The sequence below is a fragment of the Marinobacter sp. genome (assembly GCF_048269445.1).
Classification (GTDB): Bacteria; Pseudomonadota; Gammaproteobacteria; order Pseudomonadales; family Oleiphilaceae; genus Marinobacter.
On the sequence record NZ_JBLXIQ010000004.1, the window covers coordinates 1 to 113,207 of the forward strand.

General features: G+C 55.1%; 109 protein-coding genes, 2 tRNA genes and 1 pseudogene (1 of these 112 running past the window's edge). 58 read left to right on the forward strand and 54 right to left on the reverse strand.

Annotation, left to right across the window (positions count from 1 at the left end; all coding sequences use genetic code 11):
* Window positions 1-74: 74 nt before the first annotated feature.
* Together ACN0XM_RS09040 and ACN0XM_RS09045 are read right to left on the reverse strand one after the other, a co-directional pair.
* Window positions 75-3,116 carry a DEAD/DEAH box helicase gene (locus ACN0XM_RS09040; RefSeq protein WP_417566614.1) on the reverse strand — a complete coding sequence of 1,014 codons (3,042 nt, stop codon included), beginning with the start codon at window positions 3,114-3,116 and terminating at the stop codon, window positions 75-77.
* A 103-nt stretch (window positions 3,117-3,219) separates the two neighbouring features.
* Window positions 3,220-3,333, reverse strand: a pseudogene (locus ACN0XM_RS09045) (integrase core domain-containing protein); the annotation flags it as partial.
* 250 nt (window positions 3,334-3,583) lie between these two features.
* Between ACN0XM_RS09045 and ACN0XM_RS09050 the strand changes: the two are divergent.
* Complete coding sequence (locus ACN0XM_RS09050) at window positions 3,584-4,195, forward strand: BRCT domain-containing protein (protein ID WP_417566615.1); 612 nt, start codon at window positions 3,584-3,586, stop codon at window positions 4,193-4,195.
* A 17-nt stretch (window positions 4,196-4,212) separates the two neighbouring features.
* On the opposite strand, the gene ACN0XM_RS09055 is transcribed toward ACN0XM_RS09050, so the two are convergent.
* The 3 genes from ACN0XM_RS09055 to ACN0XM_RS09065 are packed head-to-tail and all read right to left on the reverse strand — an operon-like array spanning window position 4,213 to window position 10,082.
* Window positions 4,213-6,408, reverse strand: coding sequence for a DEAD/DEAH box helicase (locus ACN0XM_RS09055; protein ID WP_417566616.1), 2,196 nt, complete (start codon window positions 6,406-6,408; stop codon window positions 4,213-4,215).
* On the reverse strand, window positions 6,408-7,751 hold the full coding sequence (locus ACN0XM_RS09060; RefSeq protein ID WP_417566617.1) for an ATP-binding protein: 1,344 nt from the start codon (window positions 7,749-7,751) through the stop codon (window positions 6,408-6,410). Before ACN0XM_RS09060 ends, ACN0XM_RS09055 begins: the two co-directional genes overlap by 1 nt.
* Before the next feature lie 6 nt (window positions 7,752-7,757).
* Window positions 7,758-10,082 carry a TerB N-terminal domain-containing protein gene (locus tag ACN0XM_RS09065; protein WP_417566618.1) on the reverse strand — a complete coding sequence of 775 codons (2,325 nt, stop codon included), beginning with the start codon at window positions 10,080-10,082 and terminating at the stop codon, window positions 7,758-7,760.
* Window positions 10,083-10,287: 205 nt separating this feature from the next.
* On the opposite strand from ACN0XM_RS09065, the gene ACN0XM_RS09070 reads away from it, so the two are divergent.
* The 3 genes from ACN0XM_RS09070 to ACN0XM_RS09080 all read left to right on the forward strand — a co-directional run bounded on the left by ACN0XM_RS09070 (window position 10,288) and on the right by ACN0XM_RS09080 (window position 12,390).
* Window positions 10,288-11,046 carry an ion transporter gene (locus tag ACN0XM_RS09070; protein WP_417566619.1) on the forward strand — a complete coding sequence of 253 codons (759 nt, stop codon included), beginning with the start codon at window positions 10,288-10,290 and terminating at the stop codon, window positions 11,044-11,046.
* 9 nt (window positions 11,047-11,055) lie between these two features.
* Window positions 11,056-11,700 carry a hypothetical protein gene (locus ACN0XM_RS09075; RefSeq protein WP_417566620.1) on the forward strand — a complete coding sequence of 215 codons (645 nt, stop codon included), beginning with the start codon at window positions 11,056-11,058 and terminating at the stop codon, window positions 11,698-11,700.
* Between the two features lie 459 nt (window positions 11,701-12,159).
* A complete protein-coding gene (locus ACN0XM_RS09080; protein ID WP_417566621.1) occupies window positions 12,160-12,390 on the forward strand; it encodes a hypothetical protein in 231 nt (76 codons plus the stop codon).
* A 443-nt stretch (window positions 12,391-12,833) separates the two neighbouring features.
* Here ACN0XM_RS09080 and ACN0XM_RS09085 read toward each other — a convergent pair whose 3' ends face one another.
* On the reverse strand, window positions 12,834-14,339 hold the full coding sequence (locus ACN0XM_RS09085) for a hypothetical protein (protein WP_417566622.1): 1,506 nt from the start codon (window positions 14,337-14,339) through the stop codon (window positions 12,834-12,836).
* A gap of 306 nt (window positions 14,340-14,645) precedes the next feature.
* Between ACN0XM_RS09085 and ACN0XM_RS09090 the strand changes: the two genes are divergently transcribed.
* Window positions 14,646-15,953 (forward strand): carboxylate--amine ligase, encoded by a 1,308-nt coding sequence (locus tag ACN0XM_RS09090; RefSeq protein ID WP_417566623.1) that lies wholly within the window; start codon window positions 14,646-14,648, stop codon window positions 15,951-15,953.
* A gap of 282 nt (window positions 15,954-16,235) precedes the next feature.
* Window positions 16,236-16,496 carry a c-type cytochrome gene (locus tag ACN0XM_RS09095; protein WP_417566624.1) on the forward strand — a complete coding sequence of 87 codons (261 nt, stop codon included), beginning with the start codon at window positions 16,236-16,238 and terminating at the stop codon, window positions 16,494-16,496.
* An 87-nt stretch (window positions 16,497-16,583) separates the two neighbouring features.
* On the opposite strand, the gene ACN0XM_RS09100 is transcribed toward ACN0XM_RS09095, so the two are convergent.
* The 12 genes from ACN0XM_RS09100 to soxC all read right to left on the reverse strand — a co-directional run bounded on the left by ACN0XM_RS09100 (window position 16,584) and on the right by soxC (window position 25,668).
* The gene (locus ACN0XM_RS09100; protein ID WP_417566625.1) at window positions 16,584-17,519 is read right to left on the reverse strand and encodes an MBL fold metallo-hydrolase; all 936 of its coding nucleotides are present in this window, start codon (window positions 17,517-17,519) and stop codon (window positions 16,584-16,586) included.
* Window positions 17,520-17,562: 43 nt separating this feature from the next.
* Window positions 17,563-18,321: a thiol:disulfide interchange protein DsbG gene (gene dsbG / locus ACN0XM_RS09105; protein ID WP_417566626.1), complete on the reverse strand. Its 759-nt coding sequence runs from the start codon at window positions 18,319-18,321 to the stop codon at window positions 17,563-17,565.
* A 28-nt stretch (window positions 18,322-18,349) separates the two neighbouring features.
* On the reverse strand, window positions 18,350-18,865 hold the full coding sequence (locus tag ACN0XM_RS09110) for a GlcG/HbpS family heme-binding protein (protein ID WP_417566627.1): 516 nt from the start codon (window positions 18,863-18,865) through the stop codon (window positions 18,350-18,352).
* A 28-nt stretch (window positions 18,866-18,893) separates the two neighbouring features.
* Window positions 18,894-19,355: a hypothetical protein gene (locus tag ACN0XM_RS09115; protein ID WP_417566628.1), complete on the reverse strand. Its 462-nt coding sequence runs from the start codon at window positions 19,353-19,355 to the stop codon at window positions 18,894-18,896.
* Between the two features lie 3 nt (window positions 19,356-19,358).
* Entirely contained in the window at window positions 19,359-21,116 is a 1,758-nt protein-coding gene (gene soxB / locus ACN0XM_RS09120) for a thiosulfohydrolase SoxB (RefSeq protein ID WP_417566629.1), read from the reverse strand.
* An 86-nt stretch (window positions 21,117-21,202) separates the two neighbouring features.
* On the reverse strand, window positions 21,203-21,508 hold the full coding sequence (locus ACN0XM_RS09125) for a hypothetical protein (protein ID WP_417566630.1): 306 nt from the start codon (window positions 21,506-21,508) through the stop codon (window positions 21,203-21,205).
* A gap of 25 nt (window positions 21,509-21,533) precedes the next feature.
* Window positions 21,534-22,373 (reverse strand): sulfur oxidation c-type cytochrome SoxA, encoded by an 840-nt coding sequence (soxA, locus tag ACN0XM_RS09130; protein ID WP_417566631.1) that lies wholly within the window; start codon window positions 22,371-22,373, stop codon window positions 21,534-21,536.
* Window positions 22,374-22,424: 51 nt separating this feature from the next.
* Window positions 22,425-22,736, reverse strand: a complete 312-nt coding sequence (gene soxZ / locus ACN0XM_RS09135) for a thiosulfate oxidation carrier complex protein SoxZ (RefSeq protein WP_417566632.1) — start codon at window positions 22,734-22,736, stop codon at window positions 22,425-22,427.
* Window positions 22,737-22,761: 25 nt separating this feature from the next.
* Entirely contained in the window at window positions 22,762-23,250 is a 489-nt protein-coding gene (gene soxY / locus ACN0XM_RS09140; protein ID WP_417566633.1) for a thiosulfate oxidation carrier protein SoxY, read from the reverse strand.
* 19 nt (window positions 23,251-23,269) lie between these two features.
* The gene (soxX, locus tag ACN0XM_RS09145; RefSeq protein WP_417566634.1) at window positions 23,270-23,623 is read right to left on the reverse strand and encodes a sulfur oxidation c-type cytochrome SoxX; all 354 of its coding nucleotides are present in this window, start codon (window positions 23,621-23,623) and stop codon (window positions 23,270-23,272) included.
* A 52-nt stretch (window positions 23,624-23,675) separates the two neighbouring features.
* A complete protein-coding gene (locus tag ACN0XM_RS09150; protein ID WP_417566635.1) occupies window positions 23,676-24,353 on the reverse strand; it encodes a c-type cytochrome in 678 nt (225 codons plus the stop codon).
* Entirely contained in the window at window positions 24,337-25,668 is a 1,332-nt protein-coding gene (soxC, locus tag ACN0XM_RS09155) for a sulfite dehydrogenase (RefSeq protein WP_417566636.1), read from the reverse strand. The genes ACN0XM_RS09150 and soxC overlap by 17 nt, the downstream gene beginning before the upstream one ends.
* A 302-nt stretch (window positions 25,669-25,970) precedes the next feature.
* On the opposite strand from soxC, the gene ACN0XM_RS09160 reads away from it, so the two are divergent.
* Entirely contained in the window at window positions 25,971-26,933 is a 963-nt protein-coding gene (locus ACN0XM_RS09160) for an MBL fold metallo-hydrolase (RefSeq protein ID WP_417566637.1), read from the forward strand.
* A gap of 7 nt (window positions 26,934-26,940) precedes the next feature.
* On the opposite strand, the gene ACN0XM_RS09165 is transcribed toward ACN0XM_RS09160, so the two are convergent.
* The 3 genes from ACN0XM_RS09165 to ACN0XM_RS09175 are packed head-to-tail and all read right to left on the reverse strand — an operon-like array spanning window position 26,941 to window position 28,687.
* Complete coding sequence (locus tag ACN0XM_RS09165; RefSeq protein ID WP_417566638.1) at window positions 26,941-27,549, reverse strand: ATP-dependent zinc protease; 609 nt, start codon at window positions 27,547-27,549, stop codon at window positions 26,941-26,943.
* The gene (locus tag ACN0XM_RS09170; protein WP_417566639.1) at window positions 27,546-28,121 is read right to left on the reverse strand and encodes an ACP phosphodiesterase; all 576 of its coding nucleotides are present in this window, start codon (window positions 28,119-28,121) and stop codon (window positions 27,546-27,548) included. Before ACN0XM_RS09170 ends, ACN0XM_RS09165 begins: the two co-directional genes overlap by 4 nt.
* A 23-nt stretch (window positions 28,122-28,144) precedes the next feature.
* Window positions 28,145-28,687 carry a porin family protein gene (locus ACN0XM_RS09175; protein ID WP_417566640.1) on the reverse strand — a complete coding sequence of 181 codons (543 nt, stop codon included), beginning with the start codon at window positions 28,685-28,687 and terminating at the stop codon, window positions 28,145-28,147.
* 251 nt (window positions 28,688-28,938) lie between these two features.
* Here ACN0XM_RS09175 and ACN0XM_RS09180 point away from each other — a divergent pair, with 251 nt between their 5' ends.
* Window positions 28,939-30,351 carry a TrkH family potassium uptake protein gene (locus ACN0XM_RS09180; RefSeq protein ID WP_417567074.1) on the forward strand — a complete coding sequence of 471 codons (1,413 nt, stop codon included), beginning with the start codon at window positions 28,939-28,941 and terminating at the stop codon, window positions 30,349-30,351.
* Window positions 30,352-30,361: 10 nt separating this feature from the next.
* Here the strand turns inward: ACN0XM_RS09180 and glgP (ACN0XM_RS09185) are convergent, their stop codons facing one another.
* The 5 genes from glgP (ACN0XM_RS09185) to glgC all read right to left on the reverse strand — a co-directional run bounded on the left by glgP (ACN0XM_RS09185) (window position 30,362) and on the right by glgC (window position 37,917).
* Complete coding sequence (glgP, locus tag ACN0XM_RS09185; protein ID WP_417566641.1) at window positions 30,362-32,884, reverse strand: alpha-glucan family phosphorylase; 2,523 nt, start codon at window positions 32,882-32,884, stop codon at window positions 30,362-30,364.
* Window positions 32,885-32,984: 100 nt separating this feature from the next.
* Window positions 32,985-33,344, reverse strand: coding sequence for a PilZ domain-containing protein (locus ACN0XM_RS09190; RefSeq protein WP_417566642.1), 360 nt, complete (start codon window positions 33,342-33,344; stop codon window positions 32,985-32,987).
* Window positions 33,345-33,444: 100 nt separating this feature from the next.
* Window positions 33,445-34,938: a 4-alpha-glucanotransferase gene (malQ, locus tag ACN0XM_RS09195; RefSeq protein WP_417566643.1), complete on the reverse strand. Its 1,494-nt coding sequence runs from the start codon at window positions 34,936-34,938 to the stop codon at window positions 33,445-33,447.
* A complete protein-coding gene (locus ACN0XM_RS09200; protein WP_417566644.1) occupies window positions 34,935-36,662 on the reverse strand; it encodes a glycoside hydrolase in 1,728 nt (575 codons plus the stop codon). Before ACN0XM_RS09200 ends, malQ begins: the two co-directional genes overlap by 4 nt.
* Window positions 36,652-37,917, reverse strand: a complete 1,266-nt coding sequence (gene glgC, locus ACN0XM_RS09205; RefSeq protein WP_417566645.1) for a glucose-1-phosphate adenylyltransferase — start codon at window positions 37,915-37,917, stop codon at window positions 36,652-36,654. The genes ACN0XM_RS09200 and glgC overlap by 11 nt, the downstream gene beginning before the upstream one ends.
* A 190-nt stretch (window positions 37,918-38,107) precedes the next feature.
* Between glgC and glgB the strand changes: the two genes are divergently transcribed.
* From glgB to glgP (ACN0XM_RS09220), 3 genes are read left to right on the forward strand one after another with little or no spacing between them, the layout of a single operon-like run.
* On the forward strand, window positions 38,108-39,994 hold the full coding sequence (gene glgB / locus ACN0XM_RS09210) for a 1,4-alpha-glucan branching protein GlgB (RefSeq protein ID WP_417566646.1): 1,887 nt from the start codon (window positions 38,108-38,110) through the stop codon (window positions 39,992-39,994).
* Entirely contained in the window at window positions 39,991-41,442 is a 1,452-nt protein-coding gene (gene glgA, locus ACN0XM_RS09215) for a glycogen synthase GlgA (RefSeq protein ID WP_417566647.1), read from the forward strand. The genes glgB and glgA overlap by 4 nt, the downstream gene beginning before the upstream one ends.
* 44 nt (window positions 41,443-41,486) lie before the next feature.
* Window positions 41,487-44,039 carry an alpha-glucan family phosphorylase gene (gene glgP / locus ACN0XM_RS09220; RefSeq protein WP_417566648.1) on the forward strand — a complete coding sequence of 851 codons (2,553 nt, stop codon included), beginning with the start codon at window positions 41,487-41,489 and terminating at the stop codon, window positions 44,037-44,039.
* 18 nt (window positions 44,040-44,057) lie between these two features.
* On the opposite strand, the gene ACN0XM_RS09225 is transcribed toward glgP (ACN0XM_RS09220), so the two are convergent.
* Entirely contained in the window at window positions 44,058-44,717 is a 660-nt protein-coding gene (locus tag ACN0XM_RS09225) for an alpha/beta hydrolase (protein WP_417566649.1), read from the reverse strand.
* A gap of 36 nt (window positions 44,718-44,753) precedes the next feature.
* Window positions 44,754-45,950, reverse strand: a complete 1,197-nt coding sequence (locus ACN0XM_RS09230; RefSeq protein WP_417567075.1) for a 1-acyl-sn-glycerol-3-phosphate acyltransferase — start codon at window positions 45,948-45,950, stop codon at window positions 44,754-44,756.
* A 217-nt stretch (window positions 45,951-46,167) separates the two neighbouring features.
* Between ACN0XM_RS09230 and recQ the strand changes: the two genes are divergently transcribed.
* Window positions 46,168-48,036 (forward strand): DNA helicase RecQ, encoded by a 1,869-nt coding sequence (recQ, locus tag ACN0XM_RS09235; protein ID WP_417566650.1) that lies wholly within the window; start codon window positions 46,168-46,170, stop codon window positions 48,034-48,036.
* A 3-nt stretch (window positions 48,037-48,039) separates the two neighbouring features.
* Here the strand turns inward: recQ and ACN0XM_RS09240 are convergent, their stop codons facing one another.
* Complete coding sequence (locus tag ACN0XM_RS09240; RefSeq protein ID WP_417566651.1) at window positions 48,040-48,594, reverse strand: PaaI family thioesterase; 555 nt, start codon at window positions 48,592-48,594, stop codon at window positions 48,040-48,042.
* A 189-nt stretch (window positions 48,595-48,783) separates the two neighbouring features.
* Between ACN0XM_RS09240 and ACN0XM_RS09245 the strand changes: the two genes are divergently transcribed.
* The 5 genes from ACN0XM_RS09245 to selD all read left to right on the forward strand — a co-directional run bounded on the left by ACN0XM_RS09245 (window position 48,784) and on the right by selD (window position 54,910).
* Window positions 48,784-49,722, forward strand: coding sequence for a hypothetical protein (locus tag ACN0XM_RS09245; protein ID WP_417566652.1), 939 nt, complete (start codon window positions 48,784-48,786; stop codon window positions 49,720-49,722).
* A 124-nt stretch (window positions 49,723-49,846) separates the two neighbouring features.
* A complete protein-coding gene (locus ACN0XM_RS09250) occupies window positions 49,847-51,367 on the forward strand; it encodes a GNAT family N-acetyltransferase (protein ID WP_417566653.1) in 1,521 nt (506 codons plus the stop codon).
* A 173-nt stretch (window positions 51,368-51,540) separates the two neighbouring features.
* On the forward strand, window positions 51,541-51,939 hold the full coding sequence (locus ACN0XM_RS09255) for a hypothetical protein (RefSeq protein WP_417566654.1): 399 nt from the start codon (window positions 51,541-51,543) through the stop codon (window positions 51,937-51,939).
* A 41-nt stretch (window positions 51,940-51,980) separates the two neighbouring features.
* Window positions 51,981-52,634, forward strand: coding sequence for a helix-hairpin-helix domain-containing protein (locus ACN0XM_RS09260; RefSeq protein ID WP_417566655.1), 654 nt, complete (start codon window positions 51,981-51,983; stop codon window positions 52,632-52,634).
* A complete protein-coding gene (selD, locus tag ACN0XM_RS09265) occupies window positions 52,634-54,910 on the forward strand; it encodes a selenide, water dikinase SelD (RefSeq protein ID WP_417566656.1) in 2,277 nt (758 codons plus the stop codon). Before ACN0XM_RS09260 ends, selD begins: the two co-directional genes overlap by 1 nt.
* Here the strand turns inward: selD and senB are convergent.
* Window positions 54,907-55,881 (reverse strand): selenoneine biosynthesis selenosugar synthase SenB, encoded by a 975-nt coding sequence (gene senB / locus ACN0XM_RS09270; protein ID WP_417566657.1) that lies wholly within the window; start codon window positions 55,879-55,881, stop codon window positions 54,907-54,909. The genes selD and senB overlap by 4 nt on opposite strands.
* 202 nt (window positions 55,882-56,083) lie before the next feature.
* Here senB and ACN0XM_RS09275 point away from each other — a divergent pair, with 202 nt between their 5' ends.
* The 4 genes from ACN0XM_RS09275 to ACN0XM_RS09290 all read left to right on the forward strand — a co-directional run bounded on the left by ACN0XM_RS09275 (window position 56,084) and on the right by ACN0XM_RS09290 (window position 59,819).
* On the forward strand, window positions 56,084-56,959 hold the full coding sequence (locus ACN0XM_RS09275) for a putative selenate ABC transporter substrate-binding protein (RefSeq protein WP_417566658.1): 876 nt from the start codon (window positions 56,084-56,086) through the stop codon (window positions 56,957-56,959).
* On the forward strand, window positions 56,959-57,609 hold the full coding sequence (locus tag ACN0XM_RS09280) for a phosphonate ABC transporter ATP-binding protein (protein WP_417566659.1): 651 nt from the start codon (window positions 56,959-56,961) through the stop codon (window positions 57,607-57,609). Before ACN0XM_RS09275 ends, ACN0XM_RS09280 begins: the two co-directional genes overlap by 1 nt.
* A gap of 16 nt (window positions 57,610-57,625) precedes the next feature.
* Window positions 57,626-59,092 (forward strand): PhnE/PtxC family ABC transporter permease, encoded by a 1,467-nt coding sequence (locus ACN0XM_RS09285; RefSeq protein ID WP_417566660.1) that lies wholly within the window; start codon window positions 57,626-57,628, stop codon window positions 59,090-59,092.
* A 157-nt stretch (window positions 59,093-59,249) separates the two neighbouring features.
* Entirely contained in the window at window positions 59,250-59,819 is a 570-nt protein-coding gene (locus tag ACN0XM_RS09290) for a hypothetical protein (RefSeq protein WP_417567076.1), read from the forward strand.
* Here the strand turns inward: ACN0XM_RS09290 and ACN0XM_RS09295 are convergent.
* Entirely contained in the window at window positions 59,812-60,123 is a 312-nt protein-coding gene (locus ACN0XM_RS09295) for a hypothetical protein (protein WP_417566661.1), read from the reverse strand. The two genes, ACN0XM_RS09290 and ACN0XM_RS09295, sit on opposite strands and share 8 nt — an antisense overlap.
* Before the next feature lie 54 nt (window positions 60,124-60,177).
* Window positions 60,178-60,531, reverse strand: a complete 354-nt coding sequence (locus tag ACN0XM_RS09300) for a hypothetical protein (protein WP_417566662.1) — start codon at window positions 60,529-60,531, stop codon at window positions 60,178-60,180.
* A 252-nt stretch (window positions 60,532-60,783) separates the two neighbouring features.
* On the opposite strand from ACN0XM_RS09300, the gene ACN0XM_RS09305 reads away from it, so the two are divergent.
* Genes ACN0XM_RS09305 through ACN0XM_RS09315 form a run of 3 tightly spaced genes read left to right on the forward strand, consistent with a single transcriptional unit; the run spans window position 60,784 to window position 63,008 of the window.
* Window positions 60,784-61,704, forward strand: a complete 921-nt coding sequence (locus ACN0XM_RS09305; RefSeq protein WP_417566663.1) for an ABC transporter ATP-binding protein — start codon at window positions 60,784-60,786, stop codon at window positions 61,702-61,704.
* 27 nt (window positions 61,705-61,731) lie between these two features.
* Window positions 61,732-62,493: an ABC transporter permease gene (locus tag ACN0XM_RS09310; protein WP_417566664.1), complete on the forward strand. Its 762-nt coding sequence runs from the start codon at window positions 61,732-61,734 to the stop codon at window positions 62,491-62,493.
* Between the two features lie 14 nt (window positions 62,494-62,507).
* Window positions 62,508-63,008: a DUF192 domain-containing protein gene (locus tag ACN0XM_RS09315; protein ID WP_417566665.1), complete on the forward strand. Its 501-nt coding sequence runs from the start codon at window positions 62,508-62,510 to the stop codon at window positions 63,006-63,008.
* 12 nt (window positions 63,009-63,020) lie between these two features.
* Here the strand turns inward: ACN0XM_RS09315 and ACN0XM_RS09320 are convergent, their stop codons facing one another.
* Complete coding sequence (locus tag ACN0XM_RS09320; protein WP_417566666.1) at window positions 63,021-63,812, reverse strand: enoyl-CoA hydratase; 792 nt, start codon at window positions 63,810-63,812, stop codon at window positions 63,021-63,023.
* A 201-nt stretch (window positions 63,813-64,013) separates the two neighbouring features.
* On the opposite strand from ACN0XM_RS09320, the gene ACN0XM_RS09325 reads away from it, so the two are divergent.
* Together ACN0XM_RS09325 and ACN0XM_RS09330 are read left to right on the forward strand one after the other, a co-directional pair.
* Complete coding sequence (locus tag ACN0XM_RS09325) at window positions 64,014-64,892, forward strand: DMT family transporter (RefSeq protein WP_417566667.1); 879 nt, start codon at window positions 64,014-64,016, stop codon at window positions 64,890-64,892.
* A gap of 53 nt (window positions 64,893-64,945) precedes the next feature.
* The gene (locus ACN0XM_RS09330) at window positions 64,946-65,749 is read left to right on the forward strand and encodes an enoyl-CoA hydratase-related protein (protein ID WP_417566668.1); all 804 of its coding nucleotides are present in this window, start codon (window positions 64,946-64,948) and stop codon (window positions 65,747-65,749) included.
* Here ACN0XM_RS09330 and ACN0XM_RS09335 read toward each other — a convergent pair.
* Together ACN0XM_RS09335 and ACN0XM_RS09340 are read right to left on the reverse strand one after the other, a co-directional pair.
* Window positions 65,750-65,836 (reverse strand) — tRNA-Leu (locus ACN0XM_RS09335).
* A gap of 87 nt (window positions 65,837-65,923) precedes the next feature.
* Window positions 65,924-66,553 (reverse strand): class I SAM-dependent methyltransferase, encoded by a 630-nt coding sequence (locus tag ACN0XM_RS09340; RefSeq protein WP_417566669.1) that lies wholly within the window; start codon window positions 66,551-66,553, stop codon window positions 65,924-65,926.
* Window positions 66,554-66,737: 184 nt separating this feature from the next.
* Here ACN0XM_RS09340 and ACN0XM_RS09345 point away from each other — a divergent pair, with 184 nt between their 5' ends.
* The 4 genes from ACN0XM_RS09345 to cydC are packed head-to-tail and all read left to right on the forward strand — an operon-like array spanning window position 66,738 to window position 72,494.
* Complete coding sequence (locus tag ACN0XM_RS09345; RefSeq protein ID WP_417566670.1) at window positions 66,738-68,168, forward strand: cytochrome ubiquinol oxidase subunit I; 1,431 nt, start codon at window positions 66,738-66,740, stop codon at window positions 68,166-68,168.
* Window positions 68,169-68,170: 2 nt separating this feature from the next.
* Entirely contained in the window at window positions 68,171-69,172 is a 1,002-nt protein-coding gene (cydB, locus tag ACN0XM_RS09350; protein ID WP_417566671.1) for a cytochrome d ubiquinol oxidase subunit II, read from the forward strand.
* On the forward strand, window positions 69,173-70,888 hold the full coding sequence (cydD, locus tag ACN0XM_RS09355) for a thiol reductant ABC exporter subunit CydD (RefSeq protein WP_417566672.1): 1,716 nt from the start codon (window positions 69,173-69,175) through the stop codon (window positions 70,886-70,888).
* Entirely contained in the window at window positions 70,881-72,494 is a 1,614-nt protein-coding gene (gene cydC / locus ACN0XM_RS09360; RefSeq protein WP_417566673.1) for a thiol reductant ABC exporter subunit CydC, read from the forward strand. The genes cydD and cydC overlap by 8 nt, the downstream gene beginning before the upstream one ends.
* Before the next feature lie 19 nt (window positions 72,495-72,513).
* On the opposite strand, the gene ACN0XM_RS09365 is transcribed toward cydC, so the two are convergent.
* Both ACN0XM_RS09365 and ACN0XM_RS09370 read right to left on the reverse strand, forming a co-directional pair.
* Window positions 72,514-73,755, reverse strand: coding sequence for a saccharopine dehydrogenase family protein (locus ACN0XM_RS09365; RefSeq protein ID WP_417566674.1), 1,242 nt, complete (start codon window positions 73,753-73,755; stop codon window positions 72,514-72,516).
* 34 nt (window positions 73,756-73,789) lie between these two features.
* A complete protein-coding gene (locus ACN0XM_RS09370; RefSeq protein ID WP_417566675.1) occupies window positions 73,790-74,206 on the reverse strand; it encodes a hypothetical protein in 417 nt (138 codons plus the stop codon).
* 207 nt (window positions 74,207-74,413) lie between these two features.
* Here ACN0XM_RS09370 and ACN0XM_RS09375 point away from each other — a divergent pair, with 207 nt between their 5' ends.
* From ACN0XM_RS09375 to ACN0XM_RS09385, 3 genes are all read left to right on the forward strand, one after another.
* Entirely contained in the window at window positions 74,414-74,743 is a 330-nt protein-coding gene (locus ACN0XM_RS09375; RefSeq protein ID WP_417566676.1) for a hypothetical protein, read from the forward strand.
* A 12-nt stretch (window positions 74,744-74,755) separates the two neighbouring features.
* Entirely contained in the window at window positions 74,756-75,229 is a 474-nt protein-coding gene (locus tag ACN0XM_RS09380) for a hypothetical protein (protein ID WP_417566677.1), read from the forward strand.
* A 111-nt stretch (window positions 75,230-75,340) separates the two neighbouring features.
* Window positions 75,341-75,727 (forward strand): DUF3775 domain-containing protein, encoded by a 387-nt coding sequence (locus ACN0XM_RS09385; RefSeq protein ID WP_417566678.1) that lies wholly within the window; start codon window positions 75,341-75,343, stop codon window positions 75,725-75,727.
* A gap of 163 nt (window positions 75,728-75,890) precedes the next feature.
* Here ACN0XM_RS09385 and ACN0XM_RS09390 read toward each other — a convergent pair whose 3' ends face one another.
* The 3 genes from ACN0XM_RS09390 to ACN0XM_RS09400 are packed head-to-tail and all read right to left on the reverse strand — an operon-like array spanning window position 75,891 to window position 78,531.
* Entirely contained in the window at window positions 75,891-76,886 is a 996-nt protein-coding gene (locus ACN0XM_RS09390; protein ID WP_417566679.1) for a putative RNA methyltransferase, read from the reverse strand.
* Window positions 76,840-77,781 (reverse strand): electron transfer flavoprotein subunit alpha/FixB family protein, encoded by a 942-nt coding sequence (locus ACN0XM_RS09395; protein ID WP_417566680.1) that lies wholly within the window; start codon window positions 77,779-77,781, stop codon window positions 76,840-76,842. Before ACN0XM_RS09395 ends, ACN0XM_RS09390 begins: the two co-directional genes overlap by 47 nt.
* The gene (locus tag ACN0XM_RS09400) at window positions 77,782-78,531 is read right to left on the reverse strand and encodes an electron transfer flavoprotein subunit beta/FixA family protein (protein ID WP_099616292.1); all 750 of its coding nucleotides are present in this window, start codon (window positions 78,529-78,531) and stop codon (window positions 77,782-77,784) included.
* Between the two features lie 417 nt (window positions 78,532-78,948).
* Here ACN0XM_RS09400 and ACN0XM_RS09405 point away from each other — a divergent pair, with 417 nt between their 5' ends.
* Window positions 78,949-80,601, forward strand: coding sequence for an electron transfer flavoprotein-ubiquinone oxidoreductase (locus tag ACN0XM_RS09405; protein ID WP_417566681.1), 1,653 nt, complete (start codon window positions 78,949-78,951; stop codon window positions 80,599-80,601).
* A 163-nt stretch (window positions 80,602-80,764) separates the two neighbouring features.
* Here the strand turns inward: ACN0XM_RS09405 and ACN0XM_RS09410 are convergent, their stop codons facing one another.
* From ACN0XM_RS09410 to ACN0XM_RS09440, 7 genes are all read right to left on the reverse strand, one after another.
* Window positions 80,765-81,226: an FKBP-type peptidyl-prolyl cis-trans isomerase gene (locus tag ACN0XM_RS09410; protein WP_048494662.1), complete on the reverse strand. Its 462-nt coding sequence runs from the start codon at window positions 81,224-81,226 to the stop codon at window positions 80,765-80,767.
* A 199-nt stretch (window positions 81,227-81,425) separates the two neighbouring features.
* Window positions 81,426-81,992 carry a DUF1285 domain-containing protein gene (locus tag ACN0XM_RS09415; protein WP_417566682.1) on the reverse strand — a complete coding sequence of 189 codons (567 nt, stop codon included), beginning with the start codon at window positions 81,990-81,992 and terminating at the stop codon, window positions 81,426-81,428.
* 24 nt (window positions 81,993-82,016) lie between these two features.
* Complete coding sequence (locus ACN0XM_RS09420) at window positions 82,017-82,913, reverse strand: radical SAM protein (RefSeq protein ID WP_417566683.1); 897 nt, start codon at window positions 82,911-82,913, stop codon at window positions 82,017-82,019.
* A 46-nt stretch (window positions 82,914-82,959) separates the two neighbouring features.
* Window positions 82,960-83,409, reverse strand: a complete 450-nt coding sequence (locus ACN0XM_RS09425; RefSeq protein ID WP_417566684.1) for a SixA phosphatase family protein — start codon at window positions 83,407-83,409, stop codon at window positions 82,960-82,962.
* Window positions 83,410-83,433: 24 nt separating this feature from the next.
* On the reverse strand, window positions 83,434-84,501 hold the full coding sequence (locus ACN0XM_RS09430; RefSeq protein WP_417566685.1) for an NAD(P)H-dependent glycerol-3-phosphate dehydrogenase: 1,068 nt from the start codon (window positions 84,499-84,501) through the stop codon (window positions 83,434-83,436).
* Window positions 84,502-84,565: 64 nt separating this feature from the next.
* Entirely contained in the window at window positions 84,566-85,057 is a 492-nt protein-coding gene (locus tag ACN0XM_RS09435) for an STAS domain-containing protein (protein ID WP_417567077.1), read from the reverse strand.
* A 14-nt stretch (window positions 85,058-85,071) separates the two neighbouring features.
* Entirely contained in the window at window positions 85,072-86,280 is a 1,209-nt protein-coding gene (locus tag ACN0XM_RS09440; protein WP_417566686.1) for a PP2C family protein-serine/threonine phosphatase, read from the reverse strand.
* Window positions 86,281-86,394: 114 nt separating this feature from the next.
* Here ACN0XM_RS09440 and ACN0XM_RS09445 point away from each other — a divergent pair, with 114 nt between their 5' ends.
* Complete coding sequence (locus ACN0XM_RS09445; protein WP_417566687.1) at window positions 86,395-87,879, forward strand: HD domain-containing protein; 1,485 nt, start codon at window positions 86,395-86,397, stop codon at window positions 87,877-87,879.
* 6 nt (window positions 87,880-87,885) lie between these two features.
* Here ACN0XM_RS09445 and ACN0XM_RS09450 read toward each other — a convergent pair whose 3' ends face one another.
* Window positions 87,886-88,914, reverse strand: coding sequence for an NAD(P)/FAD-dependent oxidoreductase (locus tag ACN0XM_RS09450; protein WP_417566688.1), 1,029 nt, complete (start codon window positions 88,912-88,914; stop codon window positions 87,886-87,888).
* Window positions 88,915-89,029: 115 nt separating this feature from the next.
* Here ACN0XM_RS09450 and ACN0XM_RS09455 point away from each other — a divergent pair, with 115 nt between their 5' ends.
* The 10 genes from ACN0XM_RS09455 to ACN0XM_RS09500 all read left to right on the forward strand — a co-directional run bounded on the left by ACN0XM_RS09455 (window position 89,030) and on the right by ACN0XM_RS09500 (window position 97,449).
* Window positions 89,030-89,986 (forward strand): acyl-CoA desaturase, encoded by a 957-nt coding sequence (locus ACN0XM_RS09455; protein ID WP_417566689.1) that lies wholly within the window; start codon window positions 89,030-89,032, stop codon window positions 89,984-89,986.
* Complete coding sequence (locus ACN0XM_RS09460) at window positions 89,983-90,450, forward strand: nuclear transport factor 2 family protein (protein ID WP_417566690.1); 468 nt, start codon at window positions 89,983-89,985, stop codon at window positions 90,448-90,450. The genes ACN0XM_RS09455 and ACN0XM_RS09460 overlap by 4 nt, the downstream gene beginning before the upstream one ends.
* On the forward strand, window positions 90,447-91,247 hold the full coding sequence (locus ACN0XM_RS09465) for an SDR family NAD(P)-dependent oxidoreductase (RefSeq protein WP_417566691.1): 801 nt from the start codon (window positions 90,447-90,449) through the stop codon (window positions 91,245-91,247). The genes ACN0XM_RS09460 and ACN0XM_RS09465 overlap by 4 nt, the downstream gene beginning before the upstream one ends.
* Window positions 91,244-92,509, forward strand: a complete 1,266-nt coding sequence (locus ACN0XM_RS09470) for an NAD(P)/FAD-dependent oxidoreductase (protein ID WP_417566692.1) — start codon at window positions 91,244-91,246, stop codon at window positions 92,507-92,509. The genes ACN0XM_RS09465 and ACN0XM_RS09470 overlap by 4 nt, the downstream gene beginning before the upstream one ends.
* 2 nt (window positions 92,510-92,511) lie before the next feature.
* The gene (locus ACN0XM_RS09475) at window positions 92,512-93,396 is read left to right on the forward strand and encodes a DUF1365 domain-containing protein (RefSeq protein WP_417566693.1); all 885 of its coding nucleotides are present in this window, start codon (window positions 92,512-92,514) and stop codon (window positions 93,394-93,396) included.
* Complete coding sequence (locus ACN0XM_RS09480; protein WP_417566694.1) at window positions 93,384-94,652, forward strand: class I SAM-dependent methyltransferase; 1,269 nt, start codon at window positions 93,384-93,386, stop codon at window positions 94,650-94,652. Before ACN0XM_RS09475 ends, ACN0XM_RS09480 begins: the two co-directional genes overlap by 13 nt.
* Window positions 94,649-95,170, forward strand: a complete 522-nt coding sequence (locus ACN0XM_RS09485; protein ID WP_417566695.1) for a DUF2878 domain-containing protein — start codon at window positions 94,649-94,651, stop codon at window positions 95,168-95,170. The genes ACN0XM_RS09480 and ACN0XM_RS09485 overlap by 4 nt, the downstream gene beginning before the upstream one ends.
* Entirely contained in the window at window positions 95,167-95,907 is a 741-nt protein-coding gene (locus ACN0XM_RS09490) for a hypothetical protein (protein WP_417566696.1), read from the forward strand. The genes ACN0XM_RS09485 and ACN0XM_RS09490 overlap by 4 nt, the downstream gene beginning before the upstream one ends.
* A gap of 81 nt (window positions 95,908-95,988) precedes the next feature.
* Window positions 95,989-96,801: an exodeoxyribonuclease III gene (gene xthA, locus ACN0XM_RS09495; protein ID WP_417566697.1), complete on the forward strand. Its 813-nt coding sequence runs from the start codon at window positions 95,989-95,991 to the stop codon at window positions 96,799-96,801.
* 18 nt (window positions 96,802-96,819) lie between these two features.
* On the forward strand, window positions 96,820-97,449 hold the full coding sequence (locus ACN0XM_RS09500; RefSeq protein WP_417566698.1) for a TetR/AcrR family transcriptional regulator: 630 nt from the start codon (window positions 96,820-96,822) through the stop codon (window positions 97,447-97,449).
* A gap of 12 nt (window positions 97,450-97,461) precedes the next feature.
* On the opposite strand, the gene ACN0XM_RS09505 is transcribed toward ACN0XM_RS09500, so the two are convergent.
* The gene (locus ACN0XM_RS09505) at window positions 97,462-97,878 is read right to left on the reverse strand and encodes a phasin family protein (protein WP_417566699.1); all 417 of its coding nucleotides are present in this window, start codon (window positions 97,876-97,878) and stop codon (window positions 97,462-97,464) included.
* Window positions 97,879-98,235: 357 nt separating this feature from the next.
* On the opposite strand from ACN0XM_RS09505, the gene ACN0XM_RS09510 reads away from it, so the two are divergent.
* The 4 genes from ACN0XM_RS09510 to hemH all read left to right on the forward strand — a co-directional run bounded on the left by ACN0XM_RS09510 (window position 98,236) and on the right by hemH (window position 100,781).
* Entirely contained in the window at window positions 98,236-98,673 is a 438-nt protein-coding gene (locus ACN0XM_RS09510) for a YeeE/YedE family protein (RefSeq protein ID WP_417566700.1), read from the forward strand.
* A 4-nt stretch (window positions 98,674-98,677) separates the two neighbouring features.
* Window positions 98,678-99,103 carry a DUF6691 family protein gene (locus ACN0XM_RS09515; protein WP_417566701.1) on the forward strand — a complete coding sequence of 142 codons (426 nt, stop codon included), beginning with the start codon at window positions 98,678-98,680 and terminating at the stop codon, window positions 99,101-99,103.
* A 97-nt stretch (window positions 99,104-99,200) separates the two neighbouring features.
* Window positions 99,201-99,632: a TIGR01244 family sulfur transferase gene (locus tag ACN0XM_RS09520; protein WP_417566702.1), complete on the forward strand. Its 432-nt coding sequence runs from the start codon at window positions 99,201-99,203 to the stop codon at window positions 99,630-99,632.
* A gap of 39 nt (window positions 99,633-99,671) precedes the next feature.
* On the forward strand, window positions 99,672-100,781 hold the full coding sequence (hemH, locus tag ACN0XM_RS09525) for a ferrochelatase (protein WP_417566703.1): 1,110 nt from the start codon (window positions 99,672-99,674) through the stop codon (window positions 100,779-100,781).
* A 376-nt stretch (window positions 100,782-101,157) separates the two neighbouring features.
* Here the strand turns inward: hemH and ACN0XM_RS09530 are convergent.
* A tRNA-Ser gene (locus ACN0XM_RS09530) sits at window positions 101,158-101,248 on the reverse strand.
* 210 nt (window positions 101,249-101,458) lie between these two features.
* Between ACN0XM_RS09530 and ACN0XM_RS09535 the strand changes: the two genes are divergently transcribed.
* The 5 genes from ACN0XM_RS09535 (at window position 101,459) to ACN0XM_RS09555 (ending at window position 103,646) form a co-directional block, all read left to right on the forward strand.
* Complete coding sequence (locus tag ACN0XM_RS09535) at window positions 101,459-102,157, forward strand: Bax inhibitor-1/YccA family protein (protein ID WP_417566704.1); 699 nt, start codon at window positions 101,459-101,461, stop codon at window positions 102,155-102,157.
* A 104-nt stretch (window positions 102,158-102,261) separates the two neighbouring features.
* Window positions 102,262-102,675, forward strand: coding sequence for a sulfurtransferase complex subunit TusD (tusD, locus tag ACN0XM_RS09540; RefSeq protein ID WP_417566705.1), 414 nt, complete (start codon window positions 102,262-102,264; stop codon window positions 102,673-102,675).
* A 2-nt stretch (window positions 102,676-102,677) separates the two neighbouring features.
* A complete protein-coding gene (locus ACN0XM_RS09545; RefSeq protein ID WP_417566706.1) occupies window positions 102,678-103,028 on the forward strand; it encodes a DsrE family protein in 351 nt (116 codons plus the stop codon).
* A 6-nt stretch (window positions 103,029-103,034) separates the two neighbouring features.
* A complete protein-coding gene (tusB, locus tag ACN0XM_RS09550) occupies window positions 103,035-103,316 on the forward strand; it encodes a sulfurtransferase complex subunit TusB (protein WP_417566707.1) in 282 nt (93 codons plus the stop codon).
* Between the two features lie 3 nt (window positions 103,317-103,319).
* On the forward strand, window positions 103,320-103,646 hold the full coding sequence (locus ACN0XM_RS09555; protein ID WP_417566708.1) for a TusE/DsrC/DsvC family sulfur relay protein: 327 nt from the start codon (window positions 103,320-103,322) through the stop codon (window positions 103,644-103,646).
* Here the strand turns inward: ACN0XM_RS09555 and ACN0XM_RS09560 are convergent.
* The 3 genes from ACN0XM_RS09560 to nfuA all read right to left on the reverse strand — a co-directional run bounded on the left by ACN0XM_RS09560 (window position 103,633) and on the right by nfuA (window position 106,055).
* Complete coding sequence (locus ACN0XM_RS09560; RefSeq protein ID WP_417566709.1) at window positions 103,633-104,004, reverse strand: hypothetical protein; 372 nt, start codon at window positions 104,002-104,004, stop codon at window positions 103,633-103,635. The two genes, ACN0XM_RS09555 and ACN0XM_RS09560, sit on opposite strands and share 14 nt — an antisense overlap.
* A 45-nt stretch (window positions 104,005-104,049) precedes the next feature.
* Window positions 104,050-105,249, reverse strand: a complete 1,200-nt coding sequence (locus tag ACN0XM_RS09565; protein ID WP_417566710.1) for a DUF445 domain-containing protein — start codon at window positions 105,247-105,249, stop codon at window positions 104,050-104,052.
* 218 nt (window positions 105,250-105,467) lie between these two features.
* A complete protein-coding gene (gene nfuA / locus ACN0XM_RS09570; protein ID WP_417566711.1) occupies window positions 105,468-106,055 on the reverse strand; it encodes a Fe-S biogenesis protein NfuA in 588 nt (195 codons plus the stop codon).
* Between the two features lie 232 nt (window positions 106,056-106,287).
* Here nfuA and metH point away from each other — a divergent pair, with 232 nt between their 5' ends.
* The 4 genes from metH to ACN0XM_RS09590 all read left to right on the forward strand — a co-directional run bounded on the left by metH (window position 106,288) and on the right by ACN0XM_RS09590 (window position 112,785).
* Window positions 106,288-109,986: a methionine synthase gene (metH, locus tag ACN0XM_RS09575; protein WP_417566712.1), complete on the forward strand. Its 3,699-nt coding sequence runs from the start codon at window positions 106,288-106,290 to the stop codon at window positions 109,984-109,986.
* Between the two features lie 48 nt (window positions 109,987-110,034).
* Window positions 110,035-110,271 (forward strand): DUF2970 domain-containing protein, encoded by a 237-nt coding sequence (locus tag ACN0XM_RS09580; protein WP_417566713.1) that lies wholly within the window; start codon window positions 110,035-110,037, stop codon window positions 110,269-110,271.
* Between the two features lie 362 nt (window positions 110,272-110,633).
* Window positions 110,634-112,286: a nitrite/sulfite reductase gene (locus tag ACN0XM_RS09585; protein WP_417566714.1), complete on the forward strand. Its 1,653-nt coding sequence runs from the start codon at window positions 110,634-110,636 to the stop codon at window positions 112,284-112,286.
* Window positions 112,279-112,785, forward strand: coding sequence for a DUF934 domain-containing protein (locus tag ACN0XM_RS09590; RefSeq protein ID WP_417566715.1), 507 nt, complete (start codon window positions 112,279-112,281; stop codon window positions 112,783-112,785). Before ACN0XM_RS09585 ends, ACN0XM_RS09590 begins: the two co-directional genes overlap by 8 nt.
* A gap of 39 nt (window positions 112,786-112,824) precedes the next feature.
* On the opposite strand, the gene ACN0XM_RS09595 is transcribed toward ACN0XM_RS09590, so the two are convergent.
* Window positions 112,825-113,207: the 3' end of a YhdH/YhfP family quinone oxidoreductase gene (locus tag ACN0XM_RS09595; protein ID WP_417566716.1), read on the reverse strand. Its footprint extends 616 nt past the window's final position; only the last 383 of its 999 coding nucleotides appear in the window; the start codon falls outside the window, past its right edge; its stop codon occupies window positions 112,825-112,827.

A 113,207-nucleotide genomic window follows, 5' to 3' on the forward strand; every position in this document is an offset into this window, starting at 1 on the left:
CTTTTTCATGTTCATCGTCCTCTGCTGTGATGAACATTACTAAGCTGAAAACGGTTAAGCTAGAGGGGAGCAGGTCAAGGAGTCCAAGACGAGGAAGGGCTTCCAATCGATATAAAGCTAAGACAGGCGAGAGCTTGGCGACCAACTTCTTGAAGTCCGCCGACATTGAAACCTCGTCCGCCTTCCTTTTGGGCACCAACCTTTGCATGAACTAAAATCATCTTTCTGGCTTCAGGATCAATGCCAATGAAGTCTGCAATTTCTTTACTGTCATCGTCGCATAGCCAGATTGGCACATCCTCAATTTCTGCTGTGAGATCGTCGGCATCTATTCCGTTTGGAGCACGTTTACCTTCGCATATTGCAGCGAATAGACCGAAGATTGACTGGCGATACCAATCGCCAATGTTTTTAAAGAAGTAGTCTTCACCTTTCTCAGAAACCACGGGCTCTAGTGACCTGGCCGCGTAGATGTAGTCAAGGATGGGTTTGCTGCCATCCTCCAGCGACCAAAGAAGACGGGGTTGGTAAAAACTTCCCTCGGAATAAATCACACCTTCACGGCTGGTGAGAACTCGAAATGCTTGCTGCTGGTTGAGGCGCTGAACCACTGATCGCCCTTGCTTACGATTATCATGTTCAGGAGGGGGGAACCTAGCATTTAATGCCTCACTTTCGATTTGGTACTTACGAGTCTTTTCCTCGAACTGAATGCTGCATTCAATCCTTTCATCATCAATCTCGATAAAAAAGGTTCCATTTCCTGGCTCGACATCCGAACACAAGTCGAAATAGTTGACGTCCTCGTCCAGTGCGAAGTGTGTAATGCCAGTTTCATTATCAAGCACATCACCTGGTGAAGGATCGAGTAGGATTGAGACCGGTTGAGCCTCATCGGTGGTTACATCCTCCACGATGGCTGCGTAGCGATCGAACACGCGGCTTCGGGAGCGAGCACCATCAGTAATTTCGTCAACGACTTCTGCACACCAGTCTATGTACTGAGACAACGAAACATATCGTTCAGAAGCATCACGCACACGAGATCGGGCAAAACCGATGTAGCGAGCCGTGCCGTCAACAAAGCCTGCTGCTGTTGCAGGAACCAAAGATGGATCAAGAAGGTCGGTGAAGACATCGGCAAAGGAGCGCGTTCGCATCGCCAAGCCGCGAATGGCATGTTGTGACATATCGAGTGACGAAAATGACATACGTGAGAGGCGTGATTTGTTCCCTTCGTCACCGTCGGGGAATGCCTTTTCCATCAACGAACGACTGGCGCGTTTGAGGTTAAGTTCCGACTTATCGACGACCAGCCCTTCGGTATCATGCATTAGAACAAAGCCTTCTTTCAGCACCGCAACAAATATCCCCAATTTCCATTCTGAGAAAAAGCGATCAACTAGGTAAGGTGAGTTGCGCCACGCATAGTAAGAGAATCCGAAGGCATTCTCAGGCATGCCCTCAATGGGACTGATTTTAAAACGATCCTCATTGAGGAGCGCTTCCTCAACAATGGGAGCAAATTTCGTGATATCGATAAGTGGTTCGACACCGCTGAAGACGGCAGCGGTACGCGGAAGTTGAATGTCCTTTGCTGAAAGAGCTTTTTCGAATTCAAACCGCGCGCGAAACTCACCACTGATGTATTGATATTCGGCCATGTACTCAAGGAGTCGGTCAGGAAGCGTGACCTCGTTACTTACGATATGAGCCGTATTTCGCGCAGCATAGTCCTCGTAACCCTTGTAGCGTTCCCAGATCTGTTTGACGCGTGATGCATTTGCCGGAGAGCAAATAACGAAGCCCGACTGTCGATACCTTTGATCGCCGTCTGAGTGCCTGGTGATTCTGCCGATTTGTTGGACGAGCTGGCGCGCATTGCTCATAAGGTCGAATATGCCCACTGCAATGAATTCAGGGTTATCGATGCCTTCCATCAGCTTGTTTTGGTGTATCCAGAAGGTAGCGTCCGGCCGACTGCGGAGGGCAGAAGCAACGCTGGTGAAACGATTTGGGTTTTCCAGAGTTTTCTTGGCCTTATCGTGGATCAACACAGCTTGGGTGCCAAAGGCACTATTGATCCAGTTTTGGAGCATCATGAGCGTATCGAGATCATCTCCTCGGACCATAACCTTCGGCGTTTTACCATCGCTGAACCAAGCCTTGGCTCGCTCCAGCTTTTCGGGCAGCTCTTGCTGGAGTATTTCAATAAACTGCTTAATCGCTGACTGGGGTTCTTGCTTGGGAACTTCAGTGGGAGCGACTATCTCTACTGGGCGAATGATCTTGTTTTCGACCGATTGCTCGTAAGGGAAGTTAAAAAGGTAATTGCCGCGAACCCGAAAGGATTTGTAGTCGTTTCGGTAGGGTGTAGCACTTAACAATATCGTCGGTAGGTTGAATTCGCGAACGCCGCGAGACCAAGAAATTGCTGGCTCATAATGCCCTTCGTCAACAATTATTAAATCGAAATTTTGCTGGATCTCTTCTAGGATGCGTAAGCAACTATCAGCACGTGCATGTTCTGGGTCTTTCGATATTTTGCGAATATCGCCAAGGGCTTGGTGAGTGCCTATCAGTATGGCGCGATCAACGTCCTCTGCACGTATCTGTTTGGCAATTTGGTGAGCACTCCTGGTGAGGAGCTGTTCCACGTATGCATCCTCAAGCGCCCCCCCCAAAGAATCCGCGCTCCCAGTAAATAGTTCAGTTCCGTCCATTTGATAGCCGATGTGCTTCCAAAACCGATAACGGATGTCTGATATCAGCTGCTCTGTCAGGGCCGTGCGGGGAGTCAATACGAGCACTCGTCGAACGTTTGGCAAGCAGCGTGATAAGACAGCGACGATCCCTGACTTCCCGGTTCCGGTGGGAAGCTTAAGCAGGGCGGCCTCTTTAAGATCAGGCCGCTCAGAGATCGTCTTGTTCCCATGAATATAAGCAACGGCCGTCCCAATTGCAGCCTGCTGGTGTTCCCAGAGACCTGGAGTGCCATCCCAGAACTCGTATTTGTGTAGATGCCTGAGTGCATCTCCAAAAGAGGCTTTGTCTACATCTGGTGATTTCGAATATAAAGATGTTCTTTCGTCGGCCTTCAGTGCTTCTAAATCCACAAAAACTCCAGCATCCTTTGCATCTGATAATTCGGTATACCGCAACGAGTGTACCTTACGAGCTTATTCGTTGTTGAACAGGCGTTTGTGAAAAATCGCTGTCTTAGTTGCACCGCAGATTAGAGTCTTCCGCCTTTATGAGTTTCGCCAGGTATTCACATGGCGTCATGTCTTCCAGTGAGTCGTGGGGACGTTCATCGTTGTATTCCGTCATCCATTGACCTGGACGACCACAGAGAGTGCTAAATCCTCGCTCGCCGGCTCCCCTCCGGCTTAACCGTTTTCAGTTTAGTCAGGGTCAGGAGCCGGATTTTTCCAACTCTGGGTGGACCTAATACGGGGTCAGGGTCAATGAGCCGGGTTTCTCAACTCTGGGTGGAACTAGCGACCATTAAGTGCCAGAATTTTTAGAGAAACCGAGAGCATTCTTTTTTCGGCGGAGGAGATAACAGGAGGAACTATCGGACATGGATATTTTCAACAAATTTAATAGAAAGGATATACAAGATCGTCAGATCGACACACTGATAGGTCTAAGCAAAGGAGTTTCAGCTGACGGCAATGTAAATCAAGCTGAAGCTGAGTTCTTGATGAGTTGGCTTGTTCAGAGTAGGCAATCCACCGATAACCCCATTATCATTAATTTGCTCCAAAGAGTCTCAGCAATGCTCGAGGACGGAGTTCTGGATCGCGAAGAATCCGTCGAGCTACTAGAGATCCTTCAGAAGATCTCGGGCGACACTTCTGAGATTGGTGAATTAGCCAAAACGTCTTCATTACCCGTTAATGACCCCTTGCCTGAGATCGAATTTAACGGAAGTTCTTTCCTTTTCACGGGAACATGCGCGTTTGGAACCAGGAAGCAATGCCATGAAGCAACGGAGTCGCTCGGCGGGACCATTGCGAAGGGTGTTAACAAAAATCTGAACTACCTTGTTCTCGGCACTTATGTCACGGACAGTTGGGCCCATGAAACTTTTGGTCGGAAAATTGAGCAAGCAATCGAGTATAGAGAGAAGGGCTTACCCCTTGTGATCCTTACTGAGGAGCATTGGCTTTGCTCTGGCGGGTTGAGCTGAGCATTCCTACTACCCCATTATTCGAGTGCGGTCTGTAGCCAATCTTCCGCACCATCGACATCAAACATACGACGTCCAAAACCCTCCGTAAGCAAATCCTCGGGTAACAGCTCATCAAATTTTTCTATATGTTTCTCCGGCACTGTTTCCGCAAGCTCAGAATCTGAGGGCAAACCGGCCTGGAGAACACTTTTCAGAGAACTGACGACTGAATCGGAAGTGGTCCTTTGCACCTCAATTACTCCCGCGAAATGACTGGCACGGAATCCCTTCATCAGAAGAATAGCGGATAGGGTGTTCACTATTTTATCTCCGCGCCACGGAAATATATAGGCGTGGCCCTCTTGCTCAATCACAGATCTTTTCCGAAGCTCAGCGCGCTCAAAAAACTCGACACCCTCCCGAAACAACTCCTTTGCCTCTGTGTCTGCATAATCGACCATCCCACTGGCAGTGCTGATTCGATAGTCACCGGATTTATAAATGGAGAGCATTTCCTCTCTGACAAGGTCATGCATACCCAGGCCTTCGCCGCCAAATTTAGGAGGTTTGCCCCCCTTTGTTTTTTCGACATAGATAACTTTACTATCCGTATCGACATCGATGACCTTCCAGCGTCTACCGGCAAAAATAATGTGTTGATTGGGGAGAATCATAGCGTCGACGGGCAGCTGCCCGATTGTCTTTGCACCATTTACCACCCGGAACTCATCAGGAGTCTTGAAGACTGCAAAGAACGTGTATTGGTTTACGAGGCGCTCACCCTCAATACCAAGTACGAGTTCTCCGCTACCAAGTTGAGTAATACAATCCTTGCCGCCGAGATGGCGCAAAAGGGACATGAAATGTGAAGCAGTAATCTGTTGAAACGCGCCTTGGCGACATAGAAGTGCATAAAGTTGATCTGCTCGAATTCCTCCCCACTGCGCAACTGTCGCAAGAATCTGGTGCACGAGCGTTGAAAAGTGAAATTGACTGGTATCTGCTGGCTCGAACCATTTATCGGCAATAAGTAGCCGAATCATTGCCATCGACTGAACAAGTTCCATTCGCAATTTATCGTTAGGACTTGATTCGGCCTTAAGTTCGTTTTCAGCGATCAGCATTCTCAGAATGGCGGGGCTACCTCTTCTTCCTGAGCGGCCCATACGTTGCCGCAAACTTGATACAGAGTGGGGAGCTGTCACTTGTATGACCGAGTTCACCTTTCCAATATCGATCCCTAGTTCCAAGGTCATCGTGCAAATCGCCGTGGTCGGCAAGGTATCCTTCTGTAGGCGAGACTCGAGTCCTTCTCGAAGCTCTCGAGACAAAGACCCATGGTGCGGAAAGAACTCATTGGGAACGACAGCGCTTTCGCAGAAGTCGCTTAGTCGAGCTGCGATGGCCTCTGTTCGCTGTCGACTGTTTGCAAATACCAGGTGAGAGCCGCCTCTGCAAAGGGTGTAAAGCTCCTCACAAATTCGGTACTCCGCAGGCATCTGAGAATCGTTTGGCTTGAGATCAATCGGATCACGATATCCCTTAACCTGCATTTTGAGCGTTGCCTGGCTTTGGGAGTTAGTAATCGTGACACAAGGCATAGTGCCATTCGGGCGCATGGAAGTCGGAACAGATTCGAGGTTTCCGAGAGTCGCACTAAGGGCTACCCTTGGGATTGGATTTCCGATACGCCCAAGCATGTGTTCCAAACGGTTGAGCAGGGATAACAGCTGCTGGCCGCGCTCAGTTCCTATAAATGCGTGAAATTCATCGATCACAATATATTGCGTGTGAGCAAAAGCCTGGCGAGACCACCCAGCATGCTTAATAAGCATCGCTTCCAAAGATTCGGGAGTGATCAACAGAATGCCAGAAGGGGTCTTCCGAGCACGATTCTTTAAACCTTGCGGGGCGTCTCCATGCCATGGTGTGACAGGCATTTCCATCATATCGCAAAGGATTTCCAATCGACGGTACTGATCGTTAATCAATGCTTTGAGCGGACTCAGATAGAGGATACCGAAGCCTTCTTCCTGATCCGCTACGGCTGTCATAGCGGGCAGAAAGAAGGCCTCTGTCTTGCCCGCCGCGGTTGAAGCGCTGATCAGGACATCCGTAGTTCCAGACAGAATAGGGTCAACGGCTTTTTTTTGGATCTCCCTCAGATCAGGCCAGCCTTGTTTGAAAATCCATTTCTGGATCCGTCTGTCCAGTTTCTGATATTCGTCCATTAAATTTTGAATCCGGCAAGTCCATCATCATTTGACGGACGATCTTCCGAATCCTGAGCCCCTTCATTCACATCGATCTCGGTATCCACATCGCTAGGCCGATCAGGCTCAAGCTCGATATTGGCTACCAGATCCGACCACTGAACCTGTGGGTTCTGGTCCACAATCGACAGCATGTCCAGGAACGCTTTTATGATGCTTCGTGGTGTCCTGAAGTAAGACTCGCCAATGTTCTGATGACAATGATTCAGAAATGATTTAAGGGCATCGTCCGGGACGAGATGTTGTTCCTGGTCCCCGCTGGCGAATACATGCCGCAGGTTTCGGAGAAGAATATATAACTCTTCCGGGGTCAGGCTTGCGAGATGCAGGGCAGGGGATGAATAGTCTGTCACACCGGCGCGCTGAGCGAAGCTGTTTTCAGCGAGCCTCGATTGAAGAGCCTCATAACTATAGAGTCCCTTTCGGGGATCCAAAAGGAACTCGGGCGTGCCCCCAAGCAGAAAGCCGAGTCCCTCAACAGAACCCTGCAAGCAATCATTAAGCATCCTGAGAATCTGCTCGTAGTTCGAAGTTCGAGCCTGGGTCGAATTTAATTTGTAGAGATTAACCATCTCATCGAGGTTCACCAAGAGTCCGCTATAGCCCGCCTGCTGAACAAACAGGCCCATCAATTTCAGCGAGTCGTAGAAACTGGAGTCATCAATGATTGTTCGGACGCCAAGATCACGGCGGGCATCCGTTTTGGTGGAGTACTCAGCTCTCAACCATCGAATAGCGTTGGCCTTTAGATCATCGTTACCCTGTTCATGGCCGTTCCAGTACGCTTCGACAACAGACGCAAAATCATAACCACCGACCATCTCAGAAAGTCTTGCCAGCTTCTCATGAATTACGTCATTCACTGACTCATTCTTAGCGGATGCCTCTTTGCGAGCTTGCGTGACGAAGCGCTCGACTACGCTTGTCAGAGCGTTGCCATCAGGCTTGTTTCGGGTCGACATGTTTCGCATTAGTTCTGAGTATAAGTTGCGTGCCTGGCCCGATGACGCATGGATTCTCCGATCTGGTGACAGATCAGCGTTCACCGTCACCATTTTCCGTTCCAATGCGATGCTCCGCACAACACTTAGGAAAAAGGTTTTGCCTGAGCCGTACTCCCCAATGATTAACCGAAAAGCGGAACCGCCATCAGTAACCCGCTCAATATCGCGGTACAGGGCCTTTATTTCGTTTACTCGCCCGACTTGAATGTGCTGAATTCCGACCTTTGGCGTTACCCCTGATTTGAGAGATTGGATAATCGAATCTCGTTCCTTGGGCCTGATACGCTTCTCACTCATGAGCAATTATTCCTTAACGGTTTGTGCGATATCTTCGGCTACATCAAGCATGACATAAATGTCGCCATCGTCTTCCAGAACAGGCTCTTCCAATACCTCAAACGACCAATCGTTGATCGTCTCGAGGGCTCCGTCCACCATCAGCCCTAGCCCATTGCACATGGACTCAAGTTCTGTGCGGCTCCATTTCTCTTGGGTGATCAGTTTCTCAAACAGCTTTCGATGCGCTGGATCCAGTCCGTGATCATCATCCACAGGCAAATCCTCTTTTGCGGGTTCTGGCTCAGTTACCGTTGATTCCTCATCATCAGACTCTTTAAAAATGGAGCCGAGAATGCTCTGCACATCCTTTGTCTCTGATTCATGCAGCGCCAAAACACTCTCATTAAGCTCGAAGCCGACAGCTTTTGGAGAAGTGGAGGCGGCTGGGCTCTCCGGCGCTCTAGCGGTAGTCAAGCCATGAATATCACTGGAAACCAATGCCTTATCTAACCCAAGGCTAGTGTAGAGTTTTTCCATCTGCTTAATTTCATCCGGACTGATTCTGCCGTCCGCCAGAGCGACACTGACTAGAATCTTACTAATACCGTGTTTCCCATCCTGACTAAGATTCTCAATCTGCTTCTTCAAGCTGGCGCTGTTCTGCGGTGAATTCAGCCGCCAGGTGAGGTAAGCGTGTAGGCTTGCTTTGCCTGGTTCCGTTAGCTCCGAGCGGTTGTTTATTAGGTTCTCTAGAACATTAACTTCAGCCTCATGCACGTGATCATCGATTTTCGCGACCATGGCACCGAGTCTAAGGGCCATGCCCACCTCATTAAATGTGTCACTGGGTTCTTCTAACTGTTTATGGCCGCCAGAAAACAAAACCACATTACCAGTAGGTTGAGGCTTGGCATGATGAAAGCGCGGGTCTGGGGCTATGCCGAAACCCGTTCTGTCCAGAACACCTTGTAAAACCACAACCTCCTTTTTGTTTACCTTCTCGGTTGGCGTGTCGGATAGCTGCGCCCAAAGCTCCTGGAAGGACACCAAACCTTGGTTTTCAGCTATGACCTTTTCTGCCCAACCTGAGAAGGAAGATATGAGATCGGAGCTGGATGAGTCTGCTATCTCCTCAGGTAGCAGGAGTACGGCCTCAATATCATCGCGAGAGTTTCCTTCCTTCCCCAGATATCGACTGTATGAGTCGAGCTTTTCGGAGGCCTGATCCGCAATTTTTATGAGTTTATTCGCTACGGATTTGAGTGCAGTCGGGTCCGGTACCCGAGTCTCATCGAGGGTGGTATGCAACAGTGAACCACTCGCTGGTCGATAAGAAGGCTGCACAACGGTTTTGTTGGGTTTGATCTTCAGACCGTCAGCAAATTGATCACTAAAGAGTTTCGAGAAAAGCTTTCTAAATTCTCTGCGGCACCGCCGTGCAGGTGTTCTCGGAATGAAGTCGGTAAAATTCAACCACACATAAGCCATTTGCGATGGAATGGGTTGGCCGGCTGCCACAAGCTTTCCGGCATGGATCGAGAACAAGAGCCTGAGGTTGTGCTCAGAGACCTCATCACTTGAAATCGACACCTGTTTAGGGCGCAAAAGCTTCATCCATTCCAACAAACGGAAAGCGTAGTTCCTGAAAGCCGGGTTCTTGCCATAAACGTCGAGCAGTCGCCGGATCTCCTTTGCAATTCCTTTGAAGTCCTCATCACCGACCTGATTGGATTCAACTGAATCGACGACAATTCGACGCTCCAATCCATAGAAATATAGGAAGACATAGCCGATGGGGGTGTTCGGATCATTCCGTGTCGATGATAACCAATCAAGGTAGGCTCCCCGGCACTTAGGGGAGAGTCGATTGTACTTTGGCCAATATCCCAACGAATGGTCAGACTCACGGCAAGTTGCCTTCTCAACCTTTAAGGTTTCATCAATGAGTGACGCTTCGGAACCAAACTCGTTTGTGGCGCTTAATCTTCCCCCAAAATAGAAGTTGCCATCCTTGGTGGTGTGGCCAGCAATTTCTATTTGCTCTCCAGGATCGATCCATCGGCCTGTTTTTCGGTTTCGACTGCTTTCTTCCTGCTGCCCAAATGAAATGGTGAAAGTAGCTAAACCATCATCGTCAATTTCCGTAGAACCGAGAACCTCACGATGATCTGTTTTGGTTTTAGTTCCATTGCGTGTGGCGCGCTTCACAGTGGATCGCTTCGCTCCGTACTGGCCTTTTCCGACTTTTGGGGACCTCGTTGAGGATTTCTTTGAGGAAGGCCTTTCTCCAAAAAAATAGGACGCAAGGGCAATGAACACTAATGCACCCAACAACACCGTCACTTCCATTGACTACTCCTAGTTCCACTATTTTCGAAAGCTCACTTCAGTAAGCTTATAGCAGGCTAACAAACTTGCAATGATTCGTCAGTGTTGTACCGTCTCGAAAGATTTCTCTATCGAGAACCTGTAGATCGCTCGAGGCGGGGCTTCACAATGCGAGGAGACAGCTGCGATTCAACCTTTTTTCGAAGTCCGGTGAGGGAACAATTAAGTGAGCAACAACAAAAAAACGCCAATTCTTGATCGTCCCTTCTTCGCTTGGTCAATTGCAGGGCTGATCCTCTTTTCAGTCGTCACCTTTTCAATTGAAACCCTGCCGGGCCTTTCATCAATGACTAGGGCATTCCTCTACTATTCAGAGATGGTCGTTGTAGGCCTTTTTTCGATTGAGTACCTCTGCCGGATATACACGTCTCCCCAGAGGCTACGCTTCATTTTCAGCTTCTATGGGTTGGTGGATCTTCTTGCAATCTTGCCATTTTATCTTGGCTTTTTCTTCGATCTACGCAGCTTACGGTTGGTCCGCCTGTTGCGCCTGCTTCGGATCCTGAAGCTCGCCCGCTACAACTTGGCTATTCTCCGATTTGTGCGAGCCATGTATCTCGCCAAGGAAGAGCTGGTCATTTTTACAATTGCGAGCTTTGTGCTTCTATTCCTTGCTGCCGTGGGTATCTATCACTTTGAAAACGAAGCGCAGCCCGAGGTCTTTCGATCGATATTTGATGCGCTATGGTGGGCAGTTGCAACGCTGACCACCGTTGGATATGGGGATATTTATCCCATAACTGGCGGGGGTCGTTTATTTACATTTGGAATTCTAATGGTTGGACTGGGAATGATCGCTGTACCAACAGGAATAATTGCCTCATCTCTATCGGATGTGCGACGACAACTGGAACAGGAACGCCGCCAAGAAGAACTCCATAAAGAAAATGATAGATCGACAGAGTGGGAAGTAGGGCAGGAATAGGAAACAACCATGGGCATCGAGAGAAAGGAATACGATTCACCGGAACAAGAATTATCAACAACAACTCCTTTTCGTCTCCCATTTCTGCTTAAAGTTTCGGTAACTGGTTGTTGTGTGGCGATGGTCAGTTTGTGTGTATGGTTTACTTGGTTGTACATTGAAAAACCTTCTGCTTTTGCGCCACCCGTTGATTTCGGAGTGCCAACATTACTGACTATATCGATGACGGGCCTCATTTTGGTGTGGATACCTTGGTCTAAATTAGGGTTGAAAATCACAAAAATTGGTGGAGTAGAATTTCAACAGGTGCTCAGCACCCAAGCGTCGGAGCACGCTGAAGAACTCAGTTACCTAGCGGAACAAATCGAAGCCTTAGAAGATCGTGTACGGCAAGGCGATGAACTCGCCGAAATCCATGAAATGCTTCAAGGTAATGAGTTAAGAGATCTTCTACTAAAATTTCTGAAGCATTTCGCGCCAACAGCATTTTCACCCAGACGCATTCGTGCTTGGGGCAGTAAGCAACCGGGATTCGAAGCTCTGGGTAGATATGACTTTCAGAATATCCGAGCGACACTTCAGAAAATGCAAACAGAGAACCTAGTTTCAACTGCTATAAGTAAGCAGGGAAGCACGCTTTACAGGCTATATTAGTAAATATAATGGAGTCTAAAGTGTCGGCTGCTGCTCGACAATTTCTTGCAACCCTTAAGCGGGACGACTACATAGCATGGCGATGGTCAGCCGTACTGTAAACATCCCTGTTTTAGTTGCACCGCTGGTTAGAGTTTTCCGCCTGTTGGTATTTCGCCAGATATTCCCATGGCGTCAGTACCTCCTTCGGTTTCCGGATAGTCATGCGGGTTTTACCTCAGGGATACCTAGCGCAACCCAAAGGGCCGGTGACCCTACCTGAGCAGAAAGCGGTTCAGCCAAAGGGGAGCATGTCAGACGCGCGCCTGGCCGATCTTGCTCATCCAAAAATCTCCTCGCATTTCACATCTCAAGTGCAGGGTAAGAACAAAGATAATTACCTCTTAAAAAAAGATATGTGCACATCGGTTTTCGAAATGTGTCAGTGTGGAATCAAGCATTTCACTAGAGGAGAAATCGATGAACGAACAACACCCACTTGGACGACTTGCTGAGCATGAAGCCGAACTGTCCTGGAGCGAAGTCAATCAGATAAATCGTCATCTGTTAACTCTTGAACCGAAAGCGATAGCGTTCGAACACAGAATTGATGTCCACGAATACACAACTAGCGCTTTGCTCCACAACTCCGTAATGCCAGACCATAGACCTCGACTTGAAAAGCTGCTCGAAGGGTTAGGCGACGGCTGACCCACAATAGAAATGAAGCTGGCGCGGACCGCGAGCTTTAATATCTAGGTGGTGACCCGCTGGTTGAATCCTTCCAATCTTTCCTGCCGGGACTCCGAAATAGTGCCAACAGGGGTCTGAGAGCTGACGCTATTCCAAAAACGGAATTAACCGTCAAAACCCCAGCGGTTGCTCGATCGAGGGGCACTATTCGAAAAACATGAAAAACGTTCAGAATTAGAGTGATAGAGAAGTGGACGACGAATTTAGTACTTCTTGTGAAGGTTTAGTACTTTCTGTGGCTATTCTTTAGCACTTTCTGTGGTCGTCCTATGGACCCCGTACCTTGCCCGCCTCAGCATCGCATACTGCGCATAATGTATATTATGTTAAATAGGATATGCGTCAGGCGACATCAAAATCTTTTTAGGCTCATTCCGTATCCCGTTCCCTGATTCATCCACTCACACATAAGTTACAGCCCAACTGGCGCGGCCAAGCTCGGTGGCGCGAGTAACTTCAGATTCGGGAACCACTGTCAGGTCACCCAGCTCCCGCCGATCGTAATGAAATACGCACAGGCGCGAAGCGAACTCAGCGAACGGTAGTGAGGCTTCGCCACGGCGTTCACCATTACTCTGGGTCGAGCAGATAATACCCTGGCCCCAATTCTGGCCGCTGTCAGCGGGTTGCGGATGGATGACCGGTATGTTGCCGTTGTAGTAAGGGTGATAAGACGCATAAAAATGGCGGATAAATTCCTCGTAGTCATGGATTTTCCCGGTCTCCCGGCTAATGACACTCAGAAAGCCATGTCCCACCCACCAGCCATACATTTCCGGGTTGATCCAGCGATGCAGGTCGTCGTCGCGGATTCCGCACAATCGCCCCATTTCTCCATAAATGCGATCAAGATGTGGTGTCAGAATCAATGAAACCGGGTCGACATCGATTGGAGGTGTTTTCGCGAGGCCTGCTTCCAGGTATTGCGAGGTAATAGTTTGCCCTTCGAATCGCATAATGACATCGTCATCTCGGGCCGCCCAGGCCACGAGCTGCAACAGAAAGTCGGCGTCGTTGAAGGACCACATGGAAAGGCCGATCACCGACTGGCATGTCGGGTTATTACCCTGGCCCACACCTAACGGTTGGCCTAGAAGGCTCAGCACACCGGCCAGCAGATACAGTCGCGGAGGAAGCGCATCGCCGAAAACCGAACGTAGTCGGTCAGATGCCGCCGGGCACAATTTCAGTTCGAGTTGTCGCCACAGGCCTGCCGCCACTGGAGGTGTAAACAGAGCCCCCCGTTCAAGAAACATGGCCAGACCGTAGACGGCCTGGCTGGTTTCCGGGTGAATGACCTGGTCAATCAGTTCGAGCACGATCTGACTGTAGCATTGGAGCACATCGTTGCCGGTAATACTCAGGCCCAAAGCCACCGGTATCAGATCATCCCTGTGTCCCCGCAGGTGTCTCAGCAACATGGGATGATAAGGGGAAACCATGCCCGTCTCATGCATCGCACTGGCAAAGCCTTGCGCTTCTGCAGATAGCGCGGTTTCGTCCATGGAGGCCAAGCGTTCGCCGTACATCGCGAAACCCGGATCGTCGCGGCACCCTTTGGTTGGACCAAACAAGGCACTGACAAGCCGCGCGGCTTTGTGCATCCCCGAGGTTTCGATTTCCGGATCAAACAGGCACTTGGCAATCTGACTCACCATCTGCTTGATGCTGTCCAGGATGGCAGGCTGGTCCCAGTCACTTCTGGCAAATACGCCCGTGGCCTCTATCTCCGGTACTCGGACGTATAGCGCGTCCAGCCCGCCGGGCGCCTCCATAACGTGAAGTGAGGTTTCCAGAACCTCGGTGTTGCGCGCTGCGGGGTCGCTCTGGCGAGCAATCGTAAGCCTCTGCAAGGCTTCGTCAAACGTTGCAACAGAGGGGCTGGCAGCTAATTCAGATCCGGGCAAAGTCGATACCTTATTTGTTTACGAAACAGACTGTTCGGAGTCTCTCAAAGATGCTCCCAAGGGAATTCGGATGCAAATGATTCCGGGTCTTTCGTTTCCATTTGTAACCAAACCGACTATGTTGATAGGTGGGATTCGGGTGACTGGCTATATCCTGCTTGGTGAGAAATTCTCGAACTCAGGTGCTTCGCCTCGCTCCGGCTTCACTCAATCCCCCATAAACGACACTGCCTGAAGGCTCAGGTTACCTGGTGCGCTCCAAAGTCTGCGCAGTTTGTCTGGGTAAACCAGCAAGGAGAACATCGAATGTCGATATCATCAGAAAAGCAAATGCCCGAAGCGGTAGTAGCCTGGCGCGATCCTGAAATGGACTCGGTCAAAGGAACCGAGACGCCGAAGGATCCGAATAAAGGCTACATAGCCCTCCTTGGCTGGAGCGTGAATGCGATCAAGGCTGCACAGAAGTTTGACCGCCGCTATATCGTTGTGGCTCCGGAATGGGCTGCGGATTTCTGTACCGCAAACAACATACCCTTCATTCCGTGGGATTTTATCCGTCTGAATGACAGGTCCATGGAGATTGCCGAAACGCTGAAGGCGGAAGGCGTCGATGTCGCCATCCCGCTGTTCGAAGAGACCGTTGAATGGTCCGGTGCCATCAACTCTGTCCTGCTCGACAGCCCCCGTATGTACGGGCAATCGATTCTGTTCCGAGACAAGGCTCTGATGAAGCGTCGTGCGCAACTTGGCGGTATTCGCGTCGGGATTTTCGAGGAAGCCCACGAGAAGGAAGACATCGTCCGGTTCATGAAGCGCGTTAACCAGACACTGCTCAAGCTTGATGGTGATCCCGACGACCCGATTCACGTCAAGGCATTCGACAAGGCCGGTTGTCTCGGCCACCGAATGATCCGCACGTTAGAAGAAATTGATCAGATTCCTGACGAGGAATATCCCCTCCTGATGGAAAGCCACTTGAGTGGTTGGGAATTTGCCGTTGAGGCCTGGATCCACGATGGCAAAATCAAGTTTCTCAACATTTCAGAGTATGTAACGCTGGGCTACTCGGTGTTCGTGCCTGCTACGAAAGAACTCGAGAGCTGGCGCAACGCGATCACCAAGCAGATCGAATTGCTGATCAAAACCTTTGATATCAAGTTCGGCCTGATTCATCCCGAGTACTTTGTGACTGCAGACGGCGAAATGTACTTTGGTGAGGTTGCCTACCGCCCGCCTGGATTCAAGGCCTTCGAGCTCATCGAGATGGCCTACGGCTTCAACGCCTATCAGGCATCGATGCTGGTATTCGATCCCAAAAGCACGAAAGAGGAAGTGGATGCATTTTTCCCTCGCGAAGTGGTCGACGCGAAAGGCTACGCAGGTTGCTTCGGTGTGTATCCGCGCCGTCGTGTAGTCAGCAAACTGCAAATGCCCAAAGAAACGATTGAGCATCCCTATTTCGTGTCTCACGAATTGCATGAGCCGACTGAAGAGACCGTTCCTGACCGGTCAGCCTTCGGTACTCATTGGGGCCTGATCTTCTTTTTCGGTGACGACCCCATCAAGATGCGGGACTTGCTGAAGGCTCAGGAGGACCTGGATTTCTACGTGTAAGCTAAAAACAATTTAGTTCCAGAAAATGTATGCCAGGGCTCCTGACGGGCCTGGCATACATTTCATCATCTTCTTCTCGCTACAATAGCCACACTTGTTGGTCTACATTTACTGATGAGGTGGCAGTATTGGTCTAAACCAGTGGTAGTAATCTCGAACGATAAACTAAGGATTGAACGAGAGGAAGCCGATATGAAAAGGATAATCGTATCAACTGCGCTTGCAAGCTGCCTCTGCCTCGGCGCTATAACGGCGCAGGCAGAATCCCATGGAAAAAGCACCATGCAACTGGCTGAAGAAAAGCAGTGCATGGCTTGTCACACCACCAGTGAAGAGCTTCCCCGGGCGCCCGGGTTTCCGAGTATCGCCCAGAAGTATACCAAGTCCGATGCGGACAGGCTGGTTCAGGTTGTTATGAAAGGTGGTGAAGCACACTGGGGTTCTGCAAAAATGCCTGAAATGGATGCTCGTGCTGAAGTCAGTGAGGAAGAGGCAAGGAAATTGGTGAACTGGATTCTGGACATGCGCGAAGAAAAAATGTGAAAGTCCAGGAACTATTTTAATGAAATCAGGCCGGTGGCAATCTCATTGCTCCGGCCTGCACCTTCGCTCAGTAGCTTTGATTGAAGATCAGAAATACTCGAATTCCAGATCCTGATAAACGCGCCCCGCATTCTTGCCCGCAAGCTCTTCGAAGGTGTCGAGGTAGGACCATTGGGACTGGTCAATCTGATAGGCATCGTCCAGCCCACCGCCCTGCTCCAGAATTTCAATCACAGCGTTACGCAGGAACACCAGATAGCCTCGGGTTTCTTCGGTAACCACATCCATGGTGGTTGGCTTACCATGGCCGGGAATCACAATGTCCGGGTCCAGTAGCGCAGTCATCTTGTCGAAAGACTCGACCCATGAGCCGGTATCCGTATCCTCAAACACGGCCAGTAAGCGCTGGTGGAAGCCGAGGTCGCCGGTAATCAGCAGTTTTTCCCCGGGAATCCAGAGGGCCAGATCACCCGGCGAATGGCCCGGTCCAAAATAGTGAAGCTCGATCTTTACGTCGCCCATGTCGAGATCGTATCGATTTTCGAACCCGATATCTGGCACGGCAACGTATGTGCCTTCGGCTTTATCCTTGTTACGGCGCTGCATGGAGGCCAGTTTGGCTTCACCCTGGTGTTCGAATTCAGCGATTGCCTCGTTCTGGGCAATGATCGCAACGCCCTGGTCGCGCCAGTAACTGTTGCCCAGCATCGAGTGGCCCTGGGCATTTTCATTGACCACGTATTTCACGTCTTTGTCTGTGATGCTGCGAATGGAATTGTGAAAGGACTTGGCCAGCAGGTAGCTGTCACCGCCATTAAACACCACCACACCCTTCTCCGTGATAATGAAACTGAGATTGTTGTTGTGGCCGTGGTTTTCGTAGGTCCCCGGTGCAGTGGCACCTATGGCTGAGTACACCCGGTCCGTTACCCTGGTAAGTTCCAGTTGCTCCGGAATGCCATTGCTTGCAGCAACAAGCCCGGGAACTATCAATAAAGCCAGAAACAGTCCTCGAAAACCCATGGTTATATTCCTTCTTTCGAACACATCATTCCGAATGGCGACGCTATTCCGGCTTTCTGAAAACCGCCTCGGATAACGCCGAATCATCAGGCAGTCCAACGATCTTGTGTATTTCTCCACCCGGGTCTTTGTAGAAAACCGATGGTGTTGCTCCGACGAACAGGCTTTCCATCAGGCGGTTATTGTCTTGGACCAGTTGTCGCAGGTTCTGCGGAACATTCTCTTCGGACTCCAACCAATCTCTCGGGAACTGGCTGTCATGGAATTCAAGCTTCCTGACCGGATCCTCCGCCCCGAGTACACCGGCCGCCTTGGCCAGACTTGAGGGTTGTATGATGCCGACCATGATGTGCCGCAACTCTATGCCCCGCTCCAGAAAAGGCTGAGCCTTCTCCCGGAACACCACACAGTAGCCGCAGTTGGGATCTGAAAAGACATAGACAATACGTTTGGCGTCACTGGGTCCTTCTGGCACCCAGGCCGCATCCGCCAGTTTTTGCCAGGCACCGGTCAAATCAGGTTTGGGAAGCCAGTTTCTGAGGTGGTCGGCGCTAAGGTCCTGGCCAAAACCATCCACCATCTTGCCAATGACGATGTGTTCGCCATCCGGCATCAGGTAAAGAGAAACCGGATGACCGTTCCTGCGGCCGACAAAGCCTTTCAATCCGCCCGGCGCATCAAAGCTGGCTTCTACCTTGAGCCCTTCCTCCACAAGTACCTGGACAGCGTCTGGATACGCCGCCAAAGCGATCGAGGGGAGCAGGAATAAAGCGGAAACGACTTTAAGAATAGGTCCTAGCATATTGAATCCAAGGCTTTTCGACTACAAATTAAAAAGACGCCATTTCCAGATCCATTTCCACTGCGGCAACGCCTGCCAGTGCACAGTTTTCATCCGTCTCACCGGAAGGTGCGCCACTCACGCCGACACCACCGACCGTTTCACCACTCGCCTGGATGGGAACCCCCCCGGCCGAGAGCAGAACCTTCTCGAGTTTGCCGACGGAAAACGGACCGGTAAAACGGTCCTCCATGGAAGAGGTCGTACTGGAAAAGGTCATGGCGGTGTAGGCCTTCCGGTAGCTGACTTCAAGGGACAAATCCATGGCAAGGACATCCCGCAACACCACCTGAGGATGCCCGCCCCGGTCCACGACCGTGACCGAGACCTGAACGCCCTGCTCCCGGCAAGTGTCGATCGCGGTTTTCGCGATGGTCAGGGCGGTGTCCATGGAGAGTTTCTTGATCTCCAGCATCACTGGCTGGTCGCTGTCCTGTGCACTGGTAATTCCACTGGCAGCAAGGGCTGAGACGAACATCAGGGAATTTGACAATTTGGTCTTCATGGCACATTTCCTTTATGAGGCCAGACGATCATGGGCGAACGAGAACATAGCCTGCCTCGACTTCGTCCAGGATATGGGCAACCCCCACGTCGACCGGAATGCTTTCAGGATGGAGAGCCGGACGATTTCCCGTATCTCTCTCGATGGTATTGATGGTGTTCATACACACGGAGAAGCGGATGCCCTGGGCCATGAGGCTGCTGATCCTTTCTCGACGGCTGTTATCTGCGTACAGCAGGCGCACGCCTGGCCCGAATGTGGTTATCTCGATATCAATCGCGTCCGGGCCATAATATTCCAGCAGGTTGGCAGCCACACTGAGCACCTTGTTCTGCTTCTCCTCCTCGCCATCACTCAGTTGAAGGAGCAGGAATTTCTCGGCAAAAGGCTTACTCTCGCTCATCGGTTCCGCGTGAAGGGCGCCTGCCGCTGCCAGCAACGCCAGGCTTAGCAGCGCCACCATGGATCCGGAAAAGAGATTCCTGTTCATCACCTATCCTGCATAGTCTTCAAGCCCCGGATTGCCCGCTACATTCTTGAGGGCCGGTGTGTTGAACTTGTTGATCCTTACTGTCTTCTCCGACCTCAGGTAGTCAGCAACAACGTCCCAGATTGGTCGGCCGGGAGCCCGCGAGTTCACGGTGGCCCAGCCAGCGACCTTATACATCTTGTTGGCTTCTATTCTCTCACCGTTATCCAGACGCATATCCGAGATCCGGCCGTTCATGCTGCCGGTTGGATCACAGGTGTAGTCCATGCCTCCAACCCGCACCATGTCACCGCCCTGCTGGTAGTAAGGATCCTTGTTAAACAGGTTGTCAGCCACATCCTCCATGATCAGCTTGAGGTCCGCGCCGGACATTTCCCGGACATAGGTTTCGGGGTAGGTTATGGCCGTGGCGTTCATAACATCGTCCATGGTAATGGACTCACCCGGAAGAACCGTCGTGCCCCAACGGAAGCCTGGTGATAGGGAGATCTGGGCATCAAGCACCTTTCTCTGGGCGTCACAGATCACCTGGTCCATGGTGCCGTTGAAGTTGCCCCGGCGATAAAGCAGTTCGTCGGCGACAGCCAGTTTTTCACCGAGCTTGTCCATGTAAGGTGCCCGGACTTCGTCAATGAAACTGGTCATGGTCGGATCGGGTTTGATCAGATCGGAAAAGACCGGCAACAGTTTGTATTCGTAGCCCCGGACACCGTTATTGCCAATATCCAGATCCAGGACCGCGACATATTTACCATTTGTGCCAGCATTGCTTACAAGGGTTTTTCCGCCCGGATTTGTCACTTCAGTGGGTTGCGGGACCGCGTCATGGGTGTGGCCACCGAGAATGGCATCAATCCCGGTCACGCGGCTCGCCATTTTCAGGTCTACATCCATGCCATTGTGGGAAAGGACCACCACCGCATTAACCTTTTCCTTCTCCCGAATTTCGTTAACCAGCGCCTGCATTTCGGTTTCCCGGATCCCAAAACGCCAGTCAGGGATGAAATAGGATGGATTGGCAATCGGTGTGTAGGGGAATGCCTGGCCAATGATAGCAATGCGCTTCCCACCCAGCTCCCGGATGGTGTAAGGCTTGAAAACACGACCACTCATTTCGTCATAGGATTCCGCTCCCATGAACAGGGCTTCTTCCGAGAGAAAAACGTTCTGGGCAAGAAATTCGCCCTTGAAGGAACTGATGTTCTTGCGAATCTGCTCTTCGGGATAGGTGAATTCCCAGTGCCCGGTAAGGATGTCGATGCCAAGACGGTTGCTGGCTTCCACCATATCCTCGCCCTGGGTCCAGAATGCGGTGCCGGATCCCTGCCACAGATCGCCGCCGTCAAGCAGCAGGGAGTTGCCGGCGCCGGCCTGCTCCCGGAGCTGATCGATGAGAGTTTTCAGATGGGCAAAACCGCCCAACTTTCCGTATTCCTGTGCCGCTTCGGTGTAATTCAGATAAGTGAATGCGTGGGAGCGCCGGGTGTCTAAGGGAACTCCGAAATGATCCAGAAAGTGCGTTCCGACCAGGTGTGGAACCCTGCCCTTGCTGGGGCCAACACCCAGGTTCACGTTGGGTTCGCGGAAATGAACCGGGGACAACTGGGCATGAATATCGGTGAGATGAAGCAATCGGGCATTGCCGAACTTCGGTGCGTCGTACAACCCCTCGCCACCTTTTGCCAAAGCAAGTTTCGGAGCAAGACCGGCAATGGCTGCCGCCTGCATGGCCATAAGGAAGTCTCTGCGGGAAATTGTCACTGCACTCTCCTTTCTTTGTCGTTATTGGAGTCATCCGGCTTCCCCGGTTCCGTGCCGGGAAAGCCGGTCAGGTTCTGCGTACAGGGTCAATTTCCTATGGCGACGTTGCGCCAGACCTCCTGTTGCTGTTGACGCTGTGCGACGGATTCTTTGGCGAGATTCAGCGCCTCCCGGGCCATGGAACTGGCCTTGTCGAAGTCGCCGTTTTCGGCAGCAGACTTTGCAGCCTTCAACCGGTCCGAGGTGACGGTCCACTGGAAAGTGCCAGCGTCCTCATGGGTGCTTTGGGCTTTCGAGTAGACGCCATTGAAGTCCTCTTTGGGGCCAGCCTGGGCAGCCACCGGTGCGGACAGTGCAAGCGAGATACCGATTGTCAGTAAAGGCTTGTTCATTGCGATTCTCCCTCTCCATTGCTGACTACGGCCGGGTTGCCGGTCCGACAACTGGCAGACCATTGCTCATGTAGGTCAGGAAGTACTCGAGATTCCGGTATTCCTCACTCTGGGCTGGCAGCGGTTCTGCCCGGACATTGTTATTGCAGCCTGCAAACCGGCGATGCAGGGTGCCCAGCTCGCCCCATTTCGAACGGTGTACCGGGAAGTTTGCCGGTTGACCCAACGCCGGCGACAGAAAGTCCGCTCGAATCCATTTGCCCGGATTCTGGACATGGCAACTTGCACACGAGAAATTCAGCTGCCCCCGTCGGCTATAATAGAATTCCTTACCGTCCTGATAGGCGGCAATGGCATCGGGATCGTCCGGAACCTTGATATTGATGGGCTTGCCTTGGGAAGTGGATGCCATGTAAGCGGAAATTGACGCGATATCCCCTTTCTTCCATCTCAGGGGCTCCTCACCATTGGCTTCGCGACAGCGATTTATGGCGAGCTCAAGAGTGATAACTTCGTTCTTCTCCGTGTCGAAGTACGGATAGTTCTGCCGGATCCCGATGCCACCGTTTTCGAAACAGCTGGCGTAGGTCTTGCCATTGGCAAACGGGGTCTCGAACATCTCCTGCCCCTCCGCAACCGCAAATTCATAGGGCGGGAAATCCTGCATGGATTCCCACTGGCTGCGGCGGTCTTCGTTCAGCGCGTACTGGCCGTTCACGAAGTCCTCGAAAGGGACTTTCGGGAACATTTGCTTGAAGTATTCAACCGCTTCCTTCCGGTCTTCTTCCGGTGTCGAACCCGCCAATGCCTGGGGCACTACCAGTGCCGCTCCGAGAGCGACCAGAATGATTTTCGCTTTCAGCATGTCCAATCCTCCTCTTCGGCGGTTCAGGATGATCCTGCCCGCCGACAATCTTCAGGCGATCGTTGCGGTGGTTGAATCGCTTTGACCCTCGTTATCGATCCAGCTGATGGTGAGCTCGTCACCTTTTTTGGCCCCTTTGAATCGACACTCCAGGAACGGATCCTTGGATACCGCCGGGCCCCACTCGGCAACAAATACGTCCTTGCCGTTATGGGAAACGGTCAGGACCTGGATGAAATGGGCAGGAATAACATTGCCCGCTGAATCCTTTACAAACCCTGAGTCCATAGGGTGTCGAACCAGGGCTTTCAGCGATGTCACACCGCCATTCTCTACTGCACGAACTCTGATACTGGACGCCATTGTTCTTCTCCTGTCCGGTTGGCTGTTAGCCGCCGCAGCCGCCAACGGTAACTTTCACGTTCTGGGTTGCCTTGTAGGCTTTGCCATCTGAAATCACGACTGCCACCACATCTGTCGTTTCCGCCATCTTCAGGCGGTTCGAAACAAATGGCAGTGTGCCTTCCGGAATTTGAAAAGAGGCCGCCAGTGCATTGGGGTTCTTGGCGACCAGCAAGGCAATGCCGGTTACGTTCGGAAGCGTGGTCTCAACGGTCACCGGTACTACTGCGCCGTTCTGGGCAATAGTTGGCAGGTCCATAGTGATCTGGTCAGATTCCGTGGCCTCCATCCCGTAGAGTTCGGCAATGGTTTCATCAACCCCCGGCGTCTTGAACGCCTTCTGTGGCCAGCTGGACGCATCAGGGGCAGTCGCAGCCTCAACACGCAACGGCACGATGCCGGAACCCAACGCAAAGCCGGCAACGCCTGCGCCCAGCATCCCCTTTAAAAAACCTCTTCGCCTTTGGTCAGTCACGGTAACTTCTCCTCCGCAGTTAGAGCGTATACAGGTAATCAACAATCCGGTTTATTTCTGGTTTGCTCAGGATCATGTGTCTTCCGAATGGCGGCATCACCGTTGTCGGATTGAACTGGGTTTCGTCCCAGATTCGTTTGAACAGCATCTCCCGGTCCGGATAACGAGTCTTCATGTCCGCCAATTCCGGCCCGATGTTGCCGGTCAGTTTGCCGTCATCCATCTGGTGGCAGGCCAGGCAATTGCCATCCTTCCGGCTAAAAGCGAGTTCCTTTCCCCGGTCAATATCAGCCTGGGTCGGTTCAGCGAACACTGGCGCAGTTGCACTCAGTGCGAGTGTGGTCAAGCACACTGAAATTAAGCCTTTTCGCATCACGCAGTCCTCCTCGGCACGCGTTGTGGAGCCTTGTGCTCCGGATCAGCCTTCACTGTGTTATCCCCTCGTCGAGGGGGCCGGTGGTGCTTGGTGTCAGGTTCTTGCCCGCCGCCGAATCGGAAACGGTTGCCTGCTCTTTGCAATTCTTCATGCAGCGCTCGTTGTTCACGACCGGCCGCGGATCTTCCCAGGTGAAGTTATCGTGATTGGGCATCACCACCTTTGGCAGCGTTTCCTTATTTGCGACGAAGTCCCCGTCGACGATGTAATTGAGATTCAGCACGTAGGCAGTAAGTGCATAAACCTGGTCATCGGTCAGGGATTGGGGGGCATAAAAGGGCATCGCCCGGTGAATGTAGTCCCAGAGGGTAGAGGCGTAGGGCCAGAAACTTCCCACTGTTTTTTCCGGGCGGTCCTCGGTAAGGCTGCCCTCCCCGCCCGAAAGCTTGGGATAGCGCCCCATGCCTTCACCAAATGAACCATGGCACGACGAACATTGCGTCTCGAAAATGGCCATGCCTTCGTCGACAGTTCCGCTGCCTTCGGGGAGGCCCATTCCGTCAGGGCGCACATCGATGTTCCAGGCCGCAATCTGTTTATCGGTCGCGGGTTCACCGTACCCGTAGTAGCCGGTCTGTTCGGCAGCAACAAAGAAAGGCACCGATGCCAGAAAAACGCCGCAGCAGGTACTGGCAATCAGGCGCGGCGATTTATGAAAGCTGAACATTGACCACACTCCCGTCTGCGTTGACTTGCCAGGTCTGGATCGAGTTCTTGTGATAGATTGAGTTGGTCCCACGAGCCTGTATGAGCTGAGCCAGCGTTGGCTGCACATACCCGGTTTCATCTACCACCCGCGATTGCAGCAAGGCAGGGTTGCCGTCCCACTTCCACTCAAGGGAGAACCGGGTCAGCGATTTCGACATGACCGGTTCCCGCAATTGCGCCTGCTGCCAGTTCTGACCACCATCAACCGACACATCGACCGCTTTCACTTTGCCGCGGCCGCTCCACGCCAGTCCTTCAATCTGGTGGATGCCCTTGCCAGTCAACGGCATTTCGGGGCACGGCGATGTGATAACCGACTTAGCTTCCATCACCCAGGTGAAGCCATGGGCTGTGCCGTCCGGCATCAGGTCGGTGTACTTGGATGTTTCCTCACGCTGCATCCACGGCTTATCGCCCACTTCCAGCCGGCGCAGCCACTTCACATGGGTATTACCTTCCCAGCCCGGCACCACCAGGCGGACTGGGTAGCCCTGCTCTCGCCGCAGCGCCTCACCGTTCTGGGCATAAGCCACAATGACATCATCAAGGGCTTTCTCGAGAGGAATACTCCGGGTCATGGCGGCACCGTCTGCGCCTTCGGCCAACAACCACTTACCTTCGGGACTGATGCCGACTTCCTGCAGAAGCGTGGAGAGTCGTACACCGGTCCACTCGGCGCAGCTCACCATTCCGTGCAGGAACTGGAGGGAATTGAGCTGGGCACCACGCCATTCCATGCCACCGTTGGCCGGACATTCGATAAAGTTAATCTGCGAAACGCTGGGAAAACGCTGTAGATCCTCCATGGAGAGAATGATCGGGCGCTCCACAAGGCCATGAATCATCAGGCGGTGTTGCTGAGGGTCGATTTCCGGTCGGCCAGCATGATGGCGCTCAAAGAACAGACCGTTTGGAGTGATGATGCCTTTCAGGTGTTGAAGGGGTGCAAAGCTGATTGACGACACTTTGTCGGCGGTCAACCAGGGTACGTTCCGGCGGATTACCTCCTTTTCGAATGGGGATGGGACTCCGTAAGGATCAGTAACCACACCCGCCCCGAGAGTTCGGGTCCATGGCGGAATCTCGGGGGGATACTGTGTCGCCGCCAGGGCTTTCGGCGCGATGCCCGCGAGGGCGCCTCCCACCATGGCTCCACCGGCCGTGAACAGGCCGCTTCTGAGAAAACGTCTGCGTTCTGCAGAGGGTAAGCGTTCTGACTCTTCCAGGGCCACTTTGGACATATCCTGGTTGAGTCGGCGGAGTTTGCCGAGCATATTGTTTTTCTCCTCCTTCGATACCCTCTCGGGGCAGTCGGCCGATAGTCAGTACGGGTCTGACAGGCGGTCTTGTTGTTTATGTTATAAGGATATAACTTATTTATAGCCCGCTCGCTGTCAGGTTACAAGGGGTTTTTGAATCCGGATTCACCCGGTCTTCGTTGGAAAAGCCATCATTTGAATACCGTTGAATTGACGTAACACACGGCCACGACAGGCACTTACAGACCCGGGGAAAAACAAAAGTAGAGGCCCAAATGAGAGCGAAAAAATTTGTAATCAGTATCAGATCTGCCGGAATGGCTGCCGCACTACTGACTGGTTCAGGAGCGCTGGCGGCGGAATCATCGCCGGGCTATGCCCCGCTCTCGATTCCCTTTGAGGCAGAGCCGGTGAGTGCGGAGAACGTCTATTATTTTTCTGGCCAGTCAGGGGTGCCGGCTAAGCAGAATGAAGGCTTTACAGCCAATGCCGGATTTGTAATTACCGGGGAAGGTGTAGTCGTGTTCGATGCCTTGGGAACGCCAAGCCTAGGTGCGGCAATGGTCGATAAAATTCGCGAATTGACAGAATTACCCATCACTCATGTTGTGATCAGTCATTATCACGCAGATCACGTATACGGTCTTCAGGCCTTTAGGGAACTGACCAAAGCGAAGGTCATCGCCCAGGAAAAATCCACTCTCTACATCAACAGTCCGGATGCAGGGCAACGCCTGGAACAGCGTAAACAGGCGCTCTCACCCTGGGTAGATGACAACACCACGGTAATACCTCCTGACGTTACCTTCGAGGACGAAATGGCGCTGGATTCCGGTAATTACCGGTTCCGTATCGTCCATGCAGGACCCGCTCATTCACCGGATGACAGCCTGATGATGGTGGAGCCTGCCGGCGTTCTGTTTTCCGGCGATATTATCCAGAACGAACGAGTTCCGTTCCTCGCCAGCGCCGAAGTGGACACCGAGAACTGGATGAGGGCCATCGGGAAAGTCAGGGAACTGAACCCCCGGATCCTGATTCCCGGCCACGGCAAGGCATCGGAAAATGCTATGGCCGCCCTCACTTTCACCTATGACTATCTGGCGTACGTCAGGGACCGCATGAGCACCGCTGTTGAGGCGTGGATCGAGTTCGAAGATGCCTATGAACAAACGGACTGGTCCCGCTACGAAAACCTGCCGGCATTCGAGGCGTCCAACAAGGCGAACGCCTATCGTGTTTACCTCGAAATGGAAAAAGCGGCACTGGGCGGGGGTTAGACAAAGCTCAGCGGATTACTTGAGCTTGGCTCTCCTCTGCCAGTTCCTCGAGGCTACTGTAATCGCATTCTTTGCTGGCCATGAAGCTGTCGGTGGAGTCCACAAGAATGTGGTCATCCCGCATGAAGCGTCGACCAAGCAGTACGGGGTAGGAAAAGCGGCCCCGGTCGGCCAGTGAAAACTGGGTTTCGTGAATGCTACCCCCAATACAGAACTCCATGCGCACCACGTATCGTCTCTGGGATGGCGCACCTTTGCGTTTGATCAGAACGGTTCGCTCAACCGGGCGCTCAAACTCCAGGATGATGCTCTCGTGCTCTATCTCGCCTTCGGTGGGCTGATCTTCGTGGTCGCCGAGGGGAATCTGAAAGCTCACCCATTCTTCACCATCTTTTTCAAATGGCTCCACGTTGACGGCATGCAAGGACGACGTTTTGGCGCCTGTGTCCAGGCGGGATTTGAGCCGAAGGGCGGTATCTTTCATAACCACCCACTCAACAAAACCGAGGACTTCCGGAGTGCGGTTCTCACGGTTTTCGTCGGAGTCTGCTGAATACAGTAACGGCGAAAAACAGAGCAATGCTGTAACCAGCACTGTCTTGTTCAGAAACCTCATTCAATATCTCCTGCAAACTTCTGTAAATCTGGAAAAAACGAAAGAAAATTCTGTTCCAGCTCAGCCTGGTTCGTCTGGATCTCCGTGATGATACCGGCAAAACTGTTCCGGAAGCGGATGCGATCCGCAACGCGATCAAGAGCGTAGCCTACCCGCTCCAGATCCTTGTAGGCACCAAACCAGTCGTACCCGACCATCCTTCGGGTAACCCTTGCCATGGGCGACGGCATCAGGTGCTCGTGCTCCTGCAATTCCCAGTAGATGAGGCGGATAAATTGGTCTTGCTCAAGTTCGCTGAACCGGCTCCAGTGCTTGAGGAGGAAGTGGTCGTACAGAATATCCAGAGCAACACCTGCAAACCGTCGACGTTGCCGGGAGAAAACCTGTTTGCTGGCTAGGACATCGGGATGCTGGTCAGTGAAACTGTCCACCGCTCGATGGTGACGAACACCCTGCCTTACTGCGTACGGGAGTGCCGCTATATCGACACCCCGGGCGAAATCACCGAGGATACTGCCCACCCGGGCTTCGGGTGAATCAGGCGCAAGAAATACGTGGGCCAGATGATTCAAGCAGTCTCCCCGGCGGCCTGGTCTTAGAAGTTGAACTGAATGCCGACACCGAGACCGTCAATTTCGGCATCACTATCTTCATAATAACGCATATATTCGAGGTTTCCCGACAGGTTCGGGGCAAACTCCATATTCATGCCGATGCCGTAGGACACATCGGATTCATCCTCGGTAACGGTTCCAAAGGGCGAATCCGCTTGAATCTCCACTCGGGTGAACCCGAGAACCGCATAGGGCGTAATCGGGGATTCGTTAACCAGGTTGAAGGTGGCGTAACCGCCGAAAAAGTTGTCCAACGAGTAATCGACCCCGCCAATCCGGTCGTCATCCACACCAAAGCCACCCCGGGCTTCAATTCCGAGGAACGGAGTCGCCATAACTCCAACCTTGGCCGAGAGCGTACCGACATCAGCATCCGCATTGCCACTTTCAAGGTTCATGAAGGTGTAGTTGAGCCCCGTGTAGAGACCGCCAACACCGGATTTGTACATGTCCTGGGCACTGACGCTGCCCGCAGCCGCTAGGCCGCAAGCAAATACTACAGCGAGTGAACGTGTATGTTTCATTATCACTTCTCCTTAACCGAATCATTCGGTGTGCCAGAATCAACTTGCACCACACTCACGGGATTTGCCATCGGTAAGATCCGCATTTACCCGATATTTACACCAATTTAATTCCCCGGTAATTTCCGGATGCGCAAGGTGTTACCTTGCGGTAACCCAAAGCCACAGGTATTCTGACGCCGTCTCCCGGTATCAGCTGGCTCGAGCATCCTTTGAGAAATCTTTACCCCGTCATTTTCATCGTCAGCGTCATGTTTGTGCTACTCAGCATCTTCATGACATTACCCGTCATTTTGCTGGCGGGCTTTGTAGCGCCGAATGCCCAGGCATTTGCTGAATCTGCTGCGATTGTCTGTGGCCTGGGCATTCTGGGCATGGCCACGACCTACCGGAAACCAAGGGACCTGAAACCTCGTTACATGTTTGTGCTTACGGTTTCGTCCTGGTTCATTATCGCGCTGTTGTCTTCTCTGCCTTTTTACCTGAGCGACTTGAACATTTCCGCCGCCGATGCGTTCTTTGAGGGCACATCCGGAATTACTACCACTGGCGCAACCGTCTTCAGTGGGTTGGATACCATGGACATGGATCTGCTGATCTGGCGTTCTATTCTGCAGTGGATCGGGGGTATCGGGATCATCGGGATGTTCGTGGCAGTCCTGCCGTTCCTGCGTGTGGGCGGCATGCGTCTGTTTGCCACCGAGTCCTCCGAGTGGACAGACAAAGCCCTGCCGAGGATGAAATCTCTCAGCCGCGGCCTGTTACTGGTGTATATGGCCTTCTCGATTATTGCGGTGATGACTTACTGGTTTTCTGGCATGACGCTGTTCGATGCGTTCAACCACGGCCTAACCAGCATTGCCACGGGTGGCTTCTCAACGTCTGATCTGTCCATGGGCAAATTCAGTGATCTGATACTGATGGAAGCCACCTTTTTCATGATCATTGGAAGTCTTCCGTTCTTCCTGTTTGTGCGGGAATTACACGGTCAGCACGGGGTGCTTTTCCGGGACCAGCAGGTTCGTCTGTTTCTGACGATCCTGTTCATCGTGCCTATGTTATTAACGTTGTACCGCTGGCTGGTGTCTCCTGTCCCCTTCGACCCACTTCATAATTATGCCGCAACTCTCTTCAATGTGACTTCCGTGGTAACCACTACCGGGTACGCCTCTGAGGACTATTCAGCCTGGGGGCCGCTGGCATTTGTCCTGTTCTTCTTCTTGATGTTCGTGGGCGGCTGCTCCGGCTCCACTGCCGGTGGTATGAAAATTTTTCGGTTCCAGCTGTCGCTGATCATTTTGCGTGAGCAGTTGATGCGTCTGCTGCACCCCCGGGCGGTGCTTACCCGTAACTACAATGGCCGCGGAGTAAGCGATGAAATCATTTCGTCCATGATTGCTTACACCTTTATTTTTCTGCTTTGCCTTTTGCTGATAACGGTTGCGCTGGCGGCGATGCAGCTGGATTTCGTAACATCGCTTTCCGGCGCCCTCACCTCGCTGACCAATGTCGGCCCGGGCCTGGGCGATATCATTGGGCCGGCAGGCAATTTCAGCGCACTGCCCGATGCCGCCAAATGGGTACTTGCGGTAGGGATGTTGATGGGCCGTCTTGAGATTCTGAGCGTGGTAATTGTGCTTTCGCCGGCGTTCTGGCGCACCTGAGTGGGGGCTGTTATTTAAGCCAAAGCACGGCGGGGTTCTCCAGAGGAAGATTCATACGATCATCCTTCACCCGCAAGCGTGGGGTGTAATGGCCTTCCGGGCGTGATGGCACTGAACACTCGTAAAGATAGCTGTGCGCCGATCCACTGAGCGGGTGCTGCATCGCCATGGCAGTCACTGTTCTCGCCCCGTATTCAGAGGCTTCTGCCACGAGTTCCACGGCAATTCGCTGCTCATCGATGCCATCCAGATAAGCCTCTACTGCAAAAGTCTGGCTACCCTCCGCGTCAATGACGTTGAACGCACCGAATCTTAGCCGCGGCCAGTGCCGGGCGATCTCCCGTTGCCCATTTAGAATGTCTGCCGCCGTCTCCAGGCTTCGCTGCTTTCCGGTTTCCGCCATTGGGAGGTAGAACCGTTCTACGTATTCTCGAACCATCCGGTTGGCTGAATAGGCGGCCGTAAGCTGGTCCATACTGGCCCGGATACGCTCCAACCATTTCCGAGGTATGCCCTGCTCATCCCTATCGTAGAAACCGGGAATCACCTCACGCTCCAGCAAATCGAAGAGTTCCCGGGCGTCTGAAAGATCGTGCTCGCTCGAACTACGCAGCTCCTCGAAGGTGGCACCGGGTCGGATGGCCCAGCCGACATCCGAGTTGTACGCCTCCGCCCACCAGCCATCATACTGGGACAGGTTGAGGCCACCATTGACCAACACTTTCATACCGCTGGTGCCGCAGGCTTCCCATGGGTGACGCGGGCAATTCAGCCATACATCCACACCCTGGATCAGCTGATTGGCCACACCTAGATCGTAATCTTCAATGAACACCACTTTGCCTTCCACTTCCTGCCGTCTTGAAAAGGCTTTCCATTGCCGGATAATCTGCTTACCTCGTTGATCATAGGGGTGAGCCTTTCCGGCAAGCACAATCTGTATGGGCCGGTCGCGACTCGCCAGAAGGCTGAGCAACCGTTCCTCGTCCTTCAGCAGCAGATCGGGCCGTTTGTAATCGGTAAAACGACGGGCAAAACCGAGCGTCAGAGTTTCATGATCCAGCAACAGCCCGCAGGCGGCCGCGTGGTTGTTGACCGGGTTCTGCTCGCAATGCTGGCCGGAAAGACGGCGACGAAGGTAGCCTATCAGCCGATTCCGCTGTAGGCGCCTCATCTCCCATAGCTCTTCATCGGTTATTGTCGACATCGGGCAGTACATCTGCAGCGGCCGGCGCCAACGGTCCTGGCCACAGGCCCGGGTCCAGATAGCGTCGGATTCCGGTGAATCCCAACTCGGCGTGTGCACGCCATTGGTCACATAGTCTGCCGGAATGTCCTCGGCTGGCCAGCGAGGGAAAAATGGCTGAAAAATGGTTTGTGTGACCTTTTGATGAATCCGGCTCACCCCGTTAAACCGGCCGCTCATATTCAAGGCAAGCAACGCCATGTTCAGCCGTTGGCCCCCAGTATCCTTAACGGTTATTGCTCGCTCACTACCCAGGCCCACCAGTTGGTCTGCAGTCAGATCCCGGCCTTCAAGCCAGGGCGCGAGGTAAAGCCGGAGGAGAGAGCCGGAGAAGTGGTCGAAACCAGAGGCCACCGAGGTGTGGGTGGTGAACAGGTTGGTTGCCCGGGTGACCGTTCGGGCTGTCTCAAAGTCGCTCTGATGCTCGTCCTGCCAGCTGAAGGCCCGTTCAATCAGTGCCAGCGCACAATGCCCCTCGTTCAGGTGGCAAAGGCCGGGGCGTCGGCCCAGTTGTCTTAACAAACGCCAGCCGCCGATTCCCAGCACCATTTCCTGTTGCAGGCGCTTTTCCCTATCACCGGTGTAGAGCTCACTGGTAATCCCCCGGTCCCCGGGCTCATTGCGGGGATCGTTGCTGTCAAGCAGCAGCAATTCACAGCGGCCCACCTGCGCTTTCCAGGCACGTAATCGGACATGCCGGCCCGGAAACGGCACAACCACCCTCACCCATTGGCCTTCATCATCCCGAAGCGGAGAAACTGGAAGCATCGTGGGATCATTGTAAGGATAGAACTCCAGCTGTTCGCCATCGGTACTGATGGCCTGGCGGAAGTAGCCCTGCTGAAAAAGCAATCCCACGGCAGTAACAGGCAGGCCCAGATCACTGGCAGCCTTGAGATAGTCGCCAGCAAGGACACCCAGCCCGCCGCTATAAAGTGGTAAGGATTCACTGAGGCCATATTCCATGCAGAAATAGGCAATACCCTGGCCAAGATCGCCACCGCAATCATCGGAATACCAGGTGTTGGCGTGTACAAATTCCTGGTGGGCCGCGACCTGTTCACCATAGCGTTTCAGGAAAGACGGATCCTCAGCCAGTTCGTCCAGCTTTTCACCGGAAACACTGTTCAATACCAGCCAGGCGTTGTGGGTCGCGTCCCAGGTTTCTTCCTCAAGGGCACGCCATAGCTCGTCGCTGCCATGGTGCCAGGTCCACCTCAGGTCCAGTGCCAGCTGAAACAGTCCGCCCAGGGACGCCGGCAAGGACCGAGGAGTATAGGCTGCCAAGGTCAAGGATTAGCTCCGGTTACGCGAGCGAAGACGCTCATGGGCAGTGTAGCCGCCATCCCCTTCCTTGAATCGTTCCATCAATCCTCCGTGATAGGTTTTAGTGGGCTTGCCGGCGAGCGGGAGTGTAGTCCATCGATATAGCGTGCTTGTTTAGCCACTGCATCAAAGATGAGATGGCAAAACTGTCGTTTTCGACTCCGTCAAAATCCACGCCAAGGCCCTTGTCTGATTTACGAACAACATAGGCCTTTAATCTTCGAACATTTCTTTCCTGTTGTTCAGGAAAGCGGAATTCAAGTTCCACGGTCTGGTTTAATTGAATATCGGTGTAGTCTGTCGCAATGAACAGGCCGCGCTTCGATGCATCCCGAATCTGGCCGGTTGCCACGGGCATCCCCCGCTTATATACCAGCAGGCCAATTTTTCCCTGGACGCGTTTACTGAGTCTGTGTTCCATGTTTCCTCCCTGTGACTCGTTAATAACATCAATTGCCGAAACTGCTCGTGTTTTATATCGAAGAATGGAAAGCGCCTTTTTGATGCCGGTCAAAAAACGATCAGCATCGCGGCAGGCGCCCTTGTTGCCGCACCGCATCATGAATCTTAGTAGACAGACTTTTCCGACAAAAATTCCAGTTCATTTGCCAAATCCAATTGTGCTCCACGGTTCCCGGTGTATTAAATCTGGCTTCCGTTCCAAGTCCCAGAAAATCCTGCATCGGAACAATGGCCAGCGCGCATACGGACCGGAAAGCCGCTTCAATAACAGGCCACGGCATGCCCTCACCGGAGGTGCACAGGTACCTGTTTACGTTGCTCCGGGTGTGATCGTCGAGACTCTGGTACCAACCCAGTGTGGTGTCATTATCGTGGGTTCCCGTGTATACAAGATCCCGCTCATGATGGTTGTGTAACAGGTGGGGGTTATCCGGGCTGCCGTCGAAGCCGAATTGCATCACCGCCATTCCGGGCAGCCGGAATCTTTTGCGGAGTTCTTCAACCTCATCGCTGATCATGCCCAGGTTCTCGGCCACCAGAGGCAAATCCGGAAACCGGCTGAAACAGGCTTCAAGAAAATGATCGCCCGGCCCTGGTACCCAATAACCGTATTTGGGTTCAGGTGTCTCAGCGGGAATCTCCCAGTAGGCCTGCAGACCACGGAAATGATCAATTCGGATCAAGTCAAACAGGTGGCGTTGGCTCTCCAGGCGCTCCAGCCACCATTGGTATCCATCGCCAGCCATGGCTTCCCAGTTATAAAGCGGGTTGCCCCAGTGCTGGCCCTCCAGGGAAAAATAATCGGGCGGCACTCCTGCAACGGCCCGGGGTTCGCCTCGCTCGTCCAGCTTGAACAGGTTTCGGTTGGCCCAGACATCAGCGCTGTCATGAGCAACGAAGATGGGGATGTCTCCAAACAACAAAATACCTTTTCCCCGGGCATAATCTCGCAAGCCCTGCCACTGGTGTTGGAACAGAAACTGCTCAAACCGAATTCTGGCCAATCGAGAGCGGTTCTGGTCAATAAAGTCCTGTAGGGCTTGCTTGTCCCGGTCCCTTAGACATTCCGGCCACTGAAGCCAGCCTGGAAGAGCCTGAACCTCCCGGATCGCACAGAACAGGCAGAAATCATCGAGCCAGTAGTCATTGTTTTCTCGGAAATGCTGATAACCAGGCTGATCGAGACCGTTCAGGTCTGTACCTTCAGTATTGAAAAAGCGTTCCGCAGCGAGGGTCAGTAGTTGATGACGCGCCGAGGGCGCAGGTTGCGACAGTTCCCAATGTGACAGGAAGCCGGCCTCAACAAGTTCCAACAAATCAATGAAGTCCGGATTGCCTGCATGAGCACTGAGAGACTGATAAGGCGAAAGGTCCCTGTGGGTTGGCCCGATAGGTAGCGTTTGCCAGATACTCAGGCCGCTGTCCGCCAGAAAGTCGACAAAGGTGCGGGCGCTCACGCCCAGAACACCCCACGGGCCGGGCAGGCAGGTCGGGTGGAGCAACACACCGGCTCGGCGAGTACTGAACAGGTCGTCGTTGCGGTCCAGGGTCATGCCGGTTTATCCGTTTCATGGCCCTGTCGCATGGCGCCTCCACGAGCCGGTTCGCCGCTGCCCTGGCTCAACTGCTGGAACACGGACGGTGGGGCCGGATAACCGATCATCTCGTACAGATTCACCAGGTGGCGGCGGTACAGGTGCTCGAAATCGCTCACGATCTGTGCCGGGTTGTAATCACCGAACCACCAGAACCAATCAGAGCCTTCGCAAATAGCCAGCTGTGCTCTGGCGGAGTCTTTCTGCTTTGCATTGAGGATGCCGTTATCCATCACCCGGTCATAATGGATCTTTGCCTCACAGAGCAGGTCCCAGGCACGGTTCTTGTCCGGGTCGCCAATCCAGGTGGAGAAGGTGCCGTAGATCCAGCTGCCGGCCACCAGGTGCGGCAGATGGGTCGGCTCAGTGACTGGATGCGCCACCAGATCGCTGTAGGTGGTCAGTTTCAGCTTTGGGTGGTGGGCAAGAACCCGGTACAGTTCATTCAGAAAATGAAAGCCATTCTCAGGGTAGTATTCCCAGGCGTTTTCACCATCCATGATGATGGAAATCACCGGACGGGATTTGCCCCTGAGCTGCCCGGCAATATTCTCCATGTGATGGACCAGGTCACCCACGGCATCCTTTGCATGCCAGTCGGCATAGGTGAAGCCGATGAGGTCAGAAAGGCCATCGTCCCGGAAGAAAACAGACACTGAGGATTCGCCGAAGGTGTAAGGTTGGTGGATTCCAGAATCCGGCATGTCAGGATAATTTTCCCGTGCCTGACTCAGACTGTTATGAGCCACCGAATCCCCACTGGCAGTCCAGCGGAATCCCTGGTCGTCCAGCAACGCGAGTGTCGCCTGGCTGAGGCCGCCTTCGGATGCCCAGCAGCCGGCGGGATCAATGCCGAAAAATCGGTTGAATACCGTTTTCGCCTGTTGGAGCTGCCAGCCTGCCCGCTCGTTTCCACCAGGGTAATTGCTGTGAACGGGCAAAGCGATGTCCGGCATGGCTTCCCTGGCAGATTCAAGTTCCAGCAGCAACGGCAGCATGGCGTGGGTGTAGGGGCTGACAGACAGCTCTACCTGGCCTTTCTGGGCCAAGTGCCGGTATCTCGGCCCGATGCCGGACAACACATCAAAAATGACGTTCAAAAGAGCTCTTCGGTCGTCCATGGTGAAGTCGTGACCTTTTTCCTGAAGGCTCTGAATGCAGTGATTTTCTCGGCGAATGGTTTCGCCCATCCAGCCCAGGTGATACCAGACCAGGAGATCCGACAGGAACCGGCTTGAGATATACCGTTGCAATTCCGGTTTTTTCCGGTAAACGTCGGTCAGCTCAGCAAGTCGAGCGAAGGCAGGATAGCGTTTGATGATCCGATCCTGGTTTGCTCTCAGGCATTTCTCAATAAGTCCAAGGAACGCTGGCGTGCCGGTTTCCGGAAGCTCCTCGGCTACCAGAGCCGCGAGTAACGGGTCGCCGATCTCCCCTGCGCCATGGCGCCACTGTTCAATCTGGATCAGGTAGGTTTCAATTTGTTCCAGCAGGACCGGGGCAAAGTTGACCACTGCTTTCGCCCCGGGCTCATTCTCCAGATGGGCCGCCATATCGCTGTAGTCCTTGATGGCGTGTAGATACACCCAGGGAAACAGGAACTGGCCAGTACGCATGTCCTGATAAGAAGGCTGGTGCATGTGCCAGCAAAGCACAACCGGGATGTGGGTATCAGAGACCATGGGGGTAATCCTGTCCGAGCATCTCGGGCGTGATCAGCACGATCCCTTTGGGAGACACATGGAACCGCTTGCCGTCCTCCACTGGATCAAACCCAATGCGTGACCCTTCCGGAATGCGGCAGCCACGATCAATCAGGGCATTGCGAATTTGGCAATGGCGGCCAATCTCTACATCTGGATAGAGTACCGAGTCAGAGACGTTGCTGTAAGAATGCACCTTAACCTGAGAGAAAAGCAGAGAATGCTTCACCAGGGCGCCGGAGACAATGCAGCCTCCTGCCACCATGGAATCCACCGCCGTGCCTCGACGGCTGGCATCGTCAAAGACAAACTTTGCCGGTGGCAATTGCTCCTGGTACGTCCAAATAGGCCAATGGGAGTCGTAGAGATTCAGCTCAGGGCTGATATCAATCAGTTCCAGGTTAGCCTGCCAGAGGGCATCAATCGTGCCAACATCCCGCCAGTATGCGGACTTATCGTTTACTGGATCCCGGAACGGAAAAGCCATTACCCGCAGGCGCTTGATCACAGAAGGAATAATATCCTTGCCGAAATCATGGGTAGAGTCGCTGTTCATCTTGTGGTCGCGCATCAGTTCATCGAACAGCACCTGGGTGCTGAACACGTAGATACCCATGGAAGCCAGCGCCTTGCCGGGTTGGCCGGGCATCGGTTTGGGTTTTTCCGGTTTTTCGATAAATTCAGTAACCATGAAGTCATCGTCTACCGACATGACCCCGAACGCAGAGGCTTCGTCAACAGGCACCTCGATACAACCCACGGTGATATCGGCATCATTCTCAACGTGGGCGGCCAGCATGGTGCCATAGTCCATCTTGTAAACATGGTCGCCAGCCAGGATGAGCACGTATTCAGGGGTGTGGCTGCGGATAATGTCGAGGTTTTGCAGAACCGCATCCGCTGTGCCCTCATACCAGGAAGTTTCGATGCGCTGCTGTGCAGGTAGCAACTCAACGAATTCGCCCAGTTCGCCTCGAAGAAAGCCCCACCCCCGCTGAATATGTCGGATCAGGGAGTGAGATTTGTACTGAGTGATAACGCCAACCTGTCCGATACCCGAGTTAATGCAGTTTGACAGTGGGAAATCGATGATTCGGAACTTCCCGCCAAACGGCACCGCCGGTTTGGCCCGCCAGTTGGTGAGATCATGGAGGCGGGAGCCCCGACCGCCCGCAAGAACCAATGCGAGAGTTTGGCGAGTAAGGCGACTGACAAAACGTTTGGCCGTTTGCATAGTTGCTTCCTTGTAGAAAACCTGTCCTGTAGCCGGTCGTTCAACTGTAAAGGTTTGCCATTATTTTGACACCTGCAATCATATTAGAACACTATCACGGAATTATGACGTAAACTTGTTTCGGGTCATTTTCTAAACAGGCGCAGGCCCGTCAAATGGAAGCTCTACTTGGTTAGGAAAAGCACGGTCTATGGATAGTCCAACGCTCAGCGAATTCGACCTTCACCTCTTTGCCGAAGGCAGGCATTGGCACATCTACAACGTACTGGGCGCTCACGTATGCAAAAGCGGGGGCGTTGAGGGTGTCCGGTTTGCGGTGTGGGCCCCCCAAGCGAAAGCAGTCAGTGTTGTCGGAGATTTCAATCACTGGAAATCCGGTGCCCACAGCATGGACCTGCATGACGGTATGGGGGTGTGGTCGTGCTTTATTCCGGGCATCGGTACCGGGGCGCTGTACAAGTTCGCGATAACTACCGACAAGGGCCGTCAGTTGCTGAAAGCCGACCCCTATGGTCAGGCCTTTGAGTTGAGGCCCGCCACCGCAGCCGTGGTGACGGAGCGTGGCCACTTTCGCTGGGGTGATGGTGACTGGATAGCCCGGCGGGGCCAGTGGAACTGGCAGGACTCACCCATTGCAATCTACGAGGTACATGCCGCCTCCTGGCGCCATCACGGCTCCGGGCGCTGGCTGACCTACCGAGAGCTTGCCGACCAACTGATCCCTTACGTCGTGGAATTGGGCTTCACCCACCTTGAGCTATTGCCGATTACTGAACACCCGCTGGATGAATCCTGGGGCTATCAGACCACCGGCTACTATGCACCCACCAGCCGCTTCGGCACACCGGACGACCTGCGTTATCTGGTGGACCAGTGTCACCGCCACAACATCGGCGTGATTCTGGATTGGGTTCCCGGGCACTTCCCGACCGATGAGCACGCCCTCGCCCGATTTGATGGCAGCGCTCTTTACGAGCATGAGGATCCGCGCAAGGGCCAGCATCAGGACTGGGGCACCCTGATTTACAACTACGGCCGGCATGAAGTCCGGAATTTCCTGATAGGCAGCGCTCTGTTCTGGCTCGACGCCTTCCACATCGACGGATTACGCGTGGATGCCGTTGCCTCGATGCTGTATCTGAATTATTCCCGCAAGGAAGGTGAATGGTTGCCCAATGTTCGTGGCGGTCATGAGAATCTGGAAGCCATCGAGTTTCTGAGGGAACTTAACCGCGTTTGCCAGAGCCGATTCCCGGGCACCCTGGTCTGCGCCGAGGAGTCCACTTCCTGGCCACGGGTTACCCGGCCGCCGGAAATCGGCGGCCTCGGCTTCAACCTGAAATGGAACATGGGCTGGATGCATGACACCCTGGATTACCTCCAGCAGGACCCTGTGTACCGCCAATACCATCATGACAAGCTGACCTTCGGCCTGCTCTATGCATTCACAGAGAATTTTCTGTTGCCACTCTCCCACGATGAGGTAGTCCATGGTAAGGGCAGTCTGATCAACAAAATGGCGGGAGACGATTGGCAGCAGCGGGCCTCGTTGCGCTTGCTGTTCACCTATATGTACGGTTATCCCGGTGCGAAACTACTGTTTATGGGCGGTGAATTCGGTCAGCGCCGGGAGTGGAGCGAATCCCGGGAACTGGACTGGCCACTGCTATCCTATCCGGAGCACCAGGGTCTCAAACGCCTGGTACAGGATCTTAATGGGCTCTATCGCCGGGAGGTGTCCCTGCACGGTGACAGTTTCAGGCCCGAAGGGTTTGACTGGATTGACTGTCACGACTCCCCCCAATCCGTCATCAGCTTTCTGCGAACCGCCAAGGGCGAGACCTCCGTGATTGTGGTCAATTTCACACCCATGCCCCGCCATCATTACCGCATCGGACTTCCTCAGGGAGGCACGTGGCGGGAAATCTTCAATTCGGATTCTGAGTACTATGGTGGCAGCAATCTTGGCAACCCCTACCCCATGGCTGCAGACGAACAACCCTGGATGAACCGCAACTGGTCACTGGAACTGACGCTGCCGCCACTGGGCGCGATTGTCCTGAGGCCGACTCTATGATTCGGGTTCTTTTCGCCACGAGTGAAGTCTACCCACTGGTGAAAACCGGCGGTCTTGCTGATGTCTCTGCCAGTCTGCCGGCGGCACTCTGCCGGCTCGAATACGATGTTCAGGTTCTGTTGCCGGGCTACCCGGATGCCCTGAAGGCAGCCAGAAAAGCCGGTTCCCGGAGAAAGGTCCGGCTCCAGATCGGGCAATACAGTGTCAGCCTTTGGCAGACACGACTCCCGGGTACGCCGGTAACGCTCTGGCTGGTGGATTGTCCACCGCTGTTTGATCGGCCCGGAAACCCCTACAAAAGCGATGAGGGAAAAGACTGGTGGGATAACGCTCACCGATTCGCGCTGTTTGCCAGAGTCGGTGCGATGATGGCTACCGGCGATGCCGGTGTGACTTGGAAACCGGATCTGGTCCACTGCAATGACTGGCAGACCGGGCTTATTCCTGTCTTTATGGAGCGCTGCCAGGAGCGGCCGGGCACGGTTTTCACGATCCACAATCTCGCCTATCAGGGTATCTTCTCTCACGAAACCTTCCGGGCCCTCGGTTTGCCGGATTCACTCTGGCGCCTGGATCAGCTGGAATTTTATGGCCAGCTGTCCTTCATCAAGGGCGGCCTGGTGTTCAGCGACCGCATTACTACCGTCAGCCCCGGTTACGCCCGGGAGATTCAGACCCCGGAATTTGGCTGTGGCCTTGATGGCCTCCTCCGGCATCGCGAGGCAGCGTTGACGGGAATTCTGAACGGCATTGATACCCGCGTATGGAACCCGGAGGAAGATCCCGAGCTTGCCTTTCATTACGGTCGCGAACATCTGAAAAACAAAAACCAGTGCCAGGCTTTGCTTCAGCAAGAGCTGGGCCTGGAGGTCAATGGCGGTCCGTTGCTCGGATTTATTGGCCGGCTGGTGGAGCAAAAAGGCGTGGACTGGCTGATTACGGTAATGCCCGAATTGCTGGAACGGGGTTGCCAGTTTGTGATTCTCGGATCCGGTGAGGCACGCTACGAGGATCCCCTGAAACTGCTGGTACGGCAATGGCCTGAGCAGATGTCCCTGACGCTTGGTTACGACGAGGGGCTATCCCACCGAATCACCGCTGGTTGCGATCTGTTCCTGATGCCATCCCGGTTTGAGCCTTGCGGCCTCAACCAGATGTACAGTCTCCGTTACGGTACGGTGCCCGTGGTGCACGGGGTTGGCGGGTTATCAGACACGGTTAATGACCCGCAGGAAGTCGGGATCGACTTGGCCAACGGCTTCCGGTTCAGCGAGGCCAGCGCCCCGGCACTTCTGGGAGCAGTGAACCGTGCACTGGAGTATTTCAGGCAACGCAAACAGTGGCGTCGGCTTCAGCAAAACGGCATGGCAACGGACTATTCCTGGAAACAGCGAGCCCGTGATTATGGCGACCTCTACCGGAACATCCTCAAAGATCGTCAACATTAACAGCTGGATTAGTGCGAGCGTGTGCCCGCCTGGAGGCAATCAACATGCATAAAGCAACGCAATTCCGACTTGAGGCTTACCCTTTTATTCCCGATGCTCTGGAGCGTCTTGAAGAACTGGCCAACGATCTGTTTTACAGTTGGGATCACGGTGTTCGCAGCCTGTTTGCCAGAATTGATCTTCGGCTCTGGCAGAAAGTTGAGCATAACCCCAAGCTATTTCTGCGTCGTGTCGCCCAGAACCGGCTCGACGAGGCGTCGGAAGACCGGGCATTCCTGGCCGAGTATCGCCGGGTACTGAGCAGTTATGATGCCTACCTGGAGGCCGGTCCCGGACCGGAGGTTACCGAACAGCTGGATCCGGAAAAGGCGTTGGTTGCATATTTCTGCGCGGAGTTTGGCTTTCATGAGAGCTTTCCCATTTACTCGGGGGGGCTGGGCATTCTGGCCGGTGACCACTGCAAGGCCGCCAGTGATCTGGCGTTGCCCTTTGTTGCCGTGGGCCTGTTATATCAGCAAGGATACTTCATCCAGAGTATCGGCCCCCTGGGTCAACAAATCGCCCGGTACAAGTCGCATTCCAGTGATGAGTTGCCGATAACGCCGGTGGAAAAGAATGGAGAAGTTCTGAAGGTGTCCGTACCCTTCCCGGGTCGCAACGTTGTGGCTCGGGTCTGGGAAGCCCGGGTCGGGCATATACGGTTATACCTGTTGGATAGCCACACGGAAGAAAACAGCCCCGAAGACCAGGAACTGACCCTTCAGCTATACGGAGGCGACTCGTCCACCCGAATCAGTCAGGAGATGCTCCTGGGCATTGGTGGCACTCGGGTCCTTGAGGCGCTAGATCTGAAACCAACGGTGTGGCACATCAATGAGGGCCACGCGGCATTTCAAATCCTCGAGCGTTGCCGACACACCATGGCCTCCGGACTGACTTTCGAAGCGGCCCTGGAAGCCGTCGCCGGGGCCACCCTGTTTACCACTCATACGCCTGTTGCCGCCGGCCACGACATCTTTCCGAGGGATCTTGTACACCATGCCATGGGTCGTTACCTTGAGGAGTCCGGGCTGGACTTTGAAACGGTGTTTGCACTCGGCGCCAAAGCGGACGGTGACACATTCAATATGACCAGCCTGGGTCTGCGAGGCTCACGCTTCCATAACGGGGTTAGTCGCATCCACGGTAGTGTTGCCTCCCAGATGGAGGGGGATATCTGGCCTCAGGTGCCGGCGGAAGAAAACCCCCTTGGTTACATCACCAACGGCGTGCATGTCCCCACCTTTCTGGCACCGGAATGGTCAAGCCTGTTCGATATCCAGGCGCCGACCTGGAAAAGTGAGCTGAGAAACCAGCAGTTCTGGGAATTCATTGACCAGATTCCGGATTATCACTACTGGAGCGTGCATAAAGCCCTCAAGCAACAGATGGGTGAATTTATTGTTCGTCGCTTGAGGCGACAGCACAAACGCAACGGAACCGGGCATTCTGTGACCAACAGGATGACCCGGCAGCTAATTTCTTCAGAAAAAGACACCCTGGTGATTGGCTTTGCCCGGCGGTTTGCGACCTACAAACGTGCGACTCTGATCTTCTCCGATCTTGATCGGCTGGAGCGCATTCTCACCAATCCGGATCGCCCTGTCGTTCTGGTTTTCGCCGGCAAGGCCCATCCTCAGGACAAGCCCGGCCAACGCCTGATCAAGGTGATTCACGATCTGTCCATGAATTCCTCACTTATGGGGCATCTGATCCTGCTGGAGGATTACGATCAGGCCATGGCGAGACGCCTGCTCAGTGGCGTGGATGTCTGGCTCAACACGCCGGAATACCCTAAGGAGGCCAGTGGGACCTCAGGTGAAAAGGCTGCGCTAAACGGTGCTTTGAACCTCAGCATACTGGATGGCTGGTGGGGGGAAGGCTATGACGGCAAGAACGGCTGGGGGATTTCTCCCAGGGACACCGAGCTGGATGCCGAATTCCGCAACGAAGAGGAAGCCCGGGACCTGTTGGATCTTCTGGAATTCGAGGTGGTTCCGCTCTACTACGAACGGGCCTCCCAGGGGTTCTCCATGGGCTGGGTCAAGCGTTCCAAGGCATCCATGAAAACCATTACGCCCAGATTCAACAGCCAGCGCATGGTGATGGATTATGTCACCAATTATTATCAGCCAGCTTCAAGCCAGGGAGCCCTGCTGATGGCCGACGATGGCAAAGTGGCCACCGGGCTGGCGAACTGGAAGGCAAAGGTTCGGGAGGCGTGGCCGGGCGTTGAATTGCTCGTGATGGGCTGTGTCGAGTCGCACTGCCCGCACAATGACACTGTCGAGCTTCGTGTAGAGGCGGTACTCAATGGTCTGAGCCCTGACGATGTCCGGGTCGAGTGCCTGGTCAGTCCGGAATGCACGGGAACCCACAAAAACCCAGGCCCAGACAGCTTCTTTCTTGAAAAAGAAAGTGAAGCGGATGGCAGAACGGTATTTTCTACTCGGGTCCAGCCTCCATATCCTGGGCTCCAGACCCTCAGGTTGCGGATGTACCCGCATCACGAAGCGTTAACCCACCCCCTGGAAATGGGCGCCATGCTCTGGGTCTAAGCCCGGGCATGGCAGGCCTTAAAGGACGTGACGGCGGATGAAGCGACCGATATCCAAAACTTCCTCAAGGCACACACTGTGTTCCATAGGGAAGGTCTGATACGTGGGGGCATATCCCATCTCTTTCAGGGTTTCGACACTTCGCACACCTAGTGATTCCGGAACCACCGGATCAAAGGTGCCGTGGTAAACACTGATGGGAACATCGGCGTTTGCGTCGGAGCGCTGAACGGTCGCCGCCGTGGCAAAATAGGTCGATAATGCAAGAATGCCACCCAGACGTTGGGGGTAGCTGAGCCCCAGTTCATAGGCAACCGCCCCGCCCTGGGAGAAGCCGGCAATGATAATCCGGTTGGCGGGAATGCCCTTTTCGATTTCCCGTTCCACCAGCCTGCCGACAGCCTTGGCCGAGGCCATCAGCTGTTCAGTATCCACCACCCGGTCGATGTCCATGGCCTTGATGTCGTACCAGGCCGGCATGGTCATTCCACCGTTGATGGTAACTGGCAGGTTGGGGGCGTGAGGAAAAATAAATCGCACCGCCGCGTCCTCCGGCAGGCCCAGCTCCGGCACAACCGGTTCAAAATCGTGTCCGCTGGCACCAAGGCCATGGAGCCATATGACGGCCGCTGTTGGGTTCTCTCCGGTCTCAAGTTCAATATATCTAAGATCTTGCACTGGGCTACCTCGTGTCAGAAAAAATGTAAAGCCGGGTCATTTTGAACCGTCAGCCTTCTCGGCGTTGGCTTCAAGGGCCGTCACCACAGGATTGGCATACATATCCAGCAGGTAGGGTCGAATCGCGGAGTCGCAGGCATTCAGACGCCGCTCCATCTCTGCCTCGGCTGCTTCCATTTCAGCGGGCGACCAGGTCTCGGCAGTAACCACGGCATCACTAACGGTATCGGGTGTGGCGTGGGCCTCAGGGTGAAGTCCACGTTGCTGATACGCCACCAGATTCGAGGCATGAAGGTGATAGTTGGCGTGCATTTCCCGGTCTATCCGAGCCGCAAGGTCCTTCGGGTTCTCCGGTGCATCATGGATGGGGGCACCGAAATGCACATGCACATGCCCTTTGAAGCCGGTCAGACCTTTCATGATCTGATCAGTATCCTCACCTTCCCGCTTGATGTATTCGCCGGTGCGGGACCGGGTTTCCAGCTCCTGGGCCTTGTCGGCGTCGCAGGGGTCGTACTCGTAGGCAATTGAGACAGGAACGATGTGCAGCCGGTTCATGGCCTCGGCGAAACTGAGCCCGCTCTTTTTGCGGCTCATATAAAACATCTTGATGATGGCTGGATCAGTGAAATCAAGACCATCCTTCGCGCGGCCCTCTCGTTGTGCAATCCAGATGCTGCAGTTGGTGTCAATGCTGTGGTTGATGAAGCCGGAAAGCGTGATGTAAGCATCCCGCATTTCCCGCGGGCTGGTCATATTTCGGCGCACCACGAAACTCTTGTTCAGTCGCATCATTTCGGCAAAAACGCGGTTGGATAACAGGTTGTCGCCAATGGCGATCCTGGTGGTGTGAAAACCGTTCTGAAACAGCAGATAGTTCACCACCATTGGGTCGAAGACGATGTCCCGGTGGTTTGAGATGAACAGATGGGCGCTGTGTTTACTGAGGTTTTCCAGGCCACTGGTGGTCACCCGTGTGGTGGTGCTGTCCACCAGATCACCAACATAACCAGAGAGCCCTGCCTGCAAATCATCAACACGACTGTAGTGCCCGAAATGCCTGCCAAGCCAGCGGCGGGTAAATACCCGCAACACGGCAGGTGCCCACTGGGCCAGGGTCGGTGACTTGAAGCGACCGACCATATCCAGAAATTCCCGGTCGTTGAGAAGTCGGTTGATGGCAGCGCCGGTTTCTTCGTCCGAATAGGGACGGATGGCATCAAATTCCTGCATGGAAGCCCTGTTATTGTCAGTGTCTGTCACAGTGTGGCGTGAACCGGTGGTTCAAAAACGCGGTATTGTAGCGTTTCTTCCACTACTTTGCCTCCATCCGGGCGCCCGGTTTGCTGGCCAATCGACAGGGTTAATCTGGTATCATTGGCCACCGCGCCGAACAGGGCATTTAATCCGCACCAAAACACCGGCTCCTTGCCGACTAACCGGTCACCCTATGTATCTTGATCAGGATTTCGAACAGCTTTCCACCGAGCGCCCCACCACCTCAGGCAGGGATCCGGAACAGGTTCTGCACGAAGTCTTCGGTTACGAGACCTTCCGGCCGCTGCAGGGTGACATTATCCGGGAAGTATCGGAAGGCCGGGATGCCCTGGTACTGATGCCCACGGGGGGTGGTAAATCTCTTTGCTATCAAGTGCCTGCCCTGGTTCGGTCGGGAACGGCTATCGTCATTTCGCCCTTGATCGCATTGATGCAGGACCAGGTCATGGCCCTGAAGGAACTGGGTGTAAAGGCGGCCTTCCTTAACTCCACCATGGATTTCGAGCAGGCCCGCGCCACCGAATACGCATTGATGACTGGCGAACTGGATCTGCTGTATTGCGCCCCGGAGCGACTGATACAGCCACGCACTATTGAACTGCTGCACAACGCCTCCATCGCCCTGTTTGCCATTGACGAGGCCCACTGTGTCTCCCAGTGGGGGCACGATTTCCGCTCCGATTACCTGCAACTGAGCATGCTGGCAGAGACTTTCCCCGGCATCCCCCGGATAGCCCTGACTGCAACTGCCGATGAGCGTACCCGCAAGGAGATTGCAGAACGGCTGTCGCTGACCACCGCAAAGCACTTTGTCAGCGGCTTTGACCGCCCGAACATTCAGTACCGTATTTCGCCAAAGACAAATGCAAACAAGCAGTTACTGGACTTTATTAAAGCAGAACACGAAGGTGATTGCGGTATTGTTTACTGCCTTTCCCGCAATAAGGTTGATGCCACGGCCAAAACCCTGGCCCAGAAGGGCTACACGGCGCTGCCCTACCACGCCGGACTTGCTGCCGAGCAGCGGGCACACCACCAGGAACGGTTCCTGCGGGAAGATGGCGTTATCATCGTTGCGACCATTGCATTCGGCATGGGCATCGATAAGCCCGATGTGCGTTTTGTTGCCCACCTGGACCTGCCCAAAAGCCTTGAAGCGTACTATCAGGAGACCGGTCGGGCGGGGCGTGACGGCAAGCCCTCCACCGCCTGGATGGTTTACGGTCTGCAGGATGTGATCAAATTGCGACAGATGCTTGAGGGTTCCCAGGGCAACGACCAGTTCAAACGGGTAGAACGCCAGAAGCTGGATGCAATGCTGGGCCTTTGTGAAGTCACCAGTTGCCGCCGACAGGTGCTTCTCCGCTACTTCGGCGACGAACTGGATGAACCTTGTGGAAACTGCGATACCTGCCTGAATCCCCCAGAGACCTGGGACGGCACCGTTGCCGTGCAGAAAGCACTTTCGTGCGTCTTCCGCACAGGCCAGCGGTTTGGTGTGACCTACCTCATTGATGTACTGCGAGGCTCTGAAAACGAGCGCATTCTGCAGTCCGGACACCATCAGGTATCGACCTACGGGATCGGAACCGAGCTTGGTGTCAGCGAATGGAAGTCGGTGTTCAGGCAGTTGGTGGCAAATGGATACCTTCGGGCAGATCCGGACGGCTACGGCGCGTTACAGCTAACCGAACAGTGCCGCCCCTTGCTGAAGGGCAAGCATACAATCGAGCTGCGAAAAGATCCGGCGGTCAAGAAGACAACAAGTCGTGCCTCCGGCGGCCGCGCCAGTTCGCCGGTAAAAGACCAAATCACCGACCAAGCCGGCTGGGAAGCCCTGCGAGCCTGCCGCAAGGCTCTAGCGGACAAACAGGGTGTTCCTCCCTACGTGATCTTCCATGACACCACCTTGTTCGGCATGCTGGAGCGCAAGCCCCGCACGCTTGAGGAGCTTGCGGAAGTCAGTGGTGTGGGCGCGGCTAAGCTTGAAAAGTACGGCAAGATATTCCTGGACACAATTGCAGGGCTGGACCAGGCCTGAGTTTCAGGCTTCGGCCTTGAAGCCTTTCTTCCTCACCCGATAGTGTGCGATGGATGTGGCAACGTGGTTGCCTTCCTGATCCATCAGCTTTCCTTCCAGAGTAAATTTTGCACGGCCCGTTTCATCGGCATCGGCGAGAATGGCTGCTACGGTTTCCGGTTCCAGTGAGAACTCCACCGTTACGTCAGAATTGGCCGGCTGCAGGAATTGCAGGGTCATTTCTTTGAGGATCGGTGTATAGGAGGGGCCCAGGTCAAACAGCGCAAGGACGCCACCAGGGATCTCGGCGACCAGAAAATAGGCACCGGCATAGAGGCTGCCAAAATGGTTTTTGTTGCCCTTCAAACGAATTCTGGCCCGAACATAACCCGGCCCCACTTCCTCTACGCTGAAACCGTTACGCGGTGCAAAAGGAATGGAAAACCCGATGATCCTGTTAACTGCCGCATAACCACCGGTTTTCTTGAGCCAGGCCAGCGGGCTGGCCAGGGTGGCTTTGGGGTTTGTACTAGCTACCCATTGGCCGGTCGCACCAATCAGGTTGTCAATAAGCGCCATCACTGTGCTCCGTCATTGAATCGTTGCCGATGATTGCAACGGGACTCACCGATCGCAAGAATCTTTTACAATTCTTTTTGATGATAATCCGGTTTATTTTTGAATTTCTGTTCTAAAGTGTCTAGTGGCCGCATATATAACAATCACAGGTCGGCCCGCCTTCTCCCGGATTAAGAAAGGACTTCTGATTTGGAACGTTATCTTGGGTCCTTCAAATTCCGCTCCGAATTCCGGCCAACCACTCTCCGTCTCGCTACCCTGATTCTCTGCATGCTGGCAATGCCGGTGCCGGCGGCGACGGGCCAGGACAACAGTCGCGATTACATTCTGTGGTACCGGAATTACGACAGCCCCGCCATCCGGGCACTGGTTGAGCTGGCATTGAATAAAACGTCGGAGTACGGCGATTTTACGCTTATCCGCAGTGAAGAGCTCAGCCAGGGGCGGGTGCTTCGGGAGCTGAATGATGGCCAGTCGCGGCTGGTCGATATCGCCAACGTCGCCACATCCGACGAACGGGAGAATTTCCTTACTGCGGTTCCTATCCCCGTTGATGGCGGATTGCTGGGTTTTCGGGTGTGCGTGGTTCTGCCGGAATCACTTCCGCTATTTGAAGGTATCCATAACTTGCAGGATCTGCAACAAAGCAACATCCGCATTGGCCAGGGCTCTCACTGGCCGGACACGCCGGTGCTGCAAGCCAATGGTATTCCGGTGATAACCCATTCCCGTTACGAGATTCTTTTTGGAATGTTGCGAAATAAGCGTTTCGAATGTTTTGCGCGAGGCGTGAGTGAGGTTATGTACGATCTGGAAATTGAGCAGGATCCCGACCTGCTGATCGAACCAAACCTGCTGATCGCTTACCCCATGCCGTCTTACCTTTTTGTCGGCCCCCAAGATCAGCAAACTGCGCACCGCCTGCAATTGGGGCTTGAACGGGCGATTCACGATGGCAGTTTCGGCCAGTTCCTCAAAACCTACTACGGACGTGCGATTGAAGCTCTGGACCTGGACAAGCGTTTTTTGATTACGCTGGAGAATCCCTTCCTCAGCGAAGAATCACGCTATGTCGGTCGTCAGACACTGAACAATCTGCGCCGGCGCCTGGACATTCTCAGTCGCTGAGTAACAGCTATTAATTCCTGTTTCGGCCTGTTATGCGAAGTCTTTAACGGCTTCTGATAAACTTTCAGAGTATTGGGGTCACCGCCCTTTTTTTCTCTTTTTATTTAAACGGGAGCCCAACTGAATGGCCCATGAAGAACTGCATCTTAACCTCCGGAATCTGAAACTTGAGGACTATGACCAGCTCCAGAAGCTGATGGACCGAGTCTACGATGACATCGGAGGCGCCTGGCCCAAGGAAACCATCAAGGCACTGGTTGAGCAGTTCCCGGACGGGCAGATCTGTATTGAGGAGAGCGGGGAGCTGGTAGCGGTCGCATTGACCGTACTCGTGAAGTACGAACGGTTCAGCAACCCCCACACATACGACGACCTGATCCTCCGGAACGAAAAGATCTGGCACAATGCCAATGGAGATTCCCTGTACGGACTGGATGTGTTCATTCACCCGGATTACCGCGGTTATCGCCTTGGTCGTCGGCTCTACGAAGCTCGCAAAGAGCTCTGCCGCTCCATGAACCTGCGGGCAATTCTCGCAGGCGGCCGTATCCCGAACTATTTCAAGTACGCCGAGCAGTACTCACCAGAAGAATACATTCAGCGGGTAGACCGCAAGGAAATCTACGATCCGATCCTGAGCTTCCAACTCTCGAACGATTTCCAGGTTACCCGGCTCATGCACAAATACCTTCCTGAGGATGAAAAATCCCTCGGCTATGCCACGCTGCTTGAGTGGCGAAATATTCTGTACACTCCGCCCTCGTCAATTCTGAATGTTAAAAAGACTCAGGTTCGCCTGGGCGCGGTTCAGTGGCAGATGCGTGAGTTCACCTCCGTGGAGGAGGTGCTGAAACAGGTGGAGTACTTCGTTGACGCGCTGTCTGATTACAAGAGTGACTTCGCCCTGTTCCCGGAATTTTTTAACGCGCCGCTGATGGGCCTGACTGATCAGATGGACCAGACCCGGGCCATACGCTTTCTGGCCGGGTTTACCCAGCAGTTCCGGGAAGAAATGTCGGAAATGGCAGTCAGTTACAACATAAACATCATCACGGGCTCCATGCCGCTGATTGAAAACGACCGAGTATATAACGTCTCGTATCTGTGCCACCGTGATGGTCGGGTGGACGAGCAGCGCAAAATCCACATCACGCCCCACGAGCGCCGTGACTGGGTTATTGAGGGTGGCAACGAGTTCAATGTATTCGAAACCGACGCGGGCCGGGTCGCGATCATGATCTGCTACGATATCGAGTTTCCGGAGCTGGGTCGTATGGCAGCTGCCCAGGAGGTGGACATTATCCTCGTGCCCTTCTGGACGGATACCAAGAACGGTTATCTCCGTGTTCGCCACTGTGCTCAGGCCCGGGCAATCGAAAACGAGTGTTATGTGGTGATTACCGGCAGTGTCGGTAACCTGCCGAAAGTTGAGAACCTGGACGTCCAGTATGCCCAATCCTCCGTATTCTCGCCTTCTGACTTTGCCTTCCCCCACGATGCGGTAATGGCAGAGACAACGCCGAATACCGAGATGATCATGTTCTCGGACATGGATCTCGAAAAGCTTAAACTGGTGCGTAATGAAGGGTCCGTCACAAACCTGAAGGACCGTCGTGTTGATATGTACGAACTCAAAAACAAGTGATTTGGCCCGGACTGCCCGGCCAGGCTTTTGAAAAACTGCCTTAGGGGTCCATCGTATGGCACTGATGGCGTTGCAAAACCAAAAGTCAGTGTCTATTGTTTAATCAATATCCAGCCTGCCTCCCAATGAGGCAGGTCGCTGTGGATACGGACATCACCAGAGAACCCGAATTCATGAACGAAGCATTGCCGGATCTTGTCGCCCACTTCAGAGTCAGGCAGGGCCTTTTCAGAAAGGAGCTTGTCGAAGCCTCTGTTTATGAATTAGATGGCTACGGGTGCGTCATGAAAACCGACAAGGTGTTCAATCCGGGCGATACCCTGGTGCTGGATCTGGTCATGGATATGCCCTTTGAAGAGATTCGCGCCGAGGGTCTGTCTGGTCTGGTGACCGAGCGCAGAAAGCATTGCAGCAACTATTTTTATTCCGTCGATTTCGTGGAATTTGATTCCAAAGGAAATTCATCCCCCGCTGAGAAACTTCGCAGGATCCGGGAAGTACTTTCCAAAAAGCAGTCGCTCAAATCACGTCGTTCCTCAGGCTCCATACCGGGTTTCCGGCAAATGGCCTGATTCTGATTGTTTGTTGAAACCTGTCTGTAAGGAGACATTACATGGCGAAGAAAGCCAAACAGAACGTTGATAAGATCGTCAAAAAGGTCAATAAGGAGTTTGAAAAGACTTCTTCTCAGATTGAAGGCCTTGTCAACGATGCATTGAAGCAATTCGACAGCCTGCAAAATCAGGTTCAGGAACCGGTGCGCAAACTGCTGAAAGAAATTGACGAGCTGCGTGACCGCGAAATGAAGCGTTTCCACGAGGAATTTGAGCGTCGCCTTAACGAATTCCATGAGCTGCAGAGCAGCATCCTTGAGCGTCTTGGCGTTGCCTCCAAAGAGGCGGGTGAAGAAGTGAAGAAGCTGACCGATGAAGTCAGCAAGGAAGCCAAAACCGCAGCCAAAGATGCCGTGCCGAAGAAGACCACCAAGGCGCCCTCGAAATCAAAAGCAGCTGCCAGCAAACCTGCCGCCAAAAAGCCCGCTGCCAGGAAAGCACCTGCCTCCAAGGCCGCGAAGCCGGTGGATAAGAGCGATCTCACCCTGGTCAAGGGTATTGGGCCGGCGACCGCTAAAAAGATGAAGGATGCGGGCATCACCTCCATCGACCAGATTGCGAACCCTTCGGAGGCAGACCAGGAAAAGCTGAAGGCTTTTGCAAACATCAAGGGATACAGCCAGCTGACGGCTGAAGCCAAAAAAATTAACTGATGCGCACGCCTGACCAGCCTGTTTTACGGGACATAGTCCTAATTGGCGGCGGGCACAGCCACGTCGGGGTACTGAAACGGTTCGCGATGAACCCAGTCCCCGGCGTGCGTCTTACGCTCATTTGCCGAGACACTCACACCCCCTACTCCGGCATGTTACCCGGTTATGTTGCGGGGCATTACAGCTACGACGATGTCCACATCGACCTGAGCCGACTGGCGGAGTATGCCTCAGCCCGTTTCTACCGGGCTGAGGCCACGGGCATCGACCGGGATCGCAAGCGGGTTACCTGCCGCGGCCGGCCCGATGTGCCTTACGATATTCTCTCCATCAATATTGGCTCGTCGCCCCGGGTCAATGACGTGGAAGGTGCTTCAGATTATGCAGTTCCGGTTAAGCCGATTACCGGCTTCAACAACCGCTGGCTCGCCCTGCTCTCCCGTATCGAAAACCACGAAGGGCCTCTCACCGTGGCCGTGGTGGGCGCCGGCGCTGGCGGCGTTGAACTGACGCTGGCTATGCAGTTCCGCCTCAAGAACGAATTGCACCAGCGGGGCAAGGACCCCGATCAGCTGCATTTTCACCTCTTTGACGCTGCAGACGAAATTCTCCCCACCCACAACTCGAAGGTTCGGGAAGTATTCCGGAAAACGCTGTCTGAACGGGGCGTAAAAGTTCATCTTGGTTCACCGGTCACCAAAGTCGAGCGAAACCTGCTGGTGGCAGAATCCGGCGAAACACTGCAAATCGACGAGGTACTCTGGGTGACCCGCGCCGGTGGCCCGGAATGGCTCAAGGATACGGGCCTGGCCCTGGACGATGGCCTTTTCCTGCGGGTTCGAGACACCTTGCAGGTAGAGAACGACGACAGTATTTTTGCTGCCGGCGATATCGCCAATGTAACCAACCACCCCCGGGAGAAGGCGGGAGTGTTTGCGGTGCGGCAAGGCCCTCCCCTCGCGGACAACCTCAAACGCCTGGCAACCGGCAAAGACCCCAGAGATTTTCACCCGCAGAAGAAATGGTTGGCGTTGATAAGCACCGGCGACAAATATGCGGTGGCGTCCCGTGGTGACCGTCAGTTTGACGGCGCCTGGGTGTGGCGCTGGAAGGACTGGATTGACCGCCGGTTCATGAAAAAATTCAACAACTTGCCCCCCATGGAGGAAACATCGAAACTTCCGGATACGGCCGCCGCCCAAAACGCTGAGGAAGCCTCTCAAGCCATTTCGGCGGTGGCCATGCGCTGTGGCGGTTGTGGCGCCAAAGTCGGTAGCACCGTGCTTTCCCGGGCCTTGGGCGAACTCAAGCCCATCGAAAGAGACGACATCCTTATCGGCCTCCACGCTCCGGATGATGCGGCGGTTCTCAAGGTACCGCCGGGCAAAGCGGTGGTTCATACCGTGGACTTCTTTCGGGCCTTTATTGACGATCCCTACATATTTGGCAAGGTGGCTGCCAACCATAGCCTTGGCGATGTCTTTGCCATGGGCGCGGAAGCCCAGAGTGCTACGGCGGTCGCCACCGTGCCCTACGGCATTGAATCCAAGGTTGAAGACGTGGTGTACCAGATGATGTCTGGCGCTGTGGAAGTTCTGAATGAGGCTGGCTGTGCCCTGGTGGGCGGCCATACCGGTGAAGGCAAGGAGCTGGCACTTGGCTTTGCGGTAAATGGCCTGATCGACCCGGAAGACGTGATGAGCAAGGGTGGGCTCAAAGCCGGCGATGCGCTGATCCTCACCAAGCCGATCGGTACCGGAACGTTGTTTGCCGCCCATGCCCGGCTAGCGGCCAAAGGTCGCTGGATCGACTCTGCCCTGGCCTCAATGGTTCAGTCCAACAAGGCTGCAGCGGATTGTCTGCGGAAGTTCGGTTCCAAAGCCTGCACCGATGTGACCGGGTTTGGTCTGCTCGGGCACCTGGTGGAAATGACCAAGCCCTCAGGGGTCGATGCGGAGCTGGACCTGTCTGCCATTCCGGTGTTGCCGGGCGCCGAGGAAACCGCAGCCGCGGGCATTCTGAGCTCCCTGCAGCCGGCCAACATCCGGTTGCGTCGCGGGATCCGTGATCAGGAAAAATGGGTGGATCATCCCCGGTATCCGTTGATTTTTGATCCTCAGACTGCGGGTGGCTTGCTCGCCAGTGTCGCTGCTGACAAGGCTGCTGAGTGCGTCCGGGAGCTGAAGGCTCTTGGATACCCCCACACAGCCATCGTTGGCCGCGTCATCGCTCAGGACGAAAGTGGACCCATTGAGCCCATTTCCCTTCGGGATTAAACCCTCTCTGAGCAGCGCTGTAACGCAAGGTTCAGCGCCTGCTCCAGAGAGGCCTGTTCTGCTTCTGGCACAAAGCGCCCCTCCAGTTTACTGACCTGCGTTTTCAGGGTCGCGAGGAAATCCGGATGCTGTTCTGCACGGTACAGCAGGTCGGCCAGGGCCCGCTCATCCTTCACAGCAAAATAGCCGGGGTAGTCGCGACCAAGCAATCCGACATTACCGGGAATGTCCGAAGCAATCACTGGCAGGCCAGCCCGGCAAGCCTCGGAGACAACATTGGCTCCGCCTTCCATCACTGAACTGATCACCATCAGCTGACTGTTGGCCATCAGCTGCTGAATTTCATCTTGCTCCAGCTCGCCCAACCATTGGAAGCGGGGGTTCTGTTCCATTTCCTGCTCGGCCATCCTCTGCCAGTCGTCGCTATGGGGTTTGCCTGCACACCAGACTTGTATCCTTGAATCGCCCGGAAGCAGCCTCGCCGCATAGGCCGCTCGCAGGGAATCCTTTTCCTCTCTCAGGTGACCAATCACACACACACCAAACCCGGCTCTCGCCTGCGCAGGCTGCGGTAACGGATAGGCTTCAGGCCCCACCGCTGACTGGTAGAGCGTCACCAGTTTGCCGACGAATCGGGTGGGTATATCTTCGGCGACCAGCTCATGCAGCCCGATCAGCGCGTCTGCCTCCTCCATGGAGCAAAGCGTGTCTTCCGGAAACTCCTGCTGATGCAAATAGATGTCGGTTCCGGTCAACGCGACGATCAAGGGTTTGTCCGGCCAAGACTGTCGAAACCGGCGAATCGCTCCTACGCTGCGCCAGGCGTGAAGAGCGATGAACGCATCACAAGCCTCGCCGTGGTATTGCGTAACCACAGAGACACTATGCCCGGCCTTCTCCAGCAGCAGTTTCCAGCGCTCTGCCGTGGCTCGGTTACCCGCTTTTGATCCAGGCTCTGCTGGAGTAATCATTATTATTTTCATGGCATTCGCTTGGGACTGAAGGAGTGAGAAATTTGGCGCCGGGCCCTGAGCCAATTAAACCCGCAAATCGTATAGCTGTTCAGAGTTAAGGTAAATCAAGGTATCCTGCAAACACCGGGAATCGTTGACTTCCGTCGTTGCAAATCCAAAAGTAGCAAATACAAACTGTCTGGCAATTCAAGGAACTCCTATGGCTCTTAATCTTATACGGAAATTGATGATTTCCAGTCTTTTCTGTCTTACCGCTGCATCGGCGTCCGCTGAAACCTTCGTGTTCACAGCCATTCCCGATGAGGATGAAACCAAACTGGTAGAGCGCTTCAAAGGTGTTGCCGATTACCTCTCCAATGAGCTTGATGTAGAAGTCCGCTACATTCCTGTTAAATCCTATGCTGCAGCGGTTTCTGCGTTCCGTAACAATCAGGTTCAGCTGGCCTGGTTTGGCGGGCTTTCCGGTGTTCAGGCCCGTCGCCTGGTACCCGGATCCGAAGCAATCGCCCAGGGTGTGGAAGACCAGGCGTTTGAAACCTACTTCATTGCCAATACCAGCACGGGTATCAAGCCTGCGGATGAGCTCTCCTCGCTGGAAGACGAACTCCGGGGTAAAACCTTTACCTTTGGCTCCAAGGGCTCTACCTCCGGACGCCTGATGCCCGAATTCTATATCCGGGACGTATTTGGAGCCGAGCCAGAAGACTTTTTCTCCCGTGTTGGCTTCAGTGGCAACCATACCCGTACCCTGCGCCTTGTGGAGGCCGGTACTTATGAAGTAGGTGCCCTCAATTTCCAGGTCTGGGAGAAAGAACTGGCCGACGGCAATATTGACACCGACGCAGTTCAGGTTATCTGGACGACCCCGGCCTACCCGGACTACCAGTGGACAATCCGCGGTGATGTCGACGAACGTTTCGGTGATGGCTTCAAGCAGCGCGTTACCGAAGCTCTTCTGAACCTGGACGATCAGAAGTTGCTTGAGAGCTTCCCCCGCTCCGGCTTCATTCCTGCATCCAACGATGATTACGAGCCTATTCGGAAGACGGCGGAAGAGATCGGAATCCTCGATTGATGTCAGGCTTTGACCTAACTGGCCTTACGGCCTCTTTCGGCGGTGAGCGGGTTATTGGCCCGCTCTCCCTGAGAGTCAAAGAAGGTGAAAAGGTCGCTCTGGTTGGCAAGAGCGGCGCCGGCAAGTCCACGCTCATGCGTTTGATTCACGAGCGCGTTAATCGCGAGTCCTCCCTGGTACCCCAGGATCTGGGCCTGGTGAATGCATTGCCGGTGTTCCATAACGTGTTTATGGGCCAACTGGACAAACACCCCACCTGGTACAGTACCGTTACCCTGATACGCCCGTTTGCCCGGAACCGCGACGAGGTTCGCAAACTGCTGAAAGAGCTTGGCATGTCGGAAAAGCTCTGGATGCCTACCGCGTCTCTCTCCGGAGGCCAGCGCCAGCGCGTTGCCATTGCCCGGGCGCTGTATCGCAATGCGCCGGTGTTGCTTGCTGACGAGCCAATTTCCGCCCTCGACGGTCCCATGGCTCACCTGGTCATGGAGCTTCTCACAGAGCGGTTTGCCACGAGCGTGGTCGCACTTCACGACGTCGAAATGGCACTGAAATACTGCAACCGGATCGTCGGAATCCAGGACGGACAGGTTGCCCTGGACGAAACCAGTGATCGCCTGACGGCATCAGACATCATGTCTCTCTATTAGGGAACCGGCCAGTTTCATGCTCTCTTCCCCGACGGTTCGCACCAGCCTGATATTTGTCGCCGTAGCCCTGTTTTCGCTACTCTTTGCCGACATTGCCATAACCGCATCAAATCCCTGGCGGGATCTCGGGAACTTTTTCCTTGGCGTGATCACTCCGAATTTCTTCAGCAGCGAAGGCCTGATGACCGCGCTACTGAGAACCGTCGCTTTTGCCTTTGTGGGGGTGGCACTGGGCAGCGTGTGCGGATTTTTACTGTCGCTGGTCTACCGCTTCCTGCCGGTCCGGATTTTCTGTGCCTTTATCCGGGCAATCCATGAGCTTTTCTGGGCGCTTATTTTCCTTCAGTTTTTCGGTTTCCACCCACTCACAGGTGTGTTGGCCATTGCCATTCCCTACGCGGGGATTTTCGCCAAGGTCTATTCCGAGATCCTGGATGAGGTGAACCCGGAGCCCGGTCACCTGCTGCCGCCACGCACCGGGGTTATCGTGGCGTTTCTCTACACCCGGATTCCCGATTGCTGGGTACAGCTGCGGACTTATACAGCCTACCGTCTGGAATGCGGCCTTCGTTCCAGCGCCATTCTCGGGTTTGTCGGCCTGCCCACACTCGGCTTTTACCTGGAATCGTCGTTCTCCCAGGGACTCTACTCCGATGCCGGGGCAATGCTGATTCTGTTTTACGTTTTGATCGCGACCATGCCGCTTTGGGTAAGACCAAAGCTTTTGCCGGTCTATGTTCTTGGTGCCCCTTTCTTTCTGGGTGAAGGGCTGCCTATCGTGTGGGGCAATGTTGCCCGCTTCTTTACCCAGGATATCGTGCCCGCTCCGCTGCGGGACGGCGAAGGACTGGCAGGGCTGCTGCCCTGGTTGAGTGACCTGATGGTCAACGAGGCCCTGCCCGGCATCTGGAACACCGTGATTCTTACCCAGATTGCCCTGGTGGCCACGGGCATACTGACACTTCTTGCCTTCCCGCTGATCTCCAATCACTTCGGCGGCCCGGTACGGCGCACGTCAGGGCACGTTTTTCTCGTAATCGCGCGATCTACACCGGAATACATCCTCGCCTATATTCTCCTTCAGCTCTGGGGGCCTTCCATGCTGCCGGCGGTCGTGGCACTGGCGCTTCACAACGGCGGCATCATCGGCCACCTGATTGGCCGCCAGACCAACACCATACGCCTGCGCCCGGATGCGCCCAGGGGTTTCAACCGTTACAGTTGGGAGCTGGTTCCGCGGGTCTACCGGTCATTCCTTGCGTTTCTGTTCTACCGGTGGGAAATCATTATGCGGGAAACCGCGATTCTGGGCATTCTGGGTATCTACACGCTCGGCTTCTATGTCGACAGTGCCATCCAGAACATCCGCTTCGACCGGGCCATGGTCCTGATCCTGATTACCGCCCTACTGAACATCGGCATTGATACCCTGGGTCGTTACATTCGAAGGAAGCTGGCTCTGCAGACCATGCCAACCTGCTAGCCGACCCTCTTTTTACCGAATTCCTGCTGCGATCCCCGTCACAGTTCCGTCATTTGAGTCAATTCCGAGTCCGTTTTGGCGACGGGTCGGCGGCATTGAGCAGATACATACCGTTACAATGCAGTCACCGTATGCAACATTCAGAGTTCTGGTGACCATGGTTGATGGGTTGATTGTTCTTACTCAGGCGGGCCTGCTGGCACTGCTGCTTCTACTGGCTTTCCGAATGTCGGCGCTGGTGCGCGCCGAACCTTTTAACTACACCTCTCCTTCCGGCATCAGCGTCCCCTGCATCGTTGCCCGGTCGGGATTCGAGAAGAGTTCGCGCAGACCTGTATCAGACCGTGCCCAACTGATTACCCAGCTGCATATCCTTGCCGGTTTGCAAGAGCGGGATTGCCGGGTGAACGGATTGGAACTATCTGCGGCACCGGAAACCGTGCGTGACTATGCCGTGGCGTGGTTGTACGGGGCCGGATGCGCACTCAGCGCCCCATCCATCCGGCATTCCGAGGCACTCGCTGGGGTAGTCGCCCAGATTGTCAGCCGGAGAACCGGCACCCGGCAAGCTCAAGCCCTCCAGGTGATGTGCACATTAACCGGAAGCACGATATTGCTAGCCTGCTTCCGGTCGGGCTTGGACGGTTCCGAATTCTGGCGGGACAATCACTACGTGCCGCCGGCGTCGAGCCTCTACGAGGCCATTACCGCCAACGCGTTTATTTAGTGGCTTGCCGAGCAGTTGTTTCAAGCACCCAGTCAGTGCCCAGGGCTACCGGATCGGCGTGGTCCTGTTCATCTGCCCTTGTACCGGTAATCTCGGGGAGTGTGAACCCGCCGTCATCGGTATTGGCCATGCTGTCTACATCCACAGACCGCACAACGTAGCTCACACCGCCGGCAAGTACCTTCGCCCGGTGAGTGAGCCCGAAAACAAAACGGCAATAATCGAGTTTCAGCTGGATCAGGTCCTGCTCGGCCTTGCGGATTTTTCTGAGAAGTACCTTCTGAACGCTATCTCCGTAATCCATCACGTGGTTCCTGACATTGGCGATTTCGTCATTTTACACAATCCCGACTGCTTGTCAGCGCGGTTCAGCCTGAAATACCAGCTTTAGCGGAATATCACGAATTGGCTCCTGGCCCTGCTGCAGATCCACACGCCAGGTCATGGTGGTGTCCACCGTGCAAAAAGGCGCGGTAAAGATTGCGGAATACCCGTTTCCAGTGCGGTTGCCCAGAGGCACCGGGTACTCGCCCATGTACATGGATTCGCCCCTCAGCACCGCCAGAAACCGCTCAGGATGCTCCGGTGTGATAACCGTGAGCTGGTATTCCGTACCCTGCTCACCCTCGCCAACCGTATCTATGACCGCTTCCCACTGGCCGGCCTGGGTGGTCCACTGGCAGGGCCCAGCGAGCAGATCGCACTCGGCCATGGTTTGACCGCTCCCGCTTCGTTTATCGCCGTCAACGGCAGTTCCCAGCATTCGCGGGCCAAAGACCACTGCCGCAATCAAACCCAGGATCAATCCCACAACGACTATTCCGCGTAACATAACGGCACTCCGAATGTACCAGCCCGGCATTATGGTGGTTTCTCCTGCCAAGGCAAAGGTTTCTAAACTGGCGCCAGTCATGAGAAAATACGGCGCCTTCAATTTGACCCATTCTGACCACAGGACACGCCCGTGCAGCCGGATATTTCCGTTAAGCACCTGAGCAAGGTTTATGGCGATGGCTTCCAGGCCCTTAAAGACATCAACCTGGACATCAAGCGTGGAGAGATCTTCGCCCTGCTCGGCCCCAATGGGGCCGGAAAAACCACGCTGATCAGCATTATTTGCGGCATCGTTAACCTTTCCTCCGGTGAAGTAAAAGCCGCCGGTTATGACATCGTCAAAGACTACCGCAAGGCCCGGGAGACCATCGGCCTTGTGCCCCAGGAGCTGAATACCGATTCCTTTGAGACTGTCTGGAATGCGGTGTCCTTCAGCCGGGGCCTGTTTGGCAAGCCACCGAAGCCGGCACACATCGAGAAGGTGCTGAAAGACCTATCCCTGTGGGACAAGCGTAACAACCGGATCATGTCGCTTTCCGGGGGCATGAAGCGCCGGGTGATGATCGCCAAGGCACTCTCCCACGAGCCCCAGATTCTTTTTCTGGATGAGCCCACCGCTGGTGTTGACGTCGAATTGCGGCGGGACATGTGGGAAATGGTCCGCAAGCTACGGGAAAACGGTGTCACCATCATCCTCACTACCCATTACATCGAAGAAGCCGAGGAGATGGCGGATCGCATCGGTGTTATCCGGAACGGTGAAATCATCCTGGTGGAAGACAAAGCCCAACTGATGACCAAGCTGGGCAAGAAGGAGCTTCGCCTGCAGTTGCAGCAGAGGCTGGATAAGATGCCTGGTGAACTCACGCTGGAGCCGGTAGAGCTTTCGGAAGACGGTTATGAACTGATTTACACTTTCGACTCCCAGCAGGAACAGGCCGGCGTGGCCAGGCTGCTTCGCACACTCGGCGACCTGGGGATTGAGTACCGCGACCTTCAAACCCGGGAAAGTTCCCTCGAAGAGATCTTTGTCGGCCTGGTGCACGAATAAGCGCCCGCCGGCCCATTGGAGAAAGGCATGAACCTTTACGGTATCCGCGCAATCTACAACTTTGAAATGGCCCGCATGAAGCGTACTGTGATGCAGAGTGTGCTCTCACCGGTGATCTCCACCTGCCTGTATTTCGTGGTCTTCGGCTCGGCCATTGGCTCACGCATGGGCGACATCGACAACATCGCCTACGGCGCCTACATCATTCCCGGGCTGGTAATGCTCTCCCTGCTGATGCAGAGCATCTCCAACGCCTCCTTTGGCATCTACATGCCCAAGTTCTCCGGCACCATTTATGAAGTGTTGTCGGCGCCTGTGTCTTACGTGGAGGTGGTGCTTGGCTATGTCGGCGCCGCCGCCACCAAATCGGTCATCCTGGGGCTGATTATTCTGGCAACGGCGAGATTCTTTGTGGATTACGACATACTGCACCCGTTCTGGATGCTCTCCTTCCTGGTGCTGACATCCGTTACCTTCAGCCTGTTCGGATTCATTATCGGCATCTGGGCCGACGGCTTCGAGAAACTGCAAATTGTGCCGATGATGATCGTAACGCCCCTGGTGTTCCTGGGCGGCACCTTTTACTCCATCGACATGCTGCCGGAGGTCTGGCAAACCATCAGCCTGTTCAATCCCGTGGTGTACCTGATTAGCGGCTTCCGCTGGGCGTTTTACGGTGTGTCGGACGTTCATATCGCCATCAGTGTAGGTATGACTCTGGTGTTCCTGACGGCGTGTATGGTGGGCATCTGGTGGATTTTCAAAACCGGCTACCGGCTGCGCTCTTGAGCCCTCGAAATAACATGCTCCACATGTTGAAGTTCTGGGCGATTCTCTCAGTCTGTTTCGCATTCTATGGCTGCTCCTCCGGGGTCGCCGCGCCCCAGGAAGGTCTGCCAGTGGTTGACGCCTGTTTCGTATCCGAGGCTGGCTCAATCCCCATAAAACTGGAAGTGGCCAGCACTGCGGAGCAGCGCAGCAAGGGACTGATGGGCCGCACCTCAATGGCACCGGGTGCCGGCATGTTGTTCGAGTACCGCGAACCCAGGGACGCTGACCATGGCTTCTGGATGTACAAAACCCTGATTCCGCTGGACATCGCCTACCTGAACGGAGAAGGCGTGATTGGCGCTATCCGCCAGATGGTGCCTTGCGCCTCAGCCAGCGGTGCTGGCTGCCCCAGTTACCCCGCCGGCGTGCCCTTCATCAAGGCCGTGGAGATGAACGCCGGGTTCTTCCGGGAACACCAGATCCTGAGGGGCGATCGTCTGTACCTTGGCGTCGAAAACTGCCCGGCACAATAAGCCGGGCCTGGTTCAGCTGTCTTTCCAATCCGGCTTGCGCTTCTCCAGGAAGGCGCAGATACCTTCCCGGGCATCGTCCGCCATCATGTTCTCCGCCATCACCTCTGAGGTGTACTCGTAGGCATCCGCCAGTGGCATCTCCAGCTGACGGTAGAATGCCTCCTTGCCAATCTTCAGGGTGTGGGCGGATTTATCGGCAATGGTGCGGGCCAGCTTGTAGACAGTCTCGTCCAGAATCTGGTCATCCACTACCTTGTTAACCAGTCCCAGCCGCTCCGCCTTCGGCGCGCTGATCAGCTCACCGGTCAACAACATTTCCATGGCGTGCTTACGCGACACATTCCGCGACAGCGCCACCATCGGTGTGGAACAGAACAGCCCGATATTCACCCCGGGCGTGGCAAACCGTGCAGTATCACCCGCCACCGCCAGATCGCAACTGGCCACCAACTGACAGCCCGCCGCAGTTGCAACGCCCGCTACCCGGGCAATCACCGGCCGTGGCAGGTTCACGATCTGCTGCATCACCTTGCTGCACTGGTTAAACAGTTTCAGTTGAAAGTCATGGCTATCGAACTGGGCCCGAACTTCCCGCAGATCATGCCCGGCGCAGAACACGTTGCCTTTGGCAGCGAGCACCACAACCCGGGTTTTCGAGTCCGAGGCAATCACCTCCAACTCTGCGGACAGCGCCTCCAGCATGGCCATGGACAGACTGTTGCGTCGCTCCGGCTGGTTCAGCGTGAGCGTGGTGATTCCATGTTCACTGTGCTTCTGGACCAGCGGTCCTGATTGTTCTGTCATAAGTGCGCTCCTGTTGAACGTATGTTGAGCGACTACTTCCCCCCCCCCAACTTGAAGAATAGTATCGCCGAGGGCAACTAAACTGTCGAAGGGACTTTTGTAGGAAGCTCAGCTTTCTGGCGTTGAGGTTGTTATCCTTGCCTGCTGCCCATAGGCTCTTGCCAGAAGCCAAACAAGACCATCGGAACAGGCGACCCGGATTTGCAGACAACACGAATCAAAGGACTAACCATCGCGGCTCTGGGCGTACTCTTTATCGTCCCGGATGCGCTGCTGGTGAAGATCACCTCCGTGGACCCTGTGGTCTTCCTGTTCTGGCGGGGGCTGTTGCTGGCGATCAGCTTTTTTGTGATCAGCTGGGCCAGATACCGTTCAGGCCTGGTACCCGAAATCCGCAAATGCGGCCGTAAAGGACTTTTCTGTGCTGGCGCATTTGCCATTAGCACCCTGGGCTTTGTGGTGGGGATGAAAAACACCGCCGCGGGCAATGTGCTGGTCATTCTGAACACCGCACCGGTGATTGCTGCGGTAATCGCTTGGGCTGTGTGGAAAGAAACCCTGCCCCTCAGAACCTGGATCGTAATCCTGGTGTGCGTTTCGGGCGCTACCCTCATGGCCGTCGGTGAATTCGGCAAAGGCGACCCCCTGGGTCTGATAATGGCCGTGGTTGCCGCGACAGCTTTGGCCTCAAACCTCAACGTGGCCCGCTCCAAACCGGAAAGTGATATGAGCGTAATGCTGATGTTCGGCGCTCTGGCACTGGCGGTTGTGGCTGCCCTGCTGGGCGGGGCCCAGGTGCCCTCATCCCGGGACTTTTTCTTTATCGCCCTGCTCTGCCTGGTGTTCCTGCCCACGGCTTGCATCCTGATCCAGATCGGTCCGCGCTACATTCCCGCGGCCGAAGTCAGCCTCATGTTATTGCTGGAAACCGTGCTGGGCTCGTTCCTGGTCTGGCTGTTTCTCGGAGAAGTTCCCCCAAGCCTCAGCCTGATCGGCGGGGTAATCGTGTTCTCCGCCCTTGGCGTGCATGGCTGGACGGAAGTGAGCCGCTATCGAAAGGTGCGGTTGTCAGTTGATTAACCGGGTTCCGGCGCGCGAAGATACGTGCTGAACGACCACAAGGAACCGCAACAATGCCTACCGTACCCAAACTCACCGATGCACTGCTCACCCTCGAAAACCGGGTAGCCACACTCACCCTGAACCGCCACGACCTGCGCAACGCTCTCACAGGCTCCAGCCTGATCGAAGACATTGTCACCACCGCAGAATGGGTGAACCAGTGCGACGACGTTTCGGTGCTGGTGATCACCGGCGCCGGCTCCGCTTTCAGCGCCGGCGGCAACATCCGGGATATGGCCAACCGCAGCGGCGATTTTGCCGGCGACGTGGCCGAATGCGCGAACCGCTACCGCAAAGGCATCCAGCGAATCCCCCTGGCCCTGCAGAACGTGGAAGTCCCCATCATCGCCGCCGTAAACGGGCCCGCCATCGGCGCAGGCTTCGACCTGGCCAACATGGCGGACATCCGCATCGCCTCAGAAAACGCGAAGTTCGGCGAAACCTTCCTCAACCTCGGCATCATCCCCGGCGACGGCGGCGCCTGGTTTATGCAGCGCCTGATCGGCTACCAACGCGCCTTCGAACTGACCCTCACCGGTCGGGTGATCGATGCAACAGAAGCGAAAGAACTGGGCATTGTTCTGGAAGTGGTGCCGGCGGACGAACTGCTCACCGCCGCAAACACCATGGCAAGCCGCATTGCCAGTCAACCGCCGAAAGCCACACGGCTGACCAAGCGCCTGATGAAAATGGCACCGCGAATGGAGCTGAAGGATTTTCTGGATGTGTGTGCGAATTTCCAGGGGATGTGCCACAACGAGCCGGAGCATCTGGAGGCGGTCAATCGGATGCTGGAGGCTATGGCGAAGAAGTAATGGTGCTCCGGGCCGGAATCGAACCGGCACGACCTAACGGTCGAGAGATTTTAAGTCTCTTGTGTCTACCAATTTCACCACCGGAGCATTCGGAGGGAGATTTGGACGGGCGAAATTGTATAAGGCCGCGTACGCTAACGCAATTCGGATTCTACTTTGTTCTCGCCTTGCTGTTCAGGTCCCAACGGGCTTGATCGCCCGGCCCTTGTAGATATACCCGGCGATTTTCGGTGCCTTGGGAAGGTAGAGGTTTTCAAGTTCCAGTATTTCGAAGCCGGCGTCGCTGATCAGGTCGGCGATGTGTCGGTTCAGGTGGCAGCCACCGGCAATCTTTTTCCACCCGGGTGTGATTCGGTGTTGCCATTTCCGGGTGGTGTGGTGGGGGGATTCGCCGTGTTCGAGGAACAGGAGCTCGCCGCCCGGTTTGAGTACCCGCCACATTTGCTGAAGTGCGGTGTGCCAATCCGGGATGGTGCATAGCGTGAAGGTGAGCAGTACGCTGTCGACCGAGTGGTCTTCGAGGGGAATCTTCTCGCCAGGCAGATCCAGCCATTCCACTTTGATGGGAGATCGGGCCAGATTGGATTGGGCCTTGCGGCGCATGCCGTCGGATGGTTCCAGCCCATAGACTATTTCAACCTGGTCAGGGTTGTAGAACTCCATGTTGAGCGCGGAGCCCATGCCCACTTCCAGGACCCGGCCTTTGGCCAGTGGCACTACCTGGCTGCGCAGTTTCATCACCTGACCCATGGAGCAGGCGCGGTCTATGATGTGTGGCAGTATCCGGTTCTCGTAAAAGCTCATTGGCTTCCCCATACTTGTTTTAAATCAAGGGGTGCGACAATCCGCCCTATCACGTTTGTCGTCATGTTTAGTAGCATGACAACTATCTGCCGGTAATAACAACACAACAATATGAGCTCAGGCAGCGGCTGAACGGGTTCGCTGGGTCCGTTTGTTTTGAAGTGTACGTTACCGGAGGGTTCCCATGGAACTTGATCCTCTCATCCTATCGCGAATCCAGTTCGCGTTTGTGGTGTCATTTCACGCCATATTTCCGGTGTTTACCATCGGCCTTGCTTCTTATATCGCATTGCTTGAGGGCCTGGCCTTCAAAACCGAGAATCCTGTGTGGGTGAAGCTCTCCGCCTTCTGGACAAAAGTCTTTGCAGTGGTGTTCGGCATGGGGGTGGTGTCCGGCATTGTGATGTCGTTCCAGTTCGGTACCAACTGGAGCAACTTTGCCCAGGCCTCTGCCAATTTCCTCGGGCCAATGCTGAGTTATGAGGTGATCACGGCCTTCTTTCTTGAGGCAGCATTTCTGGGTGTGCTGTTATTCGGCCGGGACAAGGTGCCAGCTGGTGTGCACCTGTTCGCGGCGATCATGGTGGCAACGGGCACGTTTATTTCTTCCTTCTGGATTCTGTCCGCCAACAGCTGGATGCATACCCCTGCCGGCACGGAATTCCGGGACGGTGTGTTCTTTGTGACGTCCTGGAGCGAGGCGATCTTCAATCCCTCCTTCCCGTACCGCTTTACCCATATGGTGATGGCCTCCTTCCTGACCGGTAGCTTTGTGGTAGCCGGCGTGAGTTCCTGGTACCTGTTGAAAGGCCGGGAAGTCGAAGCAAACCGCAAAGCGCTGTCCATGTGCCTTTGGCTGCTGCTGTTTTTAGCCCCGACCCAGGCGGTTGTGGGTGATTTTCACGGCCTGAATACCCTGGAGCACCAGCCCACAAAGGTGGCCGCCATGGAGGGTAACTGGGAAACATCGCGTAACGTGCCACTGCTGTTGTTTGCTATTCCTGATCAGGAAAATCAGACCAACCTGTTCGAGATCGGCATCCCCAGTATGGCCAGCCTGATTCTCACCCATGAGTGGGACGGCGAAGTACCTGGCCTGAATGAAGTGCCGGTTGAGGAGCAGCCTACGGTGGCCATCGTTTTCTGGTCGTTCCGGATTATGGTAGGCCTCGGGCTGCTGATGATTGCCTTTTCGGTAACTGGCCTGATTCTCCGTGCCGGCGGCCGTTACTGGCGCACTGGCTGGTTCCTGCAAGGCATGCGTTTTATGAGCATCGCGCCGTTCCTCGCGGTTCTCAGCGGATGGTTCGTTACCGAGATTGGCCGCGCGCCCTGGCTGGTATACGGCATGATGACCCAGGCAGAAGCGGTTACACCGTCGCTGACCGGCGCCATGGCGTTGTTCACACTAATCGGCTATATCGTTGTGTACGCTTTGGTGTTCTCCGCTGGCGTGTATTACCTGATGCGAGTGCTGTTCGTCGGCCTTGAAGACCAACTTGATGAGCATGAGCACGAAGCGGAACGCCCGGCGCGACCGTTCTCTGCCGCCCACGTGCCGTTTGAATACACCGGTGACAAGCCAACCAACCCGACCAGCCAGGGAGGTCACTGATTATGGAACTTTTTGATCTGCCCCTTATCTGGGCATTCATTATCGGCTTCGGCATCATCATGTATGTGCTGATGGACGGGTTTGACCTTGGGGTTGGCATTCTCTTCCCCTTTGCTCCCAACGAGGAAAGCCGGGACACCATGATGAATTCGGTGGCCCCGGTGTGGGATGGTAACGAGACCTGGCTGGTGCTCGGTGGCGCGGGGCTTCTGGCAGCCTTCCCGTTGGTGTACTCGATCTTGCTGCCTGCGCTTTATATCGGCGTGTTCCTGCTGCTGGCCGGGCTGATTTTCCGGGGCGTGGCATTCGAGTTCCGATTCAAGGCCCGGTCGTCCCGCTACCTCTGGAACTGGTCCTTTGCCGGTGGCTCTACCGTCGCCTCCTTTGCTCAGGGTGCCGTGGTGGGTGCCTACATTCAGGGTTTTGAAACCGCCAACGGAGTCTACGTAGGTAACGCCCTGGACTGGCTGACACCGTTCACCGTGCTGACTGGCCTGGGCATGCTCGCAGGCTATGCCCTGCTGGGTTCGACCTGGCTGATCCTGAAAACCGAGGGTCGGCTGCAGGAGTGGGCGTATAAAATCAGCCTTCCACTTCTCGCTGCGGTACTGGTGGTATTTGGCATTATCAGCGTATGGACGCCGTTCGTGGATGATATGGTGCGGCAGCGCTGGTTTTCGAACCTCTCCGTGATCTGGATCCTGCCGGTGCTGACATTGCTCTGCGCCTTCCAGATCTACCGTTCGGTTCGCAACCGGCTTGAGGGCATGCCCTTCGTGGCCACCATGGGACTGTTCATCACCACCTATCTTGGTCTGGTGGTCAGCCGCTGGCCTTACGTGGTTCCGCCGGATTACACCCTCTGGGACGCCGCTTCCGCCTACGAATCGCAGCTGTTCCTGCTGCTGGGGCTGTTGTTCGTGATCCCCATTGTGCTTGTCTACACCGCCTGGACCTACTGGGTATTCCGGGGCAAGGTTCGCGCCGGTGAGGGTTATCACTAAGTGGCTGAGCCACGGGCTAACGGTGGCGGGGATACGACCTCCTCCGCCATCCACCAGAAAGCTGTCAAACAGTGGCTTTCGGAACTGGCCCGTGGCAACCGTCTTTGGATCCGTGGCACGGTTGCGGCGGGGACGGTTGCTGGTGTTGCCACGATTGTTCAAATGGTCCTTCTCGCCCGGATTATCCATCTGGGTGTGATTAGCGAAATTTCGGTTGCGGAACTGACTCCCCTCTTCCTTGGCCTGATTCTGGCCATCGTCGTCCGTGCCATCGGCCAGGGCTTTCAGGCCCGGCTCGCCGCACGTTGCAGTGAGCAGGTGGGCCGGGATGCACGGCGCCAGATTTACAGGCACTGGCAGGCGACCGGCCCGGTCGAACTGGGCCAGTCTTCGGCGGGTACTCTGGCCCGTGAATGGATAGATCACGTTGAGGCCCTGCACGGCTACTTTGCGCGCTTCCTTCCGCAACTGGGCCTTTCGATCATTGTGCCGATGCTGATCCTGACTCTGGTGTTCTGGCTGGACTGGCTGGCCGGGATTTTTCTGTTGCTCTCCGCCCCCCTGATTCCGCTGTTCATGGCTCTGGTGGGAATGGGCGCGGAAAGGCTGAATCAGCAGCATTTCGAAACCATCAGCCGGCTTTCCGGTCAGTTCCTGGACAAGGTTCGCGGGTTGACAACCCTGCAGCTGTTTGGCCAGACCGCCGGTGCCGCCGAGCTGATTCGCAAACGCTCGGACTATTTCCGGCGCCTCACCATGAAAACACTTCGGGTGGCCTTCCTGTCCTCGGCGGTGTTGGAGTTCTTTGCCTCTGTGGCCATCGCCGTGATCGCCATCTACATCGGCTTTGGCCTACTGGGTTACATCACCTATGGCCCTTCTGATCAACTGACGTTGTTTTCCGGGCTGCTTATTCTGCTACTCGCCCCGGAGTTCTTCCAGCCTCTTCGCATCCTGTCCCAGCATTATCATGATCGTGCCGCTGCCATGGGTGCCGGGGCGGAGATTCTGGAACGACTGAATATGCCGGTGGACAGCCATCGCCTGCCTGACTTGGCGAAAACGGCCGGCAGTGTGGATGTTATTGAACTGAATTCGGTATCGAAGGCGTTCCGGGCTGGTCATGACGTGCTGCACGATCTGTCTTTGGTGATCCGCAAGGGCGAAGTGATTGCTCTTACCGGTCCCTCTGGCGGCGGCAAGTCTACCCTGTTGTACCTTCTAGCCGGGTTTACAGCGCCAGACAGTGGCAGGATCCAGCTGTTTGGTGAGTCCCCCGGCAGTTTCCGGTTTGGCTGGCTGGGTCAAAAAGGCTTTCTGGTCCAGGGGACCTGGGCCGATAACCTCCGGCTGACGACACCGGATGCCTCCGATGTTGCCATTGCCACTGCCCTGCGCAACGTTGGCCTGGGCCCGTTACTGGAACGCCGGAAAGACGGCATCTACAGCGCGGTGTCGGAAGAAGGCCAGGGGCTATCAGGCGGACAGGCGCGGCGCCTTAGCCTGGCCCGAATCTTCCTGGCGGATTACGACCTGATTCTGCTGGATGAGCCCACGGCCGGGTTGGACACCGATAGCGAGGTGTTTGTGCTGGAAGCCCTGCACAAGCTGGCGGTAGCAGGTAAAACCCTGATCTTCTCTACCCACCACCACGCGTTACTGACTCTGGCCAGCCGAGTGTTGCTGGTATCCGGTGGAGAGGTGCGCGATGCGTGATCTCAAGCCCTGGCTCGATTTGATTTACAGGCGCCCGGGCCGCCTGGTCGTTGGGGGAATTCTTATTCTCGCGACGCTGCTTTCCGGTATTGCCCTGCTCGCCGTCTCCGGCTGGTTTATTACTGAAACGGCGCTGGTGGGATTGATGCTGGCCGCCGGTGTTGCCGCCACCATCAATCTGTATGTGCCCGGCGGTGCCATCCGGTTTTTTGCGGTGTCCCGCACGGTGTTCCGGTATATCGAACGGGTTTACAACCACGATACTGTGTTGCGCCTGTTGACGGACATCCGGGTGGCACTGTTCCAGAGGTTAGCCCTGGCCAGCCGCAGCCAACGGGGTGAGCTGAGCGGGGCCCAGTGGCTTTCAAGGCTGACCAGCGATGTCGATGCCCTGGACACCCTGTATCTTCGTTTGATCGCACCCACAGCACTTGCTGCCCTGGTTACGGTTCTGGTCGTTGTGCTGGTATTGGTGCTGTTTGATATGCAAACAGCCTTGCTGGTGGGGCTGGTACTGCTGGTGGCGCTGGCTCTCGCGACGGTTGGCGTCTATTTGAGGACACGGCACCTGGCCGCCCGGCAGAGCGATCGGCAGGAAGCGCTGCGAACAGCTGTAATCGAACACATTGAAGGATTTGCAGAACTGACCGCGGCGGGCAGGACCGGCAAACACGCAGCCTGGCTGATGCGGCAGGCCCATCAGGTAACCTCTGAACAGTCCAGGGCGGACACCCGGGTGGGCTGGCACCTGGCCGGATCTCACCTGCTGATCAATCTCTCGGCGGTGTTTGCGCTCTGGGCCGGTTTTGCTCTGTTCCAGACCGGCGCGGTGTCCGGGCCGGTACTTGTTTTGTTACCGATTGCCCTGCTCGGGATTGCGGAAGTCTATGCCATGCTTCCGGATGCGTTTGGCAAGCTGGGAGCCACCGTCGCGGCCGCCCAACGTCTGAACCGGGATTGTCGTGGGAATGAAGCAAAGGCCGATGCCAGTACAGTGGAGCTGCCGGCCAATAAAGCGCTTCTGGCAGAAAATATCACGGTAAAACATGCCGGTTACGTACCATTGTTCAAAAATTTCAACCTTGAGGTTCAGGCGGGTGAGCGACTTGGCATTCTTGGCCACTCCGGGAGCGGCAAGTCCTCGCTGGCGGATACCTTTGCCGGACTATTGCCCGCGCAAGGCAAGCTGGCGTGTCGCAATCGGGTGTATCTGACCCAGAAAACCGTGCTGTTTGAGGATACCTTGAGGGCAAACCTGTTGCTGGGCTCCCCGAATGCCAGTGATACGGACTTGTGGCGCATCCTGGAGCTAGTGGAACTGGCAGAGCGTTTCGCCTCGGAACCGGATCAGCTTGATACCTGGCTTGGCAACGCGGGCAACCGGCTGTCTGGTGGTGAGGCTCGACGGGTCGCGCTTGCTCGGGTGTTGTTGAACCCTGCCCCATTGGTGATTCTGGATGAGCCATTTACTGGCCTGGATGCCGACACCCGGGCCCGGATTTCAAAACGGATGGATGGTATTCTGGAAGGGAAAACGGTAATCAGTCTGGCTCACGGGCCGGATGCCCTTCCGGACACCGACCGCGTGATTTATCTGAGAGGTTGAAGCATTACCGGCTAAGAGGTTATCGGGTTTCAATGACCTCAAAGGTCAGGCCAGCCTTGCTGGTCAACCGATCCATCAGTTTACCGTCCAGCAAGGAAGCCGGGGTCCAGAAACCACCTGGCTGATCTGCCGGGATGTCGAATGCCAGGCAGACGCCGGCCTCGCCTAGCATCTTGCCGGTCGAACCGTAACCCGGATCCTGATCGCCGGTCACCTTGGTAATGATGGTCTTGCCATCCCCGGTGCGGCCCACAAAGCGCAGATCGTAGAATCCGGATTTCTGGGCTTCCGGGCTCGGGCCTTCGCCGGGCTGGGGCACGAACTTTTCCACCAGCCAGCGGGTCGGCTTGATGGCAGAAGCAGTAAAGAATGCCGCCAGGCCACCGGTGATGGCATAAGCAGCCAGGCGCCCCTTGGTCCCGCGGCCGGTCATCATGGCTTCGTCGTAGGTGAATTCCTTACCATACCGGGCATTTTGCAGGGCGTTGGAGCGATGGACCACCCGGGTATTGATGGCCCCCATCACAAACGGCGCCAGCCAGGTATTGAAGGTTCTGTCGAACTCCGCACCCTTCAGGCTCGGCTGCCGGGCTTGCGACCGGTGCTCCGGCGGGCAGATGGAGAACGGGTTGGCCAGTTCCTTGCGCAGTTTCGGATCCGCCGCAGCTTCCTTCGCCACGTTCATCATCGACGCCACAGTGCCGCCTGAGAACTCTCCCTTGGCAACCTTCACTCGCATGCGGACATCGAGGCAAGGCGCACCGAAGACTTTTTCAGCCTCGTTCTGCAGGAACCAGACACCCATATCCGACGGGATGGAGTCGAAACCGCAACAATGAACGATGCGAGCGCCCGAGGACTTGGCTTCTTCCTCGTAGCGCTCCACCATTTGACGGATCCACTGCACTTCGCCGGTCAGGTCGCAGTAGTCGGTTCCGGTACGCACGCAGGCCTGAACCAGCGGTTCACCGTATAGCGCATAGGGGCCGACGGTGGAGATGATAACCCGGGTCTGTTTGCACATGGCCTGAAGAGCCGGCTCATCGGAGGCATCAGCCAGAATCACCGGCAGATCGTTTGCGGTATCTCCGAGTTCGGATTTCAGTGTGTTCAGTTTGCTCTCGGAACGCCCGGCAATCGCCCATTTCATCGACTGACCCACTCCGTAGGTGTCGAGCAAGTAACGGGTAAGAATCTGGCCAACGAAACTGGTGGCACCAAACACCACGAGATCGTAGGTCGTTTCTGCTGATTTAGTCATTGCTCTTCCTTAATCAGAAAAATCCATTGGATATTTATCGGGGACCGGCAGCCGCCTTTGTGCCCATCAGGCGCATGAACGCGGCAACACCGAGGCCCCAGAAACCGTTGAGAAGAAGCCCGCCAACCCAGGTCTGGGCAGACACATCAATCCCTTTCAGGGGAAATACCACCAGCATGGCGACTGCGGTCGGGCCTATTGCCCCTACAATGACATGACCAAGCCAGAACTTCACCCCGGCCAGACGCCCGAGAATAAGCCATAACACCATGCCCCAAAGGCCCCCGAAGAAGGCCAGGGAAACAACAGCAGGAACACCAAGCGGTGGCGCCGGTGACAGGTTGAATGGTGCCATGGGCACAATGCCTGCCAGCCAGAACAGTGCAAGCAGACCCTGGTGAAAGACCAGTGTCGCGAAAAAACCACTTACAAACGCCTTGAACCAAACCATGAACAATCCTCTGTCAGTATGAATAGTCGGCCTTAACTCTTTGATTCTGCGTGGCTCATTGTGCAACTTCAACCGATATTAGCAGTTTTGAGCGGCGGTTCTACTTTCCCTCCGAAACTGGTAAATCCGTCGTCACGGCCAATCGTTTGTCGCACTCTGTAGGGCACACTGGAAGGCAGTGCACAGAATGATCCCCGGAGGTTCGAATTGATCACCTTTCTTTCCGTACTGAGCGTGTTGCTTTTGCTGTTCAGCGGCTTTGTCTGCTGGCAGGTGCTGGAGCAGCGTAAAGTGATCGCCCGGATGCTGGAGAATGACCATATCGCAGAATCCGATCAAGAACCGGAGCTGGTTATTACGCTGCGGATACTGGATCCGATTGCCCTGGCCAAGCGGGAGTCCCGTTCCGCCCGGGTGCTTGCAGACAAACTTCCGGTGATGGTCCGGAAGATGGTTTACCAGGAAGTGCTGAAAGAGTTGGAAGAAGAGCTTATGGAGCGGGAAATCGATGTCGAAATGCAAATCGAGTACCGATAGGAGGGCTTATTTATGATCACGCTGAGCCTTGTATCAGCTCTTCTTTTTATCGCCTTGGGTGGGCTGTGTTACACCTATTGCCAGCTGCTGGTCTGCCGGCGGCAGGTCCGGATCCTCAATTCACGCCGGCTGGCCGCACACAGTGCCCTGCAGAAGAGCCGAATGGACCTTCTTGAGGTCCGTAACCGTGCCCGACTCCTTGAGGATTCAGTGTCGGGCGGTGCCAGCGCGGTCGAAAAACTGCACAAGGCTATCTCCAATACAACGTTCGGCTTGATCGACCTATTCTCTCGCGATGAGGCGTTCCGGGAGACCGCGCGCAAGGCACGGGATACTCATGATGAGACCAGCCAAAAGATCTATCGAACCGTGCGCACCACCAACAGGGCGCTGCACATTCTCGCGGATACACTCATTATCGGCAAAGCGGAAAAACAAATTGTTTCCCGTCAGACCGTTAGCAGAAAAACTCCCCATGAGCATTAAGGTTGATAGCCCTGCCCTCACATTGATTAGGTTCGTTGATGGGCATCAAATTTACAGGAGACAACTGACTATAAAATAGCCAATAATATGACCTCATTGGAGGAGCAAGTCATGTTGGATGTAAACCCCAGCACTGTCTGCCGACTTGTCGAGTTGGCAAGAGAATTCCACGCCCAGGAGCAGGTTGTCATTCCAACAAGCTCCGGCGATGCCAGTGAAGACTGGCACCTTCAAATGCTGGCAGCCCATGCCGGTGACGCCACACTTGATGAATTCCGCAGCGTGGTAGCGGATCTTGATCCCGACCAGCAACAACAATTGGTGGGATTACTATGGCTTGGACGTGGCGATTACACTCTGGATGAATGGAAAACCACCCTCTCCCATGCGAGGGACGCCTGGAATGAAACGACAGCGGACTATCTGATTGGTCACCCCCTTCTGCCCGACTACCTCGAAGAAGGTTTGACCCTGCATGGATACAGTTGTAACGAGTAAAAGGGAACGAACGTTTGTTTTCCAAGTTCGAATCCAGGCTCAGCAGTGGATGTGGTGACCTGAATGAACCAATACACGTTCACGTGCCAGAACGGCTTTCGCCAAGACAACGCGAGCGGTTTGAAGCGCTCGGGAAAACGGAACAGTTAACCATCGCCTCTGATCAGACCTTCCCAAACCTTTGAAGCAAGACGTCTACGGAGACTGACAGGCTTTCGAGTCCTGCGGCCCTGGCCAGTCCTTCCGCTCCAGCTCGATAAAGGTGCGGCGTCATTGCCAGCAGATCTGCAACCTGTTCCTTGTTGTGAAGCTCAAACAGGTACTGAATGCGCTCAGAACCTAGTTTCTGGAAACCGTCAGGAATTTTATTCCGTTCCTCTCGCTGAGGTTTCAGCTCCGGGTAGACAACTTCGCGCAATTCCCGGAGATGCCCTGGGCCCGCATCGACCTGGACGACTTGACCTCCGGGCTTCAGAACTCGTGCAAATTCACCGTAAACCGGAAAGCCAAACAGACACAGAACGCGGTCAAGTGTTTCCGAAAGCACTGGCAAATTGGCATTACTTGCGACCACCCAGCTCGAACGGCCATCCTGCTTTGCTGCAGCCAACACGGCCCACTTGGAAATATCGACGCCGAGTAACGCCAGCTCCCGATTGGCTTGCACAGCACTCGCCAGAAACCGCAGATAATATCCGTCGCCGCAGCCAGCATCCAAGACATTGACGGCGGCTTTGTCGGGTAATTCGCTCAGTAGTGCCTGGTTTACCGCTTCTGCTATGGGTTGATAGAACCCCTGGTTAAGAAACCTCTGGCGCGCCGCCACCATCTGTTTGTTATCACCCGGATCCTTTGAGCGTTTGTTCTGAACCGGCAGCAGATGAACGTAACCCTGCCGGGCAACATCGAAGCTGTGTCCGGCTTCGCAACACCAGCTTTTGCCAACAGCTTGCAAATGGCCGCCATCCAGCGGGCAAGCCAGTGCTTCAAAAGGGACGATGGTCATGACAGAGTTTTCCGAACATCTGATGGAAGTATGGATGGGTTTAATTTTATCGCCAGGCACCAAAAAAGGCACCCGAAGGTGCCTTTTTTCAGAGCCATGCTGAAAGTTACAGAACTTTCTTGAGCTCTTCTTCCAGTTGCGGGACTGCTTCAAACAAGTCCGCTACCAGGCCATAATCGGCAACCTGGAAGATCGGCGCCTCTTCATCCTTGTTGATCGCAACGATCACCTTGGAGTCGGACATGCCCGCCAAGTGCTGGATGGCACCGGAGATACCAACAGCAACGTACAGTTGCGGCGCAACAATCTTACCGGTCTGGCCAACCTGCATGTCGTTCGGCACAAAACCGGCGTCGACAGCAGCACGGGATGCACCAACAGCGGCACCCAGTAGATCGGCAATCTGCTCCAGCATCTTGAAGTTGTCGCCGTTCTGCATGCCACGGCCACCGGAGATCACGATACCGGCGCTTGCCAGATCGGGACGATCGGACTTCGCCAGTTCTTCCTTGACGAACGAAGACAGACCAGCGTCCTTGACCACGTCCAGCTGTTCAACGGCAGCGGAACCACCCTCGGCTGCCACAGGATCGAACGCCGTCGGGCGCACAGTGATGACCTTGATGCTGTCGCTGGACTTCACAGTCGCGATCGCATTACCTGCATAAATCGGGCGAACGAAGGTATCTTCAGACTCAACGCGCATGATGTCGGAAATCTGGGCAACGTCCAGCAGCGCAGCAACGCGCGGCATGAAGTCTTTGCCAGTGGTACCGGCTGCGGCCAGGATGTGGCTATAACCCTTGCCCGCTTCGGCAACCAGCTCACCCAGGTTCTCACCAAGGAAGTGGCCATAAGCAGCGTTGTCGGCAACCAGTACCTTGTTAACGCCTTCGGCTTTGGCTGCTGCTTCCGCAACGGCACCACAGTTCTCACCGGCAACCAGTACGTCGATGTCTCCGCCGATGGCCTTGGCAGCCGCTACAACATTCAGGGTAGCCTGTTTCAGGCTGCTGTTGTCATGTTCAGCAATTACAAGGATGCTCATTCAGATCACCTTCGCTTCGTTCTTCAGTTTATCAACCAGCTCGGCAACGTCGGCCACTTTCACACCCGCCTGACGGGAAGCAGGTGCCTCAACCTTCAGAGTGGAAAGACGCGGTGCGATGTCGACACCCAGATCGGCCGGGCTCATGTTGTCCAGCGGCTTTTTCTTGGCCTTCATGATGTTTGGCAGAGAAGCATAACGCGGCTCGTTAAGACGCAGATCTGTGGTAACAACCGCCGGCAGGTTCAGGGAAAGGGTCATCAGACCACCATCTACCTCGCGGGTTACGTTAACCTTGTCGCCTTCAACAACCACTTCGGAAGCGAAGGTGCCCTGACCCATTCCGGTCAGCGCAGCCAGCATCTGGCCAGTCTGGTTGTTATCGGAATCAATGGACTGCTTGCCGAGAATGACCAGCTTCGGCTCTTCCTTCTCAACAACAGCCTTCAGCAACTTGGCCGCTTCGAGAGACTGAACCTCCTCGTCGGTCTCGACGTGGATGCCACGGTCCGCGCCCAAAGCAAGGGCAGTACGGATCTGCTCCTGGCAGGCTTTCGGGCCAATGGAAACCACCACGATTTCACTGGCAACACCCTTCTCTTTCAGGCGAACCGCTTCTTCAACAGCGATTTCGCAGAACGGGTTCATTGCCATCTTGACGTTGGCGAGATCAACACCGGTATTGTCCGGCTTGACGCGCACCTTTACGTTGTAGTCAATTACTCGTTTTACAGCGACCAGAACCTTCATAGATTCCTCGTTCTTCTACGATGGGTTTATGACTTGCAGTCCTCACGCGAAGCCTGCCGAAATTCGATGCGCACTAATGATGGAGGCAACGCTCAGCAGAATCAATAGCCTTAAACGACGCGTCAGGACAGATGTTTCAGCCAATTCCCGGTATTGACTGGGAATTGCAGTGAGACGATACTAGATTTCGACTCAAAACACACGATGTTTCAGTGTGCTCTTACAATGCCAAAGGTCAGGCCGGATTTCAAACAAACGTTTGTTTGATTCTTCAAATACGGTATCCTTTGTTATAAGCAAGTTGTTGAATTCGGCTTGTGGCAGTCGTCTATAGGCAGTTTTACCGGTATGATGGCGACCCAGAAAAACTCGCCTGCGGGCACATAATATCCATTAAAGATGTTTGAGGAGACCAACGTGGAACGCGAATCGATGGAATTTGATGTTCTGATCGTCGGCGGCGGCCCGGCGGGCCTGTCAGCAGCTTGTCGTGTCATGCAGTTGGCACAGGAAGCTGGCGAGGAACTCACCGTATGCGTGGTAGAGAAAGGTTCTGAGATCGGCGCTCATATTCTGGCCGGTACCGTATTCGAGCCCACTGCCCTCAACGAACTCTTCCCGGACTGGAAAGAGAAAGGTGCCCCGCTCAACACGCCGGTTACCCGTGACGACATTTTCCTGCTGAAAAACCAGGAAAGCGCCACCAAGATTCCGAACGCCTTTGTGCCCAAGAACATGCACAACCACGGCAACTACATTATCAGCCTGGGCAACCTGTGCCGCTGGCTCGCCGAGCAGGCCGAAGGCCTGGGCGTTGAGGTTTATCCCGGCTTTGCCGCTTCCGAAACCATTGTTGAGGATGGCCAGGTAAAAGGGATCATCACCGGCGACATGGGCGTTGCTCGTGATGGCTCCAAGAAAGACGGCTACATGCCGGGCATGGAGCTGCGCGCCAAGTACACCCTCTTTACTGAAGGCTGTCGTGGTCACTTGGGCAAGCGCCTGATCAACGACTTCAAGCTGGATGAAGGCAAGGATCCGCAGCACTACGGTATCGGTATCAAGGAGCTGTGGGACATTGATCCGGCAAAACATGAGCCGGGTCTGGTGGTTCACACCACGGGCTGGCCGCTGAAAGAATCCGGCTCCACCGGTGGCTCCTTTCTTTACCACCTGGAAAATGGCCAGGTCTATGTGGGCCTGATCACCGATCTGTCCTACAGCAATCCGCACCTGAGCCCGTTTGAGGAATTCCAGCGCCTGAAGCTGCACCCGGAAGTGAAAAAATACCTGGAAGGCGGCAAGCGCGTTTCCTATGGCGCCCGTGCTATTACCAAGGGTGGCTACAACGCCCTGCCGAAGATGAGCTTCCCGGGCGGTTTGTTGCTGGGTTGCGATGCCGGCACGCTGAACGGCTCCAAGATCAAGGGTTCCCACACCGCCATGAAGTCTGGTCTGCTAGGCGCTGAAGCGGTATTTGAGGCACTGAAGGAAGGCAAGAACGGTGAGGAAATCACCAGCTTCCAGAAGCGGTATGAGGACAGCTGGCTCTACAAGGAGCTTTACGCAGAGCGTAACTTCGGCCCGGCCATGCACAAGTTTGGCAACATCGTGGGGGGTGCCATCGCCTTCTTCGAGCAGAACATCCTGCGCGGCAGCCTGCCGATGACCTTCCACGATACCACTCCGGATTACGCCACGCTGAAGCCGGCCTCCGAGTGCAAGAAAGTGAGCTATCCGAAGCCGGATAACAAGCTGACTTTCGACCGTCTGTCCTCGGTGTTTATCTCCAACACCAACCACGAGGAAGATCAGCCGGTTCATTTGAAACTGACAGATCCGGAACTTCCGATCCGCGATAACCTGCCGAAATACGACGAGCCCGCGCAGCGCTATTGCCCGGCCGGGGTGTATGAAGTTGTCGAAAAAGACGACGGCAGTGGCAAGCGGTTCCAGATCAACGCCCAGAACTGTGTTCACTGCAAAACCTGTGACATCAAGGATCCTGCCCAGAATATCAACTGGGTGACTCCGGAAGGGGGCGGCGGCCCTAACTATCCGAACATGTAACTTCGGTTTCCGGTGAAAAAAACGGCCCCTCGCGGGCCGTTTTTTGTGAACCTGGGGTCAGATGAAAGCTTTCATCTGACCCCTTTTTCATTAATCTGGCACTATTCCCAGGCACAAAAAAACGGCTCCCGGAGGAGCCGTTTTCGTCGCACTTCAGAAAAGCTTAGTGAGCGTGACCGTGCTCTTGCTCTTCGTCGGTCGCTTCGCGGGCTTCTACCACTTCAACATCGAAGTGCAGAGTCTGTCCGGCAAGCGGATGGTTGGCATCGATGGTAACGGTCTCGTCGCCAACTTCAACCACACGAACCACCTGCGGCCCGCCCGGAGTCTGTGCCTGGAACTGCATGCCCGGCTCGATAGTATCGACACCTTCAAATGCAGAAAGCGGTACCGGTTGAACCAGCTCTTCGTTAACTTCGCCGTAGCCTTCAGCAGGTTCTACAGACACCTTGACCTGGTCGCCTGCGTTCTTTTCGTTCAGTGCACTTTCCAGTCCACCGATAATGTTCTGCGCACCTTCCAGATAAGACAGAGGCTCGCGACCTTCTACACGGGAGGAGTCAAGCTGCTCTCCCTGATCGTTAGTGAGCGTGTAATGGATGGTGACAACACGAGGTTGGGCCATGAGATCTCCTTGCGTGTCGCAATGACTGTTTAATTGATTTAGGCAATCGAAAGTGATCGTGAACAGCCAGACTGCACAGAGGGACTAACGACCACCGGGCCTCGTTAGAGAGCCAGGCTCATAACAAGTATGAAAACACAGTTTAACAAGTGACATAGTGCGTTTTCTACCGTCATTTCTGGGGGCACGGTCCGGGTTTTCAACCACCCTGCCCGATTTTGTAGAAAATTCCGTGACTAAACACACCCAAAACCGGATGGCCGTCTTCGTTTCGCTCGACCACATGCTCCGCCAGATCGTAATAGGCCGCCGTGACCAACCGGGCCTCTAGGCCGTGCCGCACCGTCACAACCGGACGAGGCTCCTCTGAGCCGGGATAGGTGCCAACCTCCAGCGGATGATTCTGCCCGATTTCCAGGGTTTCGCCCACGTTGGTGGTCAGGGAAATAACCTGGTGGTCACCCTCGCCGGCTACCCGCAGGGAATGAGCGAGCAGCGGCGTGTCCTCAACCTGAATCCGCCATTTTTCCACCGGCGTCACCAGGTAATACTCACCGTCTTCTTCTCTGCGAAGGATGGTGGAAAATAGCCGAACTATCGCCTCCCGGGCCAATGGTTCGCCCTTGAAGACCCACTGACCATTGCGGCTGATCCGCAGATCCATATCGCCGGACAGCTCAGGGTGCCACTGATCAAGGGGTGGGTTTCCGGGATTCTTCACGGTTTCTTCAACCTGTTTTGCAAGATTTTCCGGATTCGTGTCCATAATGCTGGCTCTCGCTAAAGTGAATTACAACCCGCGCATCCATTCCGCCCGAAGTGGCGCTGCGCCGGGATTGGTGATGGCGAGGTTAACCTGGTCCAGCATTTTCTGTTTATCCCGCCCCAAGGTGCCCTTGAGAACCAGGTAATTCGAGGCGTGATCGCTTCGGAAAATGGATTTCTCAAGCTCCAGATGTTCAAGGAAAAGGCGAATTTCTTCAAACAGCCCCTGCTGGGAAAGCGGGACGAAATCGTCGCCGAAGCCTTCCCGGAAGCGCTCCTCTCCCTGTGGAAAGCTAACTACGAGGGTCGACAGATAATCTGGCTGGGTCTCGTTACAGAGGGTTGCTGTGTTGATCGCATGCTGGCGCGAGAGGCTTTCGCCGCCCAAGCCATTCAGGACCATAACGGAACTGGTCAGGCCCGCTTCACGGATCTTCAGCAGGGCCGAGCGGGTGGATTCCCAGGTTTCGCCCTTATTTACACGGCGCAGGACTTCGTCGTCACCGGACTCCATACCGATGTAGAGAATCCCCAGACCGGCTTCTTTCAGCTGGGCCAGCTCTTCGACGCTCTTCTTTGCCAGGTTTCGGGGCAGGCAGTAACTGGACACTCGCTGCAAATCCGGGAAGGCGTCCCGCAATTCCCCAAGAATCTCCAAAAGTCGGCGAGTTGGCAACACCATGGCGTCCCCGTCTGCCAGGAAAACCCGACGAACACCGGCCAGGCTGTGCGCCGCGTTCTGAATGTCTCTCAAAACCTCATCCGGCTTGCGCGCCCGGAATTTCTTCTGGGGCTGGGTGTACATCTCACAGAAGGTACATTTGTTCCAGGAGCAACCGTTGGTCACGGGCAAAATCAGTGATTTAGCTTCACTGGGGGGCCGGAAAACCGGCTCGACGTAATCAATCGGAAAACTATACATAGTCTGGCTCAAGTCATCTGAATTCAATTGGCGAGTGTTCGGAGTATCAGGGCAGAAATTGGGCTTTCAAGTCTGCACACCCCGGCCCCACCACGGGCATGTCCAGCAGAACTGCCTGGGAGGTCATGAAGGGTATGCCGCGGCGGTGGCCATCTACTAGAAGCGTGGCGAGGCTGCCAACCAACGGCATGTGGGAAACTATCATCAGAGGTGATTCGTGCTGTTCGACCAGGGCATCAAGGCAATCCCCGGGATTGTCGTCCGGAGTAATGAACGTTTTCTCTGCCACCGGGCAATTGAGAATTTCAGAGACAATCGCAGCGGTTTGCCTGGCCCTGACAAAGGGGCTGCTCCAGATAAGTTTCGGACGCCAGGGAGACTCGGCTATCTGAGCAGCCACTTCTGCAACGCCCCGGCGCCCCAATTCGGTCAGCTCCCGCTCCTGATCCAGTGTGTGCCAGCCGGCTTCACCGTGGCGCATGATGAGCAATTGCACAGGCAACCTCCGCTAAGTGGCCGGCTACTGGGTTATGGTGCGGGGTAGTATGAATTCGACGTCAGAATTCTGGACCGACATCATCAGGCTGTTGATCACGGCCTTAATGGATGCCGAACCGTACAGTATCTCATACAGGCCACGCACCAGCGGCATATAAATGCCAATGGCCTCGGCCTTTTCCTTCACCAGTTTCAGAGTGTAAATACCTTCAGCCACCTGCCCCAGCTCTGCTACAGCGTCATCCAGTTTCTGGCCCTGGCCTACGGCATAGCCCACCCGGAAGTTTCGGCTCTTGGAGGAGGTGCAAGTCACGATCAGGTCACCAACGCCCGCCAACCCCATGAAGGTCATGGGGTTGGCGCCAAGGCTTACGGCAAACCGGCTCATTTCTGCCAGACCCCGGGTAATCAGCATCGCCTTGGCGTTCTCCCCCATTTCCAGGGCGGAAGCTAGGCCAGCGACGATCGCGTAGATGTTTTTGAGCGCGCCGGCGAGTTCTACACCGTAAATGTCGACGTTGGCATAGACTCGAAAATACTCGCAGCCCAGCAGGTCCTGAACGGCCCGGCGAACGTCCGGGTCCTTGGCGGCGATCACCGTAGCGGTAAGGTCGCGATTTACGATTTCGGCGGCCAGGTTCGGCCCGCTGAGCACGCCGATCCGGCAGCGCGGGATCTCTTCCTGAAGGATCTCGCTCATCAGCTTGAAGCCGTGTTCCTCGATGCCTTTGGTCAGGCTGACCACAATCTGGTCATCGCGGAATTTGTCACTGTTCTCCCGAATAACGGCCCGAAAAGCCTTGCTGGGAATGGCAACTAACACGATCTCTGCCTTGCTGACGGCGTCGGCAAGGTCGGTGGTAGGCTGAATATCGCCGATCAGTTCAATACCCGGCATATACCGGCTGTTGATTCGGGTGGTGCGGATTTCCTCGGCCTGGGCGTCACCACGCATCCAGAAGTGAACGCGATGACCGTTTTCTCCCAGCACCTTGGCCATGGCAGTACCGAAGCTGCCACCGCCGAGAACCGCTACGTCATGCACCGGCCCTGCTGCCCCATTTTCCTGGGGCGTCGTTTTCTCAGACATAGTTCTTCCGTTTCTTCAGATCAGGTGTTAGACCGGTCTCGCCAGGCACAACAGGCAGGTGGCATTAACCGGGCTCTTCACATTCCAGAGCGCGCACCAGATTCTTGAACTCTTCCCTGTTTCGTTGGTTCAGGCCCATCAGCACCTTGTGGGCATCGAGAACCTTGTCCCGAACCTGCTGTTCGCTGGCCCGGAGAACAGGAATTTCTTCAAGTTCTTCAATACGGGACGCGGGCTCACGGACAATGATGAAAATCTTGTCGAAACCCATGGATGTGATGATGCGGGTAATATCAGGATTGGTGGAAATCAGCGTGGGCAGGAAATTGCTTTGTTTCTGGGCCGCCATGGCAATCTTGGCCAACAAGCCAAGGGTGGTGCTGTCAATGATCTCGGTTTCGGTGAGATCGATCACCACGGTCTTGAACTGTGGGTCCTGAGTAATGGACTCAACCAGATTGTCCAGCGTCGAACACAGGTTCAGCCGGATTTCCCCAATAAACTTCAGGACGTAAATGCCCTGTTTTTCAGCTTGCAGGATCTTGTAACCAGCCATCATTCACGCTGCCACTATTTCGACGAGGTGTTGTCTGATCCGTCCATGGTATCAGTAACCGACACAATAGCGATATCGTCCGGTAACTCCGTAATCTCCTCGAGATTCAGAGCTTCGCTAAGAGCTGCGATAGTGTGACGACCTCCCGATACGAGTTCAAGTAGTGTCCGCTCCTTTTCATCAAGACTTTTTTCCCGGATAACTTCCAGGATTCCGTCCGAAAACAGGGTCAGGTGAAACGGTTTGTCCAACGGCACTTCATAAACTTCCCATTCCGGGGTCTCAAAAAGCCCAACTGGTAGCCCGCTCCCCTCCAGGAAAGCCGTTTCGCCACCTTCAAAGGACAGGATAGGCATGGGGAAATGCGCCCCTACGGCATACCGTAATCTACGTTCGCTGACCGAAATGATGCCAACAAATACGGTGACGTGTTTACCGAGACCGGTATCCAGCAGTTCCGAGTTAATTCGTTCAAGGAAGCGCTCAGGGAACAGAATGTCGTCACTGGACCCCCGGCGAAGGTTGCGCTGAAGCCTGTTGGTAAGGTTCTTCAGCAACACCGTAACGAACGCCGAGCTGGCACCATGGCCCGATACATCGGCGATGTAGACCAGAACCTTGTCGTCGGAGATCCGGAAGTAGTCCAGAAAATCACCGCTCAGGTACAGCGACGGTTTGATCAGGTGATCTATGTGCAAGCCACTCATCACCTGCTCGTGCTCTGGCAGCATTCGCAGTTGAACCTTGCGACCTGCGCGCTGATCGGCCCGAAGCTCAGCGATACCGTCACGCAGATCCCGGTTGGCCTCCTCCAGTTCCTGGCGATAAAGTTGGTTCAGGCGGTTAACCCGAACCCGGTCAAACAGTTTGCCGATGACATCTTCCAGAGCACCCTTGTCGTCATTGCACGGCTTGAGAACAAAATCTGCTGCCCCGGCACGCAGCACACTGACCACCTCAGCACTGGATTCGCTGGTCGAGCAGGCAACGATGGGGGTGAAGGTTTCAGCTTCTTCAAGCCGGTTAGCCAGATCCCGGATTGCCTCTGGGGGCAGATCTGCAAAGATGACGTCGGGAATGTTATCGTCGAACCGTGCCTTGGCCGCAGCGAGGTCCGGGTAGCCGGTAACGTAAAAGCCCCTCGCTTCCAGATAACGGGCGAGATCTGCACGGGCCTTTTCATTGGCATCAATAATCAGTATGCGCTCGGTGCGCGAAGTCATGGCGACTGCCCTAAACTACCAGCGATAAACGATAAATTGGCTTGAATAAGCCTATTCTGGCATGACCCTGTGATATAACAAGGCCAGTTTTACGAAATTCGGAGATACCTGCTGATGAGACGTGCCGTTAATGATCTTCTCGGAGCCTATGACAAACTGATCATGGATCCGGTTCACGGTGGCATTCCACTATACCGGCACGAGATTCAAGTTATTGATCACCCCCTGTTCCAGCGGCTGCGGAACATCTGCCAGAACGACATCCTGAGCCTGGTATTCCCCGGCGCCACTCACTCCCGCTTCTTGCACAGTATTGGAGTCATGCACGTAGGCACCCGGATGTTCCGCTCGATGATCGATGCCTACCTGCGGGAACGCCAGCTTAGCGAGCAGACAAGCCTGAGCCTGAGCCAGTTGGATGCCATCGATTACCTGGCCAAAACCATTCGCCTTGGCTGCCTGTTGCACGACAGCGGCCATTCCAGCTTTTCTCACCAGTTCACCCAGGCGCGGCAGATCCGGGAGCTGATGTCCCGGCCCGGACGGTTCCGGGACCTTTGGCGGGGCGTGGACTATTCGGTTTACCATCCGGAAGAGCCCGATGAGCTGGAACACGAACATTATTCCGTGCGTGTCGCGCACGACGTTCTCTGTGCAGTGGACCTCGAAAGTGCCGGCCTTCATGCCCGGGATGTGATCGGGATCATGGAGACTGCAGACGTGAGGCCCAGCGAGACTTTTTGCCGGCACGCCAGAACCTTCTGGGCCTTTATTGCCGGTGAAGACGCTGCGGCAGGCTCGCCCCTTAGCAATAACATTCCCGGCCTGGTGATGGATCTGTTGTCCTCAATTGTTTCCGGCGAAATTGATGCAGACCGGGCCGACTATATGCTGCGGGACGGCTTCCATTCCTCAGTGACCATCGGCGGCTTTAACCTGGACCATCTGTTGAGCAACCTGCGTTTTGGCTGGGATGTGTCCGAACCCTGGCTGGGGCTGGCGATTACCCAGAAAGGTCTGGGGGCGCTGGAGGACTTCGTTTACAGCCGCCACCAGATGTATCGGAAGGTCTATGCCCACAAGACAGCCCTGGGCTTTGACTGGCTACTGCGTGAGGCTATTAATGAAGTGCTGGACGACACCGACAACTTTGAATGGGTGGATACCTGCCTGAGCGACATGTCCTACTTTGCCGAGCTAACGGATAACTTCTTCTGGGAGGCGTTCCGGAAAGTCGCCCGCAAGCACCCGAAGAGCTTTTCGTTCTGCATTGTGAACCGGGTCAAGCTGAACCATCTGGACACCCGGGAAGATCTCTCACCCAGGGGCATCGACCGGCACAGTGCCTGGCTGGCGCAGGAACTGGCGCTGAATCCGGCCCAGGTTGTCACCTGTTCGATGCGGGCGCGGTTTTCGAACATTCAGGACAACTTCAACGGCATCAAGGTACTGGTTCGGGAACCCATTCAACGGTCCCGCTCACTGAAGAAGATTACCGATGTCAGTGCCTTCTTCAGCAAGTTCAGTGACGGCACTATCACCCACTTTTATACGCGTCCGGACGTCACTACCGGTATCCAGGATTCTCTTACCGAGTAGGTGCTCTCACTGACTAGCCGGTAAGGCATTGAGCTCTGCGATCAGGCCACAGGCGCTGTCAAACGCGCCTTCGACTCGGCCGCCACTGAGCCAGTCGCCTGCAAGGCCAATATTGTGTTCCGGAAACCAGAGGTGGCCCGGCTGATCTCCGCCCTCGGATCGGGCGTAAAGCCAGCGATGGGTAACAAGGTCATCGGGCCAAATTTGAAAATTGGTCACTTCCCGGAAGGCTTCCAACAGGCGCTCGGCAACCTCGTCCGCAGGACTCTCGACATGTTGCTTTGACCAGGTCGGGCTGGCGTGAATCACCCACCATTGCCCGTTGTCGTTGCGACCGGGTTTGCTGGAATTGTTGGCCACCCAGAACAGTGCTGGATGCTGACACCGCATAGCTTCGTGATGTGGCCACGGCGGAGCCTGGAAGTGGGCCGCTACCGCCCAGCAGGGCAACACACGCTGTACCGGATCATCAAGATGTGCAGCGAGCTCGTGCAGCCCGCTTTCAGCAAGCAGTTCCCGGGCCTGGGCAGGTGGAGCGGTGATGATGACCTGATCGAAATACCCGAGATGATTGTCCCCAGTATCATAGACCGACCACGCCTGGTCCTTTCGGGCCAACTTTCCGACCCGGGTTTCAGCAACGACCTGAGCATGAGCCGAGAGAGCCCGGGTAATTGCCGTCATCCGGGGTGTGCCGACGTAGCGGGTTTCCTCGGGGAATGGCTGCCACTCTCCTCCCGGGGCCTGGAAACCGAATCTCCCTTGCCAGGGCCCAAAGCAGTCGACGCCGCCGAATTTGCGAAGAAATGGCAGGAAATCGGGGTTTCTGGAGGTGAAGTACTGAGCGCCAATATCCGCTGACCCACCCGAAACACGCTTTGCAGCGAGTCTTCCCCCGGGGCCACGGCTTTTCTCAAAGACGGTAACGTCGTGGCCAAGTCCCTTTAGCTGGATCGCCGCTGTCAGGCCTGCCAGGCCTGAACCAACAACAGCTACATGGCGTATAACAGGGGAATCAAAGGTTTGATTAAACATGGTTTATGGTGCATCCAATTACGGTGGTCAGATCGTACAAATCAACAATCATCTAGATCAGCTGTTCTGCTGATCGTGGGTTCAAGATTCCATTTAAAAGAAAGGCAATCAGGGTATGACCCGAGCGCAGCACTGGCTAACAAACGTTCTGAGATGGTTCGACTCCGAGGCCGGTTCGGATCACGTCGACAGCACTTCCCGGTCGTTCAATTTTTTGCGAGTAATTCCATTCCTGGGGCTTCACCTGGCTTGCTTCCTGGCCTTCTATACAGGTGTCAGCGCGTTTGCTCTTGGATTCGCGATTGCTTTCTTCCTGGTGCGCATGTTCGCGATTACCGGATTCTATCACCGGTATTTTGCCCACAAGACCTTTAAAACCAGCCGTCCCGCCCAGTTTGTGTTTGCGGTTCTCGGCGCCAGCGCCGCCCAGCGCGGACCTTTGTGGTGGGCAGCTCACCACCGCCACCATCACCAGCACTCAGATCAGGAGCAGGATCTGCATTCACCGCACCAGGGCGGTTTCTGGTGGTCGCACATGGGCTGGTTTACCTGTGATGCCGGGTTTGCCACGGACGAACGCAGAATCCGGGACTGGCTCAAGTTTCCGGAACTGAAGCTGATTAACCGCTTCGATTCATTAGTACCTGCGCTTGCCGCCGTGGGCATCTATGCGTTTGGCGAGGCGCTTGCAGCCTGGGCTCCCGGCCTGGGTACCAACGGGCTGCAATTGCTGGTCTGGGGTTTCTTTATTTCCACTGTGATGCTGTTCCACTCGACCGTATCAATCAACTCGCTGTCTCATGTTTGGGGCAAGCGCCGCTTTGAAACCTCAGATGACAGCCGGAACAACTTTTTTCTCGCCCTGATAACGCTTGGCGAAGGCTGGCACAACAATCATCATCGCTGGCCCCAGTCTGTACGCCAGGGCTTTCGCTGGTATGAAATTGACATCACCTGGTATGGCCTGTGGCTGATGTCCAAACTGGGAATCATCTGGGATCTGAATTCGATTCCGCCGCATATTCAGGAAGAAACACGCGAACTGGACAGAGCGAGGAGGAACAAACAATGACAACCGCCTCAGTAATCGAAGTGGGCACGCGCAATCCCGCGGTTCCGGCAACCCTTGATAATTTCCGGACGCTTTTCAACAAACTCGACAAAGGAAATTTGAACAAGCTCTGCCAGATCTACAGCGAAGACATCCGCTTTCAGGATCCGATCGGGACCGTAAACGGGCTGGACGAGCTGACTCACTATTTCGCCGGGGCCTACGCCAACGTCATTTCCTGTCATTTTGAGTTCGGCGATGCGGTGCTTCAGGGTGAGTTTGCGGCAATCCCCTGGGTGATGCACCTGCGGCACAAACGCATTCGTAAGGGCCGAGAGGTTCAGGTTCAGGGCATGAGCCACCTCGAGATTCGCGACGGCATGGTGTGCTACCACCGGGACTATTTTGATGCGGGTGAAATGCTCTATGAGAACCTTCCCGTAATTGGCGGTGTTATCCGCTGGATCAAGGATCAGGCAGGATGAGTGATCGTCTTCAACATACCTCAAACATCTGGATCACCGGCGCCAGCTCCGGCATTGGAGAGTCTGTGACCCGGGCACTGGCCCGCGGAGGGCACCGGCTGGTGATTACTGCCAGGCGCAAAGAGGCGCTGGACGAGATTGCCTCTATCGCCCCGGAGCGAATTACGCCAGCTGCGGCGGACACCACCAGCAAGCAAGATCTGCAGGGGGTTGCAGCCGCGCTTGAAGCCCACGGCGACCTGAATATGGTGATATTGAATGCTGGCACCTGTGAGTACCTGGAAATCGCCGACTACAGCAGCGACGTTATCGAGAAGAACATACACACCAATGTGGTCGGAACTGCCCGCTGCCTGGATATTGCCTTGCCTGCTTTGCGCCGCAGTCGCGCCAAAGGTCAGCCGGCAACCGTTGTCATTGTCAGCTCGTCGGCCTGGTGGTTTCCCTTTGGTCGGGCCGAGGGCTATGGCGCTTCCAAGGCCGCTCTTAGTTACTTTGCCCACTCCCTGAGAGCAGACCTGGATTCAGAGGGCATCGACGTGGTGGTGGTTTCGCCAGGCTTCGTGAAAACACCGTTGACCGACCGCAACGACTTCCCCATGCCATTTTTGGTCACGGCAGAAGACGCCGCGGAACGCATCGTCAGTGGGCTGGCTCGTGGCCACAATGAAATCGCGTTCCCCAAGCGATTTACCTGGATGCTCAGAGTATTCGGTGCCCTTCCCCGGCCCCTGATTGACCGCATGGCGGCCGCCATGGCCCGTAAAAGCAAGACCGAACAGGAAAACAATAGATGAGTAGTGAACGTCAGCGAATTGCCGTGATCGGGGCCGGCGTCTCCGGACTCACGGCTGCGTGGCTTCTGGCCGAGAAGCACGAAGTCCGGATTTTCGAGGCGGGCGATTACGCCGGCGGTCACACCAACACCGAGCAGGTTGAGGCCGGTGGTCGAACCTGGCCGGTGAATACCGGTTTCATTGTCTTCAATGACTGGACCTACCCCAATTTCATCCGCCTGATGGACCGCCTGGGTGTGGCTTCTGAAGTGAGCGACATGAGCTTTAGCGTTGACTGTGGGCCTGGCGGCCTGCAATACAACGGAACCAGTCTGAACACCCTGTTTGCCCAGCGCCGTAATCTGATCAATCTGCCATTTCTGAAGATGGTGCGGGAGATTCTGCGGTTCAACAAGGAATCCCGTGCAGATCTCCAGGCCGGGAACATCAGCAACGAGGAAACCCTGGGCGAATACCTGAACCGGAATGGCTACTCCCGGTATTTCAGAAACTATTACATCGTGCCAATGGGGGCCGCCATCTGGTCAGCCCCGGAAATTGTTCTGGAGCAGTTCCCGATTCGCTTCTTCCTGCAATTTTTCAATAACCACGGCATGCTGTCGGTGGACGATCGCCCCACCTGGCGGGTGATTACGGGGGGCTCAGCTCAGTACGTAACGAAAATGATGGAGCGCCTGGGCGAGTCTACCCATCTGAACAGCCCGGTAGACCGCGTGATCCGGGACGACGACGGTGTGACGGTTTCTGTCCAGGGGCAGAAACACCGCTTCGACCAGGTCATTTTTGCCTGTCACAGCGACCAGGCCCTTGCGATACTCGCAGACCCGACAGACCAGGAGAGGGATATCCTCGGGGCCATGGGCTATCAGAATAACGATGTTGTGCTGCATACCGACAGCAGCGTGCTGCCGGACAACCGGCGTGCCTGGGCGGCCTGGAATTACTTCATTCCTTCCCATAGCACAGAGCCGGTCTCGGTCACCTACAACATGAACATCCTGCAGAATTTCCACGAAGCGCCCGAAACCTTCTGCGTAACCTTGAACCGGAGCCATGACATCGCACCGGACAAGGTGATCAAGCGCTTCGAATACGCCCACCCGGTATTTACACTGGACGCGGTGGCGGCTCAGGAGCGATATGATGAAATCGGCAGCCGGAACCGGACCCATTTCTGCGGTGCCTACTGGTTTAACGGCTTCCATGAAGATGGTGTGCGCAGCGCACTCAGGGTTACCCGGGCGTTCGGAGTGGAGCTTTGACCGTGAACAGCCAGTGGCTCGAGGGTACTGTCCGGCACCGGCGGAAGTACCCGGTACAACATGAATTCAGCTATAGCACCGGCATGCTCGCCCTTGACACCGATGAGTGGGGCGAAATCGCGGAGATCAGCCCGCTGTTTTCCCTGGAACGCTTTAACTGGATTTCCCTGAAACGGAAGGACTACTTCCGGCCCGAGGCGGGAGACCTGTCCACGGCTGTACGTGATCACGTGGCACAAGCGACGGGCTGGCGCCCTGATGGCGAGGTCGAGCTGATAACCCACCCCCGCTATTTCGGGCACGTGTTCAACCCGGTCAGTTTTTACTTCTGTTACCGTGCCGGAGACCGGCCCGCTGAAGGCGCTGTGCCCAAAGTCATTGTCGCCCAGATTACCAACACACCCTGGCAGGACCGTCATGTTTACTGCCTGGAAACCACGGGGGCGCAACCCAACAAGTCAGGCTGGCGCACCGAGCGGTTCGGTTTCAGTAAACGTTTTCACGTTTCCCCTTTCAATGGCATGAACCAGCACTATGACTGGACCTTCAGTTTCCGGGGCCAGGAGCTGAGAATTCACATGAATGTTCTGGAAGAAGGCCGCAAGCATTTTGACGCCACCCTGGTAGTCCAACGTACCCCTCTCGCTCGTAAAGAGATGCACAGAAGTCTTCGAAAGTTCCCGGTTGAAGCATTCAAGGTGGTGGCGGGGATTTACTGGCACGCCCTCAGGCTGAAGCTTAAGGGTGCACCGTTTTATACCCACCCGGACAAGCTCCCGGAAGACAATATCGCCCATCGCCGTGGGCATGATGATTCAGGGCTGGACGTGACCAGTGCTGAAAACAACGACAAGACTCGTGGAAGGGTAAGCTCATGGAGAACCTGAATACTTCGGTTGAAAATACCTCAGCTGGCAGTGTGCCGGTGCTTAGCCGGGTTGCGAGATCCCTGGTGATTCAGCAGCTCCGGTTACTGGGTGAAGGTCAGCTGACGGTGCGGGAACCCGGCTTCGAGAACCTGGTATTCGGTGATGGCAATACCCGCCACCAGCCAGCCGAGTTGGTCATCCACGATCACAGCACCTGGCGGGACCTTCTTACCGGCGGCAGTGTTGGCGCTGCCGAATCGTTTGTAGCGGGTGACTGGTCTACACCAGACCTGGTCGCTCTGCTGCGCTTCTTCACCCGTAATGTTGACCGTATGAACGCATTCGAGGATCGGTTCAGCTGGGTAACCAAACCTGCGTTGAAGGGCCTGCACTGGCTCAACCGGAATACCAAAGAGGGGTCCCGGAAGAACATCAGCGCCCACTACGACCTGGGCAATGACCTGTTCGAAATGTTTCTGGACCCGACGATGATGTACTCCTCAGCCATCTATCCGGACGCCGCGTCGACTCTGGAGGAGGCTGCAGTGCACAAGCTGGACACCATTTGCCGGAAACTCGACCTTCAGCCTGGCGACAAGGTGATGGAAATTGGGACCGGCTGGGGTGGATTTGCCATTCACGCTGCCAAAAACTACGGCTGTCATGTAACCACCACAACGATTTCCAGGGAGCAACTGGAGCTGGCGCGGGCACGGGTAAAGAACGAGGGACTGGAAGACAGAATCACCCTGCTGTTCGACGACTACCGTGACCTGGAGGGCCAGTTCGACAAACTGGTTTCCATCGAGATGATCGAGGCGGTGGGGCCGCAGTTTCTGGACAGCTATTTGGCCCAGATAAACGCGTTGTTGAAGCCGGATGGTCTTGCCCTGGTTCAAGCCATCAACATGCCGGAGCAACGATACCAGCGTGCCCTGAACAACGTGGATTTCATCCAGAGATTCATCTTCCCGGGCAGCTTCATACCCTCTTTCGGAGCGATCCTGGAATCGGTTCGCAGGGAGAGCAACCTGGTACTGACCCACGCCGAAGATACCGGGTTCCATTACGCCCGCACCTTGCATGACTGGTGTGAGCGTTTCATGGCCAAACGGGATCAACTGGAAGCCCTGGGTTACGACCAGGCCTTCCGACGGCTGTGGCACTTTTACTTCGCCTACTGTGAGGCGGGATTCAGCGAGCGGGCCATTGGTGTCGCCCAGCTGGTGTTCGCCAAGCCGGGCAACAAACGAGAGAACATTCTGAGCGTATGATTGCGTCGGAAGCTGGCCGTAATATTCTGAACTTCCTGCTTTTCCAGGCCGGATGGTTTGCCTGTGTCTTCTATCCCGGGCTGGTTGGGGCCGGAATTGTGGTTCTGTTCCTGATCCTGCATTTTGTGCTGGTCAGCCAACACCGGATGACTGAGCTTCAGTTCATCGGTCTGGGTACTGTGGCGGGGTCCGTGCTCGATGGCATCTGGTTCCAAACCGGAATACTGGAGGATGGCACCGGGGAAGTTATTCTGATGCCACCGTGGCTGGTCGCCATCTGGGCCATTTTCATGACCACGCTATGCCATTCGCTGGATTGGATGAGCCGAAAAGCCTGGCTGCCTTTCGTCTTCGCCCCCATTGCCGGGCCCTTTGCCTATTGGTCCGCCAGTCAGCTCGGGGCAGTGGAATTGCCGAACCTCATTCCCTCGCTGATAGCCCTGAGTTTTGGCTGGCTGGTCATTTTTCCCCTGCTTCTTTTCGCCCGGAAAACGCTTTACCCGGAGCTGGTCCGATGAAAACGGCCGTCTGGATTGTTTCGTCTGCCCTCCTGGCAATCACCACATCGGCAATCGCGAACGATTTCCGGTTTACCGGCGAGGCCACATCCCCCGACGGCCAGGTGCTCTACCAAGAGCACCACCGTGTCGATGGCACCTGCCAGGAGGGGGTGTTTCGCCCTCAGGAGCACCATGTGGATTACCACAAACCGGACGGGAGCGAGGCCTTCGCCCACAAAGCCCTCGAATACGATCTTTCCATCATTCGACCGGCCGTGAACTTCGTTCAGCCAGATTTCAGCGAGACCATGAAAATTGCGTATCCGAAACCGGCTACCCTGGTCATCAACTGGGACACGCCCGCCGGCGATTCGAAGCAGTTCGAGGTGGAATATCCCGACAACACAGTGGTAGATGCCGGCTTCGACAATCTTGTGCGCCAGAACTGGCAAAGAGTGGTGGCTGGTAAGTCCGTCGACTTCCGGTTTCTCGGCCCGACCCGTGGCGAACACTATGGATTTGTACTCGAACCGGCCAGAAGCGATAAAATCGATGCGGACCACGTGGTGCAGATACGGCCGACGGGAATGGTTCTGAGATTTCTGGTAGAACCCATTGTGCTCGGCTATAACGAGAACGGTGCACTTACAGATTACTATGGCCTGACCAACATCCGGAAGAATCAGGACGCGAACTACACCGCCCATATCCGCTATTCGGTCGATACCTACCCGGATTGTGAACTGACTCCCTGAAACTGTCGCCCCTGCCAGGGCAGCACCTGGGGGTCAGTGTGGTAAACTCCGGCGGGAACCAACGCCGGAGAGTTTTTCGCAATGATGTTCGTTTCTTTCAACGTCAACAGTATCCGCACACGCCTGCACCAGCTCAAAGCAGTGATCGATGCCCTGGCCCCGGACTTTATCGGACTTCAGGAAACCAAGGTACAGGACGACGACTTTCCAATCGACGCCATTCGCGAGCTGGGTTACCACGTGCATTTCCACGGGCAGAAAACCCATTACGGCGTTGCGCTGCTCTCCAAAGCCGAGCCGGAACAGGTTATCAAGGGCTATCCCTGGGACGGGGAAGATTCCCAGCGCCGGCTGATTACCGGTCAGTTTATGGTGAACGGCGAAAAGCTCACGGTAGTTAACGGCTATTTCCCCCAGGGAGAAAGCCGGGACCATCCGGTGAAGTTCCCGGCCAAGGAACAGTTTTACGCCGACCTCATGCGCTACCTCGACGACCTTAATAAGACCGGTGGCCATGTGGTAGTCATGGGTGACATGAACATTTCCCCCACCGACAAGGACATCGGAATTGGCGCGGATAATGCCAAGCGATGGCTCCGCACAGGTAAATGCTCCTTCCTGCCGGAGGAGCGGGAATGGCTGGGCCAGGTAGAAGCCCGGGGCTATACCGATGTATTCCGCCACCTTCATCCCGATGAGGCCGACACCTTCAGCTGGTTCGATTACCGCAGCAAAGGTTTTGAACGGGATCCGAAACGGGGCTTGAGAATTGACCTGATCATGGCCAGTGACAGCTTGCTCCCGAAAGCCCGAGAAGCGGGCGTTTCCTACGACATCCGCGCCATGGAACGGCCCTCAGACCATTGCCCGGTCTGGGCGAGCTTCGAACTCTAGGATTTGGCCCGGCGCGATATGAAAAAAATCAAAACCCGCGACCGCATTCTGCAAACCAGCCTGTCGCTGTTTAACAGCGTTGGTGAGCCCAATGTCACGACCTTGCTGATTTCCGATGAAATGGATATCAGCCCTGGCAACCTGTATTACCACTTCAGGAGCAAAGGCGATATCGTCGAGGAGCTGTTCGACCAGTATGAGCAGGACATGCTTGATCTGCTGGCGGTCCCTGAAGATGCTGAGATCTCTCTGGATCAGCAAGGGTTCTTTCTGCACCTACTGTTTGAGACGGTGGCGCGCTACCGGTTTCTTTACCAGGATCTGGTGAACGTGTTGTCCCGGTATGATCAGTTGCGGGTGCGGTTCAAGCGAATACAGAAGAAGAAAACGTCGGCCTTCAGAACGATCTGTGAAAGCTTCCGTCGACAAGGCAGCATGACAATTGAACAGGAAGAACTTGATTCCCTGTGCGAGCAGTTAACGCTAACCGCTTGTTACTGGAGTGCTTTTGACACGCTTTCCCACCTGGACGACCGGGAGTCAGTTGATCCCGGCCGGGGCGTTTACCAAATGATGCACCTGGTGCTCCCCTATTTGACACCAACCGACCGCGAAGAAGCCCGGCTTATGAGCCGGGACTATCTTTGAAGACGGGCTGCGTTATTCTTCCTCGTCGTCCCCAGCCTGATTACGCAGCCGGGCAAGCTCCCCTTCAAGCGCTTCGATCCGACGTTCCAGAGAATCAATTTCTTCCCGACGGTGGATGCCGAGTCTTCTGAGCGCCCCCGATACCCGCTCATCGAACATGTGCTCAAGCCGGTCCCAAGTGCCCGTCGCCCTCTCACGAACACCTTCAACCCGGTCTTCAACGGATTTGATCTGCTTTTCAACAACGCCCCGGGTTCGGTTCTCGAGCTGTTCGCCTTCCTGAACCAGCCGGTCAAAGAAACGACCGGTATCTTCCTCGGCCTTGGTGTAGGCTCCCAGCCCCGCTAACCAGATCTGGCGCGCGGAACCCTTGATTTTTGCGGCCAGTTGCGCATCATTCTCCGGCTTATCGTCGTTCTGTTCAGACATGTAACAACCTCGGGGTGCGGATATTTCTTTTGGGCACCTATTGTATTACAGCTTTGGCAGGATTTCAGTGGGCCTGAAACCCGCTCAGTGAAAGGGCGCAGTATAAAGGCCTGCCCGATATGAAAAAATGTTTTCAAACGAAAGTGGTACTCGCTTGAAGTGTTCAAAATATAGTCAATACTTCCCTATACCGGTGTCCCCGCTGATGCCGGTTGTCTGGAAGTCTTTCATGGATACTACTCGCACGCCTCTGCCCGGCATCCTTTGCCGGGCTTTTTTTTGGTATTATCGCCCCAAGATATATGCTTATTCCAAAACCTACCTACAAATCAATGATAGTAACTTCTGGAGTTTCGGATGATTGAAATCGCGTGGAGTAATTTCACTCCCTGGTCTGCGCTGGTCGGCGGCATCCTTATTGGACTTGCTGCGGCCAGCTTCCTGCTGCTCAACGGCCGGATCGCCGGCATCAGCGGGATTCTTGGTGGACTTCTCTCGCCGGCATGGGGCGACATTGCCTGGCGGATAGCCTTCCTGGCCGGGCTGATTGGCGCGCCTGCGGTCTGGTTGCTGGCGACCGAGCTACCAGCCATCGAAGTCAGGGCCGGCTACCCGGCGCTGATTATTGCCGGCCTGTTGGTGGGCATAGGAACGCGGTATGGCTCCGGCTGTACCAGCGGTCATGGCGTCTGCGGTTTGTCGCGGCTTTCATTAAGATCCCTTGCCGCAACCCTCAGCTTTATGGGTGCGGGGTTTGTGACTGTATATATCCTCCGCCACCTTTTGGGAGTCTGACGCCATGAAATATTCCCTTGCTTCGCTTTTTGCCGGCCTGTTGTTTGGCTTTGGCCTGATCGTCTCCGGCATGGCAAACCCCGAGAAAGTACTGGGGTTTCTCGATATCGCCGGTCTCTGGGATCCTTCCCTGGCATTCGTGATGGGTGGAGCCATCCTGGTTGGCGTCTTTGCCTTTGCTGTCGCCCGCAAGCGCACTCTGTCTTTCCTCGGCTTCAACATGAAGCTTCCCAGCCATACCCACATCGACAAACGGCTGGTGCTGGGCGGCCTGCTGTTCGGTGTTGGCTGGGGCATCGCCGGGTTCTGCCCTGGTCCGGGCCTGGTGGCTCTGGGTGCCGGAGAAACCAAGGCAGCGGTGTTTGTGACTGCCATGGTGGCCGGCATGGTGATTTTTGAAGTGATAGAGCGCAACCGCGCGAAAGCGTAAGTATTTTCTGTTAACTTCCCTGCCGTCATTCTGACACAGCCTACTGGCTGTGCGATTATGTCGGCAGCTCCCCTACCCAACCCGGAGGCGAAATCCCATGGATATCAGAAAGATTGATGACAACATCTCGGTAGCTCCCCAGATCTCCGTTGAAGACGTAGCAGAAGCCGCAAAACTGGGGTTCAAAACCCTGGTGGCCAATCGCCCGGACCGGGAAGAGCCCGGTCAACCGTCCATGGCCGATATCGAAGCAGCAGCCCGTGAGCATGGCCTGACCTGGGTATTCATGCCGGTGGAGTCCGGAAATATCACTGATGACGATGTAAACCGGTTCGCGCCAATGATCCGTGACGCTGAAAAACCCGTACTGGCCTTCTGCCGTTCCGGAACCCGCTGCACTGTACTCTGGGCGCTGAGTTCGGCACGAAACACGTCAGCCGACGAAATCTTCACCAAGGCCCGCAACGCCGGTTACGATATTTCAGGGCTGGCACCCCGTATGGCCCAGCAGGCCAGAGGCAAAGGCTGACCTCTTCATAACGCAAAACCAACGTTCAGGATCGACCCCATGCAATTCAAAGGTTCAGAGAACTTCAGCCACAACCAGCCTGACAGGGTGGGCGTGCTGGTAACTAACCTGGGTACTCCGGATGCCCCTACGACTTCCGCACTCCGCCGTTACCTTGCTGAATTCCTTTCGGACCCAAGGGTGGTGGAACTGCCCAGACCATTGTGGTGGCTGATCCTGCATGGCGTTATTCTGCGTATTCGCCCCAAACGCAGTGCACAGGCCTACGCCAGTGTCTGGCAGCCAGAGGGGTCGCCCCTGCTGCTGCACACTGCAAAGCAGGCCGAGGGCATTCGTGAAGCGCTGAAACGAAAGTACGGACCCAATGTAGTGGTCGGTTTTGCCATGCGTTACGGCAACCCGTCCATCTCCCGGGTCCTGGATGAAATGCAGCAGCAAGGGGTGCGAAAACTGCTGTTACTGCCACTCTACCCTCAATATTCCGCATCGACTTCCGCCTCAACTTTTGATGCTGTTGCCAGTGATTTCGCCAGGCGTAGGTGGTTACCAGATTTCCGGTTCGTCTCCCATTACCCGGATTACCCGCCTTATATTGAAGCCATGGCACGGCATATCGAAGCGCACTGGGCCAATCATGGGCGCAATCAGAAGCTGGTACTCTCCTATCATGGGGTTCCTCTGAAGTATCTGACCAAGGGCGACCCTTACCATTGCGAATGCCACAAAACTTCGCGGCTGCTGGCCGAGCGACTTGGTTTGAGCAGAGAAGACTATATGACCACCTTCCAGTCCCGGTTTGGCAAGGAGGAGTGGCTAAAGCCCTACACGGACGAGACGCTTAAATCGCTGCCCGGCAAAGGCGTTAAATCGATAGACGTATTCTGCCCCGGGTTCTCATCGGATTGCCTTGAAACCATAGAGGAAATCGATGAAGAGAACCGGGACTACTTTGTGAAATCTGGCGGTGAAAGTTTCAGCTACATCACTGCGCTGAACGCGACGCCTGGCCATATTGACGCCCTGGTAAAGCTGATAGAGGAGAATTTGCAGGGATGGCAGGTTCCGAAAAATGAGCCAGAAGCACTGGCCGCTCGACAGAAAAGGGCGGACGAGCAGAAACACGCAACCTATCCGGGCCGGATGCTTTAATCCGGGCTTTCGATTGTTCCCGGAGCGGTATCAGCTGCTCCGGACCTTTCGCCTACCCTCCCTATCTCCGTCATCCGAAAGATCCGGCATTGATTGGCAGAACGTGCACTCTTCCGTATCAACGGCAGCACCGCCGGCTTCAACGTACCGAACCCGGTGGCTGGCCTTGCCTCGATTTGCAGACACAGAAAACTTCCGGTCACGACGATCCGGCGCTTGGTCTGAGGATTTATGGGTGTTTTGTGAGTCGGTCATAACGAGCCCTCGCGATATCAACGTACTGATGATGAGGGTAATCTGACATTAAGCCAAGTAGGGAAAACCACCAAAAGATTGGTCAAAGATCGGAAATTGCAGGGAACGAAGAGAGGAAAAATGGCGGTGGGCCAGGGATTCGAACCCCGGGAAGGCTACTAACCTTCGGCGGTTTTCAAGACCGCTGCATTAAGCCACTCTGCCAGCCCACCGTTTTTCCATCGCCGCCATTGTGACAGCGGGGAGCATGATACCGGAATTGCCTGTACTGTCAACGCTCTGCATAAAACCCGCCGCATTTTTCAACATTAACAGTTTTTAATGGAATCCAGGAGCCACTTTCATGTCGTAAATGATTGAAAGTTGCGTATCTGACACTATGATGAGACACAGTATCCAGTCGTTATAAAACGGAGATGACAATGGAAGACAAACGTTTCGGCGTTCAAAACTCTCAGGGAGCCTATTCTGCTCCCCAGACCGAGCGCGCGACCACAGGAATCAGCGCTGACGCGATGAATGTGTTGCGCAACACTTACATGCTTCTGGGCATGACCCTCGCCTTTTCGGCGCTTACCGCATTCCTGAACATGAACGGAACCCACCCGGGTTTTCTGATCACCATTGTGGGATACATTGGCCTGCTGTTCGCGACCTATAAGCTGAAAAACAGTCCTTGGGGCATCGTGACCACCTTCGCACTAACGGGCTTCATGGGTTACACCCTTGGCCCGATCATTGGTGCTTTTGTTGCCGCCGGTGCCTCCCAGATCGTTGCTCAAGCGCTGACGCTGACTGCTGTCGCCTTCGTCGGTTTGTCCGCTACTGCGATCATTACCAAGAAAGACTTCAGCTTCATGTCCAGCTTCCTGACCGCTGGTGCGTTTGTGCTGATCGGTGCCATGTTGCTGGCCTTCCTGATGGAGAGTTCTGCCCTGCAGCTGGCGGTGTCTGCTGGCTTCACCATCTTCGCGTCAGTTATGATCCTGTTTGAGACCAGCCAGATCATCAAGGGTGGCGAGCGCAATTACATCATTGCCACGGTTGGCCTGTACGTTTCAATCTATAACTTGTTCCTGAGCCTGCTGCACCTGCTGTCTGCATTTAGTGGCAACGACTGAAATCAAGCTGAAATAGCCTGCTTAAAAGCCCCGGCAGTTGCCGGGGTTTTGCTTTAGGTGTACTTAAAACTCCCAGCGTCCATAATCAGGAATGAGCCGGAATCATGTCTGATACCTCTGAAACCTTTACCCTGGTCATTACTGGTGCACCCTATTCCTCGCAGGCGCCACAGACTGCCCTGGGTTTTGCAAAGGCCGCCATAGACGAGGGTCACAGGATTGACCGCGTCTTCCTGTACGGTGATGGAGTACATCTGGCCTCCGCACTGTGCACACCCCCGTCTGACGAGACCGGCTGGCCGCAAAAATGGGCGGAATTTCTCGAACACCATGGCATTCCGGCAATAGTCTGCATTGCTTCCGCGTTGCGCCGGGGGCTGGTGAATGAGACCGAACAGAAGCGCTACCAATTGCCAGCTGCTAACCTGCTTCACCCTTTCGAAATCGCCGGTCTGGGTGAATGGGTCGAGGGTCGGATGACATCCACACGAACACTCTATTTCCACGCTGGAGGCTGACCGTGCGCACACTGATCATGATCGACCAGCCACCCTATGGCACCTGGACTGGCCGTGAAGCGCTGGATATGGCATTTTCCCTTGCAGCGTTCGATCAGCCGGCGTCATTGCTGTTTACCGGTGCCGGGGTCGCCTGGTTGAGGCGGGCCCAGAATACCGCTGGCATCGAACAAAAATCCATAGAGAAGAATCTCTTGGCAGCACCCATATTCGGCATTGAAGCGATCCTGGCAGATCGCTCAGCCTGCCAGAAGTTCGGGCTGGATAAGGAGTCGCTTATTAGCGGTGTGACTTTGGTGGACGCCATCGGAGCTTTGCTCAGACAATATGACCACACAGCGTTTGCAGGTTAACCAGATATGAACTCATTCGATACTCTGCATATCCTGAACAAATCCCCAGAGCACCCCAGGGCGGCACAGTGCCTTGCCCTGCTGTCCGAGGGAGACGCCCTGCTGCTGACTGAAAACGGCGTACTGTTACTCTCTGCGGGGCGCCTGCCGGCCATCGGCAAGGTGTTCGCGCTCTCGCCGGATGTTTCCGCCCGTGGACTTGGAAATACTGTTGGTGATGCGAAAGTGGTAGCCTTTGACGATATGGTCTCATTATCGCTTCAGGCTCAACGGGTAATTAGTTGGTAAGCCATGACGAGTAACACGATGCCGGAACGCAATAGCGAAGGTTTTCTCGAGAACGCCCAGGCCTGGACAGAAGGTGTAGCAACCGCAATTGCGGCTGAGGATGATATCCAACTTAGCGATAATCACTGGGAAATCATAAAGTTTCTTCGCTCTTTTTATAAAGAGCATGAAATGTCTCCCCCCTCAAATCGGTTGTTCGTGAGGGCGGTGAAGGAAGCACTGGGAGAGGATAAGGGCAACAGCATCTACCTGATGCAGCTGTTTCCCGGCACACCCGCAAAAACTGCCTGCCGGATTGCCGGGCTGCCTCGCCCTACTAACTGTCTTTAGGGCGCTCGGAAGGCTTCCCAGTGTGGTCCCGTTTATTACGCTCAAGATCTGCCGCCGTACCGAGAAAGCTGCTCAGCCCGTTTTCAAATAGCCCGGAGCCGAATTTCAGAAACTGACGCGTTGATTCCTTCACAGTGCCGTCCAGCGCGCTCTCGGGTAGCTCTCGGAGCGTATCTGCTACGCCCTTTTTCACCCCTCGCGTGACCGCCGGCTCAATTTCCCGGGACGCTTCGATCAGTTCGGCGACCTTTCGGTCGAGGTAAGGACGAACGACGAAACGCCAGAACCCTCCGAGGGTGAGAAGCACTGCTGCAACCGTAACTAAAGCTTGAGCTGTGAGTGATGCCCAGAGGGGCATGGCCTTCCTCCTTATGCGCCCGCCAAGGACCAGAGCGCACTTTGCCTAGAATGTCACGTATGTGAGGGACAGAAACTGCACCAGCCCCGCCAGACCGCCGAAAATGCCGCCGACGACCATCAACTGAAATTCCTCCTCCCGGAATGCCGGGCGAAGGATATCCTGGAATTCTGAAGGTTTCAGGGCTTTCATCTGGCCCGAAAGAACTTCCGCCACGATCGGCGCCCGTTCGCGGTTAAATGCGGGGTCACTGAACACATCATGGGTCGCCAGAACCGCCTTCTGGTTCATGGCTTTTTTCAGGTCTGTGTAACCGGTCATGCCCACGGTTACCTGCGCTGTCAGCTTCATAATCACGGAGTTGTCGAGCAAAGGCCGCAGGTGCTTCTGAATAATAGCGCGGGTTCGGTCACCGTGACTGCCGTTAATCATAGCGTCGGCCACTTTTTCCACGGTAATCAGCTCTTCAGCCACCAGCTTCGCCCAGACATCACTGATCTCGGATTGGCGACGGAGGAACAGGCCCTGGATTTTCCAGAACAGAAATTGCCGGGGTTTTAACGGTGCGAAAATCAGATTGATGGCGATCCAGTTGGTCACAAAACCAATCACAAAGCCACCGAGCGGCAGCAGCCAGGGCTCGGGATATCTTGACCAGAGCGGTATCAGAACCGCACCGAGAATACCGCCGATAATAGCGCCCCGGTTAATCACAGACTGGAGCTCAACCGCACCGGCCTGCTTGAAGATCCGGTTCATCAGGTCCGGATGGGTTTCCAGCTCCCGGCTGAGCAGAGCCTTGAGGTCGACCAGCTCATCAAGGTCGTCACCGAAATCCTCCACCAGATCTTCAATCCGCGACGGTAATTGCTCCCTCGCCCACTGATAGATGCGGTTTTTGAGGAATACCGGCAAGTTATCCCAGAGAACCGGCTGGATTTCATACATGACCTCGTCGATGTACTCGTCCATCCTGGGCGTTACCTGTGAAATAACCTGCTCGACAATACGTTGGGGTTCGAGTTTCTGGTAGACAGCGTTCAGATCACCAAACTGCTTCAAAGTCCTGTCGATGCAGATATGGGCCATCTTCTCAGCCTTGCGTGGAATAACGCCCTGCCAGCCAATCAGCCCTATCCCAATAAATTGAACGGGATAGAAAGACATCTGGATAGCAAGCCAATTAGTGAACCAGCCAACCAGGGCGGCCATGAGTGGCAAGGACAGAAGCTCAACGTCGAACAAGTTTGACCCCGGTTTGAGTGTGTAATCCGGATAAGCCGGTGATAATGCCGTTAACGGGCAATCAGGATAGTACCTGTGTGCCGTTTCCGCTTATAGGACCAATAATGAAGTAATTGAACAGTCACCACATTGGCCGTGTAGCCAAGGTGAAACGGGTATTGCGGCTTATCGGGGAGTGCCGCAGCCCAGGGGATGCGGCACCTCAAGGAGAGCATCGCTTATTGGTAGTAGGCGTTTTCTGTGTTGGAGTGGTCGGTTACGTCCCGTACGGCGGTGATTTCCGGCACCCGCTCCTTCAACGTGGATTCAACGCCCTGTTTCAGAGTCAGACTGACCGCGGAACAACCCTGGCAGCCGCCGCCGAAGCGAAGAACAGCCACGGACTCATCAACGATTTCTACCAGGGAAACTTCGCCGCCATGGGACGCCAGATTCGGGTTTATTTCAGACGCCAGGATGTAGTTGACTCGATCCGGCAGGGGGGCGTCGTCATCGATCTTGGGCACCTTGGCATTCGGCGCCTTGATCGTGAGCTGACCACCCATCTGGTCTTTTGAATAGTCTACGTATGCCTCTTCGAGGAAGGGCACGGAGTTGTGGTCCAGATACAGGGTGAATTTTTCCAGATCTACCTGCTCGTCCGTGGGAACCACTTCATTTGGCGGGCAGTAGGCCAGACAGGTTTCGGCATTCTTGGTGCCAGGCTGGGTGACGAAGATCCGGACACCCATACCTTCCACGTCCTGCTTTTCAATAAGTTGTGCGAGATAGTCCCGTGCGGGATCTGTCACAGTAACCAATGCCATGTTTTCAACCCGTTTGAAAGTTTGAACCTATTTTAAGGGAGTTCGCGGGAACATGAAAGACCAAGTAAAATAGTCGGGCTTTACTGAGGTAATGAGTTTCCCCTACGAAAGCTCAATTCTGGAAGGCAATTGATAATGGTCATTCGTACTAAGACGGGCTCAGGCATTTTTGCTATTATCCCGCGCCATTGAATTCAATACAGCGTTATTAACGATACCCGGAAGTAATCCTATGACCGATCGCAAAACCCGTCTCGACCAACTCCACAAGGCCCTGCAGGAACGCATTGTGATCCTTGATGGTGGCATGGGGACTATGATCCAGAATCTGAAACTGGATGAGCAGGCCTTTCGGGGCGATCGGTTTGCCGACTACGAGCGCGAAGTTCAGGGCAATAATGACCTGCTGAACCTGACCCAGCCGGCCCTGCTCCGCAATATTCATGCGGATTATCTGGATGCCGGCTCGGATATCATCGAGACCAACACCTTTAACTCAACACGCCTGTCCCAGGCGGATTACGGCCTTGAGGCAATTGCCAAGGAGCTGAATGTTTCCGCCGCTCAACTGGCCCGGCAGGTCGCGGATGAATATACCGCGAAGGACCCGGCCAAGCCTAGGTTCGTGGCAGGCGCGGTTGGCCCCACATCCCGAACCGCATCCATTTCACCGGATGTTAACAACCCGGGATACCGGAATGTCGATTTCCAGACCCTCGTTGACAATTATTACGAGGCGGTGGAAGGCCTCGTTGAAGGTGGCTGCGATCTCATTCTGATCGAGACCATATTCGATACACTGAACGCCAAGGCCGCGATTTACGCCACCCAGCAGTATTTTGAAGACAGCGGCGTCACTTTGCCGATCATGATTTCAGGCACCATTACGGATGCTTCCGGCCGCACGCTCTCGGGCCAGACCACCGAAGCTTTCTGGAACTCCGTGGCTCATGCCAGACCGATTTCGGTGGGCCTGAACTGCGCCCTCGGTGCCGACGCCCTTCGCCCCTATGTGGAAGAGCTGTCCGCCAAGGCAGAGACCTACGTCAGCGCACACCCCAACGCCGGCCTTCCGAACGAGTTTGGCGAATACGACCAGACGCCGGAGGAAATGGCGGAAATTATTGAAGGCTTCGCCCGGGACGGCTTCCTGAATATCATCGGTGGCTGCTGTGGCTCCCGCCCGGAACACATTGAAGCCATTGCCCAGGCCGTGGCCAAGTATCCGCCACGCAAGATTCCGGAGCGTCCGAAGGTCCTGCGCCTGTCTGGTCTTGAGCCGTTCACCGGCGACGACAACGTTCTGTTTATCAACGTCGGTGAGCGTACCAACGTCACCGGCTCCAAACGTTTCCTGCGGCTGATCAAGGAAGAACAGTACGAAGAAGCCCTGAGCGTTGCCCGGGACCAGGTGGAAAATGGGGCCCAGATCATCGATATCAATATGGATGAGGGCATGCTGGAGTCGAAGGAGGTGATGGTAACCTTCCTGAATCTGGTGGCCTCAGAACCGGATATTTCCCGGGTTCCCATCATGATCGATTCCTCCAAGTGGGATGTCATTGAGGCCGGCCTGCGCTGCATCCAGGGCAAGGCGGTGGTGAACTCCATCAGCCTCAAGGAAGGCGAAGAGGAATTTATCAAACGCGCCAGGGACTGTATGCGTTACGGCGCCGCAGTGGTGGTGATGGCGTTCGATGAGCAGGGCCAGGCAGATACCTATGAGCGCAAAACCCAAATCTGCAAACGCTCCTACGATGTCCTGACCGGCATAGGCTTCAATCCCGGCGATATTATTTTCGACCCGAATATCTTTGCCATAGCCACCGGCATTGAGGAACACAACAACTATGCGGTGGACTTTATCAACGCCACCCGCTGGATTCGCAAGAACCTGCCCCACGCCTCAATCTCCGGCGGCGTAAGCAACGTGTCGTTCTCATTCCGGGGTAACGACGTAGTACGTGAAGCCATCCATTCCGTGTTCCTCTATCACGCCATCAAAGCCGGCATGAACATGGGCATCGTGAATCCCGGGCAGCTGGTCATTTACGATGATATTGAACCGGAACTGAAAGAACTGGTGGAAGATGTTGTCCTGAACCGCCGGGATGATGCCACCGACCGCCTTCTGGAAATCGCTGAGCGCTACAAGGGCAAAGGTGGAAAAACCCAGGAAGAAGACCTCGCCTGGCGTGAGTGGCCGGTTGAAAAGCGCGTGGAGCATGCTCTGGTGAAAGGTATTACGTCCTACATTGTGGATGACACCGAAGCCTGCCGCCTGAGAGCCACCCATCCCATTGAGGTCATTGAAGGTCCGCTGATGGACGGCATGAACGTGGTCGGCGACCTGTTCGGCGACGGCAAGATGTTCCTGCCCCAGGTGGTCAAAAGTGCACGGGTCATGAAACAGGCTGTCGCGCACCTGATCCCCTACATCGAGGCCGAAAAAACCGAAGACCAGAAAGCCAAGGGCAAGATTCTCATGGCGACGGTCAAAGGCGACGTGCACGACATCGGCAAGAACATCGTAGGCGTCGTGCTTCAGTGCAATAACTACGAGGTGATTGATCTGGGCGTCATGGTCCCCTGCGATAAGATCCTGGCTGCTGCAATAAAATATGACGTCGACATCATTGGCCTCAGTGGCCTGATCACTCCCTCCCTGGATGAAATGGTCCACGTTGCCCGTGAAATGCAGCGTCTGGATTTCAATATTCCGCTTATGATTGGTGGTGCAACCACATCCAAAGCCCACACAGCTGTCAAGATCGAGCCCCATTACAAGAACGACATCGCCCTGTACGTGTCGGACGCCTCCCGCTGTGTGAATGTGGCGTCGCAGCTGCTCAGTAAAAACGCCAAACCAGACCTGGTGGCCGCCGCTCGGACCGAGTACGACGAGATCCGTGAGCGCCGCAAAAACCGGGGTGACCGGACCAAGCTGGTATCCCTGAAGGAAGCCCGAGATCGCGCGCCGGACATCAATTTCGAGGGCTATCAGCCGCCGAAGCCTGCATTTACTGGCATCCGGGTGTTTGAGGACTATGACCTCAACGAGCTAATCGATTACATCGACTGGACTCCGTTTTTCATATCCTGGGACATTTCCGGAAAATACCCGGCCATATTCGATGATCCAAAGCGTGGCGAGGCCGCGCGGCATCTGTTTGACGACGCCCAGACCATTCTCCACCGGATGATCGATGAAAAGCGGGTATCTGCTCGTGGAGTCATTGGTTTCTGGCCGGCAAACCGGCGCGGTGACGACATTGTGGTGTACAAGGATGAGTCTCGCTCTGAAGAGCTGACTACCTTGCACCACCTTCGTCAGCAAGACGATAAGGCGCCCGGTAAGCCAATGATCGCCCTTTCCGACTTTGTTGCTCCGGAAGAATCGGAGACCTGCGATTATGTGGGTGGCTTCGCGGTAACCACTGGCGTGGGTGCCGAGGAGTTCTCTGTGGAGTTCAAGGAGGCCAACGACGATTACAATGCAATCATGGTCAAGGCTCTGGCCGACCGGCTGGCTGAGGCGTTTGCCGAGCGCATGCACGAACGGGTTCGACAGGAATTCTGGGGCTACGCCGCCGATGAGCAGCTGGGCAGTGCCGACCTGATCAAGGAACGGTACCGGGGCATTCGTCCTGCGCCGGGCTATCCGGCCTGCCCGGATCACACCGAGAAGGCCACGCTTTTCAAGCTGCTCGATGCCACCGACAAGGCCGGTATCGAACTGACCGAGCATTTTGCCATGTTCCCGACCGCCGCAGTGTCCGGCTGGTACTTTGCCCATCCGGAATCCAAATACTTCGCGGTCGGGAAAATTGGCGTTGATCAGGTTGAGGACTATGCTGAACGCAAAGGCATCTCCAAGGCTGAAGCGGAACGCTGGCTAGCGCCAAGCTTGGCGTACGATCCGGCGGAGTAAGCTTCGGTTTGGAAGATGCACTGTGACTGAAAAAGAAGGAGCGAGGTTATGACGGAGTCATCCGGGTCCGAGAAAAAAGATCAACAAAAACCCAAGGGGCCGGGCGTACTCAAAGTCATGCAGAGCATTCTTGCCGGCGCTTTCGGGGTTCAGTCTGATAAGCGCCGGCAGGAGGATTTTTCAGGCCACAGCCCGTGGCCCTACATTATTGCTGGCGTGTTATTCACCGTCAGCTTCGTGGTGGGGCTGATCGTGATCGTGAACCTGGTTCTGGCCAGCCACTAAACCTATTGGCCGGCCACCCAGATCACCGCAAATGCCACAGCAAGAAATATCAGCAGCACTGCAGCAACGGCATCAGCCTGACTATCCGATCGCGCGTTTTTCTTCATGTCGGTTCCTCTTTCCGGATTCAATGTCGCCTTGTTATTGTCGAAACTACAGCGAGGTGCAACTGCTGCGCTGATATTTTCAGGTTAGGCAGAAAATTGATATCCGTCCAGTGCTTTGTCCCATCTGCTTATCGCCTGAATCGATAAACATATTTGGAAATAATCATTTTAAGAATAAAAACCCGCTGTTATCCTCCACTGAAGATATAAGGCCGCTGGCCTGAATATGATGCTTTCAAGCAGGATCTTCCCATTATGTACGTATACGATGAACACGATCAGCAGCTAGCTGCTGAAAGGGTTGCCCAGTTCCGTGACCAGACCGAGAGGGCTCTGGCCGGTGAACTGGCTGAAGATGAGTTTCTTCCCCTGCGACTGCAGAATGGCCTGTACGTTCAGCGTCTTGCCCCGATGCTCAGGATCTGTGTTCCCTACGGCATGATGCGTTCGGACCAGCTGCGCCGGTTGGCGCGCATCACCCGCGATTACGACAAGGGCTATGCCCACTTTACCACCCGTCAAAATGTTCAGCTGAACTGGCCCGCGCTTGAAGATGTCCCCGATATTCTGGCGGAGCTGGCGGAAGTGGAGATGCATGCCAACCAGACCAGCGGTAACTGCATCCGGAACACCACTACGGATCAGTTTTCAGGGGTTCAGTCTGACGAAATTGCGGACCCGAGACCCTATTGCGAGATCATTCGCCAGTGGTCCACATTCCACCCGGAATTTGCATTCCTGCCCCGTAAATTCAAGGTTGCCGTGAACGCTTCGGAACACACGGATCGTGCTGCCATCCAGGTACACGATATTGGCCTGCAGATGGTCCGTAATGAGGCCGGAGAATTGGGATTCCGGGTACATGTTGGCGGTGGCCTTGGCCGCACACCGATGGTTGGGCCGGTCATTCGTGAGTTCCTTCCCGAGCTGGATCTGCTCACTTATCTGGAGGCCGTGCTTCGGGTCTACAATCGTTACGGTCGCCGGGATAACAAGTTCAAGGCCCGGATCAAAATTCTGGTTAAAGCACTGACGCCGGCAGGGTTTGCCGAGAAAGTGGAAGCCGAGTGGGCTCACATCAAGGACTCCCCTACTCGCCTTACCCGCGAAGCCATTGAGCGAATTCAGGGCTACTTCACGGAACCGGATTACGAAGCACTCGACAACGCCACGGACTTGCTGGCCAGCCAGCGTTTCGAGCACAGAGGTTTCGACCAGTGGCTGACTCACAATGTGGACACCCACAAAAAGCCGGGTTATGCCATTGTTAACCTGACCATGAAGAAAACCGGCACTCCTCCCGGGGATGTTACTGACCGGCAATTGGAACAGATCGCGGATCTGGCCGATGACTACAGCTTTGGCGAAATCCGGGTAACCCACCACCAGAACGTGGTACTTGCAGATGTTCGCCAGGATCAACTACTGGAACTCTGGCAGGCCATCACGCCCATGGGCTTTGGCACCGCGAACCTGAACACGCTGACTGACGTGATTTGCTGCCCCGGCGGAGATTTCTGCGCGCTGGCCAACGCCAAATCGATACCGGTAGCCGAAGCCATCCAGCGGAAGTTCGACGATCTCGATTATCTGTACGATCTGGGCAACATTGATCTGAATATCTCCGGCTGCATGAACGCCTGTGGTCACCACCATGTTGGCAATATCGGGGTTCTCGGTGTCGACAAGAAGGGTGAGGAGTTCTACCAGATCAGTCTGGGCGGCTCGTCCCATCATGATGCCTCGATTGGCAAGATTCTGGGGCCGTCGTTTGCACGGAACGAAATGCCCGAAGTGATCGCCAAGATCATTGATGTATTCGTGGATAAGCGTACGGAAGAGGAGACCTTCCTGGACACTTATCGCCGTGTTGGAATTGATCCTTTCAAGGAGCGGGTTTATGCCTAACGTAATTTCCCGGGATGGCAGCATCCGCCAAGACAACTGGGTTGTGGTTTCCCGCCCTGCCGAGGGTGAATCGCTGGATATTCCCGGTGATCAGCCGGCCCTTATTCCGGCAGACCTGTGGCTGGCCGGCTATGAGCATTTTACGGGCCGCGAGGACATCGGTGTGTGGTTTGACAGCCATGATGAGCCGGAGCTTCTCGAAGGCCGGGTGAATGAGCTGCCGGTGATTGCGGTGAATTTTCCAAAGTTCAGTGATGGCCGTGGTTACAGCATTGCGCGGTTGTTGCGGGAGCGCTTTGGTTATGTAAATGAGTTGCGCGCTGTCGGGGATGTGTTGCTGGATCAGCTGCAGTTTATGAAGCGGTGCGGGTTTGATGCCTATGTGCTTCGCCCTGACAAGGATATTACCAAGGCACAGAGGTGCCTGAACTTCTTCAGCCAGGGCTATCAGGCGGCTACCGATACCGACATTCCCCTCTTCCGGCGTCGGGCCTCTTAGGTACCAAACTTTAAAGTACGAAGAGAGGGGATTCACTTCTTATTTAGAGTGATCCAAAACGATCTTGCCGGCTGACTCACCCTTCAAGAAGGCCTTCAACGCCTCGTCCAGCTCACCCCGCCCGATATCACGGGCCGAAGCTTCAGTCTTCGGGCAGGCCCATTCACCCGCGAACTTCTTCCAGACCGCCTCTTTCTCCGCCAGCGGGATTTCAACGGAATCCACGCCCAGCAGGTTCACGCCCCGCAGGATGAACGGCAGCACGGTGGTCTGAAGGCCCGGGCCGGCGACCAGGCCGCAACAGGAGACCGAGCCACCGGGTAGGATCTGCTTGAGCAGCTCAGCCAGCGGGCCGCCGCCTACGGTGTCTACCGCGTTAGCGAAGACCGGCTTAACCATGGGCTTCTTATCTTCGGCCAGGG

What these genes read in the sequence shown, in the direction of transcription:
- ACN0XM_RS09290 (WP_417567076.1), top strand. Translation starts at nt 59,250, where the DNA reads ATGGTTGATGGGTTGATTGTTCTTACTCAGGCGGGCCTGCTGGCACTG.
- ACN0XM_RS09200 (WP_417566644.1), bottom strand. Translation starts at nt 36,662, where the DNA reads ATGGTCTCTGATACCCACATCCCGGTTGTGCTTTGCTGGCACATGCAC.
- recQ (WP_417566650.1), top strand. Translation starts at nt 46,168, where the DNA reads ATGTATCTTGATCAGGATTTCGAACAGCTTTCCACCGAGCGCCCCACC.
- ACN0XM_RS09075 (WP_417566620.1), top strand. Translation starts at nt 11,056, where the DNA reads ATGGGCATCGAGAGAAAGGAATACGATTCACCGGAACAAGAATTATCA.
- ACN0XM_RS09310 (WP_417566664.1), top strand. Translation starts at nt 61,732, where the DNA reads ATGAACCTTTACGGTATCCGCGCAATCTACAACTTTGAAATGGCCCGC.
- soxX (WP_417566634.1), bottom strand. Translation starts at nt 23,623, where the DNA reads ATGCGAAAAGGCTTAATTTCAGTGTGCTTGACCACACTCGCACTGAGT.
- ACN0XM_RS09320 (WP_417566666.1), bottom strand. Translation starts at nt 63,812, where the DNA reads ATGACAGAACAATCAGGACCGCTGGTCCAGAAGCACAGTGAACATGGA.
- glgP (WP_417566648.1), top strand. Translation starts at nt 41,487, where the DNA reads ATGCATAAAGCAACGCAATTCCGACTTGAGGCTTACCCTTTTATTCCC.
- hemH (WP_417566703.1), top strand. Translation starts at nt 99,672, where the DNA reads ATGCAATTCAAAGGTTCAGAGAACTTCAGCCACAACCAGCCTGACAGG.
- ACN0XM_RS09065 (WP_417566618.1), bottom strand. Translation starts at nt 10,082, where the DNA reads ATGGAAGTGACGGTGTTGTTGGGTGCATTAGTGTTCATTGCCCTTGCG.
- glgA (WP_417566647.1), top strand. Translation starts at nt 39,991, where the DNA reads ATGATTCGGGTTCTTTTCGCCACGAGTGAAGTCTACCCACTGGTGAAA.
- ACN0XM_RS09500 (WP_417566698.1), top strand. Translation starts at nt 96,820, where the DNA reads ATGAAAAAAATCAAAACCCGCGACCGCATTCTGCAAACCAGCCTGTCG.
- ACN0XM_RS09090 (WP_417566623.1), top strand. Translation starts at nt 14,646, where the DNA reads ATGTCGATATCATCAGAAAAGCAAATGCCCGAAGCGGTAGTAGCCTGG.
- ACN0XM_RS09280 (WP_417566659.1), top strand. Translation starts at nt 56,959, where the DNA reads ATGTCAGGCTTTGACCTAACTGGCCTTACGGCCTCTTTCGGCGGTGAG.
- ACN0XM_RS09060 (WP_417566617.1), bottom strand. Translation starts at nt 7,751, where the DNA reads ATGAGTGAGAAGCGTATCAGGCCCAAGGAACGAGATTCGATTATCCAA.
- cydC (WP_417566673.1), top strand. Translation starts at nt 70,881, where the DNA reads ATGCGTGATCTCAAGCCCTGGCTCGATTTGATTTACAGGCGCCCGGGC.
- ACN0XM_RS09240 (WP_417566651.1), bottom strand. Translation starts at nt 48,594, where the DNA reads ATGGCGCTTATTGACAACCTGATTGGTGCGACCGGCCAATGGGTAGCT.
- ACN0XM_RS09455 (WP_417566689.1), top strand. Translation starts at nt 89,030, where the DNA reads ATGACCCGAGCGCAGCACTGGCTAACAAACGTTCTGAGATGGTTCGAC.
- ACN0XM_RS09465 (WP_417566691.1), top strand. Translation starts at nt 90,447, where the DNA reads ATGAGTGATCGTCTTCAACATACCTCAAACATCTGGATCACCGGCGCC.
- ACN0XM_RS09510 (WP_417566700.1), top strand. Translation starts at nt 98,236, where the DNA reads ATGATTGAAATCGCGTGGAGTAATTTCACTCCCTGGTCTGCGCTGGTC.
- ACN0XM_RS09150 (WP_417566635.1), bottom strand. Translation starts at nt 24,353, where the DNA reads ATGTTCAGCTTTCATAAATCGCCGCGCCTGATTGCCAGTACCTGCTGC.
- ACN0XM_RS09515 (WP_417566701.1), top strand. Translation starts at nt 98,678, where the DNA reads ATGAAATATTCCCTTGCTTCGCTTTTTGCCGGCCTGTTGTTTGGCTTT.
- ACN0XM_RS09345 (WP_417566670.1), top strand. Translation starts at nt 66,738, where the DNA reads ATGGAACTTGATCCTCTCATCCTATCGCGAATCCAGTTCGCGTTTGTG.
- soxC (WP_417566636.1), bottom strand. Translation starts at nt 25,668, where the DNA reads ATGCTCGGCAAACTCCGCCGACTCAACCAGGATATGTCCAAAGTGGCC.
- ACN0XM_RS09125 (WP_417566630.1), bottom strand. Translation starts at nt 21,508, where the DNA reads ATGAACAAGCCTTTACTGACAATCGGTATCTCGCTTGCACTGTCCGCA.
- ACN0XM_RS09420 (WP_417566683.1), bottom strand. Translation starts at nt 82,913, where the DNA reads ATGTATAGTTTTCCGATTGATTACGTCGAGCCGGTTTTCCGGCCCCCC.
- ACN0XM_RS09580 (WP_417566713.1), top strand. Translation starts at nt 110,035, where the DNA reads ATGACGGAGTCATCCGGGTCCGAGAAAAAAGATCAACAAAAACCCAAG.
- tusD (WP_417566705.1), top strand. Translation starts at nt 102,262, where the DNA reads ATGTCTGATACCTCTGAAACCTTTACCCTGGTCATTACTGGTGCACCC.
- ACN0XM_RS09485 (WP_417566695.1), top strand. Translation starts at nt 94,649, where the DNA reads ATGATTGCGTCGGAAGCTGGCCGTAATATTCTGAACTTCCTGCTTTTC.
- ACN0XM_RS09445 (WP_417566687.1), top strand. Translation starts at nt 86,395, where the DNA reads ATGAGACGTGCCGTTAATGATCTTCTCGGAGCCTATGACAAACTGATC.
- ACN0XM_RS09590 (WP_417566715.1), top strand. Translation starts at nt 112,279, where the DNA reads ATGCCTAACGTAATTTCCCGGGATGGCAGCATCCGCCAAGACAACTGG.
- ACN0XM_RS09275 (WP_417566658.1), top strand. Translation starts at nt 56,084, where the DNA reads ATGGCTCTTAATCTTATACGGAAATTGATGATTTCCAGTCTTTTCTGT.
- ACN0XM_RS09555 (WP_417566708.1), top strand. Translation starts at nt 103,320, where the DNA reads ATGACGAGTAACACGATGCCGGAACGCAATAGCGAAGGTTTTCTCGAG.
- ACN0XM_RS09300 (WP_417566662.1), bottom strand. Translation starts at nt 60,531, where the DNA reads ATGGCCGAGTGCGATCTGCTCGCTGGGCCCTGCCAGTGGACCACCCAG.
- glgC (WP_417566645.1), bottom strand. Translation starts at nt 37,917, where the DNA reads ATGCAAACGGCCAAACGTTTTGTCAGTCGCCTTACTCGCCAAACTCTC.
- ACN0XM_RS09400 (WP_099616292.1), bottom strand. Translation starts at nt 78,531, where the DNA reads ATGAAGGTTCTGGTCGCTGTAAAACGAGTAATTGACTACAACGTAAAG.
- ACN0XM_RS09380 (WP_417566677.1), top strand. Translation starts at nt 74,756, where the DNA reads ATGATCACGCTGAGCCTTGTATCAGCTCTTCTTTTTATCGCCTTGGGT.
- tusB (WP_417566707.1), top strand. Translation starts at nt 103,035, where the DNA reads ATGAACTCATTCGATACTCTGCATATCCTGAACAAATCCCCAGAGCAC.
- ACN0XM_RS09560 (WP_417566709.1), bottom strand. Translation starts at nt 104,004, where the DNA reads ATGCCCCTCTGGGCATCACTCACAGCTCAAGCTTTAGTTACGGTTGCA.
- cydB (WP_417566671.1), top strand. Translation starts at nt 68,171, where the DNA reads ATGGAACTTTTTGATCTGCCCCTTATCTGGGCATTCATTATCGGCTTC.
- ACN0XM_RS09460 (WP_417566690.1), top strand. Translation starts at nt 89,983, where the DNA reads ATGACAACCGCCTCAGTAATCGAAGTGGGCACGCGCAATCCCGCGGTT.
- ACN0XM_RS09175 (WP_417566640.1), bottom strand. Translation starts at nt 28,687, where the DNA reads ATGAAACATACACGTTCACTCGCTGTAGTATTTGCTTGCGGCCTAGCG.
- ACN0XM_RS09095 (WP_417566624.1), top strand. Translation starts at nt 16,236, where the DNA reads ATGCAACTGGCTGAAGAAAAGCAGTGCATGGCTTGTCACACCACCAGT.
- ACN0XM_RS09480 (WP_417566694.1), top strand. Translation starts at nt 93,384, where the DNA reads ATGGAGAACCTGAATACTTCGGTTGAAAATACCTCAGCTGGCAGTGTG.
- ACN0XM_RS09385 (WP_417566678.1), top strand. Translation starts at nt 75,341, where the DNA reads ATGTTGGATGTAAACCCCAGCACTGTCTGCCGACTTGTCGAGTTGGCA.
- ACN0XM_RS09585 (WP_417566714.1), top strand. Translation starts at nt 110,634, where the DNA reads ATGTACGTATACGATGAACACGATCAGCAGCTAGCTGCTGAAAGGGTT.
- glgB (WP_417566646.1), top strand. Translation starts at nt 38,108, where the DNA reads ATGGATAGTCCAACGCTCAGCGAATTCGACCTTCACCTCTTTGCCGAA.
- ACN0XM_RS09440 (WP_417566686.1), bottom strand. Translation starts at nt 86,280, where the DNA reads ATGACTTCGCGCACCGAGCGCATACTGATTATTGATGCCAATGAAAAG.
- soxZ (WP_417566632.1), bottom strand. Translation starts at nt 22,736, where the DNA reads ATGGCGTCCAGTATCAGAGTTCGTGCAGTAGAGAATGGCGGTGTGACA.
- ACN0XM_RS09395 (WP_417566680.1), bottom strand. Translation starts at nt 77,781, where the DNA reads ATGAGCATCCTTGTAATTGCTGAACATGACAACAGCAGCCTGAAACAG.
- ACN0XM_RS09230 (WP_417567075.1), bottom strand. Translation starts at nt 45,950, where the DNA reads ATGCAGGAATTTGATGCCATCCGTCCCTATTCGGACGAAGAAACCGGC.
- nfuA (WP_417566711.1), bottom strand. Translation starts at nt 106,055, where the DNA reads ATGGCATTGGTTACTGTGACAGATCCCGCACGGGACTATCTCGCACAA.
- ACN0XM_RS09110 (WP_417566627.1), bottom strand. Translation starts at nt 18,865, where the DNA reads ATGAAGACCAAATTGTCAAATTCCCTGATGTTCGTCTCAGCCCTTGCT.
- senB (WP_417566657.1), bottom strand. Translation starts at nt 55,881, where the DNA reads ATGATTACTCCAGCAGAGCCTGGATCAAAAGCGGGTAACCGAGCCACG.
- ACN0XM_RS09410 (WP_048494662.1), bottom strand. Translation starts at nt 81,226, where the DNA reads ATGGCCCAACCTCGTGTTGTCACCATCCATTACACGCTCACTAACGAT.
- ACN0XM_RS09430 (WP_417566685.1), bottom strand. Translation starts at nt 84,501, where the DNA reads ATGTCTGAGAAAACGACGCCCCAGGAAAATGGGGCAGCAGGGCCGGTG.
- ACN0XM_RS09470 (WP_417566692.1), top strand. Translation starts at nt 91,244, where the DNA reads ATGAGTAGTGAACGTCAGCGAATTGCCGTGATCGGGGCCGGCGTCTCC.
- selD (WP_417566656.1), top strand. Translation starts at nt 52,634, where the DNA reads ATGCGCACGCCTGACCAGCCTGTTTTACGGGACATAGTCCTAATTGGC.
- ACN0XM_RS09100 (WP_417566625.1), bottom strand. Translation starts at nt 17,519, where the DNA reads ATGGGTTTTCGAGGACTGTTTCTGGCTTTATTGATAGTTCCCGGGCTT.
- ACN0XM_RS09505 (WP_417566699.1), bottom strand. Translation starts at nt 97,878, where the DNA reads ATGTCTGAACAGAACGACGATAAGCCGGAGAATGATGCGCAACTGGCC.
- ACN0XM_RS09165 (WP_417566638.1), bottom strand. Translation starts at nt 27,549, where the DNA reads ATGAGGTTTCTGAACAAGACAGTGCTGGTTACAGCATTGCTCTGTTTT.
- ACN0XM_RS09255 (WP_417566654.1), top strand. Translation starts at nt 51,541, where the DNA reads ATGAACGAAGCATTGCCGGATCTTGTCGCCCACTTCAGAGTCAGGCAG.
- ACN0XM_RS09115 (WP_417566628.1), bottom strand. Translation starts at nt 19,355, where the DNA reads ATGAACAGGAATCTCTTTTCCGGATCCATGGTGGCGCTGCTAAGCCTG.
- ACN0XM_RS09050 (WP_417566615.1), top strand. Translation starts at nt 3,584, where the DNA reads ATGGATATTTTCAACAAATTTAATAGAAAGGATATACAAGATCGTCAG.
- metH (WP_417566712.1), top strand. Translation starts at nt 106,288, where the DNA reads ATGACCGATCGCAAAACCCGTCTCGACCAACTCCACAAGGCCCTGCAG.
- soxA (WP_417566631.1), bottom strand. Translation starts at nt 22,373, where the DNA reads ATGCTGAAAGCGAAAATCATTCTGGTCGCTCTCGGAGCGGCACTGGTA.
- ACN0XM_RS09365 (WP_417566674.1), bottom strand. Translation starts at nt 73,755, where the DNA reads ATGACTAAATCAGCAGAAACGACCTACGATCTCGTGGTGTTTGGTGCC.
- ACN0XM_RS09180 (WP_417567074.1), top strand. Translation starts at nt 28,939, where the DNA reads ATGTTTGTGCTACTCAGCATCTTCATGACATTACCCGTCATTTTGCTG.
- ACN0XM_RS09535 (WP_417566704.1), top strand. Translation starts at nt 101,459, where the DNA reads ATGGAAGACAAACGTTTCGGCGTTCAAAACTCTCAGGGAGCCTATTCT.
- ACN0XM_RS09330 (WP_417566668.1), top strand. Translation starts at nt 64,946, where the DNA reads ATGCCTACCGTACCCAAACTCACCGATGCACTGCTCACCCTCGAAAAC.
- ACN0XM_RS09315 (WP_417566665.1), top strand. Translation starts at nt 62,508, where the DNA reads ATGCTCCACATGTTGAAGTTCTGGGCGATTCTCTCAGTCTGTTTCGCA.
- malQ (WP_417566643.1), bottom strand. Translation starts at nt 34,938, where the DNA reads ATGACCCTGGACCGCAACGACGACCTGTTCAGTACTCGCCGAGCCGGT.
- ACN0XM_RS09250 (WP_417566653.1), top strand. Translation starts at nt 49,847, where the DNA reads ATGGCCCATGAAGAACTGCATCTTAACCTCCGGAATCTGAAACTTGAG.
- ACN0XM_RS09295 (WP_417566661.1), bottom strand. Translation starts at nt 60,123, where the DNA reads ATGGATTACGGAGATAGCGTTCAGAAGGTACTTCTCAGAAAAATCCGC.
- ACN0XM_RS09450 (WP_417566688.1), bottom strand. Translation starts at nt 88,914, where the DNA reads ATGTTTAATCAAACCTTTGATTCCCCTGTTATACGCCATGTAGCTGTT.
- ACN0XM_RS09435 (WP_417567077.1), bottom strand. Translation starts at nt 85,057, where the DNA reads ATGGCTGGTTACAAGATCCTGCAAGCTGAAAAACAGGGCATTTACGTC.
- xthA (WP_417566697.1), top strand. Translation starts at nt 95,989, where the DNA reads ATGATGTTCGTTTCTTTCAACGTCAACAGTATCCGCACACGCCTGCAC.
- ACN0XM_RS09285 (WP_417566660.1), top strand. Translation starts at nt 57,626, where the DNA reads ATGCTCTCTTCCCCGACGGTTCGCACCAGCCTGATATTTGTCGCCGTA.
- ACN0XM_RS09415 (WP_417566682.1), bottom strand. Translation starts at nt 81,992, where the DNA reads ATGGACACGAATCCGGAAAATCTTGCAAAACAGGTTGAAGAAACCGTG.
- ACN0XM_RS09520 (WP_417566702.1), top strand. Translation starts at nt 99,201, where the DNA reads ATGGATATCAGAAAGATTGATGACAACATCTCGGTAGCTCCCCAGATC.
- dsbG (WP_417566626.1), bottom strand. Translation starts at nt 18,321, where the DNA reads ATGCTAGGACCTATTCTTAAAGTCGTTTCCGCTTTATTCCTGCTCCCC.
- ACN0XM_RS09160 (WP_417566637.1), top strand. Translation starts at nt 25,971, where the DNA reads ATGGCTGCCGCACTACTGACTGGTTCAGGAGCGCTGGCGGCGGAATCA.
- ACN0XM_RS09370 (WP_417566675.1), bottom strand. Translation starts at nt 74,206, where the DNA reads ATGGTTTGGTTCAAGGCGTTTGTAAGTGGTTTTTTCGCGACACTGGTC.
- ACN0XM_RS09055 (WP_417566616.1), bottom strand. Translation starts at nt 6,408, where the DNA reads ATGGACGAATATCAGAAACTGGACAGACGGATCCAGAAATGGATTTTC.
- ACN0XM_RS09190 (WP_417566642.1), bottom strand. Translation starts at nt 33,344, where the DNA reads ATGGAACACAGACTCAGTAAACGCGTCCAGGGAAAAATTGGCCTGCTG.
- ACN0XM_RS09490 (WP_417566696.1), top strand. Translation starts at nt 95,167, where the DNA reads ATGAAAACGGCCGTCTGGATTGTTTCGTCTGCCCTCCTGGCAATCACC.
- ACN0XM_RS09080 (WP_417566621.1), top strand. Translation starts at nt 12,160, where the DNA reads ATGAACGAACAACACCCACTTGGACGACTTGCTGAGCATGAAGCCGAA.
- ACN0XM_RS09260 (WP_417566655.1), top strand. Translation starts at nt 51,981, where the DNA reads ATGGCGAAGAAAGCCAAACAGAACGTTGATAAGATCGTCAAAAAGGTC.
- ACN0XM_RS09340 (WP_417566669.1), bottom strand. Translation starts at nt 66,553, where the DNA reads ATGAGCTTTTACGAGAACCGGATACTGCCACACATCATAGACCGCGCC.